The sequence below is a fragment of the Pseudomonas sp. G5001 genome, assembly GCF_013385475.1.
Taxonomy (GTDB): Bacteria; Pseudomonadota; Gammaproteobacteria; order Pseudomonadales; family Pseudomonadaceae; genus Aquipseudomonas.
This window is the reverse complement of sequence record NZ_JACAPZ010000005.1, coordinates 1-111,614: the sequence shown is the minus strand read 5'-3', so window position 1 is coordinate 111,614 and position 111,614 is coordinate 1. Positions and strand designations below refer to the sequence as shown.

Genomic DNA, 111,614 nt, shown 5'->3' with positions numbered 1-111,614 from the left:
ATCCTGCTGGTAACGATCGACGACCGAAGCCTGAAGGAACTTGGCCAATGGCCATGGTCCCGACGTGTGCATGCCGACCTGCTTGATCGGCTGAGCGCCGCCAAGCCTGCCGGCATCCTGTTTGATGTGATCTTCAGCGAGCCCGCCCGGGAGCCAGCCAATGACCTGCGCCTGGCCGAGGCTATGTGCAACGCTGGCAACGTCCTGTTGCCTTTGATTCGTGAAGGCTCGCCGCGCTACGGCCAGCCTGTGGCGCAAATCCTGCCCGTGTTGCCCTTGCGTGATTGCGCCCGTAGCGTCGGCCATATCAACGTGGAAGCGGACAGCGACGGCATCGTTCGAAGCCTGTATTTGCGTGAAGGTCCACCCGGTAATTTGACACCGCAGTTAGCCTGGCTGGCGTTTGAACTGAGCGGCCAGCCATCCCTAATGCCGGGCGCACCTGGTCCGTCGGAAAGCTCGAGCTGGCAGCGGGAAAATGCCATTCGAATTCCTTTTATTGCCAGTCATGCTGGCTTTCCCAGCGTGCCGTATATCAGTGTCTTGCGCGGGGAGGTGCCATCCGAGTTGCTGCGCGACCGCTTGATCCTGATTGGCGCTACGGCACCGGGCATGGGCGACCGTTATGTTACGCCGCTTTCGGCCAGTGTCGGCACCACCCCGGGCGTGGAGATCCAGGCAAATATTCTCAATGGCTTGCTGCAAGGGCGCAGTATTGTCGACCTGCCGGTGTGGATGGCGACGCTACTGGCCACCGCGATGGTCGCGGTGCTGTTGGGCCTTCTGCTGTTTCGCCCGCGTTATGCACTGTGGCTGACCCTCGGTTGCATGGGGGCTGCGCTTCTGGGTTCTTGGGGCCTGTTGCGCCTGGGCCATTGGTGGTCGCCGGCAGCAAGTCTGGTTGGCATGTTGCTCAGCTATCTGATCTGGAACTGGCGGCGCCTGAGCGTGATCCTGGCCTACTTTGGCTGGGAACTGGCACGCCTGGACAACGAGCCCAAAGTGCTCCCGGAGCGCCGTCGAGCGCCCGCCAGCCAGGGTGATGTATTGCAGGGACGAATCTTCGCCCTCGAACAAGCGGTCAGCCGTACCCGGGACACTCGTCGCTTCATGGCCGATGGGCTGGAATGTTTGCCTGTAGCAACCTTGATTACCGATCCCAAGGGCAACGTCCTGCTGGCCAATCGAATTGCCCGCGATGTGTTCGGCAATGAACTGGTGGCCGAAAACCTCTTGGATCAGCTCGCCGCATTAGGTTATCCACCGCTGCAGGACGGTGTTCGCCCTGCCCTGTCGACGCTGGAGATTGTCGAGTTCCGCGATACCCTTGACCGCAGCCTGCGCCTCGACCTGGCGCCGCTGCTGCCTGCAGACGGTGACGTGGCCCTGGGCTGGCTGCTGAGCCTCACAGACCTGAGCATTGAGCGTGATGCCCAGCAGCAACGGGAGACCCTGCTGCGCTTTCTGTCCCATGACTTGCGTGCGCCGCATTCGGCGATCCTGGCCCTGTTGGATGTTCAGGACACCGCCGCGCCGATATTTGCGCAGATCGAACAACAAGTCCGCCGTGCCCTGAACCTGACCGAATCATTCGTGCAGTTGGCGAAAGCCGAATCCGATGGCTACCAATTCCAGCCCAGCCTGTTCGCCATGTTGGTACTCGACGCATTTGATCAAGTCGCAGTGCACGCCCAGTTGAAAGGCATTCGCCTGGTCCATCACCTGGATGAAGACGGCGAAGAAATGGTGTGGGCGGATCAATCGCTGCTGACCCGCGCCTTATTCAATCTGTTGGAAAATGCGGTGAAATACAGCCCATCGGGCACCACCGTTACGTTAAGCCTGACCAGCCATGAAGACGCTTTGGAGTGCCGTATCAGCGACCAGGGGCGAGGAATCTCCCCGCAGGATTTGCCCGAACTCTTCGCTCAATACCGGCGCTTCGCCTCTGCTCATGGCAGTGAAGGATTGGGGTTGGGGCTGACCATGGTCAAGGCCGTCGTGGATCGTCACGGTGGGAGAATTCGCTGCGAAAGCGAGGTGGGTAAAGGTACGACCTTCATCCTTCAGCTGCCATTGTGGCGAGACTGAATCGCGGCTTTTCACCTGTGCATAAAAAACCGGTCTCAGGGACCGGTTTTTTAATGCGGGAAAAACTTATGCACCTTTTCCGCTGTTTTATGAGCTTGGGAAATATGTAAGTAAATCAGCAGCCTATAAGCTAAAAAGAGCAATTCGCCAACAAACCGTACACAGGTTATCCACAGAAACTCAAATCACCGGCGTGTCGACCACAACCGGCTCCGGCGGCAACGAACCCATGGCCCTTTGTTGCGCTTCATTCCATGCCTGGGCACGGTCGTTCAGCGCTGCAATGGCACGTGGGCCTTCGCCCTCGGCATACATGGGCTCGCCAATGATTACAGTGATGGTGCCTTCACGCTTGGCCCAGCCGGTCTTTGGCCAGAACTTACCGGCATTGTGAGCAATCGGCAGCACCGGCAGCCCGGCGTTCACCGCCAGGGCCGTACCGCCACGTGAGAACTTGCCCACAGTGCCGTAGGGCACGCGTGTGCCTTCAGGGAAGATCAGCACCCAAACCCCATCCTTCAACAGCTCATCGCCCTTCTTGGCCACATGCTTGAGTGCGGCCTTGGGGTTGTCGCGGTCGATGGCGATCGGTCGCAGCATGGCCATGGCCCAGCCGAAGAATGGTACGTACAGCAGCTCACGCTTGAGCACCTGGCTCAGGGGCGAGAAATACGCAGACAGGAAAAAGGTTTCCCAGGTGCTCTGGTGGTTCGACAGAATCACACAAGGCTGGTCCGGGACGTTTTCGGCGCCCTTGATCTCGAAACGAATGTTCAGGAACACCTTGGTCAACCACAGCGCGCAGTTGCACCAAAAGACGTTGATGAAACGATAGCGCGCCTTGAACGGCAGGAAAGGCGCGATAAAAAAGCTCAGGGTGCACCAGAGAAAAGAGCTGGTGCCCAACAGCAGGTAAAAGAAGAAGGTTCTGATGGCCTGCAAAATCGACATGGCGGCATTTACCGTTGCGGGACAACGCCCGCCTGTTAAAAGCGCGCTCCCGAACAGTCCTTGGTCAGGAAGTCAGAAGGGCTACTAGTTGTTGATAAGTTCTGCGGCAACCGCCGCCAGATCGTCAAAAATCAAGGTACCTACCGGCAGGGTTTTAGCCTGGGTCTTTTTGCCTTTCCCGGTTTTTACCAAAACTGGCTGAGAGTCGACGGCTTTGGCGGCTTCCAGGTCACCGAGGCTGTCCCCGACAAACCATAGCCCAGCCAACGGCACGTTGTAATGTTCAGCAATAGTTTTAAGCATACCCGGTTTGGGCTTGCGGCAATCGCAGCCTTCATCCGGGCCGTGCGGGCAATACACCACCAGCCCTACTTCACCGCCCTGCTCGGCCACCAGCGTGCGCAGGCGCGCGTGCATGGCGTCGAGGGTGGCGATGTCGTAGTAGCCGCGGGCGATGCCGGACTGGTTGGTGGCGATGGCCACTGTCCAGCCCGCTTTGCTCAACTGCGCGATGGCCTCGATCGAGCCGGGCAGTGGAATCCATTCCGCCACCGATTTGATGTAAGCGTCGGAGTCGTAATTGATCACTCCGTCCCGATCGAGAATCAGCAGTTTCAACATGGTCAGCTCAGTACGGAAATGTCAGCGATATTGATGAACAAACCGCGCAGGCGCGCCAGCATGGCGTAGCGGTTTTTCCGCACGCCCGCGTCTTCGGCATTGATCATCACCGCTTCGAAGAACGCATCCACCGGCTCACGCAAGGTGGCCAGGCGCGCCAAGGCTTCGGCGTAGTTGCGTTCGGCGATCAGCGGCTTCACTGCATTTTCTGCCTTGGCGATGGCCGAGTTCAGCGAGAACTCCTTGGCATCGGCAAACAGGCCCGGGTCGACTTCGGCATTGCCGAGGTTGTCGGCCTTGCTCAGCAGGTTCGACACACGCTTGTTCACGGCGGCCAGGGCACCGGCTTCCGGCAGCTTGCGGAAGGCCTGTACGGCCTGCACACGCTGGTCGAAGTCCAGCGCCGAACCTGGTTGCAGGGCACGTACCGACAGGTACACCGAAACGTCCACGCCTTCGTCTTCGTAACGCGCACGCAGACGGTCGAACACGAACTCCAGCACTTGCTCGGCCAGGCCCGCTTGCTTGACCTTGGCACCGAACTGGCCAACCGCAAACACCACGGCCTGGGTCAGGTCGAGGTCGAGCTTCTTGTCGATCAGGATGCGCAGCACGCCCAGGGCCGCACGGCGCAGCGCATACGGGTCTTTGCTGCCGGTAGGCAACATGCCGATACCGAAGATACCGACGAGGGTATCCAGCTTGTCAGCGATGGCCACGGCCGCACCGGTGAGGGTGGTCGGCAGCTCGGCGCCGGCACCGCGCGGCATGTACTGCTCGTTCAGCGCCAGGGCGACGTCTTGCGGCTCGCCATCATTCAGGGCGTAGTAGTAACCGGCAACACCTTGCATCTCCGGGAACTCGCCGACCATCTCGGTGGCCAGGTCGCACTTGGACAGCAGGCCGGCACGCGCAGCCCAGGCAGCATCGCCACCAATGCGTGGCGCGATGTAGGCCGCCAGCTTGGAAACCCGTACGGCCTTGTCGTATACGCTGCCGAGTTTTTCCTGGAACACCACGTTCTGCAGGCGCAGGTTGAAGTCTTCGAGCTTCTGCTTCTTGTCTTGCTTGAAGAAGAACTCGGCGTCAGTCAGGCGCGGGCGAACGACTTTTTCGTTACCGGCGATGATCTGCTGCGGGTCCTTGCTTTCGATGTTGGCCACGGTGATGAAGCGCGGCAGCAGCTTGCCGTCGACGTCCAGCAGGCAGAAATACTTCTGGTTGTCCTGCATGGTGGTGATCAGCGCTTCCTGCGGCACGTCGAGGAAACGCTCCTCGAACGAGCACACCAGCGGCACTGGCCATTCAACCAAAGCGGTCACTTCGTCCAGCAGGCTTGGCGGCACGATGGCGGTGCCTTCCTGCAGGCGGGCCAGCTCTTCGGTACGCTTGCTGATCAGCTCGCGGCGCTCATTGGCATCCGCCAGCACATAGGCTGCACGCAGGTCATTGAGGTAGTTGGCGGGCGCGGTGATGCGCACGGCTTCCGGATGGTGGAAGCGGTGGCCACGTGAATCACGGCCGGCCTTCTGGGCGAGGATGGTGCAGTCGATGACCTGGTCACCGAGCAGCATCACCAGCCATTGGGTCGGGCGCACGAACTCTTCCTTGCGGGCACCCCAGCGCATGCGCTTGGGGATCGGCAGGTCGTTCAGCGAGTCTTCAACGATGGTCGGCAACAGGCTGGCGGTCGGCTTGCCGGTGATGACCTGGCTGAAACGCAGCTTCGGGCCGCTCTGGTCGATCTCGCTCAGCTCGACGCCACACTTCTTGGCAAAACCAAGGGCGGCTTGAGTCGGGTTGCCTTCGGCGTCGAAGGCGGCCTGGCGTGGCGGGCCGTCGAGGTTGATGCTGCGGTCCGGCTGCTGGGTTTCCAGTACGGTGAGCAACACAGCCAGTCGGCGCGGCGCGGCGTAGACCTTTTTTGCGGCGAACTTCAGGCCAGCGGTTTGCAGGCCTTTTTCGATACCGGCCAGGAATGCGTCGGCCAGGGTATTCAGGGCCTTGGGTGGCAGCTCTTCGGTGCCCAGTTCAACCAGGAAATCTTGAGCACTCATTGTGCAGCCTCCAGCTTAGCCAACACTTCATCACGCAGGTCCGGGGTGGCCATCGGGAAGCCCAGCTTGGCGCGAGCCAACAGGTAGGCTTGGGCGACGGAACGCGCCAGGGTGCGTACACGCAGGATGTATTGCTGGCGCGCAGTTACCGAGATGGCACGACGGGCGTCCAGCAGGTTGAAGGTGTGGGATGCCTTCAGAACCATTTCATAGCTTGGCAACGGCAACGGCTGATCCAGTTCGATCAGGCGCTTGGCTTCGCTTTCATAGAAGTCGAACAGTTCGAACAGCTTCTCGACGTTGGCGTGTTCGAAGTTGTAGGTCGACTGCTCCACTTCGTTCTGGTGGAACACGTCGCCGTAGGTCACCTTGCCGAACGGGCCGTCAGCCCACACCAGGTCGTAGACCGAGTCCACGCCTTGCAGGTACATGGCCAGGCGCTCGAGACCGTAGGTGATCTCGCCGGTCACCGGGTAGCACTCGATGCCGCCGGCTTGCTGGAAGTAAGTGAACTGTGTCACTTCCATGCCGTTGAGCCAGACTTCCCAGCCCAGGCCCCAGGCGCCCAGGGTTGGCGATTCCCAGTTGTCTTCGACGAAACGGATGTCGTGGACCAGCGGGTCCAGGCCGACATGTTTCAACGAGCCCAGGTACAGCTCCTGGAAGTTGTCCGGGTTTGGCTTCAGAACCACCTGGAACTGGTAGTAGTGCTGCAGGCGGTTCGGGTTTTCGCCGTAGCGGCCGTCAGTCGGGCGACGACTGGGCTGCACATAAGCGGCGTTCCAGGTTTCCGGGCCGATGGCCCGCAGGAAGGTAGCGGTGTGGAAAGTGCCGGCGCCTACTTCCATATCGTAGGGCTGAAGTACCACACAACCTTGCTCGGCCCAGTATTGCTGGAGGGCGAGGATCAAGTCTTGGAAGGTACGCACGGCTGGCGTAGGCTGGCTCACGAAATTCACCTGTTACTTGGGCTGCGATTTAAAGAGCGGGAGTATACCCGATTCGGCCGCGCCACCATCCCCTGGAGCCTTATGCCACGCTGCTTTTGGTGTTCTGAAGATTCGCTGTACATGGCTTATCACGATCAGGAGTGGGGAACGCCGCTGCGCGATGCGCAGGGACTGTTCGAGTTGCTTTTGCTCGAAGGGTTCCAGGCGGGCCTGTCCTGGATCACCGTTTTACGCAAACGCGAGCATTATCGAAAGGTCTTGTTCGGCTTTGATGCGCAGCGTCTGGCCCAACTGAGCGATGCCGAGATCGAAGCGCTGATGCTCGATCCGGGCATCGTGCGTAACCGCCTGAAACTCAATGCCACCCGGCGCAATGCCGCCGCCTGGCTGGCGCTGCAGGACCCCGTGGAGTTTCTGTGGTCGTTTGTGGGCGGCGTGCCCAAGGTCAATCATTTCAAGGACCGCAGCCAGGTCCCGGCCATTACGCCGGAGGCTGAGGCCATGAGCAAAGCCTTGAAAAAAGCCGGCTTCACGTTCGTCGGGCCGACCATCTGTTACGCGTTCATGCAGGCCTCGGGCATGGTCATGGACCACACTCAGGACTGCGACCGTTACGCGGACCTCGCCAACGCCGGTTAGAATGGCGGCTTTGCGCACCACACACGATCAGGAGTGACCTGTGGAAAAGTTTAAAGGCGCCTTGCTGGTAGGCGCTCTTCGGTTGTTTGCCCTGCTGCCCTGGCGCGCGGTGCAAGCGGTCGGTTCGGCAATTGGCTGGATCATGTGGAAAACCCCCAACCGTTCCCGTGAGACGGTGCGGATCAACCTGTCCAAATGCTTCCCGGACATGGATCCGGCCGAGCGCGAGCGTCTCGTTGGACGCAGCCTGATGGACATCGGCAAGTCCCTGACCGAAAGCGCCTGCGCCTGGATCTGGCCGGCCCAGCGTTCCATCGACCTGGTGCGCGAGGTCGAAGGCCTGGAAGTGCTGCACGAAGCCCTGGCTTCGGGCAAAGGCGTGGTCGGCATCACCAGCCACCTGGGCAACTGGGAAGTGTTGAACCACTTCTATTGCAGCCAGTGTAAACCGATCATTTTCTACCGCCCGCCGAAGCTCAAGGCGGTGGATGACTTGCTGCGCAAACAGCGGGTGCAACTGGGTAACCGCGTGGCTGCGTCCACCAAGGAAGGCATCCTCAGCGTCATCAAGGAAGTGCGCAAAGGCGGCCAGGTGGGGATTCCTGCGGATCCGGAGCCGGCGGAATCGGCCGGGATCTTCGTGCCGTTCTTCGCCACCCAGGCGCTGACCAGCAAGTTCGTGCCGAACATGCTGGCGGGGCACAAGGCGGTCGGGGTGTTCCTGCATGCCCTGCGGCTGCCGGATGGCTCGGGCTACAAAGTGATCCTGGAAGCGGCGCCGGAAGACATGTACAGCACCGATACAGCCACTTCGTGTGCGGCGATGAGCAAGGTGGTGGAGCGCTATGTGGGGGCTTACCCGAGCCAGTACATGTGGAGCATGAAACGCTTCAAGAAACGCCCGCCGGGTGAGGCGCGGTGGTATTGATGTACGGCTGACTCAAGGTTGGCACAAAACAAAATGTGGGAGCGGGCTTGCTCGCGAAGGCGGTGTATCAGACACAAATTCGGTGACTGACACGACGCCTTCGCGAGCAAGCCCGCTCCCACATTGGGTTCTGCTTAAGCCTGGCGGTCGAGTTTCTTCAGGAATACGGTCATTTCCTTTTCGGCCTGCTTGTCGCCATGTGCCAGGGCCGCTTCAATACCCTTCTCCCAAGCTAACCGCGCTGCAGCGTTATCACCCTGCCCCAGCTGCGCCTTGCCCAACAGCTTCCACGCCGCCGAATACTTCGGGTCGAACTCGACGCATTTCTGCAAATGCTCGGCCGCCTTGGCGTTGTCCTTCAGATCAAGATAACCCTTGCCCAAACCAAACCGCAGCAGTGAGTTATCCACACCCTTGGCGAGCATTTTTTCCAGGGATTCGAGCATGTCGGTCACTCCGTTTGATCAGAAAAAGCTCAGGCCCACGTGGAACAGCTTCTCCACATCGCGGATATGTTTTTTATCCACAAGGAACAGAATCACGTGGTCGCCCGTGGCGATCACCGTGTCGTCGTGGGCGATGATCACTTCTTCATCGCGAATGATTGCGCCGATGGTGGTGCCCGGCGGCAGGCCGATATCGCGGATCGCCTTGCCAATCACCTTGCTCGATTTTGAATCACCGTGGGCAATCGCCTCGATGGCTTCCGCCGCACCCCGGCGCAATGAGTGCACACTGACGATATCGCCGCGGCGCACGTGGGCCAGCAAGGTGCCGATGGTCGCCAGTTGCGGGCTGATGGCGATGTCGATATCGCCGCCCTGGATCAGGTCGACGTAGGCCGGGTTGTTGATGATGGTCATCACCTTCTTCGCCCCCAGCCGCTTGGCCAGCAACGACGACATGATGTTGGCTTCGTCATCGTTGGTCAGGGCCAGGAAGATGTCGGCGTCGGCGATGTTTTCTTCCAGCAGCAGATCACGATCCGAGGCGCTGCCCTGCAGGACCACGGTGCTGTCGAGGGTGTCGGACAAATACCGGCAGCGTGCCGGATTCATCTCGATGATCTTCACCTGGTAGCGGCTTTCGATGGCCTCGGCCAAGCGCTCACCGATCTGCCCGCCGCCGGCGATGACGATGCGTTTATAGGTCTCATCCAGACGGCGCATTTCGCTCATCACCGCGCGAATGTTCGCTTTGGCGGCGATGAAAAACACCTCGTCGTCAGCCTCGATCACCGTATCGCCCTGGGGCAGGATCGGCCGGTCGCGACGGAAGATCGCCGCCACCCGCGTCTCGACGTTGGGCATGTGCTCGCGCAGCTGGCGCAGTTGCTGGCCCACCAACGGCCCGCCGTAGTAGGCCTTGACCGCCACCAGCTGTGCCTTGCCTTCGGCGAAGTCGATCACCTGCAAGGCGCCCGGGTGTTCGATCAGGCGCTTGATGTAATGGGTCACCACCTGTTCCGGGCTGATCAGCACATCGACCGGGATCGCGTCGTTGTCGAACAGTCCGGCGCGGGTCAGGTAGGCCGCCTCACGCACTCGGGCGATCTTGGTCGGAGTGTGAAACAGGGTGTGGGCGACCTGGCAGGCAACCATGTTGGTCTCGTCACTGTTGGTGACTGCCACCAGCATGTCGGCATCGTCGGCACCGGCCTGGCGCAGCACTGTAGGAAACGAGGCGCGGCCCTGTACGGTACGGATGTCCAAACGGTCGCCCAAATCCCGCAGGCGCTCCGCGTCGGTGTCGACCACGGTGATGTCGTTGGCTTCGCTGGCCAAATGCTCGGCCAGCGTACCGCCAACCTGCCCTGCGCCGAGGATGATGATTTTCATCCGGTCACTCCCTTAAAACCATTCAGCCGCGAGCGGCGGCAATCTTGATCAGCTTGGCGTAATAGAACCCGTCGTGGCCGCCTTCCTGGGCCAGCAACTGGCGGCCATGAGGCTGCTTGATCCCGGCCTGGATGTCGAGGTCCAGTTCCCGTGCGCCGCTGGTGCGGGCGAGGAAGGCTTCGATGACGTCAGTGTTTTCGGTAGGCAGCGTCGAGCAGGTGGCGTACAGCAGGATGCCGCCTACTTCGAGGGTCGGCCACAACGCGTCCAGCAACTCGCCTTGCAGCACGGCCAGGGCGGCGATGTCGTCGGGTTGGCGGGTCAGCTTTATGTCCGGGTGGCGGCGGATCACGCCGGTGGCGGAGCACGGTGCGTCCAGCAGGATGCGCTGGAACGGCTTGCCGTCCCACCAGGTGGCGGTGTCGCGGCCGTCAGCGGCGATCAGCTCGGCGCTGAGGCCCAGGCGGGCGAGGTTTTCCCGCACACGCACCAGGCGCTTGGCTTCCAGGTCGACGGCGACGACACCGGCCAGGTCTGCTTGCACTTCCATGATGTGGCAGGTCTTGCCGCCGGGGGCGCAACAGGCGTCCAGTACGCGTTGGCCCGGGGCCAGGTCCAGCAGGTCGGCGGCCAGTTGAGCGGCTTCGTCCTGCACGCTGATCCAGCCTTCGGCGAACCCGGGCAGGTTACGTACATCGCCCGGTTCTGTAAGAACGACGCCGTCCTGGCTGTAGACGCAGGCCGTGGCCGCTACACCGGCTTCGCCAAGCAACGTGAGATAAGCGTCGCGGGTGTGATGACGGCGATTGACCCGCAGGATCATCGGCGGGTGCGCGTTGTTGGCCGCGCAGATGGCTTCCCACTGCTCGGGCCAGAACGCCTTCAGGGATTTTTGCAGCCAGCGCGGGTGGGCGGTGCGCACCACCGGGTCATGTTCCAGCTCGGCCAGCAGCGCTTCGCTTTCGCGCTGGGCGCGGCGCAGCACGGCGTTGAGCAGGGCCTTGGCCCAAGGCTTTTTCAACTTGTCGGCGCAACCGACGGTTTCGCCGATGGCCGCGTGGGCCGGCACGCGGGTGTAGAGCAGTTGATACAGGCCCACCAGCAGCAGCGCCTCGACATCGGCGTCCGCCGCCTTGAACGGCTTTTGCAGCAGCTTGGCCGCCAGCGCCGATAAACGTGGCTGCCAGCGGGCGGTACCGAAGGCCAGGTCCTGGGTAAAGCCGCGATCGCGGTCTTCGACTTTATCCAGTTGGGTCGGCAACGAACTGTTGAGAGAAGCCTTGCCGTTGAGCACGGCGGCCAGGGCCTTGGCGGCGGCCAGACGTGGGTTCATTGCGCGTCCACCGCTTGGCCGAGGACGATGCCAACGGCAAATTTCTCACGGCGGCTGTTGAACAAATCGCTGAAGTTCAGCGCCTTGCCGCCGGGCAATTGCAGACGGGTCAGACACAGCGCCTGTTCACCGCACGCTACCAACAGGCCGTCCTTGCTGGCGCCGATGATCTCGCCGGGGGCGCCCTTGCCTTCGGCCAGGGTGGCGGCCAGTACTTTCAAGGCCTCGCCATTGAGCGTGCTGTGGCAGATCGGCCACGGGTTGAAGGCACGCACCAGACGCTCCAGCTCAACGGCCGGGCGGCTCCAGTCGATGCGGGCTTCATCCTTGTTCAATTTGTGGGCGTAGGTGGCGAGGCTGTCGTCCTGAACTTCACCTTGCAGAGTGCCGGCAGCCAGGCCTGCGATGGCCTGGACGACAGCCGGCGGGCCCATTTCGGCGAGGCGATCATGCAGGCTGCCGCCGGTGTCTTGCCCGGTGATCGGGGTGGTGACTTTCAGCAGCATCGGCCCGGTGTCCAGACCTGCTTCCATGCGCATCACGGTCACCCCGCTTTGCGCATCACCGGCTTCGACGGCACGCTGGATCGGTGCCGCGCCACGCCAGCGAGGCAGCAGCGAGGCGTGGCTGTTGATGCAGCCCAGGCGCGGGATATCCAGCACAGCCTGGGGCAGGATCAAGCCGTAGGCCACCACCACCAGCAGGTCTGGCTTCAGCGCAGCCAGTTCGGCCTGGGCATCGGCGTTGCGCAGGGTCGGCGGCTGCAGCACCACAATGTTGTTTTCCAGTGCCAGCTGCTTGACCGGGCTGGGCATCAGTTTTTGCCCACGACCGGCCGGGCGATCGGGCTGGGTGTAGACCGCCACGATTTCATAAGGGCTGGCGAGCAGGGCCTTGAGGTGTTCGGCGGCGAATTCGGGGGTGCCGGCAAAAACGATGCGCAGTGGCTCGGTCATGGGAAACGTCTCACAAAAGAAAAAGGCTTGCCGGAGCAAGCCTTTGAAAGAAGGGAATCAAGCTTGCTGGCGATGCTTCTTTTCCAGCTTCTTCTTGATCCGGTCGCGTTTAAGCGTGGACAGGTAATCGACAAACAGCTTGCCGTTGAGGTGGTCGCACTCGTGTTGGATGCACACCGCCAGCAGGCCTTCGGCAATCATCTCGAACGGCTTGCCGTCACGGTCCAGGGCCTTGATCTTGACGCGCTGGGGACGGTCGACGTTCTCGTAGAAGTCGGGCACCGACAGGCAGCCTTCCTGGTACTGGCCCATCTCGTCGGTCAGGGTTTCGAACTCAGGGTTGATAAACACCAGGGGCTCGCTGCGGTCTTCGGACAGGTCCATGACCACGACGCGCTGATGCACGTCGACCTGGGTCGCGGCGAGGCCGATACCCGGGGCTTCATACATTGTTTCAAACATGTCATCGACCAACTGACGAACCTTGGCGTCCACTACGGCCACTGGCTTGGCGATGGTGCGCAGGCGTGAGTCCGGAAATTCGAGGATGTTCAAAATAGCCATAAGCGTAATTGCTGCACATGTGAGGTAAAGGCAAGTCGGCGCCGGGGATGGACCCTTGATGTGCCGGGATAAGTGCCGTGGGAAAACGTCCGAAAGCCGCGAAGGCCAAGGCGTTTCACGCGAATGCACATGATAAAGGAGATTCACCCCATGAGGAAATCGCTACTCGTCTTGCTGCTGTGGGCCCAGGCCGTTATTGCCCAGGTTCCCGAGAGCTATCCACAGCCCGGCCAACCGTTGCCACTTCATACGCAGCAGGCCATCCAGCGCTTTTTACTGCACAACCGCATTCTCGATACCCCCCAGGAACTGGAGCACGCTCCCTATATTGTTGCAGCAGATGCCGGACGAGTATTGGGCGCCGATGGCGAGCGTATTTATGCGCGAGGTGCCCTGGACCCTGCAGTCGAAAGCTACGGGATCTTCCGTCGCGGCAAGGCCTATACCGACCCGCAAAGCCAGGAATTGCTGGGTATCAACGTCGACGACATTGGCACCGCACGTTTTGTGACGGCGGGCGATGTCAGCACGTTGGGTGTGCAGCGCGTCACCCAGGAAGTGCGGCCCGGCGACCGATTGCTCAGCCAGCAAGCGCCCACCGACCTGGCCAGCCTGGTGATTCAGATGCCTGCTCGCGCCACTGCCGGACACATCATCGACGTGCCACGGGGCGTGACGCAGATCGGCGTGCTGGACGCGGTGACGCTGAACAAGGGCCGTCGTGACGGCCTGATGGAAGGCCATTTGCTGGCCGTGGTGAAAACCGGGGAAACCGTTCGGAACCGAGTGACCGGTGCTCCGGTGAAGATGCCCGACGAGCCGGCCGGGACGCTATTGGTGTTCCGCACCTACGAAAAGCTCAGCTACGGCCTGGTGCTCAGCGCGTCGCGATCGCTGGCGGTAATGGACCGTTTTGAGGCGCCTGATCAAAGACAATAATTAGGTTGCTAAATAAGTTACCAACAGAGTTATCCACAGCTTGTTCCGATCAAGGACGATCAAATGTTACCGACGAATGACCGTGAAATTTCCCCGGCAGAACTGGAAGCCCGACTACGCTTGCACAGGCTGCCGGAACTGGGTCCCAAGGGCTTTAAAAAACTTATCGAGGCCTTTGGTTCTGCGTCAAAAGCCATCAGCGCACCGGCCAGTGCCTGGCGCTCCCTGGGGCTCAAGGTGGCCAGCGCCGATGCCCGGCGTTGCGAGGAAGTACGTGATGGTGCCAGTGCGGCATTGGCCTGGTTGGAGCGTCCGGCCCAGCATTTGCTGATGTGGGACCAACCCGACTACCCGGCATTGCTTGCAGAATTGGATGATGCACCCCCGCTATTATTCGTCGCCGGCAACCCGGCGATTCTGGAGAAACCGCAGCTGGCGATGGTCGGCAGCCGTCGCGCCTCCAGGCCAGGAATGGATACCGCCGCCGCGTTTTCCCGCAGCCTGGCGAGTGCCGGTTTTGTCATCACCAGTGGCCTTGCCCTGGGTATCGACGGTGCTGCTCACCAGGCGGCTTTGGATGTTGGTGGACATACAATCGGCGTGCTGGGCACCGGGCTCGAAAATTTTTATCCACAGCGCCATCGACGCTTGGCCGAGGCGATGATTGCCCAAGGCAGCGCCGTGGTTTCCGAGTTTCCGTTGGACGCCGCGCCCCAGGCCGGCAACTTCCCGCGCCGCAACCGTATTATCAGTGGCCTGTCGCTTGGGGTACTGGTGGTGGAGGCCAGCATGGCCAGCGGTTCGCTGATCACCGCGCGGCTGGCGGCGGAGCAAGGGCGCGAGGTATACGCCATCCCCGGCTCCATCCATCACCCCGGGGCCAAAGGCTGCCATCAACTGATCCGCGATGGCGCGGTGCTGGTGGAAACCATCGAACACATTCTCGAAAACCTGCGTGGCTGGCAGGCCCTCTCCCGCCCGGCGCCGATTGCGGTCAATCATCCGCTGGTGGCGCTGTTGCACGCGGCGCCCCACACCAGTGAAGCCCTGGCGATTGCCAGTGGCAGGGCCTTGTCCGAGGTGCTGGCCAGCCTGACGGAGCTGGAACTGGAAGGCCGGGTGATCTGCGAAAGCGGGCGCTGGCTTGCGCGCGGCTAGGTTTTGTAACGAAGATCGGTAAACTGCGCAGAGCTTTAGTCCGGAGAGTGAGTAATGGTCAACAGGTGGCGTGTGCGAGAAGCCGCACGAGAAATTCGCGCAGGCGCAGTGATTGCCTATCCAACCGAGGCGGTCTGGGGCCTGGGCTGTGACCCTTGGAACGAAGAAGCGGTGGATCGGTTGCTGGCGATCAAGGGCCGGTCTGTGGATAAGGGGCTGATCCTGATTGCCGACAATATCCGTCAGTTCGATTTTCTCTTCGAAGACTTTCCCGATGAGTGGATGGACCGCATGGCCAGTACCTGGCCTGGCCCGAATACGTGGCTGGTGCCCCATCAGGACTTGCTGCCCGAGTGGATTACCGGGGTGCATGACACGGTGGCGTTGCGGGTGACTGATCATCCGCAAGTGCGGGATCTGTGCTCGCTGGTCGGGCCACTGATTTCCACCTCGGCCAACCCGCAGGGCCGCCCGGCGGCGCGCACGCGGATTCGTGTGGAGCAGTATTTCCGTGGGCAGGTGGATCTGGTGTTGGGGGGGAATCTGGGGGGGCGCAAGAACCCGAGTTTGATTCGGGATCTGGCGACGGGTGAGGTTGTGCGGCCTTCCTGAGACCGAGTCGCCTGCATTCGCGAGCAAGCCCGCTCCCACATTTGACCGAGTCCAACTTTTGGAACGCGGTCAAATGTGGGAGCGGCGGTGCGACGATTCGACTTGCTCGCGAAGAGGCCCTCAAAGCCGCTGAAAATCCAACGCCCTATGGCAGCAGAATGGTCGACCCAGTCGTCCGCCGCGCCGACAACTCAATTTGCGCCTTCGCCGCATCCCCCAACGAAAACCGTTGGTTAATATCAATCTGCAGCTTCCCGCTGATGATCATCGAAAACAGATCATCCGCCATCGCCTGCAGGTTTTCCGGGTTGTTGGCATAGGTCGCCAATGTCGGCCGGGTCACATACAGCGAGCCCTTGGCCGCCAGAATCCCCAGGTTGACCCCATCCACCGCCCCCGAAGCATTACCGAAACTCACCACCAGCCCGCGTGGCGCAACACTGTCCAGCGAGGTGAGCCAGGTGTCCTTGCCTACGCCGTCGTACACCACTGGGCACTTCTTGCCGTCAGTCAGTTCCAGCACGCGTTGTGCGACATTTTCCTTGCTGTAGTCGATGGTTTCCCAGGCGCCGAGGGATTTGGCCAGCGCCGCTTTTTCCGGCGAACTCACGGTACCGATCAGCTTCACGCCCAAGGCCTTGGCCCATTGGCAAGCCAGGGAGCCGACGCCACCGGCAGCGGCGTGGAACAGAATGGTTTCGCCGCCTTTCAACTCATAGGTCTGGCGCAACAGGTACTGCACCGTCAGGCCCTTGAGCATCGCGCCGGCGGCTTGTTCGAAGCTGATGTCGTCCGGCAGGTGCACCAGGTTGGCAGCCGGCAACACATGCAATTCGCTGTAGGCACCCAGCGGGCCGCTGCCGTAGGCCACGCGATCGCCGACCTTGAATTGAGTGACTTCGCTGCCCACCGCATCAACCACGCCGGCACCTTCTGCGCCCAGGCCCGACGGCAAGGCCGGTGGTGCATACAGGCCGCTGCGGAAATAGGTGTCGATGAAGTTCAGGCCAATGGCCTTGTTCTGCACGCGAACCTGCTGCGGGCCGGGTTCTGCCGGGGTGTAGTCCACATACTCAAGCACTTCGGGGCCGCCATGGGCACGGAACTGGATACGTTTGGCCATCTGCACTCTCCTTAAGTCATTTCGCGTAGCCCCCTATCGGACTCCTAAGCTTGATCTTCGTCAACTGTGGCAGCAGTGGGTGCAGTGGTATCCTGTGCGCCCATTTGCCGCCGATGCCCAATGGCCTCGTGTAGCGTTGCCCGATTCAAGGTGATGTCATGACTACCCGCACCGAGGCTGTCAAAGCCTACCTGCTTGACCTGCAAGACCGCATTTGCAGCGCCCTGGAAACCTTCGAGACGGACACTCGCTTCATCGAAGACGCCTGGACCCGGCCTGCCGGCGGCGGCGGTCGCACCCGTGTGATCGAAAACGGTTCGGTAATCGAGAAAGGCGGCGTTAACTTTTCCCACGTGTTTGGCAGCGGCCTCCCACCGTCCGCCAGTGCCCATCGCCCGGAATTGGCCGGTCGCGGTTTTGAAGCCCTCGGCGTGTCGCTGGTGATCCACCCGCACAACCCGCATGTGCCGACTTCCCACGCCAATGTGCGTTTTTTCATCGCTGAAAAAGAAGGTGAAGAGCCTGTGTGGTGGTTTGGCGGCGGCTTCGACCTGACGCCCTACTACGGCAACGAAGAAGACTGCATCCACTGGCACCGCGTCGCCGAACAGGCCTGCGCGCCGTTTGGCCGGGACGTGTACTCGCGCTACAAGGCCTGGTGCGACACCTACTTCCACATCAAGCACCGCAACGAACCGCGTGGCATCGGCGGTTTGTTCTTCGATGATTTGAACGAGTGGGACTTCGACACCAGCTTCGCCTTCATGCGCGCCATCGGCGACGCCTACATCGACGCCTACCTGCCGATCGTCCAGCGCCGCAAGGCCATGGCCTATACCGAGCAGCAGCGCGAATTCCAGGAATTCCGCCGTGGCCGCTACGTCGAGTTCAACCTGGTCTACGACCGTGGCACTTTGTTTGGCCTGCAATCGGGCGGGCGTACCGAGTCGATCCTGATGTCGCTGCCACCCCAAGTGCGCTGGAGCTATGACTGGAAAGCCGCCCCCGACAGCGAAGAAGCGCGCCTAACCGACTACTTCCTGCAAGACCGCGACTGGCTGGGTGTGCTGCCCAAGGCGGCGGTCTGATGGATCGTTATGTCGTCTTCGGCAACCCCATCGGCCACAGCAAGTCGCCGCTGATTCACCGTCTGTTCGCCGAACAGACCGGCGAGCAACTGGACTACAGCACCTTGCTCGCGCCGTTGGAGGATTTCACCGGCTGTGCAAAAGCATTTTTCGCACAAGGCCGTGGCGCCAACGTCACCGTACCGTTCAAGGAAGAGGCCTATCGCCTGGCCAACGCCCTGACCGAACGCGCCCAACGGGCCGGCGCAGTGAATACCCTGAGCAAGCTCGGCGATGGCAGCCTGTTGGGAGACAACACCGACGGCGCCGGCCTGGTGCAGGATTTGACGGTGAATGCCGGGTTCAGCCTGCAAGGCAAACGCATCCTGTTGCTGGGCGCCGGTGGTGCGGTGCGCGGCGCGTTGGAGCCATTGCTGGCTGAGCAGCCGGCTTCGCTGATCATTGCCAATCGCACCGTGGAAAAAGCCGAATTGCTCGCCGAGCTGTTCGACGATCTCGGCCCGGTGTCCGCCAGCGGTTTCGACTGGCTGCGTGAACCGGTGGACCTGATCATCAATGCCACGTCCGCCAGCCTGTCAGGCGATGTACCGCCGATTGCCGGCAGCCTGATCGAACCCGGAAAGACTTTTTGCTACGACATGATGTACGGCAAAGAGCCTACGGCTTTCTGCCGCTGGGCCGGTGAGCAGGGCGCGGCGGTGGCAATGGATGGCCTGGGGATGCTGGTGGAACAGGCCGCGGAAGCGTTCTTCCTGTGGCGCGGCGTTCGGCCGGACTCCGCGCCGGTGCTGGCTGAATTGCGTAGCCAACTGGCCTGACGCAATCCAAATGCGGGCTTGCTCGCGAATGCGGTGGATCAGTCGATACATACGGCGACTGTCACACCGCATTCGCGAGCAAGCCCGCTCCCACAGTTTTAACCGCATTCAGTCTTCGAAATGGATGGGACATTGGTCGGCCCCTTCCAGTTTCCTCAACTCTTCCACCACCTGTGGCCGGGCCTTGCGCAACGCCAGGCTGCGCCCCACTCCATTCAATCGGCGCGCTTCCTGGTGCAGCATCTCCACCCCGGAATAGTCGATAAAGTTGATCTGCTGCGCCTCGATCACCACCCGCTGGCCGTGCAGGCTTTGCAGCCGCACCTGCAGGTAATGGCTGGCGCCGAAAAAGATCGACCCGCCGACCCGCAGCACATCGTCCTCTCCGTCACGCCATTGCTGGACCCGCGGCTGTGAGGTGCGCTTGAGGTAGAAAAACAGCGACGCCAGCACCCCGGCGTAAATGGCCGTTTGCAACTCCAGCAACAGCGTGGCGATGCAGGTCAGGCTCATCACCACGAACTCTGCGCGGCTGACCCGGAACAGCGCCCGAATACCACGATGGTCGACCAACCCCCAGCAAATCAGCAGGATGCTGGCGGCCATGCTCGGGATCGGGATATGCGCGATCAATGCCGCACCGAACAGCGCGAACAACGCCACCCACAATGCGGAAAACACCCCCGCCAGCGGCGAACAGGCGCCTGCCTCATAACTCAGGCCCGACCGTGTGAAGGAACCCGCCGACAAGTACCCGGAGAAAAATCCACCGACGATGTTGGATAAACCCTGGGCGCGCACTTCCTGATTTGCATCGAGCAATTGTTGGGAGCGGGCCGACAGTGAGCGCGCAATCGACAGGCTGGTCACCAGCCCCAGCATGCCCACCGCCACGGCACTCGGCAGCAGGCGCAGGACCATGTCCAGGTCCATCGGCAGCGGGCTGAACGGTGGCAGCTTGCCGACAAATGAACTGACCCGCGCCACCTCCCCGAACATCGTCGGCCACAGCCACGGGATGAGGCTGCCCAGGGCCAGCGCGATCAACAGGGTTGGCCAGCGCGGTACCCAGAGTTTCAGCAGCACCCCCACCAGCAAGGTGCCGAGCCCGAGCACCAGTGAAGGACGATTCCACTCCCCGGCATGGTTGATCAGCGCCAGCAGACTGTTGATCGCCGTGGCCTGGCTGGGCAGGTCCAGCCCCAGCAGGTTGGGCAGTTGGCCCAGGGCGATCACCACCGCAGCGCCGAGGGTGAAGCCGAGCACCACTGAATGCGAGACGAAATTCACCAGGGCGCCGAAGCGCAGCATGCCCAACAGCCATTGGAAGACGCCGGCCAGGAATGTCAGCAACAGGATGAGTGTGATGTAGTCCTGGGAGCCGGGCACGGCCAACGGGCTGACGCTGGCGTAGAGCACGATAGAGATGGCTGCCGTGGGGCCGCAGATCAGGTGCCAGGAAGAGCCCCACAAGCAGGCGATCAATACCGGGATGATCGCGGCGTACAGGCCATACTCCGGTGGGAGACCGGCGATCAGCGCGTAGGCAATGGACTGGGGTAATGCCAGGACTGCACCGCTCAGGCCGACGACCGCGTCCCTTCCGACGCTGGCGCGGGTTTGGCGCGGGAGCCAGCTGAGGAAGGGAAAGAGTGTATGGCGGTTGGGCCAGGGCATTGGAAACTCGGTTGAAGAGGTTTGAATCAGAGTATCAGGCTCATGATGATCGTTCCCACGCAGAGCGTGGGAACGATCAGTGCATCAGAGTTTGGCTTTTACAGCGGCCAGCGCATCTTGACCGTCCACGGTTTTAACCCCGTCCAGCCACTTGTCCAGCACCGCCGGGTTCGCCTTGATCCACGCCTTCGCCGCGTCCGCATTACTGACCTTCTTGTTCACCACCTCAGCCATGATGGCGTTCTCCATCTCCTGGGTGAAACTCAGGTTGGTCAGCAATTTCCCCACATTCGGGCACGCCTGTGCATAGCCCTTGCGGGTCAACGTATACACGCTGCCGGTGTCACCAAAGTACTTCTCCCCACCCTTGAGGTAATGCATCTTCAACTGCACGTTCATCGGGTGCGGCGTCCAGCCGAGGAAGGTCACGAACTTCTGCTTCTTCACCGCCCGGGACACTTCGGCCAGCATCGCCTGTTCACTGGACTCGATCAGCTTCCACCGGCCCAGGTCAAAGTCGTTCTTCTTGATTATTTCCTGCAACGAGAGATTCGCTGGCGCACCCGAACCGATGCCGTAGATCTTCTTGTCGAACTTGTCGGCAAACTTGTTCAGGTCGGCAAAGTCATGCACCCCGGCGTCCCAGACATAGTCCGGCACGGCCAGGGTGAATTCGGTACCGTCGAGGTTCTTCGCCAGTTGCACCACATCGCCATTGGCCACGAACTTGTCGTAGAAGCCTTGCTGCGCCGGCATCCAGTTACCCAGGAAAACATCCACCTGGCCGTCCTTGAGCCCGCCAAAGGTGATCGGCACCGCAAGGGTGTCGACCTTGGCCTTGTAGCCCATGCCGTTCAACAGGAAACCGGTAATGGCATTGGTGGCGGCGATATCGCTCCAGCCCGGATCGGCCATCTTCACGGTGTCGCAGCTAGTATCCGCGTAAACGCCGGCACTGCTCAATGCCAGCAGCGCAACGCTCAACACGGTGGATAACTTTTGCATGGCCTTCCCCTCAGTTTTATTGGTTTTGGCAGGGTTGTGGAAAACGTGCCTTGCGCTCCAGATCGTCGAGGTCGATGTGGTTGCGCATGTATTGCTGACTGGCGTCTACCAGTGGCTGGTGGTCCCAGCTCTTCAGCTTGCCCTGGGTCAGCGCCTCGAACACCAGGCGGCGACGGCGTTGGCTGGCGAGCACCTGCTGGTGGATCGCCGGGATGTCCCATTTGGCCCGCGCTTCATGCAAAAACGCCTCGAACAGTGGCCGGTGTTCCGGTGACTGGCTGAGGTCCTCCCGCTCGTGCGGGTCGTTGTGCACATCGAACAATAGGCAAGGATCGTCCTCGCTGTAGATGAACTTGTAGGCGCCACGGCGAATCATCATCAGCGGGCTGATGGTGCCCTCGGCCATGTACTCACCGAACACTTCGTCGTGCCCGCCCTGCCCTTGCAGGTGAGACACCAGCGAGCGGCCGTCCAGCGCCAGCCTCGGGTCCAGCTCGCCGCCGGCCAGTTCCACCAGGGTAGGCAGCAGGTCGGCGGTGGACACGGCGGCGGTCACCCGGCCGGCCGCAAACTGCCCCGGCGCGCTGATCAGCAGCGGCACCCGGGCGGCCATTTCAAACCAGTGCATTTTGTACCAGAGCCCGCGTTCGCCGAGCATGTCGCCGTGGTCGCCGGAGAAGATGATGATGGTGTCGTCGGCCAGGCCCGTGTCTTCCAGGGTTTGCAGCAGCTTGCCGACGTTGCTGTCGATGTAGCTGCACGCGCCGAAGTAAGCGCGGCGTGCATCGCGGATCTTGTTCAGCGGCAGCGGCTTGTCCCACAGGTCATAGACCTTGAGCAGGCGCTGGGAGTGAGGGTCGAGGTCAGCCTGTGGCGGTGTTGCAGGCAGCGGGATGTCGTTGTCGTCGTACAGGTCCCAGAACGGTTTGGGAATGGTGTAAGGGTCGTGTGGGTGAGTCATCGACACGGTCAGGCAGAACGGCTGGTCGCCATCCTCGCGGATATGGTCGAACAGGTACTGCTGGGCCTTGAACACCACCTCTTCGTCGAAATCCAGCTGGTTGGTGCGCACGCACGGCCCGGCCTGCAGCACCGACGCCATGTTGTGGTACCAGGAGGGGCGCACGTCCGGCTCATCCCAGTTCACGGCCCAGCCATAGTCGGCCGGGTAGATGTCACTGGTCAGGCGTTCTTCATAGCCGTGGAGCTGGTCGGGGCCGCAAAAATGCATCTTGCCCGACAGCGCGGTGCGGTAGCCGAGGCGGCGCAGGTAGTGGGCATAGGTCGGCACGTCGGCGGGGAAATCGGCCGCGTTGTCGTAGGCGCCGATCTTGCTCGGCAACTGCCCACTCACCAGGGTAAAGCGCGATGGCGCACACAGCGGACTGTTGCAGTAAGCGGCGTCGAACACCACGCCCTCAGCGGCGAGGCGACTCAAGTTTGGCAGTTTGATAGGCGAAGGACCGTAGAACGGAAGCATCGGCGCGGCCATTTGATCGGCCATGATAAAAAGAATGTTCTTGCGCTTCATGGTTTCGCGGCATTCCATAGTCGATGTTTATGCGAATGAGCATGCAGGCCATGGAAATCGTGGTAAAGCCCATGAGAAGCAATGTCTAGGATAAGCCCAGCTTATGTATCAATCCCTCGGTCACCTGTCACTCGACCTGCTGCGTGCCTTTGAATCCGCAGCGCGCCAACGCAGCTTTACGGCAGCGGCGATGGAGTTGGGCACCACCCAGCCGGCCATCAGCCAGCAGATCAAGCGCCTGGAAGAACAGCTGAAGGTGCGCCTGTTTGATCGCATCTACCGTGGCATCGAGCTGACCGACGCGGGCGCCTTGTTATTCGAGCAGGTACAGGCCGGTTTGCAGAGCATCAACCAGGGCCTGAGCGCGATTGCCGAGCAGGACCAGCATGAAGTCCTGCAGGTGGCGACCGACTTTGCCTTCGCCGCGTATTGGCTGATGCCACGCCTGCATCGTTTCCATGAAGCCAACCCGCAGGTGGACGTGAGCCTGGTCACCAGCGAGCGTAACCACGCCACGTTGCGCAGCGATATCGACGTAGCGGTGCTGTTCGGTGACGGCCGCTTCAAACAGGGCGACAGCCTGTGGCTGTTCAACGAGGAAGTGTTCCCGGTGTGCAGCCCGCAGCTACTCCAGGACCGAGTCGCGCCACTGTCGGTGCAGAGCCTGCTGGAGTTCCCCTTGCTGCACCTGCGCCAGCAAAACAACAACCAGTGGTTCGACTGGAGCGGGGTGTTTCGCGAACTGGGCATCACCACCGCGCCCACCCCGGGCCAACTGCGTTTCGACAATTACACGCTGTTGATCCAGGCCGCGATCGCGGGCCAGGGCGTGGCCATCGGCTGGCGTCACCTTGTGGATAACCTGCTGGAGCAAAAATGGCTGTGCCGGCCGATTGGCGACACGGTGATCTCGCGCTTCGGCTATTACGTGGTGCTGCCCCAGCGCAAACGCCGCAGCCAGTTGATCGAGCGTTTCGTCGACTGGCTGATGACCGAACAGGCCAGCAGCGCACAATCGCTGACCGGTCTGGCCCTGCCGTCCATTGCGGTCTAGGATTTGCCGATCAATGAGCCCGGAGCCTGTCATGCAACGTATCAAGGGCTACCACGCCCATATCTATTTCGATGCCAACACCATCGACCAGGCGCGCAAACTCTGCGAAGACGCCGCGCAATTGTTTCCGCTGCGCATGGGCCGCGTGCATGAACGCCCGGTGGGCCCGCACCCGGACTGGAGCTGCCAGCTGGCATTCGAACCTGAATACATCGGCGTCGTGCTGCCTTGGCTGGCCCTCAACCGCAACGGCCTGGTGGTGTTCCTGCACCCGACCACCGGTGATGACCTCAAGGACCACACCGAACACGCGATCTGGATGGGGGCGATGCGCACGCTGGATCTGTCAATATTTTAAGCCTTTAATTTCCCTATATATGGGACTGATATTTATATATTGAGACTTTGCCGGTCTTGGGTTTATATTCGCCTCATCCGCTCAGAACACTCAGGTGAAGCGATGCAGGCGCAATTGATCGCGCTCGATTGGGGAACCAGTTCCCTTCGTGCTTACAAGCTCGGCCCGGCAGGCGTCGTGATCGAACGGCGCACCTTGGCGTCGGGGATCATGCACCTGCCGACCGAAGCCCGGGAAATAGCCGGTGTTCGCTGCAGCAACGGGTTCGAGCTGGCATTCGACGCAGCCTGCGGTGACTGGCTCGACACCCAGCCGGACCTTCCCGTTATCGCTTGCGGCATGGTCGGCAGCGCCCAGGGCTGGAGCGAAGCGGCTTACCGCGACACGCCGGCCGACGTCTCTACCCTCGGCCAGGCGCTGCATGTGGTGCGCAGCCTGCGGGGCGCAGCGGTGCACATCGTGCCCGGTGTGATTCAACGCGGCGCGTTGCCCAATGTGATGCGCGGTGAAGAAACCCAGGTGCTCGGCGTGCTGCAAAGCCTGTCTGCCCATACCGGGCGCGACGTATTGATCGGCCTGCCGGGCAGCCATTCCAAGTGGGTGGAGGTGGTGGAAGGCTGCATCACTCACTTCGATACTTTCATGACCGGCGAGTTGTTCGCCGTGCTCAGTCAACACAGCATTCTGGGGCGCACCCAGCGCCCTTCCGAACAGTTCCAGGTGGCCGCTTTTGATCGCGGTGTTCAGGTTGCGCTGTCGGCAGACGGCCAAACGGGGCTGTTGTCGAACTTGTTCAGCGCACGCTCCCTGGGGTTGACCGGCGAGCTGGCGCCTGACGAGCAACCGGACTATCTGTCCGGGCTGTTGATCGGCCACGAACTGACCGGCCTGCGCACTCGCAAGCCCAGCCAGCAGCGCGACATCGTCCTGGTCGGCACACCCCAACTCTGCACCCGCTACCAGCGTGCACTCCAACTCTGTGGCTTCCCCCACGTGACCCTGGCGCAGGAGGCTACCGAGCGTGGCCTTTGGCAACTGGCCATGGCGGCGGGGCTGCTGCCTGCAACCTGACGAGAGGCCCGACATGCTCAAGCAAGCACTGACACACAACGGTTTGATCGCGATCCTGCGCGGCCTGCGACCGGAGGAGGCGCTGGCGATCGGCGAGGTGTTGTACACGGCGGGCTTCAGGGTGATCGAAGTGCCGCTGAACTCGCCGGATCCTTATTCCAGCATCCGCATCCTGCGGGACAGCCTGCCCGCCGATTGCCTGATCGGCGCCGGCACCGTGCTGACCCCGGAACAGGTCGATCAAGTCAAAGCCGCCGGCGGCCAGGTGATCGTCATGCCCCATAGCGATGCCAAGGTGCTGCGAGCCGCCAAGGCCGCGGGCCTGTATCTGTCGCCGGGTGTGGCCACGCCCACCGAAGCGTTTGCCGCGCTGGCCGAAGGCGCCGACGTGCTGAAGCTGTTCCCGGCCGAGCAAATGGGCCCGGCGGTGGTCAAGGCCTGGCTCGCGGTACTGCCCGCCGGCACCGTGCTGCTGCCGGTGGGCGGCATCACCCCGGACAACATGCAGGTATTTTTCGACGCGGGCGTCAAGGGCTTCGGCCTGGGCTCCGGGTTATTCAAGCCGGGCATGAGCGTCGCCCAAGTGGCGAGCAACGCCCAGGCCTACGTCGCGGCCTGGCATGCCTTGGGCTGATCAGCGTTCTCCATCTACAAGAGAGATAAGAAGATGAAAATCACCAAACTGACCACCTTCATCGTCCCGCCGCGCTGGTGCTTCCTCAAGGTTGAAACCGACCAAGGCGTGACCGGTTGGGGCGAGCCCGTTGTCGAGGGCCGCGCCCATACCGTGGCTGCCGCGGTCGAAGAATTGTCCGACTACTTGATCGGCAAGGACCCACGCAATATCGAAGACATCTGGACCGTGCTCTATCGCGGCGGTTTCTACCGTGGCGGCGCGATCCATATGAGCGCTCTCGCCGGTATCGACCAGGCGCTGTGGGACATCAAGGGCAAGGCCCTCGGCGTGTCGGTCAGCGACCTGCTGGGTGGCCAGGTGCGCGACAAGATCCGCGTGTATTCGTGGATCGGTGGCGACCGCCCGGCCGACACTGCCCGCGCCGCCAAGGAAGCCGTGGCCCGTGGTTTTACCGCGGTGAAAATGAACGGCACCGAAGAGCTGCAATTTCTCGACAGCTTCGAAAAAGTCGACCAGGCCCTGGCCAACGTCGCCGCCGTGCGGGATGCGGTCGGTCCGAACGTCGGCATCGGCGTCGACTTCCATGGCCGGGTGCACAAACCCATGGCCAAGGTGCTGATGAAGGAACTCGACCCCTACAAACTGATGTTTATCGAAGAGCCGGTGCTCAGCGAAAACTACGAAGCGCTCAAAGAGCTGGCGCCGCTCACCAGCACCCCGATTGCCCTCGGCGAGCGCCTGTTCTCGCGCTGGGACTTCAAGCGCGTGCTCAGCGAAGGCTACGTCGACATCATCCAGCCGGATGCTTCCCACGCCGGCGGTATCACCGAAACCCGCAAGATTGCCAACATGGCCGAAGCCTACGACGTGGCCCTTGCCCTGCACTGCCCGCTCGGCCCGATTGCCCTGGCAGCGTGCCTGCAGCTGGATGCGGTTTGCTACAACGCGTTCATCCAGGAACAGAGCCTGGGCATTCACTACAACGAGAGCAATGACCTGCTGGATTACGTGCGCGATCCGGGTGTTTTCGACTACGACCAGGGCTTTGTGAAAATCCCCAACGGGCCAGGCCTGGGCATCGAGATCAACGAGGAATACGTGATCGAACGCGCGGCCATCGGGCATCGCTGGCGCAATCCGATCTGGCGGCATGCCGACGGCAGCTTTGCGGAGTGGTAAACACCGCGAATTTGAGATGAAAACACGATCAATGTGGGAGCGGGCTTGCTCGCGAAGGCGGAGTGTCAGTCAACACCTCCGCTGCTGGTAGACCGCTTTCGCGAGCAAGCCCGCTCCCACATTTGATTCGGTTTCTTCAGTAAGACCTGTCCTCAATAACCATAAGAAGAGGCAACCCCCATGCAATCCGAGTCCTTCACCGGGCAGGCTTCTTTAGTCACGCCCAGCCGAAAGCGTTTCTTCATCATGGTGCTGCTGTTCATCACCGTGGTGATCAACTACCTGGACCGCAGCAACCTGTCGATTGCCGCTCCGGCCCTGACCAGCGAGCTGGGGATCGACCCGGTGCATGTCGGGTTGATCTTCTCCGCGTTCGGCTGGACCTACGCGGCCATGCAGATTCCCGGCGGCTGGCTGGTGGACCGGGTGCCGCCGCGCATTCTCTACAGCGTCGCCCTGCTGCTGTGGTCGGTGGCCACGGTGATGCTCGGTTTCGCCGCCAGCTTCATCGCGCTGTTCGTATTGCGCATGGCGGTGGGCGCCCTGGAGGCCCCGGCCTACCCGATCAACAGCCGCGTGGTCACCACTTGGTTCCCCGAGCGTGAACGGGCCACGGCGATCGGCGTTTATACCTCCGGGCAATTTGTCGGGCTGGCGTTTCTCACGCCGGTGTTGGCCTGGCTGCAACACACCTTTGGCTGGCACATGGTGTTTGTCGCCACCGGCGGCGTGGGCATTGTGTGGGCGTTGATCTGGTACGCGGTGTACCGCGAGCCACGGGATTTCAAAGGCGCGAATGCGGCGGAAATCGAGCTGATCCGCGAAGGCGGCGGGTTGGTGGACATCCAGGCGCAGGCGGCCAAGGCGCCGTTCAGCTGGGTCGACCTCGGCATCGTGTTGAGCAAGCGCAAGCTGTGGGGGATCTACCTGGGGCAGTTCTGCCTGAATTCCACGTTGTGGTTTTTCCTGACGTGGTTTCCGACCTACCTGGTGAAATATCGCGGCATGGACTTCATCAAGTCCGGCCTGCTGGCGTCGCTGCCGTTTCTGGCGGCGTTTGTCGGGGTGCTGTGTTCGGGGCTGTTTTCCGATTGGCTGATTCGCCGGGGAGCGTCCGTGGGGTTTGCGCGCAAGTTGCCGATCATTGGCGGGCTGTTGATTTCCACGGCGATCATCGGCGCCAACTTTGTTGATTCCACGGCGTGGGTGATTGCGTTTCTGGCGGTGGCGTTTTTCGGCAATGGCCTGGCGTCGATCACCTGGTCGCTGGTGTCGACCCTGGCGCCGGCAAGGCTGCTGGGGCTGACCGGAGGGGTGTTCAACTTCATCGGCAATCTGTCGGCGATTACCACGCCGATCGTGATTGGCTTTCTGGCGACCGGGGATTCGTTTGCGCCGGCGATTACGTACATCGCGGTGCTGGCGTTGTTGGGTGCGTTGTCCTACATCTTGTTGGTCGGCAAGGTCGAGCGTATCGAGATTTAGGCGACTGCTGCGGCGAGGGGGCTTGCTGTGGCGAGGGAGCTGGTGTGGCGAGGGAGCTTGCTCCCGCCGGAGTGCGCAGCGCTCCCAGGATTTTGGGGCCGCTGCGCAGCCCAGCGGGAGCAAGCTCCCTCGCCACACCAGCTCCCTCGCCACAGCAAGCTCCCTCACCACAAAAGCAGTGCGGCTCTAGTACAGCGCGCCATCCAGAATCTGATAGACGATGCTGGTGCCAACGGCGATCAATACGATGTCCCCACCCGAACGGCGCCATTCATAACCAGGGTATTGCGGCAGATGGCCCAGCGCCCGTGGGTCCAGACGCTCACCATAGTAGTTTGGCGGCAGGCGCTGGCCGCGCACCAGGTGGATGCCGGGAGGCGGCGGCGCGCCACGGCGGAAGTCGCCATGGTTGTCGCGGATGACCTGTCTCACAGGACCAAAGTCCTGAGGCGGCCCGCCACGGTGGTTGTCCTGCGGCCCGCGATGGTCATCGCCACGTTGATCGTGCTGGCCCTGTGGGCCACCACGGTCAGGTCCGCCACCCTGATCATAGGGCGCAGCTTGGACCAGGGCGCTGGCGCCAAGCACCAGCACACCTACACCTGCAATCAAACGTTTGGGGATTTTCATGGGGCTGTTTCCTCAGTACTGCACGAACAAAAAAGGGATTTCGAACCGGGTTCGAAATCCCTTGGTCTTGTTAGCTTAGGTGCTGATTTGCCAGCATGATTCCTCTGTATCAGGAACTTTACCTACCGCTTACGAGCCGCTTACTTACGGGCGTTGCGTACACCTTCCGACAGCGCCGAGCACAGGGTCAATACACTGTCGATGGCCTGTTGATCATTGCTGGCGTTGGCGATGTGGTCGATCAGTGCCGACCCCACCACCACACCGTCTGCCAGGCGGGCGATTGCAGCGGCCTGCTCCGGGGTGCGGATGCCGAAACCGATGCTGATAGGCAGGTCGGTATGCCGACGCAGACGGGTCACGGCCTCTTCGACGTGTTCCAGGGTCGCGGCGCCGGCGCCGGTCACACCGGCCACCGAGACGTAGTACACAAACCCTGAGCTGCCGTTGAGCACGGTCGGCAGGCGCACGTCGTCGGTGGTCGGCGTGGTCAGGCGGATAAAGTCGATACCGGCAGCCTGGGCCGGGTCGCACAGCTCGCCGTTATGTTCCGGCGGCATGTCGACCACGATCAGGCCGTCGACGCCGGCTTCTTTCGCATCGCTGATAAAGCGTGGCACGCCGTACATGTGGATCGGGTTGAAGTAGCCCATCAGCACCAGCGGCGTGTCGCTGTTGCCCTCGCGGAACTCGCGAACCATTTGCAGGGTTTTCGTGAGGTTCTGCTTGGCGGTCAGCGCGCGGATGTTGGCCAGTTGAATGGCCGGGCCGTCAGCCATCGGGTCGGTGAACGGCATGCCCAGTTCGATCACATCGGCGCCGGCCGCCGGCAACCCTTTGAGGATCGCCAGCGAGGTGTCATACCCCGGGTCGCCAGCGGTGACGAAGGTCACCAGGGCGGCGCGGTTTTGTTCTTTCAGTTGCGCAAAACGTGTTTGCAGGCGGCTCATTTAGTGTTTCTCCTGCTTGGACTGTTCCATGTGGTGCATCACGGTTTGCATGTCTTTGTCGCCACGGCCGGACAGGTTGACCACCATCAGGTGATCTTTCGGCAGGGTCGGTGCGCGTTTGAACACTTCGGCCAGGGCGTGGGCGCTTTCCAGTGCAGGAATAATCCCTTCCAGGCGGCAGCATTTATGAAAGGCGTCGAGGGCTTCGTCGTCGGTCACCGAGGTGTACTGGACGCGGCCGATGTCGTGCAACCAGGCGTGTTCAGGGCCGATGCCCGGGTAGTCGAGGCCCGCGGAGATCGAGTGGGCGTCGATGATCTGGCCATCGTCGTCCTGCAACAGGAAAGTACGGTTGCCGTGGAGCACACCCGGTACGCCGCCATTGAGGCTGGCCGCGTGTTTGCCGGTCTCGATGCCGTAGCCGGCCGCTTCAACGCCGATGATCTCGACGCTGGTGTCATCCAGGAACGGGTGGAACAGGCCCATGGCGTTGGAGCCGCCGCCGATGCACGCCACCAGGCTGTCGGGCAGACGGCCTTCCTGGGCCTGCAGCTGGGTACGGGTTTCCTTGCCGATCACGGCCTGGAAGTCGCGAACCATGGCTGGGTACGGGTGCGGACCGGCCACGGTGCCGATCAGGTAGAAGGTGCTGTCGACGTTGGTGACCCAGTCACGCAGGGCTTCGTTCATCGCGTCTTTCAGGGTGCCGGTACCGGCGACTACCGGGATCACTTCAGCGCCCAGCAGCTTCATGCGAAATACGTTGGCCTGTTGGCGCTCGATGTCGGTGGTGCCCATGTAGATCACGCATTGCAGGCCAAAACGCGCGGCGACGGTGGCGGTGGCCACACCGTGCATGCCGGCGCCGGTCTCGGCGATGATGCGTTTTTTACCCATGCGCCGCGCCAGCAGGATCTGGCCGATGCAGTTGTTGATCTTGTGGGCGCCGGTGTGGTTCAGCTCTTCGCGTTTGAGGTAGATCTTGGCGCCACCGCAGAACTCGGTCAGGCGCTCGGCGAAGTACAGCGGGCTTGGGCGTCCGACGTAGTCGCGCTGGAAGTAGGCCAGTTCTTCGTTGAAGGCCGGATCGATCTTGGCCGCTTCGTATTCGCGGGCCAGGTCAAGGATCAACGGCATCAGGGTTTCCGCCACGTAGCGGCCGCCGAACGAACCAAACAGGCCATTGGCATCCGGGCCGTTGCGTAAATCGGTCTGGGTCTGAGTCATGGGACGCTCCAGGTAGAAAATGTGTAAGAGGCAATGACGGTCACTCTACCCCTGACGCTTCCACGTGAAAACCGATAAGATCGCCACAACCTGTCAGGAAAACTCACAGATGAGCCGAGACCTCCCACCGCTGAATGCCTTGCGCGCTTTTGAGGCGACTGCGCGCCTGAACAGCGTTAGCCAGGCCGCTGAGCAACTGCATGTGACCCATGGTGCGGTCAGCCGGCAGCTCAAGGTGTTGGAAGAACACCTCGGCGTCAGCCTGTTCGCCAAGGATGGGCGCGGCCTCAAACTCACAGATGCCGGCATTCGTCTGCGGGATGCGAGTTTCGAGGCGTTCGAGCGACTGAGGGACACCTGCGCCGAGCTCACGCAAAGCAGTGCCGATGCGCCGTTTGTGCTCGGCTGCTCCGGCAGCCTGCTGGCGCGCTGGTTTATTCCGCGTCTGGGGCGCCTGAACGCCGAGTTGCCGGATTTGCGCCTGCATCTGTCGGCGGGTGAAGGCGATCTTGACCCGCGTCGCCCCGGCCTGGACGCGCTGCTGGTGTTCGCCGAACCCCCATGGCCGGCGGATATGCAGGTGTACGAATTGGCCAGCGAACGCATCGGCCCGGTCATGAGCCCGCGTTTTGCCCATTACGAGCGATTGCGCCAGGCGCCTCCCGAGGCGCTGCTGAATGAGGCCCTGTTGCACACTACCTCACGCCCGCAAGCCTGGCCCAGCTGGGCGCAGCACCATGGGATCGACGCTGGCGCGTTGAAGTACGGTCAGGGGTTTGAGCATTTGTATTATTTGCTGGAGGCGGCGGTGGCCGGGCTGGGGGTAGCAATTGCGCCTGAGCCGCTGGTGGCAGAGGACCTGCGAGCGGGTCGCCTGGTTGCGCCGTGGAGTTTCAGTGAAACCCCGGCGCAACTGGCGTTGTGGCTACCCAAGCGCGCCGCAGATGGGCGCGCCGGGCAACTGGCGCAGTGGCTCAAGGCTGAGCTTGCGCGCCAGGACGTTTAGTCGCCGCGTTTGCACAGCAAGTAAGCCGCCAGCAAACCCAGCGCGCCGACGGCAACACCGGCGGTAGTCCATGGATGCTCTTGCGCGTAGTCCCGTGTTGCAACACCGGTTTCGCGGATTTTGACTTTGCTTTCTTCGTAGGCATCGCTGATCAGGTGGCGGGAATGCTTGAGAGCGTTCTCGGCATTGCTTTTCAGGGCCTTCAGGGTTTTGCGCGACTCGTCAGACGCATCGTCCTTGAGGCTTTCCAAAGATTTGAGCAGGCTCGAAATCTCGGCTTCCATGCTTTCCAATGACGCTTTGCGTAAAGAGGTGTTGGCCATGTGGGCTCTCCTGGAGTGATTGAGTGGCGTGTGTTGTTTCCGACTGCGGCGGTTTCAGAAAGTGCAGTAAATCTGAACTTTCACATCGCAATAGCCGCCAGAAGCAGTACGAGAATTCACTGCTAGTCTTGATTAACGACCCCAGGAGAAAAACTTATGAGTGATCATCACACCTACAAGAAAGTCGAACTGGTGGGCTCTTCCGCGACCAGCATCGAGGAGGCCATCAACAATGCCCTGGCTGAAGCCAGCAAGAGCATCAAGCACTTGGAGTGGTTTGAAGTGACCGAAACCCGTGGCCACATCAAGGACGGCAAGGCTGCGCATTTCCAGGTCACCCTCAAGGTGGGGTTCCGAATTGCCAGTAGTTGATTGAGCCGGTTGAACTTGCGCGCTGGCCGATTGCCATAAACTCCGCTACAACCTTTAGGCACGTCGACGTGACGAGCGTCGGCGTGCTTCCTTTCGATCAACCCAAGGAAGTGACGGATGAAGAACTTTTTGTTGGCGGTAGGTTTGTTGAGCATTGCGGGCACGGCCCTGGCGGCGGGCAAGCCTTGTGAAGAGCTGAAAAGCGAGATTGCGGCGAAAATCGACGCTAAAGGCGCTTCGGGCTACTCCCTGGAAATCGTGGACAAAGGTGCTGCACCTAGTGACCACACGGTTGTCGGCAGCTGTGAAGCCGGTACCAAGGAAATCGCCTACAAGCGCGGGTGATCCCGTGTTGCAGACGTAAAAAACCGACGCAAGTGCGTCGGTTTTTTTATGCCTGCGATCCCTCGCTCCGCGTGGGAATGAAGCCTGGGATGCTCTGCGTCCCGCCTCACTCCTGGATTCAGCCCTTCATGACCTGCGCCAGCAGCTCGTAGGAATGAATCCGGTCGGCGTGCTCGTACAGGTCACAGGTAAAGATCAGCTCATCCGCGCCGGTCTGCTCCACCAGCACTTCCAGCTTGGCGCGGATCTTCTGCGGGCTGCCCACCATGGCCAGGCCGAGGAAACTGCCCACGGCGTCTTTCTCATGGGGCAGCCACAGGCCGTCCATGGTCTTGACCGGCGGGCGCTGCACCAGGCTTTGCCCACGCATCAGCGCGAGAATTCGCTGGTACACCGAGGTGGCCAGGTAGTCGGCTTGCTCATCGGTGTCGGCGGCCACCAGCGGGATGCCGAGCATCACATAGGGCTTGTCCAGCACGGCCGAAGGCTTGAAGTGGTTGCGATAGACGCGAATCGCTTCATGCATCAGGCGCGGTGCGAAATGTGAGGCAAAGGCGTAAGGCAAACCGCGTTCGCCTGCCAGTTGCGCACTGAACAGGCTTGAACCCAGCAGCCATACCGGGACGTTGGTGCCGGTGCCGGGTACGGCGATCACTCGCTGGTCCGGAGTGCGCGGGCCGAGGTAGGCCATCAGTTCAGCCACGTCTTCCGGGAAATCATCGGCGCTGCCGGAGCGTTCACGGCGCAGCGCGCGGGCGGTCATCTGGTCGGAGCCTGGTGCGCGGCCAAGGCCCAGGTCGATGCGGCCCGGGTACAGGCTTTCCAGGGTGCCGAACTGCTCGGCGATCACCAACGGCGCGTGGTTGGGCAGCATCACGCCACCGGAACCGACACGGATCGTCGAGGTGCCGCCGGCCAGGTAACCCAGCAATACCGAGGTCGCCGAGCTGGCGATGCCGTCCATATTGTGGTGTTCGGCGACCCAGAAACGGTTGTAGCCGAATTTTTCCACGTGCTGGGCCAGGTCCAGGGAATTGCGCAGCGACTGCGCCGGGCTGCCGTTGGCACGCACGGGCACGAGGTCGAGGGTCGAGAACTTTACGTCGGACAGCGATTTCATAAGCCTGCTTCTCCAATGGGGGCGCAGGCTTCTTAGACGAACCAAAACCTGCCGCTTCATGTGCATGTCCTATGCAATGAGGGCATATACCCGAGATTCAATAGCGATGGTGAAATTTCCTACTTAATCGCTAGGTTTCTCCGACAAGATGAACTTTGCCGTGGCGTCTATCCTCAGAACCCTTACTGACGCAACACCACCGTTCGAGGAGACCGCTATGAGTATTGTTAAAAAAGCATCCGCGCATTGGGAAGGCGACCTGAAGACTGGCCTGGGTTCCATTTCCACCGAAACCGGCGTTCTGCGTGAAGCGCCTTACGGCTTCAAGGCCCGTTTCGAAGGTGGCAAGGGCACCAACCCTGAAGAACTGATCGGCGCAGCCCATGCCGGTTGTTTCTCCATGGCGTTTTCCATGATTCTCGGCGATGCCGGGCTCAAGGCCGACAGCATCGACACCCAGGCCGAAGTGACCCTGGACCAAGTGGACGGTGGCTTTGCGATTACTGCCGTGCACCTGACCCTCAAGGCGAAGATCCCGGGCGCCAGCCAGGCGCAGTTCGATGAGCTGAGCAAAAAGGCCAAGGAAGGATGCCCCGTGTCCAAGGTACTGAATGCAACCATTACCCTGGATGGCACGCTGGTTAGTTGATGCAACCCCCTTGCAGGGGTGAGCTTGCTCGCCCTTGCAGGTGCAAATGTGGTCGAATAGCCGATTGCAGACTCAGCGCACACCCGTGCGCGTGCATTCAGGGAGCTTCACACATGAAACGTATTGCCTTGGCGGTTATCTGCTGTGCACTGGCCACGTCGGCGCTGGCGGCGCCAAAAGATTGTGAAGAGCTCAGGAAGGAGATCGAGGTCAAAATCCAGGCGAATGCCGTTCCGTCCTACACCCTCGAAATCGTCACCAAGGAAGAAGCTGACAAGCACGACAGCGCCATGGTTGTCGGCAGCTGTGAGAATGGCACCAAAGCCATCGTCTACCAGAAGAACAACGACTGATCAGATGCAGTTGACGCTACGTTCTTCGGCCAGCAATTGACCCGCTTTGTTGTACAGCCGGATATTCGGGTTGTAGCCCAGTGAGCGCCCTTCCAGGCGATAGCGCTGGCCCGCCTCGAAACGGTCGTATTGCAGGGTCATGAAGCAGGTACGGTCAGTGGTTTGGCCAAACCCGCCGAAACTACCGCCGGTAGGCACCTCGAAATCAAAACGCACCATCAGCTCATGGCTGCCAGGCGGCACCTGGAAGAAGCGTCCGTCGTTCAGGTTTTTCCCGTCCAGGCGTTGCGCCATTACCAGCTTGGCGCCGGGTGTCGGGGTAGCGAAGTCGACCCAGGCCTGGTGTGGATCAACCGGCGGTAGTGGCGTCGACGCACAGGCACTGAGAAAAATCGCGGCGACGGGAAGCAGTAGCTGACGCATGTTAAGCACTCAACTGTAGGAATGGTTTTTTGAACGGCTGCGTTCGGCAGCACGCTCCCTATGAGTATAAACACGCCACGCCATGGAAAAATTCCCCACAGGCGAGATAGTCTGGCGGGATGGTTACCGGCGAGAGGTTTGAATGGTCAGGCGTTTGCTTCCCGGCTTGATGCTGCTGTTGCTCAGTGGCTGTTCCAGCGTCAGTTATTACAGCCAACTGGCAGACGGCCAATGGCAATTGCTGCGTGCCCGGGAGCCAGTCTCCGCGGTCGTCGCCGACCCGTCCCGGCCACAGGTGCTGCGCGAGCACTTGGCGCAATCGCAGAAAGCCCGCACCTTCGCCAGCGAACACCTGCACCTGCCGGATAACCAGAGTTACCGGCTGTATGCCGATATCGGCCGTCCTTACGTGGTCTGGAACGTGTTCGCCACGCCTGAATTTTCCCTGTCCCCGCAAACCCACTGCTTCCCGATTGCCGGTTGCGTGGCCTATCGCGGCTACTACAACCAGGGCGCCGCACGCGGCCAGGCGGCTTTGTTGAAGCAGCAAGGGATGGATGTGTCGATTGGCGGCGTGGAGGCCTATTCCACCCTCGGCTGGTTCAACGACCCGATCATGAGTTCGATGATGAGCTGGGGGGACGAGCGCCTGGCCACGCTGATTTTTCATGAGCTGGCGCACCAGCGGTTTTATGTGAAGGACGACACCGAGTTCAACGAGTCGTACGCCACCTTCGTCGAGCAGGAAGGTACCCGGCAATGGCGCGCAGCCCAAGGCTTGCCGCCTGCCAGCGAGTCAGCGCTGAAACAGCGCGACCAGTTCACCCGGCTGGTGCTCGATACCCGCAAACGCCTGGAGCAGTTGTATGCGCAGCCGCTGACGGCAGATGCCATGCGCCAGGCCAAGGCCGCTGAATTCGAGCGCCTGCGCAGTGACTACCGGCACATGCGCGATAGCCAGTGGGGTGGCGACAAGCGTTATGACGCCTGGGTCAACCTGCCGATGAACAACGCAAGGTTGCTGCCGTTTGGGCTGTATGACCAGTGGGTGCCGGCGTTCGTCGCGTTGTTCCGGCAGGAAGGCGGGGATTGGCCGAAGTTCTTTGTGGCGGTGGAGAAGCTGGGCGGGTTGCCGGTGGATCAGCGCAAGGCGGCCCTGAGGGCGTTGGAGGGATCCGGGCAAGTGGTTGGCCGGTAGGGCCTCATCGCGGGCAAGCCCGGCTCCCACATTTGACTGAGTTGTCTTGGCCGACCGTGATCAAATGTGGGAGCTGGCTTGCCTGCGATAGCGCATTCAAGGCCGTTGCAAAAACGCCTGATGCAGCTCGGCCAACGTTTCGAAATGCCAGGTCGGCGCCTCGGCACTCAGCTCTTCATGGCTGCCAAACCCATAACCTACCGCCGCTGAGTCCAGCCCATTGCTGCGGGCGCCGATCAGGTCGTGCTTGCGGTCGCCAATCATCAAGGTGCTGGCCGGGTCCAGGCTTTCTTGCGCCATCAGGTGGGCGATCAACTCGACCTTGTTGGTGCGCGTGCCGTCCAGCTCGCTGCCGTAGATCACCTTGAAGTGCTTGGCGAAATCAAAATGCCGGGCGATTTCCCGGGCAAATACCCAAGGTTTGGACGTGGCTACATACAGCTGGCGGCCCTGGCCATTCAATTCCTCAAGCAGCGGCATCACGCCGTCGAACACGCGGTTTTCGTACAGGCCGGTGACCTTGAAGCGCTCGCGGTAGAAATTCACCGCCTCCCAGGCCTTGGCTTCGTCGAAGCCATAAAACTGCATGAACGCTTGCAGCAGCGGCGGGCCGATAAAGTGCTCAAGTTTGGTCAGGTCCGGCTCATCGATCCCCAGTTTGGCGAGGGCGTACTGGATCGAGCGGGTGATGCCTTCGCGCGGGTCGGTGAGGGTGCCATCGAGGTCGAACAAAACGGTCTGGTAATGCATGGGTGTCCTTGTCATTGGTCGAAGCCTTCGGCCAGGTGCAGGTCTTTGAGCTTTACGTAGTTCGCGGCGCTGTAGGTGAAAAATGCCCGTTCCTTGTCAGTCAGCGGGCGGATTTGTTTAACCGGGCTGCCAACATACAAAAAACCGCTCTCAAGTTTCTTGCCCGGCGGCACCAGGCTGCCGGCGCCGATGATCGCCTCGTCTTCCACCACGGCGCCGTCCATCACAATGCTGCCCATGCCGATCAGGATCCGACTGCCTACCGTGCAGCCATGCAGCATGACCTTGTGGGCAATGGTCACATCGTCGCCGATCAGCAGCGGGAAACCATCAGGATTGAAGGGGCCTGCGTGGGTAATGTGCAGCACGCAGCCGTCCTGCACGCTGGTGCGCGCACCGATGCGGATGCGGTGCATGTCGCCGCGAATCACCGTCAGCGGCCATACCGAGCTGTCGGTGCCGATTTCGACGTCGCCGATCACCACCGCCGATGCATCGACGAAAGCCCCGGCGGCCAGGGCCGGCGTGTGATTCTGGTAGGTGCGAAGGGTCACGATAGGCTCTCTCTCTTCTGCTGATAGCTGCGGTGGGCGTTGATTGTAATTAAGATGGCCCCATCTTTGTTCTTACATGTTTCTTCAGCCAAGGTGCCAACCGTGAGCGCGAACAACCCTCTTCTGCAGTCCTACGACCTGCCGCCGTTCTCGGCGATCCGTGCCGAGCACGTGCAGCCGGCCATTGAACAGATCCTCGCCGACAACCGCGTCGCCATCGAAGGCATCCTGCAAAGCCAGGGTAAAAATCCGACCTGGGCCGGGCTGGTCCTGGCCATGGACGAACTCAATGACCGCCTGGGTGCCGCCTGGAGCCCGGTCAGCCACCTGAATGCCGTGTGCAACAGCGCCGAACTGCGGGAAGCCTACGAGGCGTGCCTGCCGGCACTGAGCGCCTACTCCACCGAGATGGGCCAGAACCGCGAGTTGTTCCAGGCCTTCGACGCCCTGGCCAACAGCCCGGAAGCCGCCGGCTTCGACGTGGCGCAAAAAACCATCCTGGAACACTCCCTGCGGGACTTCCGTCTGTCGGGTATCGATTTGCCGCCTGAGCAGCAAAAGCGTTATGCCGAAGTGCAGAGCAAGCTCTCCGAACTGGGCAGCAAGTTCTCCAACCAATTGTTCGATGCCACCCAGGCCTGGACCAAGCACGTCACTGACGAAGCAACCCTCGCCGGCCTGACCGATTCCTCCAAGGCGCAAATGGCTGCGGCTGCCCAGGCCAAGGGCCTCGACGGCTGGCTGATCACCCTGGAATTCCCGAGCTACTACGCGGTGATGACCTACGCCCACGACCGCGCCCTGCGTGAAGAAATCTACGCAGCCTACTGCACCCGCGCGTCGGACCAAGGCCCGAATGCCGGTCAGAACGATAACGGCCCGGTCATGGAACAGATCCTCGACCTGCGTCAGGAGCTGGCGCAACTGCTGGGCTTCGCCTCGTTCTCCGAGCTGAGCCTGGCCACCAAAATGGCCGAGTCCAGCGACCAGGTGCTGAGCTTCCTGCGTGACCTGGCCAAGCGCAGCAAGCCGTTTGCCACCCAGGACCTGCAACAGCTCAAGGCCTATGCCGCCGAACAAGGCTGCGCGGACCTGCAAAGCTGGGACAGCGGTTTCTACGGCGAAAAACTGCGTGAGCAGCGTTACAGCGTTTCCCAGGAAGCCCTGCGCGCCTACTTCCCGATCGACAAGGTACTCAGCGGCCTGTTCGCCATCGTGCAACGCCTGTATGGCATCGAGATCGCCGAGCAGAAAGGCTTCGACACCTGGCACCCGGATGTTCGCCTGTTCGAAATCAAGGAAAACGGCCAGCACGTCGGCCGCTTCTTTTTCGACCTGTATGCCCGCGCCAATAAGCGTGGGGGTGCCTGGATGGACGGCGCCCGAGACCGTCGCCGCACGGTTGATGGCGTGCTGCAAAGCCCGGTGGCCAACCTGGTGTGCAACTTCACCCCGGCCGACAGCGGCAAGCCTGCCCTGCTGACCCACAATGAAGTGACCACGCTGTTCCACGAATTCGGCCACGGCCTGCACCACCTGCTGACCCGTGTCGAGCACGCCGGCGTGTCCGGCATCAACGGCGTGGCCTGGGATGCGGTGGAGTTGCCGAGCCAGTTCATGGAGAACTGGTGCTGGGAGCCGGAAGGCCTGGCGCTGATTTCCGGTCACTATGAAACCGGTGAGCCGCTGCCACAGGACTTGCTGGAAAAAATGCTCGCGGCGAAGAACTTCCAGTCCGGCCTGATGATGGTTCGCCAGTTGGAGTTCTCGCTGTTCGACTTCGAGCTGCACGCCACCCACGGCGATGGCCGCAGCGTGCTGCAGGTGCTGGAAGGTGTGCGTGATGAGGTGTCGGTGATGCGTCCGCCCGCCTACAACCGCTTCCCCAACAGCTTCGCGCATATCTTCGCTGGCGGTTACGCCGCGGGTTACTACAGCTACAAGTGGGCGGAAGTGCTGTCGGCCGATGCCTTTTCCAAGTTCGAAGAAGATGGCGTACTCAATGCCGAGACTGGCCGAGCGTTTCGCGAGGCGATCCTGGCCCGTGGCGGTTCCCAGGCACCGATGGTGCTGTTCGTCGATTTCCGCGGACGGGCGCCGTCGATTGACGCACTCTTGCGCCACAGCGGCCTGAGTGAGGACGCGGCAGCATGAGTGAAGCACCTGTGAAAACCAAAAAACGCTTTATCGCCGGGGCAGTCTGCCCGGCGTGCAGCGAGCCGGACAAGTTGATGATGTGGAGCGAGGACGATGTTCCGCACCGCGAATGCGTGGCTTGCGGCTATTCCGACACGTTGAATGAACAAGGTCTGTCAGTGCCCAAGGAATTGGGTACGCGGGTCAATACGTCGGCGTTGAAAGCACCGGACCCCAAGGTGCAGGCGGTGCAGTTCTTCCCTAATCCGAAGCTGAAAAAAGACTGACCGTGAAGCGCTCCCTGGGTTGATGGCTCAGGGAGCGACCACCCAGGCGGTTTTTTCCTCGGCCGGGTCTTTGGCGTTGTCCGCGGTATTCAGCCAGCTTTTCATCGAGCACAGCGCAAAGGCGCTGGTGCTGCATTCGCCGTTGGCCAGTGCAGTGCGTAACTTGTCGACATCCGCCTTCATCATGTAGCGAACGCCGTCCTTGAAGCCGCTACTGGCGCCGAAGCCGCCCAAGGTCATTTCGTTCAGCGCGTCTTCCTTGCTCCATCCCTGAATCACCACCCGATACATCGCCGCCATCAGGCCCGTGCGGTCGGAGCCGTGTTTGCAGTGCATCAGCACCGGGCCGTTGGCTTCGGCATCCTGAATCGCGCGCAACGCTGCGAGCACATCGGCGTCATCGACATGGTTGGTGCGATAGGACAATTGCACCTGGTTGATACCGGGTGATTTCAGCCACTTGGCATCGGACTCGGGCAGAAAGTTGATCACCGTACCGATCTTGAGCTTTTCCAATACAGGAACAGCACCGCTATCCGGCAGCGCGCTGCGATAGAGCGTGGGCGTCATCTGATACAGGTTGTATTGATTCCCCACCGGCTGGGCCCATTCCAACGAACGAATGGGCGTGAGCTCTTCGGCCTGGGACGGTGCGGTGGTGAACAGCGCCATGAACACGAGGCTGACGGCAGGCAGCAATTGATTCTTGAACATGCGCGATGTAACCGAATAGGGAAGGGGCTGATGGGGCCCAGATTCGCCTACAGGGGGTCAATGCCGTGTGAGGTACTCGTCAAAGAATCGTGAATAAGCCGGCTCCGGGCAGATTTTTTCGCGCTGAAACGATTTTCCCCAATCCTTAGCCTGCTATCCTTTGTAACTATTGATTGCTGCTGTGTTCTATCCCGTTGGGTCCTTTGGATCCCATTTACTGCCAAAACTATAAGTCGTTCCTCGAAGCGGCTGATAAATCCGTGACCACATGATGAGGTGCCACCATGTCTGATCAAGATCAAGACAACCCCCGGCGTGAGTTTTTACGCAAATCCTTGACCTTGATCCCCGTGGTCACTGTCGCCAGCACGGGCCTGGGCGGTTCGATGCTGATGGCGGTTCCCGAACCGGCTCAAGCCAGCCCGGAGAAGGCGCCCGTCAGCAGCAAGGCCTATGAGCCGAGCTATTTCACTGGCGAGGAATGGGCCTTTATCAACGCGGCCGTTGCGCGCCTGATCCCGGCGGACGACCAGGGCCCAGGCGCCCTGGAAGCCGGTGCGCCGGAATATATCGACCGTCAGATGAACACGCCGTACGCGGCTGGCGCCCTGTGGTTCATGCAAGGCCCGTTCAATGCCGACGCGCCGCCTGAAATGGGCTGGCAGAGCAAATTGGTGCCCAAGGAGATCTATCGCCTGGGCATTGCTGCCACGGATGCCTGGTCGAAAGCGATGAACGGTAAGCTATTTGCCGAGCAAGACAGCGCTACCCAGGAAAAGTTGTTGCAGCGCCTGGAGGCCGGCGACGCGCAGTTCGACAGCGTCCCGCCGAAGATTTTCTTCAATCTGTTGCTGCAAAACACCAAGGAAGGGTTCTTTTGCGACCCGGTCCACGGTGGCAACAAAGGCATGGTCGGCTGGACCATGATCGGCTTCCCCGGCGCCCGCGCCGATTTCATGGATTGGGTTGAACGCAACGAGCAATACCCCTTCCCGGCTGTTTCGATCCGTGGCGAGAGGGCGTAAACGTGGCGACCATCATGAAGAAAGTGGATGCAGTGATTGTCGGCTTTGGCTGGACCGGCGCGATCATGGCCAAGGAGCTGACGGAAGCTGGCCTCAACGTGGTAGCGCTGGAGCGCGGCCCGATGCAGGACACCTACCCGGACGGCAACTATCCCCAGGTCATCGACGAACTGACCTACAGCGTGCGTAAAAAGCTCTTCCAGGACATCTCCAAGGAAACCGTGACCATTCGCCATAGCGTGAATGACGTGGCGATGCCCAACCGCCAACTGGGCGCTTTCCTGCCTGGCAACGGTGTCGGCGGTGCAGGCCTGCACTGGTCCGGCGTGCACTTTCGGGTGGACCCGATCGAGTTGCGCATGCGCAGCCATTACGAAGAGCGCTACGGGAAAAACTTCATTCCCAAGGACATGACCATCCAGGATTTCGGCGTCAGCTATGAAGAGCTGGAACCATTCTTCGACTATGCCGAAAAAGTCTTCGGCACCTCCGGGCAAGCCTGGACGGTGAAGGGCCAGTTGGTGGGCGAAGGCAAGGGCGGCAACCCTTACGCACCGGATCGCTCCAATCACTTCCCGCTGGAATCGCAGAAGAACACCGTCTCTGCACAGCTGTTCCAGAAGGCCGCCACGGCCGTGGGGTACAAGCCCTACAACCTGCCTTCCGCGAATACATCGGGGCCGTACACCAACCCTTACGGCGCCCAGATGGGCCCGTGCAACTTCTGCGGCTTCTGCAGCGGTTATGTCTGCTACATGTATTCCAAGGCTTCGCCGAACGTGAACATCCTGCCGGCCTTGCGCCAGGAACCCAAGTTCGAACTGCGGCCCAATTCCCACGTGCTGAAGGTCAATCTCGACAGCACCAGGAGCAAGGCGACCGGCGTGACGTATGTCGACGCCCAGGGGCGGGAATGCGAGCAGCCGGCGGACCTGGTGATCCTCGGTTCCTTCCAGTTCAACAACGTACGCCTGATGCTGCTGTCGGGCATCGGCAAACCCTACGACCCGATCTCCGGTGAGGGCGTGGTGGGCCGCAACTTCGCCTACCAGAACATGGCCACCATCAAGGCGTTCTTCGACAAGGACGTGCACACCAACAACTTCATCGGTGCCGGCGGCAATGGCGTGGCGGTCGATGACTTCAACGCCGACAACTTCGACCATGGGCCGCACGGCTTTGTGGGCGGCTCGCCGATGTGGGTCAACCAGGCGGGCAGCCGGCCGATTGCGGGCACCTCCAACCCGCCGGGCACGCCGGCCTGGGGCAGTGCGTGGAAGCGCGCCACGGCTGATTACTACACCCATCAGGTGTCGATGGATGCCCATGGCGCCCACCAATCCTACCGTGGCAACTACCTCGACCTGGACCCGGTTTACCGCGATGCCTACGGCCTGCCGCTGCTGCGCATGACCTTCGACTGGCAGGAAAACGACATCAAGATGAACCGCTTCATGGTCGAAAAAATGAGCAAGATCGCCGAAGCGATGAACCCCAAGGCGATTGCCTTGCTGGGCAAAAAGGTGGGCGAGCACTTCAACACCGCGTCCTACCAGACCACCCACCTCAACGGTGGCGCGATCATGGGCACCGACCCGAAAACCAGTGCCTTGAACCGCTACCTGCAGTGCTGGGACGTACACAACGTGTTTGTCCCGGGCGCTTCCGCGTTCCCACAAGGCTTGGGCTACAACCCTACGGGCCTGGTGGCGGCGCTGACCTACTGGTCGGCGCGGGCAATTCGCGAGCAGTACCTGAAAAACCCCGGCCCACTGGTTCAGGCATAAGGAGCGATGACCATGAAAGCATTTGTTATCGCGTCCCTGGCTTTGTTCAGCAGCTGCTCGGTGAGTGCGGCTGAAACCGATCTGGTCAAACAGGGTGAATACCTGGCGCGCGCCGGTGACTGCGTGGCCTGCCACACCGCCAAGGGCGGCAAACCGTTCGCCGGTGGCCTGCCGATGGAAACCCCGATCGGCACCATCTACTCCACCAACATCACCCCGGACAAAACCGGCCTGGGCGACTACAGCTTCGAAGACTTCGACCAGGCCGTGCGCCATGGCGTCGCCAAGAACGGTAGTACGCTTTACCCGGCGATGCCCTACCCGTCTTACGCGCGGGTCAGCGAAAGCGACATGCAGGCGCTGTACGCGTACTTCATGAAGGGCGTGGAGCCGGTGGCGCAGGTGAACAAGGACAGCGACATTCCCTGGCCGTTGAGCATGCGCTGGCCGTTGGCCGGATGGCGCTGGATGTTTGCGCCCAAGGTCGAGGACTACAAGGCCCAGGCGGGCGCCGATCCGGTGATCAGCCGTGGCGCGTATCTGGTGGAAGGCCTCGGCCACTGCGGCGCTTGCCACACACCACGGGCCCTGACCATGCAGGAAAAATCCCTGAGTGCGTCGGATGGCAGCGCTTTCCTGTCCGGCAGTGCGCCGCTGGAAGGCTGGATTGCCAAAAGCCTGCGGGGCGACCACAAGGACGGCCTGGGTAGCTGGAGCGAAGACCAACTGGTGCAATTCCTCAAGACCGGGCGCAGTGATCGCAGCGCGGTGTTTGGCGGCATGAGCGACGTTGTGGTCCACAGCATGCAGTACATGTCGGAAGAGGATCTGACGGCTATCGCCCGTTACCTCAAGAGCTTGCCGGCGGTGGATCCCAAGGATCAGCCGCACCAGTACGACAAGCAGGTCGCCGATGCGCTGTGGAAGGGTGATGACAGCAAGCCGGGTGCCTCGGTGTACATCGACAACTGCGCGGCGTGCCACCGTACCGACGGCCACGGCTACACCCGCGTGTTCCCGGCGCTGGCGGGCAACCCGGTATTGCAGACGGCGGATGCGACGTCGCTGATCAACATCGTGTTGAACGGCGGCACGTTGCCGGCGACGCATACGGCACCTTCGACCTTCACCATGCCGGCGTTTGCCTGGCGGCTGTCGGATCAGGAAGTGGCGGATGTCGTCAGTTTCGTTCGGGACAGTTGGGGTAATAAGGGAGAGACTGTAAAGGCTTCGCAAGTGAAAGACTTGCGAAAAGATGCAGTAACTACCGAAGCTGATCAAACTTCAGAGAAGTAGTGTCAGTTGCCAGGTTTATAGTTTTATATATAAGCCTGGCAACTAGCCGATCAATTATCGAGGGGCGCAGGTTTTTACAAAGCTATTCGCCATGTTCAGGAAGATGGTCTTGTCCTGTTCATCGAAGTCGCCGTCGTTATCCAGGTCGGTGGTGGAGGATGTGGTGTCGTAGTGCCCGTCCCTGTTGGAGGAAGAGGCATACATGGCGTAGGACAGTTTACCGTCGGTAAAGCGCTCCATTAATACTTCCGGGCTGTTATCTTTTTCAAAGTCTTCGCATGTAAAGCGTAGTTCATCCTGAGACATAAATATCCTGTAGGTGGTAATGAGTTAAGTTGTGATCATAGCGATGTGTTAATAACTTTATCCATGTCACATATGTCGCGATTTATTTCTTGTTTGGTTACATGTAGGAAGGTGTCATTCCGTTCGTGCGAAGGTCGATGCTAGACCGCGCCGCCCAGTGGTGCTGGTGAAAAGCGATCTTCTCGAATACTGTATATGGATACAGTTTATGAGGTCTGACTATGAATGTCCCTTTGCCGCCTCGCGGGCGCGGCACGGCCACCAACCTGCACAACCGTTTTGCGCCCACCGTCAGCGTGGCGGAAGACGACGGTTGGTATCAGGAAGTGCCACAGACCCAGGGCACCGAAGTCCGTATCGAAACCGCGAAAACCATCATTACCCGCAACAGCTCGCCGGATATCCCGTTTGACCGGGCGATCAACCCGTATCGCGGCTGCGAGCATGGTTGTATCTACTGCTATGCGCGGCCCAGCCACGCGTATTGGGACCTGTCGCCGGGGCTGGACTTCGAAACCAAGCTGATCGCCAAGACCAACGCCGCCGACGTGCTTGAGCAGCAACTGTCGAAACCGGGCTACACCTGCGCGCCGATCAACCTGGGCTCCAACACCGACCCGTACCAGCCCATCGAGCGCGAGTACAAGATCACCCGGCAAACCCTCGAAGTGCTGCTGCGCTACCGTCATCCGGTGACGATCATTACCAAGGGCTCGCTGATCCTGCGGGACCTCGACCTGCTGACCGAGCTGGCGCAGCAGCGGCTGGTGGCGGTGATGATCAGCCTCACCAGCCTGGACGATGAACTCAAGCGCATCCTCGAACCGCGCACGGCTGCACCCAAGGCCCGGCTGCGGGCGATCCGGGTGATGCGTGAGGCGGGGATCCCGGTGGGCGTGCTGTGTTCGCCGATGATCCCGATGATCAACGACAGCGAGCTGGAAAGCCTGCTGGCCGAAGCTCATGCCGCGGGGGCACAAAGCGCGGCGTACATGATGCTGCGTTTGCCTCTGGAGGTGGCGCCGCTGTTTGAGGAATGGCTGGCGGCCCATTACCCGCAGCGCGCGGCCCATGTGATGAGCCTGGTGCGGCAGGTGCGCGGCGGTGAGGTCTACGACAGCCGCTTCGGTGTACGCATGCGTGGCGAAGGGCCGTTTGCCGATTTGCTGGCGCAACGTTTCGCCAAGGCGATCAAACGATTGGGGCTCAACCGGCGGGAAGGGTTTAATCTGGATTGCACGGCGTTTTGTCCGCCGGGCAGACAGATGGCATTATTGTAAACTGCTGGATAAGCGTACTTTTCTGTAGGAATAGTCGCGTTTTGATATCACTGAAAGCCCCGATCTAGAGCGGCTCATTCAGTTTGAGTTAAGTTTCGGCGGGTACCTTGTTCATCGAGTGACTAATGAGTCGGCGCTTCAGTTTGGGCGCCGGCCGCACTGGAAAACTCCCCTGCTCCAACCAAGAGGATGAATTATGAGTGACAAGGATAAACAGCCGTTGGCTGCGTCGGCTTCAGCCCCTCACGAGGCGGAATCCGCCGATGCAGCGCTGCAGCACATCGTTGAAGGCTTTTTGCATTTCCATAACGAGATCTTCCCCCAGCAGGAAGAGCTCTTCAAAAAACTCGCCACGGCCCAGAGCCCGCGGGCGATGTTCATTACCTGCGCCGACTCGCGCATTGTTCCCGAGCTGATCACCCATAGCTCCCCTGGGGATTTGTTCGTGACCCGTAACGTCGGTAACGTCGTGCCGCCTTATGGGCAGATGAACGGCGGTGTTTCAACGGCTATCGAGTACGCGGTACTGGCCCTTGGTGTGCAGCACATCATCATTTGCGGCCACTCCGACTGCGGCGCCATGCGCGCGGTGCTCAACCCCCAAAGCCTGGAAAAAATGCCCACGGTAAAGGCCTGGCTGCGCCACGCCGAGGTCGCCAAGACCATGGTCCAGGACAACTGCGATTGCGCCAACGAACACGAAAGCATGCACGTGCTGACCGAAGAAAACGTGATCGCCCAACTGCAGCACCTGCGCACTCATCCCTCCGTGGCCTCGCGCATGGCCAACGGGCATTTGTTTATCCATGGCTGGGTCTACGACATCGAGACCAGCGAAATCAGGGCCTACGATGCGGATCAGGCAGCGTTCCTGCCCTTGAACGGTACCCAGCCGATTCCATCCGCGACGCCTAAAGCGCGCTTCTAAAACAATCCCCTGTCGGGTAACGCGATGGCTGCCGTTCGAGCAGCCAGGCCTTGCCACGCCCGGCGAATGCCTCGGGAGAGTCATTATGCGTGCTGCTCAATTGAAAGCTGTGCTGCCACGGGAGCTGCTGGCTTCCGTGGTTGTGTTTCTGGTCGCCCTGCCGCTGTGCATGGGGATCGCCATCGCGTCCGGAATGCCTCCGGCCAAAGGCTTGATCACCGGCATCATCGGTGGCCTGGTGGTCGGTTGGCTGGCGGGGTCGCCGTTGCAAGTCAGCGGTCCGGCGGCAGGTTTGGCGGTGTTGGTGTTCGAACTGGTTCGCCAGCATGGCATGGCCATGCTCGGGCCGATCCTGTTGCTGGCGGGCTTCCTGCAATTGGTGGCCGGGCGTTTGCGCCTGGGCTGCTGGTTCCGCGTGACTGCGCCTGCAGTGGTGTACGGGATGCTGGCGGGGATCGGGGTGCTGATTGTCCTGTCGCAAGTACACGTGATGCTCGACGGTGTGCCAAAGCCCTCGGGGCTGGATAACCTTGCCGGCTTCCCTGCGGCACTGATCCAGGCGATCCCCACATTGGGCGGCGGGCTCGGCTGGCAGGCCGGTTTGCTCGGGCTGTCGACGATTATGGTGATGTGGCTGTGGGACAAGTTCCGCCCGCAAAAGCTGCGCTTCGTCCCCGGCGCCCTGCTCGGCGTGGGTTTGGCGACAGTCACCAGCCTGGTGCTGGCGTTGCAGGTCAAGCGGGTGGAGGTGCCGGAAAATCTCGCGGATGCCATCGATTGGCTGCGCCCCAGCGACCTGCTTAACCTGGCGGATCCCAATCTGTTGATCGCGGCCTTCGCCGTGGCATTTATCGCCAGCGCTGAAACGCTGCTTTCGGCGGCGGCAGTCGACCGTATGCACAGTGGCCAGCGTTCCGACTTCGACAAGGAATTGTCGGCACAAGGCGTGGGCAACATGCTGTGTGGCCTGGTCGGCGCCCTGCCGATGACCGGTGTGATCGTGCGCAGTTCGGCCAACGTCCAGGCCGGCGCTACCACGCGTTTGTCGGCGATGTTCCACGGCTTGTGGCTGCTGGCGTTCGTGCTGTTGCTGTCCAGTGTGCTGCAAAGCATTCCGGTGGCAAGCCTGGCGGGTGTGCTGGTGTACACCGGGATCAAGCTCGTGGACATGAAGGCGTTTCGTGGCCTGGCGCGCTACGGGCGAATGCCGATGTTTACCTACGCGGCGACGGCGCTGGCGATCATCTTTACCGACCTGCTGACGGGTGTGTTGGTGGGCTTCGGGTTGACGCTGGTGAAGCTGGCGTTCAAGGCCTCACGCTTGAAGATAAGCCTGATCGACCTGCCGCAGGAGGGCGAGATGGAGCTGCGATTGACGGGGGCCGGGACCTTTCTCAAGGTGCCTGCATTGACCCAGGTGCTGTCGACGGTGCCCGCCGGGACCACCTTGCATGTGCCGCTCAGTAACCTGAGTTATATCGACCACTCCTGCCTTGAACTATTGGAGGAATGGGGTCGGGCCAATGCGGCCAAGGGCTCGAAGCTGATGATCGAGGCGCGGGGGTTGAAGCGCAGGTTGGAGGGGCGGGTAAGAACGACGACCGGAATAGGCTCGGCGCCGTCTGTTGGCTGACGAAACCGGATCAAAATGTGGGAGCGGGCTTGCTCGCGAAGGCGCAGTGTCAGTCACTGAATGTGTTTCTGATACACCGCTTTCGCGAGCAAGCCCGCTCCCACATTGGATCTTTGCAAGCCGGCAAATCTAAGCTGGCTGGTCCAGCTCAAGACCCACGCCCAACTGCCGCGACAGGCACGGCCAGCGCTTCCACGCCGCTTCCGTGTCCGGGCTCTTGAGCTTGTCGCGGTAGGCTTCGACCGACTCCAGCGCAAAACTCTCTTCGTTAAGCATCTCATCCACCGCGTGGTGCACCGCCTCATCCAGCTGATTGGCAAACGCCTCGCCGATCAATTGGTGGGCAATCACGTTCGCCACAGTGGTATCCAGCGGAATCAACGGCTGGCCGAAGTGCTTGATATACAGATCGTTGACCTCTTCCACCAGGCGATGCGCCAGGTAAGCCTCATCCAGCAAACCGTCCAGGCCTTCATGCCCGGCCAGGATCGCCGGCGGCTGCAGGAAGAAATGCTCGGCGATTTTCAGCACCGGTTTGATCTGGCTTTCAATACCGGCTTCGCGGGCGACATCGTTGGCCGCGTCCAGCAGATCGGGGACCTGGTCGATGTAGGCGCTTACAAAACGCGTCATCACGCCCTTGGCGTCGACGTCAGGCACGGAAATCGCCGGGTGCAGGTGCGGTAACTGGACTTCCAGCTGCTGAGCAAGCTGGCCAGTGCTGGATTCGTGTTGATGGGCACGGGAAATCTGCTCGCGCAATGCGGCGGTGTTCATGAAAGCTCCAGTGATGCAGGCGTAGGAAATAGGGAGAGCATAAGGTAGCTCGTTTATACGAGAGCCTAAGACGCATTTGTCATAATTATTTCATGGTTATGCGCTGGCGTTATATCAAATTGCCATCGTTCGTCGGATAACGCGCGCCACCGGTCCTGTTGTGTGGTCCGTTTCCTCATTTTCGTTCATTTGCCCGTTCACATTGCGGGGTGGCGGTCGCTGTCTATACTCGATTTTGTACGCAATTAGCTGATGACGCCCGACTGCATGAGCAGGCAAGGCCTGGCGGTTGTAAGCAGTATGGAAGCCGCTCCCTTGGCCGCAGGTGCAAACCGGCGGGATAACAAGAATGATAAGGGGAACCCGCAATGACGCGACATCCACATGTTTGGATGGGCCTCCTGTTGTGGTCAGTATTCGGCCAGGCGCAAGCCGCCTGGACAACGAATATGGCGCCAGGGGCCACTGAAGTCAGTCACGCCGTGTTTGACCTGCACATGACCATTTTCTGGATTTGTGTGGCGATTGGCATCGTCGTGTTTGGCGCGATGTTCTGGTCGATGATCGTTCACCGGCGCTCCACGGGACAGGTGGCAGCCAAGTTCCACGAGAGTACGACGGTGGAGATTCTCTGGACCGTGGTGCCCTTGCTGATCCTGGTGGCGATGGCCATTCCGGCCACCAAGACGCTGATCAACATCTACGACAGCACTGAGTCGGATATCGATATCCAGGTCACCGGCTACCAGTGGAAGTGGCATTACAAATACCTGGGCCAGGATGTCGAGTTCTTCAGCAACCTGGCCACGCCCGCCGAGCAGATCCATAACCAGGCCGTCAAAGGCGAGCATTACCTGTTGGAAGTCGACCAGCCGCTGGTGTTGCCGGTGGGCGCCAAGGTGCGTTTCCTGGTGACCGCTGCGGACGTGATTCACTCCTGGTGGGTGCCGGCGTTTGCGGTGAAGCGTGATGCGATTCCCGGCTTCGTCAACGAGGCCTGGACCCGCATCGAAAAGCCCGGCATCTATCGCGGCCAGTGCGCTGAACTGTGCGGCAAGGACCACGGCTTCATGCCCATCGTGGTGGAGGTCAAATCCAAGGCCGACTACGACACCTGGCTCGGCGAGCGTAAGGAAGAGGCCGCCAAGCTCAAGGAGCTGACCTCCAAGGAATGGACCCTGGATGAGCTGGTGGCTCGTGGCGACAAGATCTACCACACCACCTGCGTCGCCTGTCACCAGGCCGAAGGCCAGGGCCTGCCGCCGATGTTCCCGGCGCTCAAGGGCTCGCCGATTGCCACCGGGCCCAAGGAAGACCACCTGCACCGCGTGTACTTCGGCAAGCCCGGCACCGCCATGGCGGCGTTCGGCAAGCAACTGTCGGAAGTCGATATCGCGGCGGTCGTGACCTATGAACGTAACGCCTGGGGCAACAACAAAGGCGACATGGTCACACCTAAAGACGTGCTGGCTCTGAAACAGGCGGAAAGCAAATGACTTCCTTCATTGCATATTCCCTGAACCGTCCCGCCCACTCGTTCGCAGGAGAAAGGCCATGAGCGCTGTGATCGATGACCACGGTCATGCCGGTGACCACGCTCACGGCCCCGCCAAGGGCCTGATGCGTTGGGTACTGACCACCAACCACAAAGACATCGGCACGATGTACCTGTGGTTCAGCTTCTGCATGTTCCTGCTTGGTGGCTCGTTTGCCATGGTGATCCGTGCCGAGCTGTTCCAGCCGGGTTTGCAGATCGTCGAGCCGGCGTTCTTCAATCAGATGACCACCATGCACGGCCTGGTGATGGTGTTCGGTGCGGTGATGCCAGCGTTTGTCGGCCTGGCCAACTGGATGATTCCGTTGATGATCGGCGCGCCCGACATGGCCCTGCCGCGCATGAACAACTTCAGTTTCTGGCTGTTGCCGGCGGCGTTCCTGATGCTGGTTTCCACCCTGTTCATGCCCGGCGGCGGGCCGAACTTCGGCTGGACCTTCTACGCCCCGCTCTCCACCACCTACGCGCCGGAAAGCGTGACGTTCTTCATCTTCGCCATCCACTTGATGGGCATCAGTTCGATCATGGGCGCGATCAACGTGGTCGCCACCATCCTCAACCTGCGCGCTCCCGGCATGACGTTGATGAAAATGCCGCTGTTCGTCTGGACCTGGCTGATCACAGCCTTCCTGCTGATCGCGGTGATGCCGGTGCTGGCGGGCTGCGTGACCATGATGCTGATGGACATCCACTTCGGCACCAGCTTCTTCAGTGCCGCCGGTGGCGGTGACCCGGTGCTGTTCCAGCATGTGTTCTGGTTCTTCGGCCACCCCGAGGTGTACATCATGATCCTGCCGGCGTTCGGTGCCGTCAGCTCGATCATCCCGACCTTCTCGCGCAAGCCGCTGTTCGGCTACACCTCGATGGTGTACGCCACGGCGAGCATCGCGTTCCTGTCGTTCATCGTGTGGGCGCACCACATGTTCGTGGTGGGCATCCCGCTGGTGGGCGAGCTGTTCTTCATGTACGCCACGCTGCTGATCGCGGTGCCCACGGGCGTGAAAGTGTTCAACTGGGTCAGCACCATGTGGCAAGGCTCGCTGACCTTCGAGACGCCGATGCTGTTCGCGGTGGCCTTCGTGATTCTGTTCACCATCGGTGGTTTCTCCGGGCTGATGCTGGCCATCGCCCCGGCGGACTTCCAGTACCACGACACCTACTTCGTGGTGGCGCACTTCCATTACGTACTGGTGCCTGGGGCGATCTTCGGGATCTTCGCCTCGGCCTACTACTGGCTGCCGAAATGGACCGGCCACATGTACGACGAAACCCTGGGCAAGCTGCACTTCTGGCTGTCGTTCGTGGGGATGAACATGGCGTTCTTCCCGATGCACTTCGTAGGGCTTGCCGGCATGCCGCGTCGGGTGCCGGACTACAACCTGCAGTTCGCCGACTTCAACATGGTCTCCTCCATCGGTGCCTTCACCTTTGGCGCGACGCAGATCTTCTTCCTGTTCATCGTCATCAAGTGCATCCGTGGCGGCCCGCCTGCGCCGGCCAAGCCGTGGGATGGCGCCGAAGGGCTGGAGTGGAGCATTCCTTCGCCCGCGCCGTACCACACCTTCACCACGCCACCGGAGGTCAAATGAACACCTCCCTATCCTGTGGGAGCTGGCTTGCCTGCGATGGCATCACTTCGGTGTACCTGAACGACCGAGTTGCCAGCATCGCAGGCAAGCCAGCGCCCACAGAAAGGCCATTCGCAGAACATTCATTCGCAGGTGGCCGCCATGCTTGAGTCCGTGCCTATCAAGCGCCTGGTCACGCGCCTGCTGATCCTGGTGGTGGCGATGTTCGCCTTCGGGTTTGCCCTGGTGCCGATCTACGACGTGATGTGCAAGGCGTTCGGCATCAATGGCAAGACCGCCGGGCAGTACGAAGGCGAGCAGGTGGTGGACCCGACGCGGCAGGTGCGGGTGCAGTTCCTGTCCACCAATGCCATCGATATGGTCTGGGAATTCCACTCCAAGGCCGACGAGGTGGTGGTCAATCCCGGCGCAGTCACCGAGATGCTGTTCGTGGCCTACAACCCCACCGACAAGGCGATGACCGCCCAGGCGGTGCCGAGCATTTCGCCGGCCGAGGCGGCGATGTACTTCCACAAGACCGAGTGTTTTTGCTTCACCCAGCAAGTGCTACAGCCAGGTCAGCGCATAGAGATGCCGGTGCGCTTCATTGTCGACCGCGACATGCCCAAGGATGTGAAGCATTTGACCCTGGCGTACACGCTGTTCGATATCACCGCGCGCCAACCGCCCGTGGCTGTCCATACCGGCGGCTAGGCGTTGCTTGCGGGCTCGATTAGGAGAACGAATACATGTCGACTCATGATACGTACTACGTACCAGCGCAAAGCAAATGGCCAATAATTGCTACGTTGGGGATGCTGATCACGGTGTTCGGATTGGCGACCTGGTTCAACGATTTGAAGGCCGCGCGCCCGGAATCCCACGGCCCGCTGATCTTTTTCGTCGGTGGCTTGCTGCTGGCCTACATGATGTTTGGCTGGTTCGGCGCGGTGATCAAGGAAAGCCGCGCCGGTTTGTACAGTTCACAGATGGACCGCTCCTTTCGCTGGGGCATGACCTGGTTCATCTTTTCCGAAGTGATGTTCTTCATCGCTTTTTTCGGTGCGCTGTTTTATGTGCGGCACATGTCGGCGCCGTGGTTGGCGGGCGAAGGCCACAAGGGCATCGCGCACATGCTGTGGCCGAACTTTGAATTTGCCTGGCCGCTGCTGAACAATCCCGACCCGAAAATGTTTCCGGCGCCCAAGGGCACCATCAGCCCGTGGGGCTTGCCGCTGATCAACACGATCTTGCTGGTCAGCTCCAGCGTGACCATCACTATCGCCCACCATGCCTTGCGCAAAGGCCATCGCGGCGCACTGAAGATCTGGCTGGCGATCACCGTGTTGCTGGGTTGGGCGTTTCTCGGGTTTCAGGCCGAGGAATACATCCATGCCTATAAGGAGTTGGGCCTGACCCTGGGTTCCGGCGTGTACGGCGCGACCTTCTTCATGCTCACCGGCTTCCACGGTGCCCACGTGACCATCGGCACGATCATTTTGTTTGTGATGCTGATGCGCATCCTGAAGGGGCATTTCAACAACGAACACCAGTTCGGGTTCGAGGCGGCCAGTTGGTATTGGCACTTTGTGGACGTGGTGTGGATCGGGCTGTTTTTCTTCGTTTACGTGCTTTGAGGTGTTTCACCAGGGCGCATGAGATACCAGCTGGCCGCTGAAGAAACCCCAGGTGATCAACCCCAGGGTGATCACGGCCAGCACCACACGCACGGTCAAGGCAGTGACGAGGCGGTTGGAGTTGCCCTCGTCCTTGACCAGGAAGAACAAGCCACTGAACAGGCTCACGACGGTAGCAATCAGCATCAGGGCAATGGCTGCTTTGAGCATGGTGGGCTCCGGGGCTCTTTTTTGGAGGGGGCGAGCAATGAGATTCAGTATAGCCAGCGCAGCACCGACCTCTGCGGCAATGCCATGAAACCCTTTCGCCCCGGTATTGCGCCGACGCTGGTGGTACTCGTGCTGCTGCCGTTACTGGTATTTCTCGGCTTTTGGCAGCTGTCTCGCGGTCACGAAAAACAGGCGCTGCTGGACACTTACGCCGAGCGCCGCGCTGCCGAGCCCATGAGCAGTACGCAACTGCAGGCCACCGAAGATCCGGCGTTCCGTCGTGTGCATCTGCGCGGGCAGTTCGATGCCGAGCACAGCGTGTTGCTGGATAACCGCTTTCGCGACGGCAAGGTCGGTGTGGAGCTACTGCAACCTTTCCATGATCAGGCCAGCGGCGAGTGGCTGTTGCTCAATCGTGGCTGGCTGCCCTGGCCGGACCGCCGTGCACCACCGGTTTTCACCACTCCCGAACAACTGCTGAATCTCGATGCCTGGGTCTATGTGGCGCCTGGCGAGACCTTCCAGTTGCATGCCGATCCGGCGGGCGCACAGTGGCCACGATTGCTGACCGCGCTGCATCCCGAGGCGTTGTGGGCCGAGTTGGGTCGCAGCGGATTCGCCCATGAAGTGCGGGCTGAAGCGGGCCCTGGCACTTTCGAAACCAGCTGGCCCGTGGTCGCCATGGGCCCGGAAAAACACCTGGGCTATGCCGTGCAGTGGTTCGCCATGGCGGTGGCGCTGTTCGGCCTTTACCTCTACCTCGGATGGCACAACACAAAAAAGGAGAAGCGCCATGGGAGCGGCCATGAATCCACTCAACATGTCTGACACGCCGGCAGCGCTCAATCGGCGCAAGGGCCGCTGGCAACTGATCCTGATCCTGCTGATGGTGGTCGGCCCGATGGTGCTCGCCACCTTTATGTACAAATTGCAGTTCTGGGTGCCGGACAGCCGCAGTTACCACGGCGAGATGATCGGCAATGGCCAGACCCGTGCCGACATTGGCGTGCAGGCTGACGAAGACCGCTGGCAACTGCTGGTCACCGCGCCCACCGCCTGCGCCGCCGACTGCCAGCAACTGGTGTACCTCGCACGCCAACTCCAGATCGGCCTGGGCCGTGATGCCTCCCGCGCCAGCCACGCCCTGGCTAGTGCGCAGCCGGTCAGCACCGCGTATGACGCCAAACTCAAGGCCGAATACCCGCAACTGCAACGCTATTCCCTGGACCTGTCGACCTTCAACAAAGACGCCGCCGCCCAAGGCAGCGGCGATGCCCAGCTGTGGATCGTCGACCCCCACGGCAACCTGGTGCTGCGCTACGACGCCCGGGTCAAGGGCAAGGACCTGCTCAACGACCTGCGCCTGCTGCTGAAACTGTCGAACATCGGATAAGGACACCGTCATGGCCAAACCTGGATTTCGCCTCGCGCTGTTTGCCACCCTGCTGGCCCTGATCGTGGTGCTGCTGGGCGCCTATACCCGCCTCACCCACGCGGGCCTCGGTTGCCCGGACTGGCCGGGTTGTTATGGCTTTATCAGCGTGCCAAAAAGCGAAGCCCAGCTGGCCCATGCCGAACTGCATTACCCGGACACGCCGGTCGAGGCGGACAAGGGCTGGAACGAGATGACCCACCGTTACTTCGCCGGCACCCTCGGGCTGTTGATCGTGCTGCTGGCGGCGCGCGCCTGGACCCATCGGCATCATCCGGGCCAGCCGTTAAAGCTGCCGTTGTTCCTGTTGGCGGTGGTGTTCGCCCAGGCAGCGTTTGGCATGTGGACGGTGACGCTGAAGCTCTGGCCGCAAGTGGTCACCGGGCATTTATTGGGCGGGTTTGCGACGTTGAGCCTGCTCTTCTTGCTGACGCTGCGATTGTCCGGCGTATTGCCGGCGCTGATCGTGCCCAGGCGTTTGCAGTATTGGGCGACGGCCGGGCTGGTGCTGGTGATCGGCCAGATCGCGCTGGGTGGATGGGTCAGCTCCAACTACGCAGCCGTGGCGTGTATCGACCTGCCGACCTGTCACGGGCAATGGTGGCCGGCGGCGGATTTCGCCAATGGCTTTCACCTCACCCAGCATATCGGCCCCAATTACCTCGGCGGGCAACTGGACAGTGATGCGCGCACGGCGATTCACCTCACCCACCGGATTGGCGCGCTGCTGGTCACTGTCGTGTTGCTGGGCCTGGCCTGGCAGCTCAAGGTGGTCGGCATGACCCGCCTGGCGGGCCTGTTGCTGATCGCCCTGACGGCGCAACTCTGCCTGGGCCTGAGTAACGTGTACTTCCACCTGCCGCTGCCGGTTGCGGTCGCGCATAACGCCGGCGGCGCGGCGTTGCTGCTGACGCTGGTGCTGGTCAATTACCACGCCCGCACCAGCCTGGTTCGGGTGCGACATCAGTTGCCGTTCGGCTGGCGCTTCAGCCCGCGTAAACACGTGTCGGGCCTCATAACCATTAAAGGAGAGATGCCATGGCGACCTTGATCAGCGAGCGTCACAGCCAGGCGATCTGGCGTGACTATCTGGAGCTGACCAAGCCAAAAGTGGTGGTGCTGATGCTCATCACCTCGCTGGTGGGCATGTTCCTCGCCACCCGCGCCGGGGTACCGTGGCCGGTGCTGATTTTCGGCAACCTGGGGATCGCGCTGTGTGCCGGCGGCGCGGCGGCGGTCAACCATGTGGTGGACCGGCGCATCGATGCGCTGATGGCGCGTACCCATAAGCGCCCGCTGGCGGAAGGGCGCGTATCGCCTGTGGCGGCGCTTGTTTTTGCGATGGTGCTGGCGGTGGCCGGGCTGGCGCTGTTGCTGGCGTTCACCAATCCGCTGGCCGCCTGGCTGACGCTGGCTTCACTGTTGGGCTACGCCGTGATCTACACCGGTTTTCTCAAGCGTGCGACGCCGCAGAACATCGTCATCGGTGGGCTGGCTGGCGCCGCGCCGCCGTTGCTGGGTTGGGTTGCCGTCACTGGCCACGTCAGCGCCGAGCCGTTGCTGCTGGTGCTGATCATCTTCGCCTGGACCCCGCCGCACTTCTGGGCCCTGGCGATTCACCGCAAGGAGGAATACGCCAAGGCCGACATCCCGATGCTGCCCGTGACCCACGGCGAGCACTACACCAAGGTGCATATCCTGCTCTACACCTTCGCCTTGCTGGCGGTCAGCCTGATGCCCTATGTCATCCACATGAGCGGCATGCTGTACCTGGTGTGCGCACTGGTTCTGGGCGGGCGCTTTCTGCAATGGGCCTGGGTGCTGTACCGTGGCAGTCGGCCGCACGCGGCGATCAACACCTTCAAGTACTCTATCGGGTACCTGTTCATGCTGTTTATCGCCCTGCTCGTAGACCATTACCTATTGTTGAACCTATGACTCGAACTCAAAAAACTGTCTTCATTCTGGTGGCCATTGTCGCGTTGATCATGGGCCTGACCGTCAACAAAGTACTGAGTGGCAAAGGCCAGGGCGACCCGACGGCCTTGATCGATGCCGGCATCATCCTGCTGCCGCAAAGCCGCCAGTTGCCGCCGGTGACCATGACCAACCAGGACGGCCAGCCGGTGGTGGTCAACGAGCTGAAAGGCAAGTGGAGCGTGCTGTTCTTCGGCTACACCTTCTGCCCGGACATCTGTCCGACCACCCTCGCCCAGCTGCGGCAGATCAAGAGCGAGCTGCCCAAGGACGTTGTGGATAAGTTGCAGGTGATTTTGGTCAGCGTTGACCCGAACCGCGATACACCGGCGCAGCTCAAGCAGTACCTGGGCTACTTCGATCCACAGTTCGAGGGCTTGACCGGTGCGAATGTGGACGATGTGCAGAAGGTTTCGAATGCGGTGAGCATTCCGTTTATTCCGGCAGACACCAGCAAGCCCAACTACACTGTCGACCACAGCGGCAACCTTGCGCTGATCGGTCCGGATGGAACGCAACGCGGGTTTATCCGGGCGCCGTTGAACAACCAGAAGCTGGTGGCGCAGTTCCCGGGGTTGTTGCAGCGTAAATAAGCTTGCCGACCATTTTCTGAGCGACACAAATCAAATGTGGGAGCGGGCTTGCTCGCGAAGGCGGTGTGTCAGTCAACAGATGTATCGACTGAACCACCGCCTTCGCGAGCAAGCCCGCTCCCACATTGGTTTGGATCGTTCCCACGCTCTGCGTGGGAATGCCCCACTGGACGCTCTGCGTCCGCTTTTTCGATCGGGGTTTCGGCCTTGGATCAGAACGCCGGCAGGATCGCGCCTTTGTACTTCTCAAGAATGAACGCTTTCACTTCCGGGGTGTGCAGGGCTGCTACCAGCTTCTTCACCGCGTCCGAATCCTTGTTGTCTTCGCGGGTCACCAGGATGTTCACGTAAGGCGAGTCGTTGCCTTCAATCACCAGTGCGTCCTTGGACGGGTCCAGCTTGGCTTCCAGGGCGTAGTTGGTGTTGATCAGCGCCAGGTCGACCTGGGTCAGCACGCGCGGCAGGGTGGCGGCTTCCAGTTCGCGGAATTTCAGACCTTTCGGGTTTTCAGTGATGTCCTTGATGGTCGACAGGATGTTGGTCGGGTCCTTCAGGGTGATCAGGTTGTGCTTGGCCAGCAGCAACAGCGCACGGCCGCCGTTGGTGGCGTCGTTCGGGATCACGACGTTGGCGCCGCTTGGCAGGTCTTCCAGCTTCTTGTACTTGCTGGAGTAGGCGCCCAGAGGCTCCAGGTGCACAGCGCCAACGCTCACCAGGTGAGTGCCCTTGGCTTTGTTGAACTCATCCAGGTACGGCTGGTGCTGGAAGAAGTTGGCGTCCAGGCGCTTTTCGGCTACCTGTACGTTTGGCTGAACGTAGTCGGTGAAGACTTTGACCTGCAGGTCCACGCCTTCCTTGGCCAGAGCCGGCTTCACGAATTCGAGGATTTCAGCGTGCGGCACCGGGGACGCGGCCACGGTGAGGGTTTCGGCGGCGTGGGCGGAGAACGCGGCAACGGCGGCGAAAGCAACCAGTAGTTTTTTCATTCAACAAGCTCCTTGTTCGGGAATTGGCCGGCTTAACGCCGGCAATAGCCGTTATTTTCGAGAAAAGTGCACCACCAGCTTGTCGCCGACGGTTTGCAGAATTTGTACCAGGATCAGCAGCAGCACCACGGTGACCACCATCACGTCGGTCTGGAAGCGCTGATAACCGAAGCGGATCGCCAAGTCACCCAGGCCACCGGCACCCACTACACCGGCCATGGCCGTGTAGGAAACCAGTGTAATCGCCGTCACCGTAATCGCCGCGAAGATGCCGGGGCGGGCTTCGGGCAGCAACGCGTTGGTAATGATCTGGCGAGTGGTCGCGCCCATGGCCTGGGTCGCTTCGATAATCCCGCGGTCCACTTCACGCAGCGCGGTTTCCACCAGGCGCGCAAAGAACGGCGTGGCACCCACCACCAGTGGCGGAATTGCACCGGCAACACCCAGCGAGGTGCCGGTGATCAGCACCGTGAACGGGATCATTACGATCAACAGGATAATGAACGGCAGCGAACGCAGGATGTTCACCACCAGCGACAACAGCGCATAAACATTCTTTTGCTCGAACAGCTGACGCGGGCTGCACAGGAACAGCAGCACGCCCAACGGCAAGCCCAGCAATACGGTGAACAGCAGCGAGCCGAACAGCATGGTCATGGTGTCGCCGGTGGCGAGCAGGATTTCCGACCAGTCGATGTTCGAGAAAAAGCTCAAGAGGATTTCCATTAGCGCAGCACCTCCATATGGACGTCTGCCGCGGTGAAGGCGGCGAAGGCGGCCTCCATGTCACCGCCGGTGACGGCGAGGGTCAGTTGCCCGTAGGGAATGTCTTTGATGCGGTCGATACGACCGGCGAGGATGCTGTAGTCCACACCCGTGTCGCGGGCGACGGTACCCAGCAGCGGCGCGTAGGTCGCTTCGCCCTGGAACGTCAGTCGCACGATGCGCCCCGGTACATGGGCGAAGTCATCACGCTGTTCGCCTTCGTCGACTTGCTCGGATTCCTGCACGAAGCGCTTGGTGGTCGGGTGCTTGGGGTGCAGGAATACGTCGGCGACGGTGCCTTGCTCGACGATCACGCCGGCGTCCATCACGGCCACGTGGTCGCACACGCGGCGGATCACGTCCATTTCATGAGTGATCAGCACGATAGTCAGCTTCAGCTCGCGGTTGATCTCGGCCAGCAGTTGCAGGACCGAGGCCGTGGTCTGCGGGTCGAGGGCGCTGGTGGCTTCGTCGCACAGCAGGATTTTCGGCTTGGTGGCCAGGGCGCGGGCGATGCCGACGCGCTGCTTCTGGCCGCCAGACAACTGCGCCGGGTACTTCTTGGCATGGTCGGACAGGCCGACCCGCGCCAGCAATTCGGCCACGCGCAGGTCGATTTCCTTGCGGGAAAGTTCGCCCGCGAGGGTCAGCGGCAGCGCCACGTTGTCGGCAACGGTCTTGGATGCCAGCAGGTTGAAGTGCTGGAAGATCATCCCGACCTGTTGCCGGAAACGGCGCAGGCCGTTGGCGTCGAGGGCGGTGACTTCTTCGTCATCGACCTTGATCTGGCCGCCGCTGGGTTGCTCCAGGCGGTTGATCAGACGCAGCAAAGTACTTTTTCCCGCACCGGAATGGCCGATCAGACCAAACACCTGGCCATTTTCGACGCGCAGGTTGGTGGGATGCAGTGCGGGGATATCCTTACCGGCGACCCGGTAGGTTTTATGGACGTTATGAAACTCGATCACGTAGCGAACCTTGTGGGGCGCATTAAAAAGGGATCAGCGGTTAGCCGGGCGCGCATTTTAGCCTGTCCGTATAGCGTTTCTTAGCATTTATTTCTCATCCGACCAGCGATTTGGCAATAACGCGATCAAAGGTCATAAAAAAGGAACGGTACAAAACCGTGTCAGTCACTACATAAGCAACTCGAAACTCCCAGGTGCCGTGCCTGGGGTTTTGCTCAAGAAGAGCCGGGGATCGCTCTGGCCTACGCAAACGAGGAGTTTTTGTCTGATGAGTACTAAAAAGCCAGTTACCCCGCCCAAGAGCGAACTTGCGGGCACCGACACTCTGGACCGTGGCAACACCAACGCCAAGCTGCAAAGCCTGGAAACATTCCGCTCCGACGCGACGGGCCAGGCACTGCGCACCAACCAGGGCGTGAAGGTTTCCGATAACCAGAACAGCTTGAAGGTCGGCTCCCGTGGCCCATCGCTGCTGGAAGACTTCATCATGCGTGAAAAAATCACGCACTTTGACCATGAGCGGATCCCGGAACGTATCGTTCATGCTCGGGGTACCGGTGCCCATGGTTATTTCCAGACCTATGAAAATCATTCGGCGCTGAGCAAGGCCGGGTTCCTGCGTAACCCGGAACATAAAACCCCGGTATTTGCGCGCTTCTCCACGGTTCAGGGCCCACGCGGCTCCGGCGATACCGTGCGTGACGTGCGTGGGTTTGCTGTGAAGTTCTTCACCGACGAAGGCAACTTCGACCTGGTGGGCAACAACATGCCGGTGTTTTTCATTCAGGACGCGATCAAGTTTCCTGACTTCGTGCATGCGGTAAAACCTGAGCCCCACAACGAGATTCCTACCGGCGGCTCGGCCCACGATACGTTCTGGGATTTTGTCTCGCTGCAGCCGGAGTCGGCGCACATGGTGATCTGGGCCATGTCTGACCGGGCGATCCCGAAAAGCCTGCGAACCATGCAGGGGTTTGGCGTGCACACCTTCCGCCTGGTGAATGCCGAGGGCAAATCCAACTTCGTCAAATTCCACTGGCGGCCTACCGTCGGCACCTGCTCCCTGGTGTGGGACGAGGCGCAGAAGCTGGCGGGCAAAGACACGGACTTCCACCGTCGTGACCTGTGGGAATCCATTGAAAGTGGCGATTACCCGGAGTGGGAATTGGGCGTGCAGATCATCGCCGAAGAGGACGAGCATAAGTTCGACTTCGATATTCTCGACCCGACCAAGCTGATCCCCGAAGAGCTGGTGCCGATCACGCCGCTGGGCAAGATGGTGCTCAATCGCAACCCGGACAACTACTTCGCCGAGACCGAGCAAGTGGCGTTCTGCCCGGGGCATATCGTGCCGGGCATCGACTTCTCCAATGACCCGCTGCTGCAAGGCCGTCTGTTTTCCTACACCGATACGCAGATCAGCCGACTCGGCGGGCCGAACTTTCACGAGTTGCCGATCAACCGTCCGGTAGCGCCGTTCCATAACGGCCAGCGCGATGCCATGCACCGCACCACCATCGACAAGGGCCGCGCGTCCTACGAGCCGAACTCGATTGATGGCGGCTGGCCGAAAGAAACTCCGCCTGCGGCGCAGGACGGTGGTTTTGAGACGTATCCGGAGCGCATTGATGCCCACAAGATCCGTGAGCGCAGCGAGTCGTTCGGTGATCACTTCTCCCAGGCGCGCTTGTTTTTCCGCAGCATGAGCAAGCACGAGCAGGAGCACATCATCGCCGCCTACAGCTTTGAACTGGGCAAGGTGGAGCGTGAGTTTATTCGCGCTCGCCAGGTGAATGAGATCCTCGCCAACATCGACTTGGAACTGGCCAAGCGTGTGGCGCAGAACCTGGGCTTGCCAGCACCGACTAAAGGTACGGTGCCAGAGCGCAAGACGTCTCCGGAACGCTCGCCAGCGTTGAGCCAGGCCAATTTGCTGTCGGGTGATATCAAGACCCGCAAGGTGGCGATTCTGGCGGCGAACGGTGTTGATGGTGCGGCGATTGATGCCTTGAAGAAGGCGCTTGAGGCCGCAGGTGCGCATGCGAAGTTGCTGGGGCCTACCTCGGCGCCGGTAACGACGGCGGATGGCAAGAGCCTTCCGGTGGACGCTTCCATGGAAGGCTTGCCTTCGGTGGCGTTCGATGCGGTGTTTGTGCCGGGTGGCGCCAAGTCGGTTCAGGCGTTGAGCGCTGATGGTGTGGCGTTGCATTACCTGCTGGAGGCCTACAAGCACTTGAAAGCAATTGCCCTGGCCGGTGAGGCGAAGCAGTTGCTGGATGTGCTGAAGCTTGAGGCGGATGCGGGCTTGATTGTGGGCGGCGACGCGAAGGCGTTTAAGGCGTTCTTTGCGGCGATTGCCCAGCATCGGGTCTGGGATCGGGAGCCGAAGGCTAAAGCTGTTCCGGCTTAAGGTATCGGTCGTTTGTTAGATCGCCTTCGCGAGCAAGCCCGCTCCCACATTTGACCGCATTCCAAAGTTGGAACTCGGTTAAATGTGGGAGCGGGCTTGCTCGCGAATGGCGTTATTCAGTCTTACGCGGAATCAGCACGACCTGCGCCGGAACCTTCTTCAGGATCTGCCGGTGAATCTTCAGGTCATACCCCGAATCGATGCGCTTCACCCGTTTGGTCAGCAACGTGGCCAGCCATGGGTAATCTTCGGTGCGCGGCGCCTGGATGCTCACATCGCACTGGTAATTCACCACATCGGTGGCGATCTCATCCAGTTGATGGCGCAGTGCCTCGATATCGGTGAGGTTCAGCGCAACCGTAGTGCTTGGCGCTGCCGGGTCGATGACCTTGGCCGGCGGCTTGGCTTCGGCGGCTTTCAGGGCGGCCTCGGCTTTGTCCAGCTCGACTTTACGGGCATGGGCGATCGCACTGTTGACGCCACCGGTCAGCGCCGGAGCCTTGGGCATCAATGCCCGTGCGCGGCTCAGGGCCGTCGCGGCAGCGTTGACATCACCCTTTTGCAGGACGATCTGGCTGCGCTGCAAATAGGCTTCGGCCAGTTGGCGCTGATAAGGCTCCAGCGCCGGGTCGTTGGGCGACTGGGCCTGCAAGGCGGCCAGCTCGTCTTCGGCGGTGGCCAGTTCACTGCTGGCGAGGTTTTGCTCCAGCTGTGCGATGGCCGCAGCACGTGCGTCCGGCGCCTGGGGGGCGGCGGGCGGGGTGCTTTGGCAGGCGCCCAGCAGCAAGGAAAATGCGGCAAGGAGCAGATAACGGGCGTTGAACAGCTTCATTCCTGCGACTCTCTAATTGCGCAAAAAGCGAGCAAGTCTACACCCCACGACGGGGCAGGACAAAACTCAGCAGAAACAGGGCGGCCGCCGTGACCACAATCGACGGCCCGGCCGGGGTGTCCTTGAACCAGGACAGCGCCAGGCCACCACACACCGCGAGCATCCCCAGAAGGCTGGCGCCGAGCGCCATTTGCTCCGGCGAGCGGGCGTGACGCTGGGCCGCAGCAGCCGGGATGATCAGCAGCGATGTGATCAACAATACGCCGACAATCTTCATCGCGACAGCGATCACCACGGCGATCAGCAGCATCAGGGTCATGCGCAGCGCCGCCACGGGCAAGCCTTCGACGGTGGCCAGTTCTTCGTGAACGGTGATCGCCAGCAGCGGGCGCCACAGCGTCACCAGCAGCACCAGCACTGCCGCGCTGCCGCCTAGAATCCACGCCAGGTCGGTGGGGCTGATCGCCAGCAGGTCGCCGAACAGGTAGGCCATCAGGTCGATGCGCACTTCATGCATGAAGCTCAGCACCACCAGGCCCAGGGACAAGGTGCTTGGGGCCAGGATGCCCAGCAGGGTATCGGAGGCCAGAGGCTGACGCTGTTGCAGGGTCACCAGCAGCACAGCCAGCAGCAGGCAGCCGACGGTGACGGCAATGGTCGGGCTCACATCCAGCAGAAATCCCATGGCCACGCCCAGCAGCGCAGCGTGTGACAGGGTGTCGCCAAAATAGGCCATGCGCCGCCAGACCACGAACGAGCCCAGTGGGCCCGCCACCAGCGCCAGAGCCAAGCCTGCCAGCAGGGCGTAGAGCAGAAAATCAGCCATGCTTGCAGCTATCTCCATGAACGTGGGTGTGGGATGCGGTGGAGTCATCGACTACGGCGCCATGCAGGTCATGGGCGTGGTCGTGATGGTGGTGGTAGATCGCCAGGCTCTGGGCGTTCTTGCCGAACAGCTCGACGAAAGCCGGGTCACCGCTGACCTGTTCCGGGTGGCCGGAGCAGCACACGTGGCGATTGAGGCACACCACTTGGTCGGTGGTGCTCATCACCAGGTGCAGGTCGTGGGAGACCATCAGCACGCCGCAACCATGGCGGTCCCGCAGGCGGGTGATCAGGCTGTACAGCTCGGCCTGGCCGGCGACGTCGACGCCCTGTACGGGTTCATCCAGTACCAGCAATTCCGGCTCGCGCAGCAGGGCGCGGGCCAGCAGCACTCGCTGCATTTCGCCGCCGGAGATGCTTTGCACCGGGCTGTCGATCACCTGTTCGGCGCCCACTTCCTTGAGGGCGGACTGTGCGCGGGCACGGTCGACACCGGGCACCAGGCGCAGGAAGCGCAGCACCGAGAGGGGCAAGGTCGGGTCCACATGCAGCTTCTGCGGCATGTAGCCGACCCGCAGCCTCGGCTTGCGCCACACGCTGCCGCTGTCGGGCTTGAGCAGGCCGAGTACGGCGCGCACCAGGGTGGTCTTGCCGGCACCGTTGGGGCCGATCAGCGTGACGATCTGACCTGGCTCGACGCTCAGGGCGATGTTGTCCAGCACGTTTTGCCCGGCGAACGTGACCCCGACCTGCTCCAGGCGGATTAACGCAGTGCTCATCAAGCCCCCTGGCAGCCCGAGCACACACCGACGACTTCGACGGTTTGCCCTTCGACCTTGAAGCCGACGTCGCCGGCGCTCTTGATGATGCTGTCGCTGATGCTTTTTTGCTCAAGTTCGATGGCGGCGTGGCACTCGCGGCAAATCAGGAACTGGCCCTGGTGCGCGTGTTCCGGGTGGTTACAGCCGACAAAGGCGTTGAGCGATGAGATGCGGTGCACCAGGCCGTTGTCCAGCAGGAAGTCCAGCGCGCGGTACACCGTGGGCGGCGCGGCGCGGCGGCCGTCCTGCTCGCTGAGCACGCCGAGGATGTCGTAGGCACCCAGCGGCTTGTGGCTTTGCCACACCAGCTCCAGCACCCGGCGACGCAGGGCGGTCAGGCGCAGCCCTTGGCGCGCGCACAGTGCGTCGGCCTCTGACAGTGCGCTGTGCACGCAGTGAGAGTGGTCATGGGGACGGCTGGCAAGCGGTGTTTTAGGCATGAGCGGCGACAGATATTTGTGAGAGACGTTATTATGTTACCTGTTCCTGCCTCCTTGAGTGGTCATCGTGTCCAGACTTTTTCCCGTTTTTGTCGTATTTGTCACCAGTTTGCTGCTTGCCGGTGCCGCTCAGGCGGAGGTTCGGGTGCTGACCAGCATCAAACCGTTACAACTGATTGCTGCTGCTGTGCAGGATGGCGTGGCGATTCCCGAGGTATTGCTGCCGCCGGGCGCTTCGCCGCATAACTATGCGTTGCGGCCTTCCGACGTACGGCGCGTGCAGTCGGTGGACCTGCTGTATTGGATCGGCCCGGACATGGAAAGCTTTCTGCCGCGCGTCTTGAAAGGCCGCAGCTTGCCGACGGTGGCGGTGCAGGACCTTCCGGGAATGAAACTGCGTCGGTTCGCCGAAGATAGCCACTCCCATGCTGAAGATGCCGACGAACATGATCACGACCATCGCCCGGGCAGCCTGGATGCGCATTTGTGGCTGTCGACGGTCAACGCCCGGGTGATTGCGAACCGCATGGCGGCGGATCTCAGCGCTGCCGACCCGGCGAACGCCGAGCGTTACCAGAGCAACGTGAAGGCCTTTGATGGCCGTATGGATGCACTGGACGCGCGCTTGAAGGCACGTATGGCGGACGTCGCCGGCAAGCCGTACTTCGTGTTCCATGAAGCCTTCGATTACTTCGAAGATGCCTACGGCCTCAAGCACACCGGGGTGTTCAGCGTGGCCGCAGAAGTGCAGCCGGGTGCCCAGCATGTGGCAGCGATGCGTACGCGTTTGCAGGAAGTGGGCAAGACTTGTGTGTTCAGCGAGCCGCCGTTGCGCCCGCGTCTGGCGGAAACGCTGGTGGCGGGTTTGCCGGTGAAGCTGGCGGAGCTGGATGCGTTGGGCGGCTACACGCCGGCCTCCGCCCAGGGGTATGAGCAGGTGCTGGAGAAGCTGGGGAATGACCTGGCTGGGTGCCTGGAGTCGCTCTGACAGACGCCGCATAACCATTGTGGGAGCGGGCTTGCTCGCGAATGCGGTGGATCAGTCAGCGCATCTGGTGACTGAAACTCCACATTCGCGAGCAAGCCCGCTCCCACATTTTGATCGCGTACGATCTTTACAGCGCGAACGGCAGCGGGGTCTTGACCTGCTGGCGTTGCGCCAGGCGCACCTGAAACTCGCGCGGGTCGTGAATCAGCACGTCCTGCCCGGCGAACGATTCAGCCGCAATCAGGCGTGACAGCCAGAACCGCACACAGGCCACACGCAGCATGGTCGGCCACAGCTCCGCTTCCTTGGCGGTAAACGGTCGCAAGCCCGCATAAGCCCCCAGCAACGCCCGCGCCCGTTGGCCGTCGATCACGCCGTCGGCGTCCGAGCACCAGTCGTTCAGGGCGATCGCCACGTCGTACAGCATCGGCCCCGAGCAGGCGTTGTAGAAGTCGATCAGCCCGGTCAGGTGCGTGCCTTCGAACATCGCGTTGTCGCGAAACAGGTCGGCGTGGATGTTTGCCCGGGGCAGCGCGAGGATCTGCGCCTTGTGCGCCTCGATCTCATCCAGCGCCGCTTGCAACAGGCCGCGTTGTTCCGCGTCGAGGTGCGAGATCAGCTGCGCGCCTTCGCTGAGCATCCAGTCCAGCCCGCGATCGGTCTTGCGTTCCAACACCTTCTCGCCTTGGGTGGCCAGGTGCAGGTGCCCGAGCAATTCGCCCACTTGCACGCAATGCTGGGCGTTGGCGTCCTTGATGTGCTTGCCCGCCAGGCGCGGTTGCAACAGCGCCGGTTTGCCCGCCAACTCGCGCAAGGCCACGCCGTCGGTGGTACGCAGGGCGTAAGGCACTGGCAAATCAGCGTCGTGGAGCACGTCCAGCAGTTCGATGAAGAACGGCATTTCCTGCACGGGGCCGCGCTCGACCAGGGTCAGGACAAATTCGCCCTGTTCCAGGCTGATGAAGAAATTGGTGTTTTCACTACCAGCGGCAATCCCCTGGAAATCAAGCAGGCGGCCGAGCCCGTAAGGGGCAAGAAAGGTTTCCAGCTCGGGCCGAGCCAGGGGGGTGAACACAGACATGGTTAAAACTGCCGTTACGGGCGCTGCAGGGAGCAGCGCCGATTAAAGTTAAGAAATCATTTCCATTCGAAGATCTTCCATGACGGGATCAGCATATCCGGCTGGTCAGAACGGATGAAGTTCGCATCGGTTCCGTCCGCGCGCACCAGGAAGTAAGGCGGAAAGCCTTTCTGGGTCACCTTGATCGCGTACAGGAAACCATTCTGGCGGTATTCCTGAATGGTCTTGTCGCCTTCCGTGCGAATGGTGACTTCCGGGTCGCCCGAAGGGGCAGTATCTGCCGCCATGGCCACCATCGGAGTGAGTGCAATCAAGCCGGTCAACAACAGGCGATTTACTGTACGCATGATAACCTTGTCCCTTTGTCGTCATTGGTCCGGCTATTCTAGCGCCTGACCCGCCGAAAAGGTTGATCCTGCTCATGAGCCAAGCCCCCCTCGTCCTGGTGGACGGTTCTTCTTACCTGTACCGCGCCTTTCACGCGCTGCCGCCGCTCACCACTTCCAAAGGCCTGCCTACCGGCGCGGTCAAGGGCGTGTTGAACATGCTCAAAAGCCTGCGCAAGCAATACCCGAACAGTCCGTTCGCGGTGGTGTTCGACGCCAAGGGCGGGACATTTCGCGATGAGCTGTACGCCGAATACAAGGCCAACCGCGCGAGCATGCCCGATGATATGCGCGTGCAGATCGAGCCGCTGCACCAGAGCGTGATCGCCCTGGGCTTCCCGCTGCTGTGCGTCGAAGGCGTCGAAGCGGACGACGTGATCGGCACCCTGGCCCGCAGCAGCGCGGCCGCCGACCGTCCGGTGGTGATTTCCACCGGCGACAAGGACATGGCGCAGCTGGTCGACGGGCACATTACCTTGGTCAACACCATGACCGGTAGCGCCATGGACGTTGAGGGCGTGAAGGAGAAATTCGGTGTCGCTCCCGAGCAGATCATCGATTACCTGGCGTTGATGGGCGATTCGTCCGACAACATCCCGGGCGTTCCGGGCATTGGTCCGAAGACGGCTTCCGGCCTGTTGGTAGGCGTCAACGGCGGCTTGAAGGAGCTCTACGAGCAGCTCGATATCGTGCCGACCTTGCCGATTCGTGGTGCCAAGACCCTGGTCGCCAAACTGGAAGAGCATAAGGCGAGTGCGTTCCTGTCCTACGAGCTGGCAACGATCAAGATCGACGTGCCGCTGGACGTGGGCCTGGATGATTTGCACCTGATCGAGCCGGATCGCGAGAAGCTGCTGGAGCTGTACACGCTGCTGGAGTTCAAGAGCTGGATTGACGAGATTCAACGCGATGCCAAGCGCGTCGAGTTGAGCGCTGCTCCTTCGGCCGCGGTCGCCGAGGCAGCGGTTGAGGTGGTCGCGCCGGTTTCTGTGGAGCCGGTGTACGAAACCATCCTCACCCAGGCCCAGTTCGATGTCTGGCTGAAGAAGCTCAACGACGCCAAGCTGTTCGCCTTTGATACCGAGACCACCGGGATCGACGCCCAGAAAGCGCAACTGGTGGGTGTGTCGTTTGCCGTGCAGGCCCATGAAGCAGCCTACATTCCGCTGACCCACTCCTACATCGGCGCGCCGGAACAGCTGGATCGGGACACCGTGCTGCTGGCCCTGAAGCCGTTGCTCGAAGACCCGGAAAAACTCAAGGTCGGCCAGCACGCCAAGTTCGACATGAACATCCTGGCCAACTGCGCCATCGGTGGTGACCCGGCACACGGCATCACCGTGCGCGGCATTGCCTTCGACACCATGCTTGAATCCTATGTGCTGAACTCCGTGGCGACGCGCCACGACATGGACAGCCTGGCGAAGAAGTACCTGGACCACGACACCGTCAGCTTCCAGGACATCGCCGGCAAAGGCGCCAAGCAGCTGACCTTTGACCAGATTGCCCTGGAGCAAGCTGGCCCTTACGCGGCGGAAGACGCGGATGTGACCCTGCGTTTGCACCAGGAACTGCACAAGCAGCTTGCCGCTATTCCTACCCTGGCCAGCGTATTGTCCGACATCGAGATGCCGCTGGTGCCCGTGCTGGCGCGCATTGAGCGCCAGGGCGCCCTGGTGGATGCCGCCTTGCTGGGCATCCAGAGCATCGAGCTGGGCAACAAGATGGTCGACCTCGAGCGCCAGGCGTATGAAATCGCCGGCGAGGAATTCAACCTGGGCTCGCCCAAGCAGTTGGGTGCGATTCTCTACGAGAAACTCGGGCTGCCGGTGTTGAAGAAGACCGGCAAGGGCCAGGCCTCGACGGCCGAGGAAGTCTTGGCCAAATTGGCTGAAGATGACTATCCACTGCCGAAAGTGCTGATGCAGTACCGCAGCATGAGCAAGTTGAAAAGCACCTACACCGACCGTTTGCCGGAGCAGATCAACCCGCGCACCGGTCGCGTGCACACCTCCTATCACCAGGCCGTAGCAGCAACCGGGCGCCTGTCCTCCAGCGATCCAAACCTGCAGAACATTCCGGTGCGTACCGCTGAAGGCCGGCGTATCCGCCAGGCATTTGTCGCGCCCAAGGGCTACAAGCTGCTGGCGGCGGACTACTCGCAGATCGAGCTGCGCATCATGGCGCATTTATCGAAGGACGAAGGCTTGCTGAATGCGTTCCGCGACGACCTGGACGTGCACACCGCCACGGCGGCCGAAGTGTTCAAGGTTGAGTTGACCGAGGTCACGTCCAATCAGCGTCGCAGTGCCAAGGCGATCAACTTTGGCCTGATCTACGGCATGGGCGCCCAGAAGCTGGGCAAGGACATCGGCGTCGACACCAAGACCGCCAAGGCTTATATCGATGTGTACTTCGCCCGTTACCCGGGGGTGCGCGAGTACATGGAGCGCACCCGTGCCCAGGCGGCTGATCAGGGTTATGTGGAAACCCTGTTCGGGCGCCGCCTGTACCTGCCGGAGATCAATTCCAACAAGCCTCAGGAGCGTGCTGGCGCCGAGCGTACGGCAATCAACGCGCCGATGCAGGGCACTGCAGCCGATATCATCAAGAAGGCCATGGTCAAGGTCGACAACTGGCTGACGGACTCGGGCCTGGACGCCAAGGTCATCCTTCAAGTGCACGATGAATTGGTGCTGGAGGTACGTGAGGACCTGGTGGCTGAAGTCAGCGCGAGGATTCGTGAACACATGAGCGAGGCGGCAAAGCTGGATGTGCCGCTGGTGGTAGACGTCGGCGTGGGCGACAACTGGGACGAAGCGCACTAAGCCTGGGGCCTGGGCCGCGGCATCATGCCGCGGCAGCGCTTTAGATCGGAAAACGCGGCGGGTTATTTCCAATAGTTTTTTGAACGTGCCGGAACTTAACCCGTGAATTGCTACTCAGAGTTACTGAATGGGTGGTGAAGCCCTTCAATGCTCCTATGTTGTGTTAAGTGTTGGCAGATATCTGGACCCCGCCCTAGCGGTCCGGAACTTGGACCCCGAACTTCCCCTCCCCATACGAAGTCCGGGGTTTTTTTTGCCCCGAGTTTTTACTCGGCGGCTTCCGAACCTTTGTCAGCCAGTTCCATCCAGCCTGCCAGCACAGTGTAGGCGTCTTCCAGGCCCATGCGTTTTGGCGCCGAGAACAACTGGATAGTCACCGCATCACCCCAACCCTTACGGATTTCCGCCTGCACTTTGAGCAGGGTGTTCTTGGCTGCGCCGTAGGTCAGCTTGTCGGCCTTGGTCAGCAGGACGTGCATCGGCATGCCGCTGGCGACGGCCCAATCGAGCATCAACAGGTCGAAGTCGGTCATTGGATGACGGATGTCCATCATCAGAATCAAACCCTTCAAACTCTCCCGGCCACCCAGATACGCTTCGAGGTGACGCTGCCAGTGCAGCTTCAGCGGGATAGGTACTTTTGCATAACCGTAGCCCGGCAGGTCGACCAGACGCCGATCATCGTCTAGCTTGAAGAAGTTGAGGAGCTGTGTGCGCCCCGGGGTTTTCGAGGTGCGGGCCAGGTTGGCGTGGGTCAGGGTGTTCAGCGCGCTGGACTTGCCGGCGTTGGAGCGGCCGGCGAATGCGACTTCGAAGCCTTCGTCATCGGGGCATTGGTCGACTTTGGCGGCGCTGAGCATGAAGGTGGACTGTTGGCACAGGCCGAGGATGGGATTCTTGAGTTGCATGAGTTTTCCGATGTGGGCGGTGCCGGGAATAGGTGCGGCAAGCGGTGTCGTTTCCGTTTCAGTAGCGCCAGTATATAATGCCGCAGATTTTGTGTGTGCTTTGTCCCAGCGAAGGATGAAGTTCACGGGAGCGATAGACCTTTATTGCGCATTAGAACGCAAAACGCTCTCAAACCCTGAAAAGGTCGATGTATGACCAAGTGGCTGCTGGCCTTCGGTTTCTTGATGCCACTTTACAGTGCGCAGGCTACACAGGAACCGGAGGCTGTGTACAACCGCTTTTGCGGGGCCTGCCATGCCGGACAGCTGCCCAACGCCCCTGGACGGGGTGACCAGGCAGCCTGGAAGCCAAGATTGGCTCAAGGTATGGACACGCTGGTGCAACACGTGACCCAGGGTTTCAAGGCGATGCCGCCGCGTGGTTTGTGCATGGACTGCAGTACCGAGGATTACCATGCCGTCATTCAGTTGATGGTGAGTGAACCCGGTCCATAACTCTTTAACCCTTAGCCGTAGTTGGATTAGCTGATGAACAAACTGATCGTGAGTCTGCTGTTGACCCTGGGCATCACCGGTGTTGCCCATGCCGCAGGCGACGCCACTGCTGGCCAGGCGAAAGCCGCCGTATGTGGTGCTTGCCATGGACCGGACGGTAATAGCCCGGCGCCTAACTTTCCAAAACTGGCCGGCCAGGGTGAGCGTTACCTGACCAAGCAGATGCACGACATCAAGGACGGCAAGCGTACGGTCCTGGAAATGACCGGCTTGTTGGCCAACCTCAGCGATCAGGACCTGGCGGATATCGCGGCGTATTTTGCCAGCCAGAAAGGCAGTGTGGGAGCTGCTGATGCGAAACTGGTGGCCCGCGGTGAAGAATTGTTCCGCGGCGGCAACCTGGAAAAAGGCATGCCTTCCTGCATCGGTTGCCACTCGCCTAACGGCGCAGGCCTGGCTGCCGCTGGCTTCCCGCACTTGAGCGGGCAGCATGCCCAGTACATCGGCAAACAGCTGACAGACTTCCGCGAAGGCAATCGCACCAACGACGGCGATACCAAGATCATGCAGAGCATCGCCGCGAAACTCAGCAACAAGGACATCGAAGCCGTGTCCCAATACATCCAGGGCCTGCACTAAGGGCCCCGGCTACGTTAACGCTCGATTAATCCGTCGATGCAAGCATAAAAAGGGTGGCCCAGGCTGCCCTTTTTTGTGGCCGGTGCCGTTACACTAACGAACTCATGCCCGCGTAGACCTGTCACAACAAAGGTCGCGTGAGGCGACTTTATTTGTCCAGGAGTAAAGCATGCGTAATCTGATCCTCAGCGCCGCTCTCGTCACTGCCAGCCTTTTCGGCATGACCGCACAAGCTGCCGATAATGTGCCGCTTGAAGCCGGTAAAACCTACGTTGAGCTGGCCAATCCTGTGCCGGTTTCCGTACCGGGCAAGATCGAAGTGGTGGAGCTGTTCTGGTATGGCTGCCCGCATTGCTACGCCTTTGAGCCAGTCATCAATCCGTGGGTCGAGAAGCTGCCTGAGGACGTGAACTTCAAACGTATTCCTGCCCTGTTCGGCGGCCCATGGGACGCCCACGGCCAGCTGTTCATTACCCTGGACACCATGGGTGTAGAACACAAGGTTCACGCGGCTGTCTTCAATGCCATCCAGAAAGAAGGCAAGCGCCTTGTGAAGCCTGAAGACATGGCCGATTTCGTCGCCACCCAAGGCGTCGACAAAACCAAGTTCCTGGAGACATTCAACTCGTTCGCTGTGAAGGGCAAGATGGCCCAATACAAGGAACTGGCCCAGAAATACGGCGTGCAAGGCGTACCGACGCTGATCGTCAACGGCAAATACCGCTTTGACATCGGCAGTGCCGGCGGCGAAGAGCAGGCGCTGAACGTGGCCGACCAATTGATCGCCAAAGAGCGCGCAGCCAAGTAAGGGGCCCGTCATGCGTCGCTGGGGTACTGAACGTGTCGTTGGCCTGCATGACCCGAAGGTCAACGAACATCACCTGGAATCCACGGGCCTGCCGGCTGACAGTCGGTTGCGCCTGCTCAGTTTCAATATCCAGGTGGGTATCAGTACCGAGAAATACCGGCACTACCTGACCCGTGGCTGGCAGCACCTGCTGCCCCACAATGGGCGTGCCGGTAATCTGCAGAAGATCGGCGACCTGCTGGGCGATTTTGACCTGGTAGCCCTGCAGGAGGCCGACGGTGGCAGCCTGCGTTCCGGCTACATCAACCAGGTCGAGCACCTTGCCCAGCTCGGTGCCTTTCCCTACTGGTATCAACAACTCAATCGCAACCTCGGCAAACTCGGCCAGCACAGCAATGGTGTGCTCAGCCGTCTGAAACCGTGGGCGATCGAGGACCACCCGTTGCCTGGCCCGAAAGGCCGCGGTGCAATTCTCGTACGATTCGGCGAAGGGCCGGAAGCATTGGTCGTGGTGATGATGCACCTCGCGTTGGGGGCACGAACCCGCACCCTGCAGTTGGCCTACATCCGCGAGTTGATTGGCAACTACAAACACCAAGTGCTGATGGGGGACATGAACACCCACGCCAGCGACCTGCTACAGAATTCCCCGTTGCGCGACCTTGGGTTGCTGGCGCCGCAAGTCGAAGCCACCTTTCCCAGCTGGCGACCGCAACGTTGTCTTGATCACATCCTGCTCAGCCCGACCCTGACACTCGAAAGTGTGCAGGTACTGGCGCAGCCCATCTCCGATCACCTGCCCGTCGCGGTAGAGATTCGTCTGCCGGGTTCGCTCACGGCTGATGCATTGCCCGCGTTGAGCCCCGGCCCTCGCGGACCCCTTGCATGAGCGACGACGCCCAGCGTTGGAAAGAGAAATACCTTAAAAGCGTCGAGCAACAAGAAAAGCTCGAGCGTCGCTGGGCCGCCCGCCTCGACCTGCTGCGCCGAGGGCTGGTGCGCAGCACCCTGGCGGCAGAAGGGACCGACCGAGCGGTTGACCAATGCATGAAGGAAATGCGCGATGTGGTGCGCACCGACGACATGGACGCCGCCCTCGCTGCATTGCTGCCGCGCCTGGAAAAGGCCGTGCTGGATTCGGAGCAGCGCCGCGAAACCCGGGTTGACCAGATCGGCAGCGCGTTGACGGCCCTGGTCACTCAGTTGCAGAAACTGCCCTTGCCACGGGACGTGAGTCGCCCGCTGAAGGCTTTCGCCAAGCAGCTGGACGGTCGGGTTGGCCAGGCGCGGGAGATCCCGCTGTTGCTGAGTGAGCTGAGCGGCCTCCAGGGGCAGGCGTTGAGTAACCTGGAGCCGGAGGGCGAAACCAGCCGTTCGAGCCCGGGTCTGTTGCAGCGTCTGTTTGGCACCAAGGACGCAATCGACACGCCGGAGGTTGAAGCGCCCACGCCATCCCGCCCGGCTTCTCCGGCGCCTGCTGCGCCAAAGCCCAGGCCGGTGGATGAAGTTGAAGCGCCGGCGCAATCGGCAGAACTGGCCCAGGCGCTGCGGGCTTTTGCACCGCAGCCGAAGGTCCCGGCCCCCATCGAGTCGCCCCCTGAGCCGGTATCGCCAGTAGAGGCTACCGACGCTGTCAGCGAAGCAGTGCCTGTTGTTCCGGCCGTCGCGGTCACAGCGCCTGTCGTCGAGGCACCCGCTACGCTTATCGAAACGCCAGAACCCGAGCAACCGATCGAAGCGGAGGTTGAGCTTGAGAGCGCTCTCGCCGCCATGGTCGAGGTGCCAGAGGTGCAGGCCCGTGAGCCGGAGCGGACAGAGATCGGCAGTCTTTCCCTGCCCCCGGTCCTGGCCGATGAACCGCAAGAATCGCCCGAGCAGGCAGAGCCGAACCCAGACGAGCTGCAAGCGGATCAAGCCTACGCCCTGCCCGACACCCCCGAGCCGTCTTACAGTTCGGTGGCCAAGCACATCGAAGATACCCTGCTCGGCTTACTGGAAGACCTCTCGCTGCCCGAGCGCCATCGGCCCCAGGCCGAAGCCATGCGTGAACGCCTGGCCCACGGATTGAACTGGTACGAATTGCTGCCGATCCTCGATGACCTGGCGGTGTTGATGCTGGCGATCACCGACAGCGGCCAGCACGAGTTTGAAGCCTACCTCAAGCAGCTCAACGATCGTCTCGAGGCGTTCCAGGGGCACCTGCAGGTCGCCAGTGACGGCCACGCCGACAGCCGGTCGGCGGCCAGGGAGCTGGATACCCAGATCCGCGAACAAGTGGATGGTTTGCAAACCAGCATGCAGGACGCCGCGGACCTCGACAGCCTCAAGCACGTGCTGGAGAGCCATCTCGAAGGGCTGCTGGGCACCATGGATGAACACCGCCACCAGCGTGACCAGCGCGAACAGGAAGTGGCTGCACGGCTCAAGGGCCTGGCCGAACGGGTCGCCAATATGGAGCAAGAGGCTCAGGGCTACCGTGAACACCTTGAGGTTCAGCGCCAGAAAGCCCTGATCGATCCGCTCACCGGACTACCCAACCGCGCGGCCTGGAGCGAGCGCCTGGAGCAGGAGGTCAACGCCTGGCACCAGCGTGGAAATAACCTGTCACTGGCCATGCTGGACCTCGATCACTTCAAGCGCATCAACGACGGCTATGGTCATCTGGCGGGCGACAAGGTGCTGAAAATCATCGCCACGGTGCTTCGCAAACGCCTGCGGCCGAACGACTTCATCGCGCGTTTTGGCGGTGAAGAGTTTGTACTGCTGATGCCCAACTCGTCGCTGTCCGATGCGTTGGCGGTGGGTGAAACCCTGCGTGCAGCCATCCAAGCCTGCCCGTTTCACTTCAAGGGCGAGCCGGTGACGATTACGGTGTCCATGGGCATGGCGCAGTTTCAGCCGGGAGAACGCAGTGACCTGGCGCTCAAGCGCGCTGACGAGGCGTTATATCGTGCCAAGGCGGCGGGGCGTAATCAGGTGCAGGCGGCCTGACCGGAAATGTTCCATTTTGTTTAAAACATCGCATTTGGCCGCCTGGCAGCAAACGGTACGTTACACTGTTGCGTTATCGTCTTAAGCGTACTATTTGCTGCCATGAAACTTCTGTGTTCTGCCTTTCTGTTTCTCCTGCTCGCCGGTTGCGCGAGCGGCCCTCGCCTGGACACCAGTCATCCTTCGGTGAACCACGACAATCGTGTGCAGTTTGTCGTCGTGCACTACACCTCGGCGTCCCTTGAGCGCTCCCTGGCGCTGTTGACCCATGGCCAGGTCAGCAGTCATTACCTGATCGGTGATGACGCCTCGGCCACCATCTATAAGCTCGTGGATGAAAGCCAGCGCGCCTGGCATGCCGGAGAAAGTGAATGGATGGGCCGCACCTGGCTCAACTCCAGCTCCATCGGGATCGAGATCGTGAACCCGGGTTATCGGGATTTGCCGACGGGCCGCGTCTGGTATCCCTATTCCGAAGCGCAGGTGCAGTCACTGGTGGTGCTGCTCAAGGACATCAGCAAACGCAACGGCATCGACCCGCGAAACATCATCGGCCATAGCGACATTGCCCCGCTGCGCAAGCTGGACCCGGGGCCGTTGTTCCCCTGGAAGCGCCTGGCGGATGAAGGGCTGGGCATGTGGCCGGACGCCAAGGCGGTGGCCCGTTACCAGGTGCAGTACGCAGCCGATCTGCCGAGCATTACCTGGTTCCAGGAAGAGTTGGCGAAGCTGGGCTATCCGACGCCACAGACGGGCGAGCTGGATGTAGCGACGCGGCATGTGGTGGCCGCGTTCCAGATGCATTTCCGGGCGTCGCTGTTTGACGGGACGCCGGATGCCGAAAGTGCTGCGATCCTGCGGGCGTTGAATCACCAATAACGGTTGGCGCGTTGGTCCTACAGGGGCAACGCCATGTAGAACTGCGTCCCCTGCCCCGGCCGCGAATACACCCCCATGCGGCCACCGTGCAATTGCACGATCTCCTTGCACAGCGCCAGGCCCAGCCCGGCGCCGCCTTTCTTGCGGCCTACCTGCACAAACGGTTCGAAGATTCGTCCCTGCTGGCCGTAGGCAATGCCTTCACCGTTGTCTTCAACGCTGACAATCACCCGTTCGCCATGACGACGCGCCTGCAAGCGGATCTGCCCACCGTCGGCTGTGTGCCGCAGGGCATTGCCCAGCAAATTGTCGAGCACCCTTTCCAGCTGCGCTCGATCGGCATGCAACCTCGGTAGCGGGGATTGTTCCTCAACCAGCAGCTCGATGTTCTGCGCATTCGCCTGCTCCGCGAAGCGGGCGCGGGCATGTTCGAGCAGGTCGCTGATGTCACACGGGCCCAGGGTGAGTTTCTGCAAGCCATTCTGGTAGCGCGAGAAGTTGAGCAAGTCGTTGATCAACTGCATCAGGCGCTGCATTTCCTCGTTGACCGTATCCAGCAGATCCGCTTCGCGCGACTCCGCAGGAAACTTCGCCCGTTCCCGGAATAAGCCGAAGGCCATGTGCATGCCCGTCACCGGCGTGCGTAATTCATGGGACGCGCGCAACACAAACTCACTGCGTACTCGTTCAAAGGCACGCTGTTCGGTAACGTCATGCAGCACCATCACCGCGCCCAGAATGTGCCCCTGGGTATGGCTGACCGGCGTCAGGCTGTACGTCAGCAGGCGCAGCTCACCCTCAACCTCTACTTCCAGGTCTTCAGGTGCGCGCTCCAGATTGCCGCCGCGCAGTACCAGCTGCAGCTGTTCATCCAGTTCCGGGCGGCCCAGGGCGTCGCCAAGGCCTTGGCCCAGGCGATTCTCGTCCCAGCCGAGTTGACGTTGTGCCACCGGGTTAAGGTGTTCCAGGCGACCCTGGCGGTCGATCATCAGCAGGCCGTCGTCGATGCTGTCGAGCACCGCCTGCAGGCGTTGTTGCCCGGCGAGTAGCTCGTCGACATTGGTTGCCTGATGCTGGCGCAACGCCTCGGCCATGATGCCGAAGCGTCGGGTCAGCAGGTTCATTTCCGCTGCGGATGAAATGGGCAACGTGACTTCGAAGTTGCCCTGGCCGATCTTGTCGGCGGCCTTGGCCAGCGCTTCGATCGGCCCGCCAAAGCGTCGGGCGATACCGTGGGCGGTAACGAAACCGATGATCAGCACCGCCAGCCCGACCAGGCCCAGCAGGCCGGCAATCAGCAGCGCACGTTCACGGGACTTGTGTTCGATATCGTTGATGTTATCCAGGGCTTTCTTGTGCTCGGCGATCAGGCCGTTGCGCAGGATGTTGACGCGTTTGGTCAGCTCGTCGTTGTTGCGCAGTTGCGGCGGAGCATTCTCCTTTTCATCGAACGCCTCGAGAAAGCTCAGGTAATTGGTCTTGGCCTGGGTAAAACCGCTGGTTACCGCGTCCTTTTGTTCGTGGTCGATACCTTGCTGCAACAGGGCGAAATAGCGTTGCTTGGAGTCTTCCAGCGCAGCGGTATTCGGCTGTTCATTGAGCATGATCATCAACTGGTCGCCGAGGGTCTGCCGAAGCTTGAGCCCCAGGTCCAATGTGATGAAGTTGCTGCGAATCAACGATTCCTGGGTCTTGGCCATTTGCATGACGCTCACCAGCCCCAGCAGCAAACCCAACAGGGCGACGGTGATCAGCGCGGAAATACTCAGGAACAACCGAGTGCGCAGGGTCATCGCAAGCTTCATAGGCTACAGCTCACAGGTTGTATTGTTTGCGTTTGCGATACAGCGTCGACGCATCAATGCCAAGGGTTCGGGCCGCCTGGTCCAGGGTGTCGCTGGTGGCCAGCACGGCGCCGATATGCGCCTTTTCCAGTTCATCCAGGCTCAACGCCGCACCGATACGCGGGGCATTGTTGGTCGGCTGCTCGGCCATGCCGAGGTGGCTGATCTCAACTTTTTCCTGCGGGCAGATGATGCTGGCCCGCTCAACCACGTTGCGCAGCTCACGGATGTTCCCCGGCCAGCGGTAGTTGAGCAGTGCCTCACGGGCTTCATCGCTGAAGCCGCGCGCCGGCCGCGCATATTCCTTCACGAAGCGCGCCAGGAAGCGGTCGGCCAGGGTCAGGATGTCTTCGCTGCGTTCGCGCAGGGGCGGCAGGTGCAAGGTGATGACATTCAGGCGATACAGCAGGTCCTCGCGGAAACGACCATCGCGAACCATGTCTTCCAGGTTCAGGTTGGTAGCGGCGAGAATTCGCACATCGGCACGACGAGTCACCGGGTCGCCGACGCGCTCGTATTCCTTGTCCTGGATAAAGCGCAGCAACTTGGGTTGTAAAGTAAGCGGAAAGTCGCCGATCTCGTCGAGAAACAAGGTGCCGCCATCGGCCTGGTTGACGCGGCCGAGGGTGCTTTCGCTGGCGCCGGTAAACGCACCACGGCTATGACCGAACAACTCGCTTTCCATCAGTTCCGCCGTCAGCGATGGGCAGTTGATGGTGACGCAGGATTTTTTCGCGCGTTTGCTCCAACCGTGGATCGCCCGGGCCAGTTCACCTTTACCGGTGCCGGATTCGCCGAGAATCAGGATGTTGGCATCAGTGCCCGCCACCTGGCGTGCGGTTTCCAGCACCACCATCATCGCCGGGCTATGGGAGTCGAGGCCGTCCTTGGGTTGGCGCACTGCGCCTTCCAGGGCTTCCAGGCGTGCCGAGAGCTGGCGCACTTCCAGCTGCTTGGCCGTGGCCAGGCGCAATTGGTCGGGGCTGCAAGGCTTTACCAGGTAGTCGGCCGCGCCGGCCTGGATCGCATCCACGGCGGTGTCGACGGCCGAGTGGGCCGTGACGATCACCACGCGCATCCAGGGCGCCTGGATACGCATTTGCGCCAGTACATCCAGGCCGTTGTCTTCGCCCAGGCGCAGGTCCAGGAAGCACAGGTCAAACACCTGGCGTTGCAACAAGGCATCGGCCTGGGCGGCGCTGTTGGCGGTGGCTACGGTGTAGCCTTCATCTTCCAGGCAGTAACGGAAGGTGCGAAGGATCGCGGATTCGTCATCCACTAAAAGAATGCGGCCTTGAAGTTCCTTGGCTGATTCCATCTGTCCCGCGCTCCCTTAAGAATGAATGATGTTGTTTAGTCCCGGAATAATCGGGCAAGTTGCATGGTTTATTCTGATTGATTAAAGCCGTCACCGCGCAGCTATCTGCGCTTCTTCTTACAAAGACGCCCACAAGAGGCGTTTTTGTCTCCCTCTTGCCACTTCGGCAGTCGAACGTTGCCTTCCTATCCCTTGATCCGACCAGTGACCATCGTGCATTTCGCACGGCAAGGATAGGGGCATCGTGCAGGATGCTCGTGGTGTCAAAGCGCTTTTGTTTTTAACTGGTTGATTTTATTGGTTTTTATTTTGTTAAAAAACTGGCACGCAGGCTGCAATACACCTCATACGAGTTTCATCTACGAATAATCAGAATGCGGGAGAGATACAGCATGACTCGCCAAAGCCTGACCCAACTGCGTGTATCGCCACTGCGCCTGCAACAGGGGCTGTTTGCCAGCCTGGCCCTGATGGTGACCTTGATTGGCGGTCAGCAATTGGCGCATTGGCAGCAGAGTCAGCAGCAAGTCGTGCAGTTTGAACGTCCGATGATGACCCAGACCCATTTCCGCTCCGTCGGCAGCACTGCCGCCGATGTGACAACCCCGCAATTGGCGGCGGTTGAACAGGACTCCACCCTCGGCGACCTGCCATCGCAGGAACGCTGGGTGTTCTAGGCAATACACGGTCCTCGAATCGAGCGACCGCAGGCACTACCGCTGTTACCCCTAAAAGAAGCGTAAGGAGAATCACCATGTTGAGTTGGGCAATCACATTTCTGATCATCGCCATTGTGGCTGCAGTCCTGGGCTTCGGTGGTATCGCGGGCACCGCCACGGGTATCGCCAAGATTCTGTTTGTGGTCTTCCTGGTGATGTTCATCGCTTCCTTCTTCTTTGGCCGTCGTGGCCGAGGCTAAGCATGTTCAACTCGTCCCTTAAAGCCCTGGCTGCCGCTCTGTTGTTGGGCGGCAGCGGCTTGGTGCTGGCTGCCAATGATGGCCAGTCCCGAGCCAACGAACTGTTGAGCGCGAACCCGCAGTATCGCGAGACCTGGCAGAGCGTGGTCAAGAAGGAAGAGCGTCTGCCTGAATGGGTGTTGAACCTTTCGGGCAGTGCTGAACAAATGAATGCCGTTGAAGAGGATGGCGACAAGTACTTGGTTGGGCCGCTCTGCGAGACCGCAGACACATGCCTGAACAAGCGCCTGATCGTCGCCTTCAGCTTCGACAAGGAAGATGCCTACGCGATGTTGGTAGAAGTCCCGGCGGGCCTGCCCGCGGACAAATCGCCAACGCGGCATGCCGACTACCGTTTTCTTGGCAAGCCGGACGAAGGCATGCAAAAGCTGCTGATGGAACAGCTCAAGAAAGATCCGAATTGGTACTAGGTTCGGTCTGACGACGCTGTCGTCTACCGGCTTAACGTCCATAGAAAGAAGCGCCGTGCTTCTTTCTGTTTGCATCGCCCGACAAGGGTGGTGCATGACCAAGGGGCCGGGTTGCTCTGATCGTTTGGATCGGCGTGACCTACGGGGACAGGGAGTGCCTGCGCAAGGGCCGGGTCAGGTGAAAAGCTGCGACGCAAGTTCCCAAGCCGATGGTTTGTGGAACTTGCGACGGGCTTGCGGCTCCTATGCCCGCTTCTGTCATGCCGCCCATAGCGGCAATTCTCCTTTTTGCGTCCGCCCAACCATTTCTTGGTGTTTCCGCGTGACCATCTATCGAGAAAGTTTGTCTCCTGCCAGACGAGTTTTTCGATGGTATGCGTAGGAATTTTCAGGGGTTTTCAACTGCGACCGTAGATTTTCAAAAAACCCTGCGCGAGCCTGAAATGGCCGGTTCGCGGCATTTATGCCTGCCGAAATGTCGTATTCGAACTGACCGTTCAGACAGAAAAACTCAAAAAAACTCATGCCGATTCGGCATAGGGTAGGCGTTTACGGCATTAGACGTCGCCTCCTTGCATCGGAATAGTTGCGCCTTTTTTCGCCTGCCAGTGAGCCATATCGGCCAACTGCGGTGACCTTCTACGGGGGCAGATGCACACACTTTTTCGCTCTCGAGCGTTCCAGCTGCTGGCGCATCTGCCTGAGTCCACTTGAAGTAAGGGTAATGACATGAAGAAGGCAAAGCTAAGCCTCGCCTGGCAGATCCTCATCGGTCTGGTGCTGGGGATTGCAATCGGTGCGGTGCTTAACCATTTCAGTGCTGAAAAGGCCTGGTGGATCAGCAACGTGTTGCAGCCCGCTGGCGATATCTTTATCCGCCTGATCAAGATGATCGTTATCCCGATCGTGATTTCGTCGCTGATTGTCGGAATCGCCGGTGTTGGCGATGCGAAAAAGCTCGGTCGGATCGGCGTTAAAACCATCCTTTACTTCGAAGTGGTCACCACCATTGCCATTGTGGTCGGCCTGTTGCTGGCCAACCTGTTCCATCCGGGTACCGGCATCGATATGAGTACCCTGGGTACCGTCGACATTTCCAAATACACGGCCACCGCCGCCGAGGTCCAGCACGAGCACGCGTTCATCGAGACGATCCTCAACCTGATCCCGTCGAACATCTTCGCCGCCGTGGCCCGTGGCGACATGCTGCCGATCATCTTCTTCTCGGTGTTGTTCGGCCTCGGCTTGTCGAGCCTCAAGCCTGAATTGCGCGAGCCCCTGGTGACCATGTTCCAGGGCGTGTCCGAGAGCATGTTCAAAGTCACCCACATGATCATGAAATACGCCCCGATTGGTGTATTTGCCCTGATCGCGGTGACCGTCGCCAACTTCGGCTTCGCCTCGCTGCTGCCGCTGGCCAAGCTGGTGATCCTGGTTTACGTCGCCATCCTGTTCTTTGCTTTTGTGGTGCTGGGCCTGATCGCCCGCCTGTTCGGTTTCTCGGTGATCAAGCTGATGCGCATCTTCAAGGATGAACTGGTGCTGGCCTACTCCACTGCCAGCTCTGAAACCGTGCTGCCGCGTGTGATCGAGAAGATGGAAGCCTACGGCGCGCCAAAGGCGATCTGCAGCTTCGTGGTACCGACCGGCTACTCGTTCAACCTCGACGGTTCGACCCTGTACCAGAGCATCGCGGCGATCTTTATCGCCCAGCTGTATGGCATCGACCTGTCGATTGGCCAGCAACTGATGCTGGTGCTGACCCTGATGGTCACCTCCAAAGGCATCGCCGGCGTACCGGGTGTGTCGTTCGTGGTGCTGCTGGCGACCCTGGGCAGCGTGGGCATTCCGCTGGAAGGCCTGGCGTTCATCGCCGGTGTCGACCGCATCATGGACATGGCCCGTACCGCACTGAACGTGATCGGTAACGCCCTGGCCGTACTGGTCATCTCCCGTTGGGAAGGCATGTACGACGATGCCAAGGGCGAGCGCTACTGGAACTCCCTGCCGCACTGGCGCACCAAGCAAGTGCTGCCGGCCGGCGAGACCACTCGCGGCTGACCGCCATAACTGGCTCCTACACAAACCCCGGAAAATCCGGGGTTTGTCGTTTCTGCCAGCCCCGCTATCATTCGCCCCATCTTTCGGGGGATTCAACTGATGCTCAATGGCCTGTGGCTTGGCTTCTTTATCGTGGCGATGGTGTCTGCGCTGGCGCAATGGCTGATCGGCGGGAATGCCGGGATCTTTGCGGCCATGGTGGAAAGCATTTTCGCCATGGCCAAGCTGTCGGTCGAGGTGATGGTGTTGCTGTTCGGCACCCTGACCTTGTGGCTGGGCTTCCTGCGTATCGCCGAGAAAGCCGGGATCGTCGACTGGCTGGCCAAGGCCCTGGGGCCGCTGTTCCGGCGCCTGATGCCGGAAGTGCCTGCCGGTCACCCGGCCATCGGCTTGATCACGCTCAACTTCGCCGCCAACGGCCTGGGCCTCGATAACGCCGCTACGCCCATCGGCCTCAAGGCCATGAAGGCGCTGCAAGAGCTCAACCCTATCCCCAATACCGCCAGCAACGCGCAGATCCTGTTCCTGGTACTCAACGCGTCTTCCCTGACCCTGCTGCCGGTCACCATCTTCATGTACCGCGCCCAGCAAGGTGCGGCGGACCCGACGCTGGTGTTCCTGCCGATCCTGCTGGCCACCAGCGCCTCGACCCTGGTGGGCCTGTTGTCGGTGGCGGTGATGCAACGCCTGCGGCTGTGGGACCCGGTGGTGCTGGCGTATCTGATTCCGGGTTCGCTGGTACTGGGTGGCTTCATGGCCTTGCTGGCGACGCTCTCAGCCACTGCGCTGGCGGGCCTGTCGTCGATCCTCGGCAACCTCACGCTGTTCGGGCTGATCATGTTGTTCCTGGTGATCGGCGCGCTGCGCAAGGTGAAGGTCTACGAGGCGTTTGTCGAAGGCGCCAAAGAGGGCTTCGACGTTGCCAAGAACCTGCTGCCGTACCTGGTGGCGATGCTGTGTGCAGTGGGCGTGTTGCGGGCGTCCGGCGCGCTGGATTTCGGCCTGGAAGGCATTCGCCACGTGGTGGCCTGGACCGGCATGGACACGCGCTTTGTCGATGCGCTGCCGACCGCGATGGTCAAGCCGTTCTCCGGCAGTGCGGCGCGGGCGATGTTGATTGAGACGATGCAGACCCAGGGCGTGGACAGCTTCCCGGCGCTGGTGGCGGCGACGATTCAGGGCAGCACCGAGACCACGTTCTATGTGTTGGCGGTGTACTTTGGCTCGGTGGGAATCCAGCGGGCACGGCATGCGGTGGGGTGTGCGTTGTTGGCGGAGTTTGCTGGTGTGGTGGCGGCGATTGCGGTGTGCTACTGGTTCTTCGGCTAAGACCTGAATCCCTGTGGCGAGGGAGCTTGCTCTCGTTGGGCCGCGAAGCGGCCCCAGTCAGTTATCTCAGGTGTGTCAGTCAAAGCTCATTGACTGGTTTTGGGGCTGCTGCGCAGCCCAACGGGAGCAAGCTCCCTCGCCACAAAAGCGCGGCTTCCCAGGCCGACGGCCCAATCCACCACCTGCCTGTTCAGTACATCGCCAGCCTGACCAAACCCGGCCACCACCGCCGGCACCTTGGTATCCCCCACCGGCTGCCTCACCTCGAACCGCTTGCTGGCAATAATCCGTTGATCACTCCCGCGCACCAACCGTGCGTCCAGCCGTATCACCACTTCAACTGCGCTGCCGCGATACTCACTCTGAAACGCCTGCAACTGCCCGCCCAACTCAAAGTCCGCCTGCAGATTGGTCTCATCGGTACTGAGCAACGTCACCCGCCCATCCCGCTGAAACCCGTCCAGCAACCGATTACGCAACAGCACGGGGGCTGGATCGCTCCAGCGGGAATTCGCGTAACTACTGATCAAGTCACCGTTAGGCACCACGGCAATCCGCGGGCTGTCGAGGAATTCGCTGGTCTGCGGCTTCGCCACCCGCAGCGACCAGGCCACCGGGCTGGCCTGCGTGGCGGCCTGCGCCGATGGCAACCGGTACACGTCCGAGGGATCCGCCTTCGGCAGGATGGAACACGCACTGACCAATACCAGCGCAACGGGGGCGATCATTTGGTATGCACGCTTCATGGCGTGAACTCCTTGTTCTTGTCGCTGCCCAGCAGGTAACCGCTGGGGTTGGCTTCCAGGCGGCGGGAAATGGCGCGCAACGAACCCAGGGTTTCGCGCAGCTCGCGCACCGCTGGCGCCAGTTCGTTGAGACCCTGCATGCCGCTGTTCAGGGAATCCTTGTTGTTGGTCAGCAAGGTGTCGATCGTGGCCGTGCTCTGTTGAAGGGACTGCATGGCCTTTTCAGCACTGCCAAACACCTGCTTGCCCTGGTCGTTGAGCAAACCGTTGGCGTTGCGCATCAACGCGGTGGTTTGCTCCAGGGTGGCGCTGGCCTGTTTGCTCACCTGCATCAATTGCTGCATCACCACCTTGATGTCGCCGCGCTGATCGGCAATCGCGCCGGTGGTCTGTTGCAGGTTGTCCAGGGTATTGCTGAGGCGGTCGACGTTCTCCCGGGAGAACATGTGATTGGCGTTGTGCAGCAGCAAGTTGATGCTGGTCATCAGGTCGTTGCTGTTGTTCAGCAGTCGCGCGATCGGCGATGGCGACGCAATGATTTCCGGCAGGTTGCCGTCCTTGCCCTTGAGCTCAGGGCTTTGGGGCGTACCGCCGCTGAGCTGGATGATCGAGGTGCCAGTAATGCCGGTCAGGGCCAGCTTGGCCTGGGTGTCTTCCTTGATCGGCGTCTGCCCGGCCAGGCGGATGCGCGCCAGCACCCGGCGCGGGTCTTTCGGGTCGAGGCGCAGGCTGGTGACGTCGCCCACCTTGATCCCGCTGTACTGCACGGCACTGCCTTGGGACAGCCCACTGACCGCCTCGTTGAACACCACTTCGTAATCCTGGAATGCGCTGTCGACGCTGGACTTGGCCAGCCACAGGCCAAACAGCATGGCGCCGACCACGACGATCACGCTGAACAGACCGATCATCACATGATGGGCTCGGGTTTCCATGTCATACCTCGTTGAGCAGTTGAGCGGCATCCAATGCCGCGCGGCCCCGTGGGCCATGGAAGTATTCGTGAATCCAGGCGTCGTCGGTTTCCGAGACGACATCGATGGCATCCGCCACCAGTACCTTTTTCTGCGCCAGCACCGCTACGCGGTCGGTGATGGTGTACAGCGTGTCGAGGTCGTGGGTGACCAGGAACACGCTCAGGCCCAGCGCATCGCGCAGGGTCAGGATCAGTTGATCGAAGGCGGCGGCGCCGATCGGGTCGAGGCCGGCGGTGGGTTCATCGAGAAACAGGATGTCCGGGTCCAGCGCCAGGGCACGGGCCAGGGCCGCGCGCTTGATCATGCCGCCGGAGAGTGACGAGGGGTATTTGTCGGCGGCCGACAGCGGCAGCCCGGCCAACGCCAGCTTTACTGCCGCCAGGTGCTCGGCATCGGGACGGCTGAGGCCGGCATGCTCTATCAGTGGCAACGCAACGTTCTCGGTGACCGTCAGCGAGGAAAACAGCGCGCCCTTCTGGAACAGCACGCCGAAGCGCCGCTCCACCAGCGACCGCTCGTGTTCCGACAGGCTCGGCAAGTTCTGCCCGAACACCCGCACCTGGCCTTCGCTGGGCTGGCGCAACCCAATGATGCTGCGCAGCAGCACCGACTTGCCACTGCCGGAGCCACCGACGACGGCGAGGATTTCACCCTTGTACAAGTCCAGGTCGAGGTTCTCGTGCACGCTTTGCGAACCAAACCGGTTGCACAGCCCGCGGACTTCGATCACCGCCTCAGTGGGCGCACGGCGCAGACGACTCACCAGCCCATCTCCATGAAGAACAGTGCGGCGACCGCATCCAGCACGATCACCACGAAAATCGATTGCACCACACTGGAGGTGGTGTGGGCGCCGACGGACTCGGCGCTGCCGCTGACCTTGAAACCTTCGAGGCAGCCGATGGCCGCGATCAGGAACGCGAAGATCGGCGCCTTGACCATGCCGACTAGGAAGTGCTGCACGCCAATGTCCGATTGCAGCAGCGACAGGAACATTGCCGGCGAAATATCCAGGGCCACGGCACACACCACACCGCCGCCGATAATGCCCGAGAGCATTGCCAGGAACGTCAGCATCGGTAGCGCCACCAGCAACGCCAGTACGCGGGGCAGCACCAGCAACTCCATCGGGTCGAGGCCCAGGGTGCGGATCGCATCGATCTCTTCGTTGGCCTTCATCGAGCCGATTTGTGCGGTGAAGGCACTGGCAGTGCGGCCCGCCATCAGGATCGCGGTGAGCAACACGCCGAACTCCCGCAGGAAGGAGAACGCCACCAAGTCCACGGTGAAGATACTCGCGCCAAAACTGGCCAGCACCGTGGCACCGAGAAACGCCACCACTGCGCCCACCAGGAAGGTCAGCAAGGCCACGATGGGGGCCGCATCGAGGCCGGTTTGTTCGATATGCGCAACCATTGGCGTCACGCGCCAGCGCTTGGGCCGGAATACGCCACGGGCGAAGGTTTCGAGGATCAGGCCGATAAAGCCCAGCAGTTTCATGCCGTCTTGCCAGACGGTGTAGACCGCGCCGCCGATGCGCGCCAGCAACATGATGCCGGCGGCTTCTTCGGGTTCCTTGACCGGCACACAGAAGTCGTTCAGAGAGCGGTAGACGGTTTTCAGTAACGCGCGGTCGGCGGTCGAGAGGCTGCAGTCGGTCTGTTCGGCGGACTGTTCGATGCGCTCGGGGCCGAGCAATTCCACCAGCAGCGAGGCGCCGGCCGTGTCCAGGGCGCCGAGGCCGTTAAGGTCGATGCGTGCGCCAGCGTCGTACTGGCCGTCGAGCTTTTCCGACAGCTTCTTCAGGTTGGCATAGTGGGCAAGCGTCCAATCCCCTGTAATCCTCAGCAATGGAGGCTGGGTGGACGTGTCCAGATGGGCTGCACCGGCCGTTGTGCTACTGGTCATAAGCTCCGAGCTTGTTTGGCTATTCCAGAATTCCTACGTAATAGCACGATCCTGCCTACTTTGGCGCGTCTGGCGTTGTAGCGCCCTGACCGGGGTCAGTCACCTTGAAGCGCAACACGCCGATCACTTGGCCATCTTCGGTCAGCACCCGTACCTGCCAGCGTCCTACCGAGTCGGGGGGGAAGTTCTGCTTGTGGGTCCAGGCCCGATAGCCTTCCTTGCGCCCACCATGGATGTCCAGGGCGATGCGGTCGACTTCCTTGCCGTTGAATTTCCACACATGGTAGATCCGCTCATCCAGGCCGCGCGGCGCGTTGATCGCGGTGTAGGCATACAGCCCGCTGCTGCGCAGTTGGGCGGCGCTGACTTCTTTCAGGTCATCGCCGGGCGTGCGGTCCTGCAATTGGGTGCTGATGGCCACTTCGGTCATCCACAGCGTCGCGGGCGGCACCCAAGTGCGCAGGAACCAGCCGGCGCAACCAATCGCTGCGGTAACCCCCAACAGCATCGCCCAGCCCTTGATGCTACGCAGCGGCAGGCTCACGGCCAGGCTCGGGATAGAGAGCGCCATTGCCACGCCGAGGGCCAGTTTGTAACTCTCGGCGGTGGTCAGGTGCAGGATGATCGGCAGCGCGGTCAGCAGGGCCGCAAACAGGGTCAGGGTGTGCAGTGCGAGAAACAGCGAGCGCTTGGGCGCCAGCCACTTGTAGTACAGCGGGTCGGTGATGGAGACCAACGCCGCCGCGCCCAGCAGGCCGGTAAAGATCGACTGGCCGCTGTTCCAGGTGGTGGTGACAAAAAAGAACGGCAGGACAAAAAACAGGCTTTCCTGATGGATCATCTGCGTGGCGTAGCGCAGCAGCGGTTCGGGGATTTCCCGTTTGAAGACTTTGCTGAACAGCTGGGTGAGGCTGTTTTCGAGCATCAGCCATAACCAGCTCACCAGCATGATGATCGCGATCCAGCTGGCCATGCCTTGCTGGCGATCCACCAGGATGAAGCTGCCCACACCCGAGATGAAACCGCCGAGTGCAATCACCCCTGGGTAGCGCTTCATCAGCTCGAGGATGCGCTGGATGGTGTGAGTCAGGATAGGCATTCGGCAGTTCACAGTCTTTGTAGGAAAAATCCCAGACAGAATAACGTTTTAGCCGTTTTCTCGGGGCCCGATTACGCAATCCCTTTGCGATAACGCCACACGCCTAGTAACACAATCGCAATCAGCCCCAGTGCGCCTGCGGCGATCCAGTTGAGGCTATCGTAGCTGAACAACGGTTTCTCGATGCGCCAGTAGCCGTTCTGCTTGAACAGCTCGCGCATGGCCTGGTTGGCTTGGTCCAGGCTGACGGCCTTGATGCGCTTGGCCGGGTCGCTGAAATGCCCTTTGGCGTAGTCGCCCGAGGCACTCCAGTAATAGTCGGCCAACGCGCTGTTGCCTTGAACGGCCCACGCCTGGCGGGCAATGGCGGCTTGTTGCAGGCGGGCGAAGGTGGCCGGGTCGAGGCCGTCCTTGAGCAGTTGGGCCCTGAGGGTTTCCAGCACGTGCTCGGCTTCCGGCAGGTTGTCGCGTTCAAGGTCGGCGTTGAGGCTCATGAAGCCGACGCCGCCCAGCACTTCGCGCTCGCTCCATGGGCCATAGGACAAGCCGTGCTGCAAGCGCAATTGACGATACAGCGCCCAATCCAGGTAGTCCTTGAGCAGGTCGAAGGTTTCATCGTACTGGTCGTCCAGCACCGGCTCGGGGAATAACCAGTGCAGCTTGGCGTTGTCACCGACCCAGCCGTGGATCAGGTCGCGGCGGACGGCGGCGGCGTGTTGAATCTCCGGCAACGGGCGATGTTCGCTGGGGTCAACCGGATCCAGTGCGCCGTAGGTGCGTTCGAGATAGGCCGGCAGCAGCTTGTCGAGGTCGCCGACGATGATCAGGGTCATGTTGTTGGGGGCGTACCAGGCCTTGCGCAGCTTTTCCAACTGGTCGCGGGTCAGGTGCTCGACTTCGGCCCGCTCGGCGCATTTGAGCCCCAGTTCGACGGCAAGCTGACTGCTGGCCTTGTGGCCGAGGTCCTGGCGGTCCAGCAGCCGTTGCAGGTGTGAGTAATGGCCGCCGTCTTCGCGCTCCACCACCTGTTTGGCGGCATTGATGTTGGCGTCGGTCAGTTGGGTGCGGGTGATGATGGCCAGCAGCAGGTCGAGCACCTTGCGCTGGTTCTGCGCCGGAGCCTCGATGACGAAAGTGGTGTCGGCATTGCTGGTGTAGGCGTTCCAGTCGCCGCCGAGGGCTTGCATGCGTTCTTCCAGTTCACCTTCGCCGCCACCGTCGATCCCGCTGAACAGTAAATGCTCCAGCAGGTGCGGCAGTTCCTTGTCTTCGCAACTGAAGTCATCCAGGCCCACACCCACCACCAGGCGGATTGCCACATGGCCGCGTTCGGTGCCCGGCTTGAGCAGCAATTGCAGGCCGTTGGGCAGGGTGTAGCCCTCGACTTGCAGGCGGTCAAAGGCAAAGGTGTGTGCCGAACCCATGAGCAGGCAGGCGAATAGCAGGCGACGCATAACAGGCTTCCTGGCGAGTGAGGTCCGTTGTTAACTGACTTCACTCGCCGTCGTACGTTCAGGGCGAATGGGTGATGTCGGCAATATCGTCCGCCGAGAGGGCGCCGGTGTCGGTGGTTTCCAGCACCACATAAGCGCTGCTGCAGAACAGCGAGTTGAGACGCTTCATGTCGGCAATCAGCTCCAGGTGCAAGGAACTGGTCTCCAGGCTCTGTACGATTTTACGTTGCAAGCGGCTGACGTGGGCGTGGGCCAGGCGACGCTCCTGGGCGCGGAAGCGGCGCTTTTCCCGCAGCAGTTGCCGGGCGCTTTCCGGGTCGGCACTAAGGAACACCGAGAGCCCCAGGCGCAGGTTGGCGATCAGTTGGGTTTGCAGGCCCGCGAGTTCCTCCAGGCCGACTTCGGAGAATGAACGGCGCTGGGAGGTCTTTTGCTGCTGGACCTTGCGCAGCATGCGTTCGATCAGGTCGCCGGCCAGTTTCAGGTTGATCGACAGTTCGATGATCTCGGCCCAGCGTCGGCTGTCCTGTTCGCTGAGGTCTTCCCGGGGCATTTGCGCGAGGTAGAGCTTGATCGCGCTGTAGAGCGCCTCGACATCGTCGCTCAGGCTGCGCATTTCCTGGGTGATGGCGGTTTGCTTGCCGCGCAGCACCTCCAGCATCGAGGTCAGCATGTTGTCGATCAGGTCGCCCAGGCGCAGGGTTTCGCGGGCGGCGTTGGCCAGTGCCAGGCTTGGGGTGGCGAGTGCTGCCAGGTCCAGGTGGCGCGGCTTGGCCAGGCCGTTGACCTCTTCGCGTTCCGGGAGCAACCAGGCGCACAAGCGGGACATCGGGCCGATGGTGGGCAGCAGGATCAGGCAGCGAATAACGTTATAGAGCAGGTGGAAGGTGATCACCATGCCTTGGGCGCTGTAGTCCAGGTTATCCATCCAGCCGACCAGCGGGTCGAGTACCGGGATGATCAGCAGCAAGCCGATCAGCTTGTACAGCAGGCTGCCCAGGGCCACCTGGCGCCCGGCGGCGTTCTGCATGCTGGTGCTGAGGAAGGCCAGCACGCCGCTGCCGATGTTGGCGCCGATCACCAGGCCGATGGCCACGTGCAGGCCGATCACGCCGGCACCGGCGAGGGTCGCGGTCAGCAGGACGGCGGCCAGGCTGGAGTAGGAAATCATCGCGAACAGTGCGCCGACCAGGGCATCGAGCAAGATGTCGCCGGTCAGCGAGGCGAACAGGACCTTGACGCCCTGCGCGTGGGTGATCGGGCCCGCGGCTTCGACGATCAGTTGCAGCGCAAGGATGATCAGCCCGAGGCCGATCCCGACACGGCCCATCTGCCCGGCGCGTGTCTGTTTGCGCGACAGGAAGAAAATCACCCCGAGGAAAATCAACAGCGGCGACAGCCACGACAGGTCAAAGGTCAGCACCCGGGCCATCAGCGCGGTACCGACATCGGCACCGAGCATGGTCGCCAGGGCGGGCATCAGGCCCATCAGGCCCTGGCCGACAAACGAAGTCACCAGCATCGCCGTGGCGTTGCTGCTTTGCACCATGGCCGTCACCAGGATGCCGGCGATAAACGCCAGCCAGCGCTTGGACATGTTCTGCCCGATGACCTGGCGCAAGTTGGAGCCGTAGACCCGCAGGATGCCGGTACGGACGATGTGCGTGCCCCAGATCAGCAGGGTTACCGCGGAAAGCAGATTGAGCAGGGTCAGCATGCTGGGCCCCCTGTGTTGAGTCGTGCTCCAATCGGAGCAAGTGAATAGTGCCGCGTGCCGTTCTACGTCTTGTACTTAAGCTGTAGTTGGCGAATGGGCTCGGCGCCAGCATCGCATAGCTAAAGTCGGGATTGAAACAAAACTGTCATGAAATCAGCTTTTTGCAGATGAAAAAAAGGGGCTCTAAAGCCCCTTTTTCAGCAGCGGGTCCAGGTTATTGACCCGGAATGTCCTTGCGCAGTTTCACAGGGTCCTGCTGTTTCTTCTTTTTCGCGATGGCGGTACGCATCTTGATGTTCACCGCTTCAACCGCCAGGGAGAACGCCATGGCGAAGTAAACGTAGCCTTTTGGCACGTGAACGTCGAAGGCTTCGGCGATCAGCACGGTACCTACCACCAGCAGGAACGACAGCGCCAGCATCTTCAGCGACGGGTGTTTGTCGATGAAATCGCTGATGGTGCCAGCGGCCAGCATCATCACGAGTACGGCGACGATGATCGCGGCCACCATCACCGGTACGTGGGAAACCATACCAACGGCGGTAATCACCGAGTCGAGGGAGAACACGATGTCGATGATCGCGATCTGGATGATGGTGTAGATGAACTTGCCACCGGCGCCCTTCGGCTCGTCGTGGGTTTCGTCTTCACCTTCCAGGGCGTGGTACATCTCCTGGGAGCTTTTCCACAGCAGGAACAGGCCACCGAAGAACAGGATCAGGTCGCGGCCGGAAATGCCTTGGCCGAACACCACGAACAGATCGTCGGTGAGGCGCATGACCCAAGTGATCGACAGCAGCAACAGGATCCGCGTGACCATCGCCAGCGCCAGGCCGAAGATCCGGGTACGCGCCTGCATGTGCTTGGGCATGCGGCTGACCAGGATCGAAATCATGATGATGTTATCGATGCCCAGGACGATCTCGAGGGCCGTCAGGGTGAAGAAGGCAATCCAGATTTCCGGATTGGTCAGCCATTCCATGTGTATTCCTTTGAGCGAGTGTTAGACCGCGCCAGCCTTAAGAGCCGGCGCAGTAAGTTGTACGATTATAGAGTGCTGAACAGCGGAAAAATCCCCATCAGCAAAGCGGCGACCATTATGCACAGGCACACCAGCACCGCCCACTTGAGGGTGAAGCGCTGGTGATCGCCAAATTCGATACCCGCCAGGGCTACCAGCAAGTAGGTCGATGGAACCAGTGGGCTCAACAAGTGCACAGGCTGGCCAACGATTGAGGCGCGGGCCATTTCCACGGCAGTGATGCCGTAGTGGCTGGCGGCTTCGGCCAGTACCGGCAGAACGCCGTAGTAGAAGGCATCGTTGGACATGAAGAAGGTAAACGGCATGCTCACCAGCGCGGTGATCACGGCCAGATAAGGCCCCAGCGCGTCAGGGATGACGGCCAGCAGGCTCTTGGACATGGCATCGACCATGCCGGTACCGGACAGGATGCCGGTGAAGATACCGGCGGCGAAGATCAGGCCGGTGACCGCCAGGACGCTGCCGGCATGGGCGGCGATCCGGTCTTTCTGCATCTGCAGGCATGGGTAGTTGACGATCATCGCGATACTGAAGGCCACCATGAACAGTACCGGCAGTGGCAACAGGCCGGCGATCAAGGTGCACATCAGGGCGAAGGTCAGTGCGCCGTTGAACCATATCAGTTTCGGACGGCGGGCGTCCGGGTATTGCGAGACGCTGATTTCGCTGTGGTCGATTTCATCGCCTTGCAGGTGCAGCTCGCCCAGGCGTGCCCGTTCGCGCTTGCCGTACATATAGGCAATCACCAGGATGGCGACGACGCCGGCGGCCATGGCTGGAATCATCGGTACGAAAATATCCGATGGGTCCACGTGCAATGCACTGGCGGCGCGGGCGGTCGGGCCACCCCATGGGGTCATGTTCATCACCCCACCGGCGAGGATGATCAGGCCGGCCATGATCCGCGGGCTCATGCCGATGCGCTGGTACAGCGGCAGCATGGCGGCCACGCAGATCATGTAGGTGGTGGCGCCGTCTCCGTCCAGTGATACCACCAGGGCCAGCACGGCGGTGCCGACCGAGACCTTCAGCGGGTCGCCCTTGACCAGCTTGAGGATCTTGCGCACGGCCGGGTCGAACAGGCCGGAGTCGATCATCAAGGCGAAATAGAGGATGGCAAACATCAGCATTACGCCGGTCGGCGCAAGCTTGGTGATGCCCGCGAGCATCATCGGGCCGATCTGCGGGGCAAAGCCGCCGAACAGCGCGAACAGGATCGGTACGATGATCAGGGCGATCAGCGCAGACAGGCGCTTGGTCATGATCAGGAACATGAACGTGATGACCATGGCAAAGCCAAGGAAAGTCAGCATAGGAATACTCCAGGCGTAGCGCGGCTAGGGAATGGCGAACCGGTTGGGTCAGCGCAGAACGAAAGGCACGAGGCGTACGGGTGGAGTCGGGGCAAACAGGCGGGTACGGGCGGACATCGGGAATCACCATTGTTGTTGTTAACAACCGGTCTGTTGCCGGTAGTGGTGGGCGATCCTAGTCCCGGAAGCTTTCAGCCAGCTTTCGCTTGAGAAACGGGCTACGTTGAATGGACGACTGGTCCTGTGTGAAATAAGGATGTGGGAGACAGAGCATGCATCAGCAACACCAAGGCGGCTGCCATTGCGGGCGGGTGCGTTATCAGTTCAGCGGGGCGTTGGTGGATATTGCCCACTGCCACTGTTCGATTTGCCGGCGGGTCAGCGGCGGCTTGGTGACAACCTGGATCACCCTGCCCCGTTCCGCGTTCGCCTGGGTGGCGGGAACGCCGGCGCAGTACGAATCTTCGCCGACATGCGTGCGGTATTTCTGTTCTAACTGTGGGGCGCATTTGGCGCTGGTAACGCAACTGAGTGCCGAGAGTATCGATGTGACCATCGCAACCCTGGATCACCCGGAGCTGGCCCCGGCAGATCGGCACATCTGGGTAGAGAGCCGATTGCCGTGGTTACACCTGGATGAGCAACTACCGGAAGAAGCCGGAGAAGCGCTCTAGGGCAGTTCGAACCCGCCGGAGGCCTTGTGCAGTGCGCGCAAGTGCTCGCCTAGCTGCTTGAGGTTGGCTTCACATGCGGCAATCTCCGCCGCGCGGGCCGGTTCCAGCAGCGCCCTCACCTCTTTGTCCAGATCGCCGGTCAGCGACTGCAACTGCTTCTGGCGCGCGGCGCTCTCTGATTCCAGGCGTTTGGATTCTGTTGGTTGTGGCAAGCCGTAACCGCTGGTGCCCAGCAGCTCTGCCGGGCGACTGAGGAAGCCACTGTTGGCAAGGATCTGCTGCAACGTCGCGTTGGCCTTTTCCATGCCGCCGTTCTTCAGCTCGCGGGCGCCAAGGTAGCGTTGCTTGACTTCATCCTGGGCCAGCATGAGCTGCTTGCGGAAGCTCGCCTGTTCCAGCAGCAACAAGGCGGCGCTGGCGCGCAGGTCGGCTTCGGCGAACCATGGGCGGCGCTCTTCGGCACTCAGTGACAACCAATCCTCCACTTCAGCCTGTTTGATCGGCAGGCGCTTTTTCAACACCTCGAACATCGCCTGGTAGCGCTCGCGGAAGGAGTCGAAGTGATAGCCGAGGCGCAGCGCGCGTTTTTTGTCGTCCAGCACACTGGTATCGGCCAGGCCTCGGCCCTTGAGGACTTCCAGCAGGCCATTGGGCGTGATGTTGTCCAGGCCGGTCAGCTGCGGGTTGGCGCTGCCGCTGCGTAACAGTTTCAGGCTCTCGACTGCGCAGTTGTTGGAGATGAAGAAGTAGTTGCCGTCGTAGCTCCAGTGCATTTCGGCGGCGTGTTCGACGGTATCGTTGATCTCCTGGCGCGTGAGCTTCAACGGCACCGACGCCAGGCCGCGCAGCTCGGTCTTGGTGTACTCGTCAATGACCTGAGACAGCGGCAGCACGAACAGCCGCGACGGGTATTTGCCGATCAGGCCGTCCCAGCTCGACAGTTGTACGTCACCGACAAACGCGCGGTAGGACAACACCAGGTGCTGGTCCAGGTCCAGGCGGCAGTCCGGGCCCCGTGGCCGGCCGGGGGCGCAGATCACCAGGCGCAGCATGCTGTGGCCCCAGCGACTCACGAGGTTCTGGTTGGCTTCGGCCAGCAGGTAGTCGATTTCGTAGACCCGCTCGGGGTCGACCTGGCCCAGTGGAGTCTTGGCGAAGTCGTTGCCGGCGTTGAGGAAGGCGTAGGTTTTGGCACAGGTGTCCTTGGCGGGCGGCGCCCAGCCAAAGTGTTCCTTGTAATAGCGGTACAGCGAAGGCCGGCGGCAGGCATAGCTCGGGTCGAGGAGGAAGTACTCCATGTTGACGGCGACGAATTCCAGCGGGCTGGTGGTTTCGTAGATGTCCGGGCTGCGGGCGACCTGATGGTTGTTCTGTTCACGTTCGCCGCGACGGCCGACGTATTGCGGCCACCCGGCGAGGTCCAGCAGGCGTGGGTCATCGCTGAGGGTAAAGCGGCGGTCGTTCTGGCCCCGGCATTGATCGGGCAGGCCGATCAGGCCGGTGATGTTGTTCTGGCGGCTGCAACGCTGGATCAGCTTGCGGTCGGCGCTGGACCACAGGCGGGCACGGTCATAGATGTGGGTCAGTTCATGCAGCACGGTGGCGAGCATTTCCCGGCGCACGGTCCCGTGGGGGCGATTGGTTTTTTGCGTCGCGGCACTGCCGTCGGTAAGGCTTTCCAGCAAGTTGCTGTTGAGGTCCAGTTCGGACACCAGCGAAGCCTGGCCGTAGGCGTTCTCGGGCATCTTGTCGGTCCAGCCGACGTCGATGGTCCGGTCCAGTTGCTCGATGAAGCGCGGCGGCAACGCCTGCATCGCTTCATCCAGCAATGCCTGGCTCGCCTGCTGCTGGGCCGGGCTCAAGCCATCGGTCTTGAGCCGCAGTTGCAGGGCGGCCTGAGCCGCGCTGGCGCCCAGCAGCAAGGTGCCGGCCAGTAGCCAGGCGGCAATGCGCCTCACAGAGAGAGGATAGCTTCGGCGAGGACCTGGTCGCTGGCGTCGCGGGCTTCCGGCACGCGGGTTCGCAGGGTGTCGAAGGCGGCTTCCAGTTGAGCGCCACGAATCTCGCCATTGCTGGCGACGAAACTGGCGGCATCGTCGTGGGCTTCGCGTACGACTTTGGAGTCGCGGATGGACGTGGTGGTGTCCGAGGTGAAATCGATGGTACGGGCCGAGGCTCGGACGATGATGTTACTGGTGGCCTTCAGGGTTTGTGCCTGGGCAACACCGGCCAACAACAGCAGGCCGAGAGCGGCGGCGATCAGCGGGCTACGCATGGAATGACTCCGAAATACAAAGATGATTATTGGACGAGAATTGCTTGCGCCAGTTCAAGGTCACTGGCGTTAAGTTTTGGCTGGGTATGGCGCAGATAATCCAGCGCTGATTCCAGTCGGGCTCCCCGCCATTGGCCGTCAGTGGCAATGAAAGCGGCAGCGTCATCCTGGGCGGCCAGTATCAGTTTATGGTCGAACGGTGCGGAGGTCACTTTGCTGGTGGCATACGCACTGACAACGAGGCTCTGGGTGGACAGGTCAAAGGCCGGAGCTTGCGTGGACCAGCAGGTGCAAAACACTACGGGAGCGATCAACAGGCGGTATGAAAAAGCCATGGGACTCGACAACTGAAAACGAGCGCCAAGGCTAGCGCAATGCCCGGGCGAGAGCCAGCGCGGAGGGTTCGGGGAGCGCCTGGCGCCCCCTTTATCCCACCTGCGGTCAGATGGCCAGGATCGCCTGGGCCAGCTGCGCGTCAGTCGCGGTATTCAGTTGTGGAGCCTGTTGGCGGATCTGGGCCAGGGCGCTTTCCAGTTTTACGCCACGGATGGCGCCTTCGCTGGCAACGAAGCTGGCGGCGTCGTCACGGGCGGCACGTACGACCTTGTTGTCACGCAGGGAGGAAGTGGCATCGGAGGTGGCGTCTGAGGTGGCTTTCAGTGCGCCGACGATCGAATCCGTGGTCACGATCAGGCTGGAGGCGTTGGCATTGGCAGCCAGGGCCAGCAGGGCTGCAGCGCTCAGCAGGTGAAGACGGGACATGGGGTGACTCCTGTAAATGAACGAAAGGGTGGCACAAAGCTACTGCTTGAGCAGCGAGACCATGGGCATCAGACGCCCGTTCTACAGGGTTCGCCACGTGGTAGCCGGATATTAGCCGCCGCTTATCTGTTCGGATAGCTTCCTGCGGTGATTACTCGCGCCAGAACGATTTGGTCAGCTCAGATGCCCGGTCGCCGTGACTGATACCCGCATCGGACAATTCCCGCGGATCCAGTTGAGCCAGCAGCCTGCGTGTGCGGGCCCGTTGCCCCCAGCAGACGAGTGCTGCAGCGGTGCGCTTGAGTAGCTGTATCAACCGAGGGTGTTGCTGGTTTTTGGTATTCATGACGCGCGCCTTTCATGAGGTCCTGGAACACCATCTTGGGCTGGAGGGTGCTACCGGTACAGATACACGCGGGTTAAATTGTACTGATTAATTGTTATGTTTTTTAAACTGTATCGGTCTGTAGAAAGCCGACTGTTTTCGCCATTGAAAATCCAAACCCCAGAAACAGCAGAACCCGCCGCCGGTTACCCGGGGCGGGTTCTGCTTTAACAATTCGGAGTGCTGGCGGTGGACCCGGTGGGTCAGGGCCAGCGGACGCTAATTAGCGCCAGAACGGCTTGCTCAGCTCTTCGTAGCGTTGTGCTTCGCTGATACCGGCGTCAGCCAGCAGACGCGAATCCAGACGAGCCAGTTGATGGCGGCTGGAGATGCGGCGCTGCCACAACATCAGGTTGGCGAGAACGCGCAGAGGCAGGGAAGCCTGGGTGTTTACAGCTTTTTCTTCGAAGAACAGATCGGAACTGAGTGTACGTTCCATGATGACATCCTTCCGCTTGTGGCGGGATTAGGTAGTGGTTTAACTGGTGCCAATGATCCTCCTCCCGCGCAAGACTCTCTAGATACAGTTCACCTGTATTGTGAGGGGCCAGTTAACTGTTTATAGGGGCTGTACTGTACGAAATTGGAGCAACTGTACCTGTCGGCACTTTTATGGTGCGTTTTAGGCGTTTATGGAGTTCGAGGTAGGATATTTCGGTAGGAAATGACCGGTACAGCAGTACAGTTTTTTATAAAAGTTGGGCTCGGAAGCTCGGGCTGATGAAACTGTGTTTGCATCAGCCCGAATCTGTATCAATCACGCCTTCAGCATATGCCCGGTTTCTTCCAGGTTGATGTGCCAACTCAGTGCTTCTCGCAGGATATGCGGGGTGTGCCCGCCCAGCACACAGGCTTGGGTGAAGTAGGTGTTCAGGGCATCGCGGTACGCCGGGTGCACACAGTTGTCGATGATGACCCGAGCCCGCTCCCGCGGCGCCAGGCCCCGCAGGTCCGCCAGGCCGACCTCGGTCACGAGGATGTCGACGTCATGCTCGGTATGGTCCACATGGCTGACCATTGGCACCACGCTGGAAATCGCGCCGGCCTTGGCAATCGACTTGGTGACAAAGATCGCCAGGTGCGCGTTGCGCGCGAAGTCGCCCGAGCCGCCAATTCCGTTCATCATCCGGGTGCCGCAGACGTGGGTGGAGTTGACGTTGCCATAGATGTCGAACTCCAGCGCGGTGTTAATGCCGATGATGCCCAGGCGCCGCACCACTTCCGGGTGATTGGAGATTTCCTGGGGCCGCAGCACCAATTTGTCTTTGTAGCGCTCCAGGTTGCCGAACACGTCGGCGTTGCGCCGTTCCGACAATGTGATCGAACTGCCTGAGGCAAAGCTCAGCTTGCCTGCGTCGATCAGGTCGAATGTGGAATCCTGGAGGACTTCCGAATACATCGTCAGGTCTTCGAAGGGCGACTCGATCAAACCGCACATCACCGCATTGGCAATGTTGCCGATGCCTGCCTGCAGCGGGCCGAGCTTGTTGGTCATGCGTCCGGCGTCGACTTCTTCTTTAAGGAAGTTGATCAGGTGATTGGCGATCGACTGGGTGTCGCTGTCGGGCGGCGTCACGGTGGAGGCCGAATCCGCCTGATTGGTGATGACGATCGCGACGATCTTTTCCGGCGGAATCGGAATCGCGGTGCTGCCGATACGGTCGTCCACGGCCACCAGCGGAATTGGCGTGCGGGTCGGGCGATAGCTCGGGATATAGATGTCGTGCAGGCCTTCCAGGTTCGGGTTATGCGCCATGTTGATCTCGACGATCACCTGCTTGGCGAAAATCGCGAAACTGGCGGAGTTGCCCACGGAAGTGGTTGGCACAATGTGGCCTTGCTCGGTGATCGCTACGGCTTCGATCACCGCGATGTCCGGTAGCTTGAGCTGATTGTTGCGCAACTGCTCGACGGTTTCCGACAAATGCTGGTCGATAAACATCACCTCGCCGGCGTTGATCGCCTTGCGCAGGGTGCTATCTACCTGGAATGGCATGCGTCGCGACAGTACACCGGCCTCGGTCAGTTGCTTGTCCAGGTCGTTGCCCAGGCTGGCGCCGGTCATCAGGGTAATTTTCAGCGGTGATGTCTTGGCGCGTTCGGCCAAGGCGTGGGGCACGGCCTTGGCTTCACCGGCGCGGGTGAAGCCGCTCATGCCGACGGTCATGCCGTCCTGGATCAGTGCGGCAGCGTCAGCCGCGCTCATGACCTTGTTCAACAACGAAGGCAAGCGGATACGATCACGGTACATGGATTGTTATCTCGGGCTACGGAAGCAAGATGCGCAGTCTAGTGATTTCAAAAAATTTCGTCCCGCTACCATGGTCGAATGCCAGGCAGCGATTTAGAGCCTTTTGTCGGTTTTTACCGGCAATAAAAAACCCCAGCCTACTAAAGGCCAGGGTTTTGGGTATTGCGCTGGCGCAGTGTTTATTCGACGGCCTTGACCATGTCTTCGATGACCTTCTTGGCGTCGCCGAAGACCATCATGGTCTTGTCCAGGTAGAACAGTTCGTTGTCCAGGCCGGCATAGCCGCTGGCCATCGAGCGCTTGTTGACGATGATGGTCTTGGCCTTGAACGCTTCGAGGATCGGCATGCCCGCGATGGGCGACTTGGGATCGTTCTTGGCGGCCGGGTTGACCACGTCGTTGGCGCCTAGCACCAGCACCACGTCGGCCTGGCCGAACTCGGAGTTGATGTCTTCCATCTCGAACACCTGGTCGTAAGGCACTTCTGCCTCGGCCAGCAATACGTTCATGTGACCAGGCATACGGCCTGCAACCGGGTGGATCGCGTACTTCACGGTCACGCCGCGGTGGGTCAGCTTCTCGGTCAGCTCTTTCAGCGCATGTTGTGCCCGTGCCACCGCCAGGCCGTAGCCCGGTACGATGATTACGGTGTCGGCGTTGGTCAGCAGGAAGGTTGCATCGTCAGCCGAGCCGGATTTCACCGGGCGCGCTTCTTTCGAGCCGGCCGGGCCGGCGGCGTCTGCCGTGTTGCCGAAACCGCCGAGCAGTACATTAAAGAAGGAGCGGTTCATCGCCTTGCACATGATGTACGACAGGATCGCACCGCTTGAACCCACCAGCGAACCGGCGATGATCAGCATCGAGTTGTTCAGCGAGAAGCCGATCCCCGCCGCAGCCCAGCCGGAGTAGCTGTTGAGCATCGAGACGACCACCGGCATGTCGGCGCCGCCAATCGGGATAATGATCAGCACGCCCAGCACGAACGCCAGGGCCAGCATCAATGCGAAGGCGCTGAGGTTGCCGGTGAACATGAAGGCTAGGCCCAGGCCCAGCGTCAACAGCCCCAGCACCAGGTTCAGCTTGTGCTGACCGCCGAACTGTACTGGTGCGCCCTGAAACAGGCGGAACTTGTACTTACCCGACAGCTTGCCGAAGGCGATGACCGAGCCGGAGAACGTAATTGCACCGATGGCTGCACCGAGGAACAACTCCAGGCGGTTACCGGCGGGGATCGAATCCCCCAGGTGTTTCACGATACCCAGCGACTGTGGTTCCACGACTGCGGCGATGGCGATAAACACTGCAGCCAGGCCGATCATGCTGTGCATGAACGCCACCAGCTCCGGCATCTTGGTCATTTCCACGCGCTTGGCCATGATCGAGCCGGCGGTGCCGCCGACCAGCAGGCCAACGATGACGTAGCCAATGCCGGCAGTGGCCAGCTCGGCGCCGAGCTTATAGATAAGGCCCACGGTGGTGAGCACTGCCAGCGCCATGCCGAGCATGCCGAACAGGTTGCCGCGCCGGGACGTCGTCGGGTGTGACAGGCCTTTAAGGGCCTGGATAAAGCAGATCGACGCGATCAGGTAGAGCGTCGTGACCAGATTCATGCTCATGACGATGGCGCCTCTTCTTTTGCTTTCGGGGCTTTCTTCTTGAACATCTCAAGCATCCTGCGGGTAACCAGGAAGCCACCGAACACGTTGACCGCTGCGAGCGCCACGGCCAGGGTGCCCATGGTCTTGCCCAGTGGTGTCACGGTGAGTGCGGCTGCCAGCATGGCGCCGACGATCACGATCGCCGAAATCGCATTGGTCACGGCCATCAGCGGGGTGTGCAGGGCCGGGGTGACGTTCCAGACCACGTGATAGCCGACATAAATCGCCAGCACGAAGATGATCAGGTTGTAGATACCGGGGGAAATAAGCTCTTCCATCGTCTGAATCCCTGCTTAGGCGTTTTTGCGGATGACTTGGCCGTCGCGGCACATCAGGCACGCGGCGACGATGTCGTCTTCGAGGTTGATTTCAAACTGCCCTTCCTTGGTGAAGACCAGCTTCAGGAAGTCCAGCAGGTTGCGTGCGTACAGCGCCGAGGCATCGGCGGCGACGGCGCCGGCCAGGTTGGTCGGGCCGCAGATGGTCACACCGTTTTCCACGACCACCTGGTCTGCCACGGTCAGCGGGCAGTTGCCGCCCTGGGCTGCGGCGAGGTCGATGACCACCGAGCCTGGCTTCATCTGTGCGACGGTCTCGGCGCTGAGCAGGGTCGGTGCCTTGCGACCCGGAATCAATGCGGTGGTGATGACGATGTCGGCTTGCTTGGTACGTTCATGCACGGCCAGGGCCTGGCGCTGCATCCAGCTTGTTGGCATTGGGCGCGCGTAACCGCCCACGCCAACCGCGCATTCACGTTCTTCATCAGTTTCGTATGGCACGTCGACGAACTTGGCGCCCAGGGATTCGATCTGTTCCTTTACCGCCGGACGCACGTCGGACGCTTCGATGACCGCACCCAGGCGTTTCGCGGTAGCGATCGCCTGCAGCCCTGCTACACCAGCTCCAAGAATCAGCACGCGAGCGGCTTTCACCGTACCGGCGGCGGTCATCAGCATTGGCATGAAGCGTGGGTAGTGATGGGCGGCGAGCAGTACAGCCTTGTAGCCGGCAATGTTTGCCTGGGAAGAAAGCACATCCAGGCTCTGCGCGCGGGAGGTGCGCGGCGCGGCCTCAAGGGCAAAGGCCGTGATGCCATGCTCGGCCAGTCGAGTGATGGTTTCGTTGCTGAACGGATTGAGCATGCCCACCAGCACTGCGCCGCTTTTGATCAGCGTCAGTTCGCTGTCATTGGGGGCGACCACCTTGAGGATCAGCTCGGCGCCGAATGCATCACTGGCGCTGCCAATGGTTGCGCCCGCTGCTTCATAGGCACTGTCGACGACACTGGCATTGATGCCTGCCCCGCTTTGCACAGTGACCTTGTGGCCCTGGCCGATCAGCTTCTTGATGGTTTCCGGGGTGGCAGCCACCCGCGTTTCACCGGTCTGGGTTTCGAGAGGAACACCAATGTGCACGTCAAATCTCCTGCATGATCTTTTTGCTTTGATTTTTGTAAAAGGCCAGTGCGCCACGACAGGCGAATCTGGGCGGCCGATCAGCACGATCCCGCTGAAATACAGCGGGGCGCGGCATTTTGCAGGCGAACTTTACGGCCTTCAAGAGATTATGACGGGTGACAAAAAATTAACTACAAGTCACCCCGTGACCGATTGTCGCAATGGATAGATTAAAGTCGTTTAAATACAGGAGATTAAAGAGTTTTTACCGAAATATCAGCGCTTCTCCATCGCCGACGTGAATGATTGGGCATCGCTGCAATTTTATGGCTACAGGCCAATACCTACATGGCTTAAAGGCCATTTCAGGGTCAAAAGATGCGGTCTTCTAAATTGCGACATATATATACATATGTAGGTATTTTATTTTGTTGACTACAAAGTTAATAAATTGACGAAGACCCTTTAGATATTGGGGTTGTAACGATGCGACTGATCAATCAGCCAGTCTCTGAACGCATGCAGAGAAGCTGATTCGACCTTTCTCTCGGGAATCATCAGGTAGTAAGCCTTTGAGCTCGCCAGTACCTGAGGGCTGGCAATCACCAAGTGCCCATCGCTCAGTTCCCTTTGAATAAGGAACGGCGGTATCAGTGCAATGCCCATATCGTGCATGGCTGCCTGGGACAACATGGAGAATAGCTCGTAACGCGGGCCTGTCATGTCGCGGGGTATGTCCAGCTGTTGCGCGTTGAACCACTGGCGCCAGGCATAGGGTCGAGTAGTTTGTTGCAGCAGGGGCAGTTCGGCGATTTCGTGTGCAGTGAAGTGCGTGCGATCGCCCAGCAAGCGCGGGCTGCATACCGGGAGCGGGTTTTCTCCCATCAGTTTGTGGGATTCGGTACCGGACCAGTCGGCATCGCCAAAGTAGATTGCCGCGTCGAATTCGGTATCGGCGAACAGGAAAGGCCGTGTGCGGTTGGTCAGGTTGACGGTGACTTCGGGATGCTGGTGCTGAAAGTCCTTGAGGCGTGGGATCAGCCATTGGGTGCCGAACGTCGGGACCACCGCCAGTTCAATAACGTTGGTGCCCTGCTGTCCCATGATCGAAAGGGTGTCGCGTTCCACGGCGTCAAGTTGCGTAGCCACCCGGCGACTGTAGGAAAGCCCTGCTTCTGTCAGTTTCACGCCCCGGCGCGAGCGTCGAAACAGCTCGACACTTAAAAACTCCTCAAGACTGGCGATTTGTCGGCAGATTGCGCCCTGGGTGATCGAAAGCTCCTGTGCCGCCTTGGTAAAGCTCTCGTGGCGGGCAGCAGCCTCGAAACTGACCAGCGCCGTGGTGCTGGGAATTTTTCTGCGCATGTACCGTGACCTCACAAGTAAAGAGCATCTATGCCGCTTTTGAATGTTACGGAGTGAGAAATTAGCACAAGGCTATGCAAAATCCTCGTTTGCCCTCCTCGCCTGCCCGGCCTAGGCTCCATGCACGACTTTTGATTTACTTCGCGAGGACTCACTCATGGGCGGTAAGGCAAGCTTCAACTGGATCGATCCACTGCTGCTGGATTCACAGCTCACCGAAGAAGAACGCATGGTGCGCGACAGTGCCCAACAGTTCGCCCAGGACAAGCTGGCGCCCCGTGTTCTCGAAGCCTTCCGCCATGAAAAGACTGACCCTGCGATCTTCCGCGAAATGGGTGAGACCGGCCTGCTGGGGGCGATGATTCCAGAGCAGTACGGTGGCAGTGGATTGAACTACGTCAGCTATGGCCTGATCGCTCGTGAAGTAGAGCGTGTGGACTCTGGCTACCGTTCGATGATGAGTGTGCAGTCCTCACTGGTGATGGTGCCTATCAATGAATTCGGTACCGAAGCGCAAAAGCAGAAATACCTGCCGAAGCTGGCCTCTGGTGAATGGATTGGCTGCTTTGGCCTGACCGAGCCTAACCATGGTTCCGACCCGGGCGCGATGATTACCCGCGCGCGCAAAGTGGATGGCGGCTACAGCCTCACTGGCAGCAAGATGTGGATTACCAACAGCCCGATTGCGGATGTGTTCGTGGTGTGGGGCAAGGACGATGCGGGCGACATTCGCGGCTTCGTGCTGGAAAAGGGTTGGAAAGGCCTGAGTGCTCCGGCGATCCACGGCAAGGTCGGATTGCGCGCCTCGATCACCGGTGAAATCGTCATGGATAACGTGTTTGTTCCTGAAGAGAACATCTTCCCGGATGTGCGTGGCCTGAAAGGACCGTTCACTTGCCTTAACTCGGCACGCTACGGGATCTCGTGGGGTGCCCTGGGGGCCGCGGAATTCTGCTGGCATACCGCGCGTCAGTACACCCTTGATCGCCAGCAGTTCGGGCGGCCTTTGGCGGCTACTCAACTGATCCAGAAGAAGCTCGCAGACATGCAGACTGAAATCACCCTGGCGCTGCAAGGATGCCTGCGGTTGGGTCGTATGAAGGATGAGGGCACTGCGGCTGTGGAAATCACCTCGATCATGAAGCGTAACTCGTGTGGCAAGTCGCTCGACATTGCCCGGATGGCGCGTGACATGCTCGGTGGTAACGGCATCTCGGATGAGTTCGGCATTGCCCGCCACCTGGTCAACCTTGAAGTGGTGAATACCTATGAGGGTACTCACGACGTGCATGCATTGATCCTGGGGCGAGCGCAAACCGGTATTCAGGCGTTCTATTAATAGGAGAACGACCATGGGCGCGCTTTCGCACCTGCGGGTACTGGATTTGTCGCGAGTGCTGGCGGGCCCTTGGGCCGGGCAGATACTTGCAGACCTTGGCGCTGAAGTGATCAAGGTCGAGCGGCCCGGGAGTGGCGACGACACTCGTGCCTGGGGGCCACCCTTCCTCAAGGATGCGTATGGGGAAAACACCACTGAGGCGGCGTATTACCTGTCTGCCAATCGCAACAAGGAATCGGTGACGATCGACTTCACGCGGCCGGAGGGCCAGAAGCTGGTGCGTGACCTGGCGGCGAAGTCCGACATTCTGATCGAGAACTTCAAGGTAGGCGGCTTGGCGGCCTATGGGTTGGACTATGAGTCGCTCAAGGAGATCAATCCGGAGTTGATCTACTGCTCGATTACCGGGTTTGGTCAAACCGGGCCCTATGCGACGCGGGCGGGCTACGACTTCATGATCCAGGGGCTTGGCGGGCTGATGAGCCTGACTGGCCGCCCGGAGGGTGAAGACGGCGCCGGACCGGTTAAGGTTGGCGTGGCGCTGACGGATATTCTTACGGGGCTTTACTCGACAGTTGCGATCCTGGCGGCCATGGCTCACCGGGATCATGATGGTGGCGGCCAGCATATCGATATGGCGTTGCTGGATGTGCAGGTGGCTTGTCTGGCTAATCAGGCGATGAACTACCTGACGACGGGCGTCTCTCCAAAGCGCCTGGGTAACGCTCATCCGAATATCGTTCCCTATCAGGATTTTCCTACGGCGGATGGCGACTTCATTCTTACTGTGGGTAATGATGGGCAGTTCCGCAAATTTGCCGAAGTGGCTGGGCAGCCCCAGTGGGCGGATGATCCTAGGTTTGCTACTAATAAGCTGCGAGTGGCTAACAGGGCGGTGCTGATTCCGTTGATCCGTCAGGCTACCGTGTTCAAGAGCACGGCTGAATGGGTGGCTCAGCTGGAGCGAGTAGGTGTGCCTTGCGGCCCGATCAATGACCTGGCGCAGGTGTTTGCCGATCCTCAGGTGAAAGCGCGCGGGTTGGCGATGCAGTTGCCTCATGCGTTGGCTGGTACTGTGCCCCAGGTGGCAAGTCCTATGCGCCTGTCCAAGACGCCTGTTGAATACCGCAGCGCACCTCCGCTGTTGGGTGAGCATACCCATCAGGTGCTGCAGCAAGTGCTGGGTTTGACGCCAGCGAATGTGTCGGCTTTGAGGGAGGCCGGGGTCATCTGAAGCTTCTCTTCTATATAGAGGGTTGTTGAGGCTCTCTATATGGAGGGAAGTTGGTCGGTTTTTAGCCAGAAATGCCTATTTGATAGAAAAGCTGAATTAAGGGTTGACGGCAGATTCTGGAAGTCTATAATTCGCCCCACTTCCGGCGCAGTCGAAACGGAAAACTCCTTGGTAAACAAAGAGTTATGTAGGTTTCGGCAGCGAGTTGCTTCAGGTCATCGAAGCCCAGAAGGAGTTAGTAAGGCAGTGTTGTTTGGCCCTATTAACGTTTCGATCTTCTCGGTCGAAAGCGGAGAAAAAGAGGTGTTGACAGCAGCGTGTAA

111 protein-coding genes (1 of these 111 running past the window's edge) are annotated in these 111,614 nt (G+C 60.8%); 54 read left to right on the top strand and 57 right to left on the bottom strand.

Translation table 11 applies throughout. The features are described from left to right. A protein-coding gene (locus HX805_RS01895) for a CHASE2 domain-containing protein (RefSeq protein ID WP_177116551.1) crosses the window boundary here: on the top strand, positions 1-2,091 show its 3' portion. The gene continues 201 nt to the left of window position 1, outside the view; the window shows 2,091 of its 2,292 coding nt (coding positions 202-2,292); its start codon lies off the left edge, out of view; the stop codon is at positions 2,089-2,091. 180 nt (positions 2,092-2,271) lie between these two features. On the opposite strand, the gene HX805_RS01890 is transcribed toward HX805_RS01895, so the two are convergent. The 4 genes from HX805_RS01890 to glyQ all read right to left on the bottom strand — a co-directional run bounded on the left by HX805_RS01890 (position 2,272) and on the right by glyQ (position 6,670). Beyond that, positions 2,272-3,042: a 1-acyl-sn-glycerol-3-phosphate acyltransferase gene (locus HX805_RS01890; RefSeq protein WP_003213596.1), complete on the bottom strand. Its 771-nt coding sequence runs from the start codon at positions 3,040-3,042 to the stop codon at positions 2,272-2,274. An 84-nt stretch (positions 3,043-3,126) separates the two neighbouring features. Next, positions 3,127-3,663 (bottom strand): D-glycero-beta-D-manno-heptose 1,7-bisphosphate 7-phosphatase, encoded by a 537-nt coding sequence (gene gmhB, locus HX805_RS01885; RefSeq protein ID WP_177116550.1) that lies wholly within the window; start codon positions 3,661-3,663, stop codon positions 3,127-3,129. 2 nt (positions 3,664-3,665) lie between these two features. Beyond that, positions 3,666-5,720: a glycine--tRNA ligase subunit beta gene (glyS, locus tag HX805_RS01880; protein ID WP_177116549.1), complete on the bottom strand. Its 2,055-nt coding sequence runs from the start codon at positions 5,718-5,720 to the stop codon at positions 3,666-3,668. Further along, positions 5,717-6,670, bottom strand: a complete 954-nt coding sequence (glyQ, locus tag HX805_RS01875; protein ID WP_003213601.1) for a glycine--tRNA ligase subunit alpha — start codon at positions 6,668-6,670, stop codon at positions 5,717-5,719. Before glyQ ends, glyS begins: the two co-directional genes overlap by 4 nt. Before the next feature lie 81 nt (positions 6,671-6,751). Between glyQ and HX805_RS01870 the strand changes: the two genes are divergently transcribed. Both HX805_RS01870 and HX805_RS01865 read left to right on the top strand, forming a co-directional pair. Further along, the gene (locus tag HX805_RS01870) at positions 6,752-7,309 is read left to right on the top strand and encodes a DNA-3-methyladenine glycosylase I (protein WP_177116548.1); all 558 of its coding nucleotides are present in this window, start codon (positions 6,752-6,754) and stop codon (positions 7,307-7,309) included. Between the two features lie 40 nt (positions 7,310-7,349). Further along, on the top strand, positions 7,350-8,237 hold the full coding sequence (locus HX805_RS01865; RefSeq protein WP_003213605.1) for a lysophospholipid acyltransferase: 888 nt from the start codon (positions 7,350-7,352) through the stop codon (positions 8,235-8,237). A 134-nt stretch (positions 8,238-8,371) separates the two neighbouring features. On the opposite strand, the gene HX805_RS01860 is transcribed toward HX805_RS01865, so the two are convergent. The 5 genes from HX805_RS01860 to def are packed head-to-tail and all read right to left on the bottom strand — an operon-like array spanning position 8,372 to position 12,928. Then, complete coding sequence (locus HX805_RS01860) at positions 8,372-8,683, bottom strand: lipopolysaccharide assembly protein LapB (RefSeq protein WP_003213608.1); 312 nt, start codon at positions 8,681-8,683, stop codon at positions 8,372-8,374. An 18-nt stretch (positions 8,684-8,701) separates the two neighbouring features. Next, positions 8,702-10,075, bottom strand: coding sequence for a Trk system potassium transporter TrkA (gene trkA / locus HX805_RS01855; RefSeq protein WP_003213611.1), 1,374 nt, complete (start codon positions 10,073-10,075; stop codon positions 8,702-8,704). 22 nt (positions 10,076-10,097) lie between these two features. Further along, the gene (gene rsmB / locus HX805_RS01850; RefSeq protein WP_177116547.1) at positions 10,098-11,408 is read right to left on the bottom strand and encodes a 16S rRNA (cytosine(967)-C(5))-methyltransferase RsmB; all 1,311 of its coding nucleotides are present in this window, start codon (positions 11,406-11,408) and stop codon (positions 10,098-10,100) included. After that, complete coding sequence (fmt, locus tag HX805_RS01845) at positions 11,405-12,364, bottom strand: methionyl-tRNA formyltransferase (RefSeq protein WP_003213615.1); 960 nt, start codon at positions 12,362-12,364, stop codon at positions 11,405-11,407. The genes rsmB and fmt overlap by 4 nt, the downstream gene beginning before the upstream one ends. A gap of 57 nt (positions 12,365-12,421) precedes the next feature. Next, on the bottom strand, positions 12,422-12,928 hold the full coding sequence (def, locus tag HX805_RS01840) for a peptide deformylase (RefSeq protein ID WP_003213617.1): 507 nt from the start codon (positions 12,926-12,928) through the stop codon (positions 12,422-12,424). Positions 12,929-13,078: 150 nt separating this feature from the next. Between def and HX805_RS01835 the strand changes: the two genes are divergently transcribed. From HX805_RS01835 to HX805_RS01825, 3 genes are all read left to right on the top strand, one after another. Then, complete coding sequence (locus HX805_RS01835) at positions 13,079-13,867, top strand: peptidoglycan-binding protein (RefSeq protein ID WP_177116546.1); 789 nt, start codon at positions 13,079-13,081, stop codon at positions 13,865-13,867. 63 nt (positions 13,868-13,930) lie between these two features. Next, complete coding sequence (gene dprA / locus HX805_RS01830) at positions 13,931-15,025, top strand: DNA-processing protein DprA (RefSeq protein ID WP_003213620.1); 1,095 nt, start codon at positions 13,931-13,933, stop codon at positions 15,023-15,025. Positions 15,026-15,079: 54 nt separating this feature from the next. Next, entirely contained in the window at positions 15,080-15,637 is a 558-nt protein-coding gene (locus tag HX805_RS01825; RefSeq protein ID WP_003213622.1) for an L-threonylcarbamoyladenylate synthase, read from the top strand. A gap of 145 nt (positions 15,638-15,782) precedes the next feature. Here the strand turns inward: HX805_RS01825 and HX805_RS01820 are convergent, their stop codons facing one another. Further along, a complete protein-coding gene (locus HX805_RS01820) occupies positions 15,783-16,760 on the bottom strand; it encodes an NADPH:quinone reductase (protein WP_076013283.1) in 978 nt (325 codons plus the stop codon). A gap of 158 nt (positions 16,761-16,918) precedes the next feature. Between HX805_RS01820 and hemF the strand changes: the two genes are divergently transcribed. Together hemF and aroE are read left to right on the top strand one after the other, a co-directional pair. Then, a complete protein-coding gene (gene hemF, locus HX805_RS01815; RefSeq protein WP_177116545.1) occupies positions 16,919-17,848 on the top strand; it encodes an oxygen-dependent coproporphyrinogen oxidase in 930 nt (309 codons plus the stop codon). Continuing rightward, positions 17,848-18,666, top strand: coding sequence for a shikimate dehydrogenase (gene aroE / locus HX805_RS01810; RefSeq protein ID WP_177116544.1), 819 nt, complete (start codon positions 17,848-17,850; stop codon positions 18,664-18,666). Before hemF ends, aroE begins: the two co-directional genes overlap by 1 nt. A gap of 108 nt (positions 18,667-18,774) precedes the next feature. Here the strand turns inward: aroE and HX805_RS01805 are convergent, their stop codons facing one another. The 3 genes from HX805_RS01805 to betC all read right to left on the bottom strand — a co-directional run bounded on the left by HX805_RS01805 (position 18,775) and on the right by betC (position 22,879). Continuing rightward, positions 18,775-20,343 (bottom strand): SulP family inorganic anion transporter, encoded by a 1,569-nt coding sequence (locus tag HX805_RS01805; protein ID WP_177009011.1) that lies wholly within the window; start codon positions 20,341-20,343, stop codon positions 18,775-18,777. Positions 20,344-20,427: 84 nt separating this feature from the next. After that, positions 20,428-21,348, bottom strand: a complete 921-nt coding sequence (gene choX / locus HX805_RS01800; protein WP_177116543.1) for a choline ABC transporter substrate-binding protein — start codon at positions 21,346-21,348, stop codon at positions 20,428-20,430. 16 nt (positions 21,349-21,364) lie between these two features. After that, a complete protein-coding gene (gene betC, locus HX805_RS01795) occupies positions 21,365-22,879 on the bottom strand; it encodes a choline-sulfatase (protein ID WP_008439571.1) in 1,515 nt (504 codons plus the stop codon). Between the two features lie 103 nt (positions 22,880-22,982). Here betC and HX805_RS01790 point away from each other — a divergent pair, with 103 nt between their 5' ends. The 6 genes from HX805_RS01790 (at position 22,983) to HX805_RS01765 (ending at position 28,663) form a co-directional block, all read left to right on the top strand. Then, positions 22,983-23,933 (top strand): LysR family transcriptional regulator, encoded by a 951-nt coding sequence (locus HX805_RS01790; protein WP_102367813.1) that lies wholly within the window; start codon positions 22,983-22,985, stop codon positions 23,931-23,933. A 31-nt stretch (positions 23,934-23,964) separates the two neighbouring features. Next, positions 23,965-24,291: a DOPA 4,5-dioxygenase family protein gene (locus tag HX805_RS01785; protein WP_003213639.1), complete on the top strand. Its 327-nt coding sequence runs from the start codon at positions 23,965-23,967 to the stop codon at positions 24,289-24,291. A gap of 102 nt (positions 24,292-24,393) precedes the next feature. Then, positions 24,394-25,362 (top strand): 2-dehydro-3-deoxygalactonokinase, encoded by a 969-nt coding sequence (locus HX805_RS01780; protein ID WP_003213641.1) that lies wholly within the window; start codon positions 24,394-24,396, stop codon positions 25,360-25,362. A gap of 13 nt (positions 25,363-25,375) precedes the next feature. After that, entirely contained in the window at positions 25,376-25,996 is a 621-nt protein-coding gene (locus HX805_RS01775; protein ID WP_003213643.1) for a 2-dehydro-3-deoxy-6-phosphogalactonate aldolase, read from the top strand. Between the two features lie 33 nt (positions 25,997-26,029). Further along, complete coding sequence (dgoD, locus tag HX805_RS01770; RefSeq protein WP_003213645.1) at positions 26,030-27,178, top strand: galactonate dehydratase; 1,149 nt, start codon at positions 26,030-26,032, stop codon at positions 27,176-27,178. A 180-nt stretch (positions 27,179-27,358) separates the two neighbouring features. Then, positions 27,359-28,663, top strand: a complete 1,305-nt coding sequence (locus tag HX805_RS01765; RefSeq protein WP_003213647.1) for an MFS transporter — start codon at positions 27,359-27,361, stop codon at positions 28,661-28,663. A gap of 186 nt (positions 28,664-28,849) precedes the next feature. Here HX805_RS01765 and HX805_RS01760 read toward each other — a convergent pair whose 3' ends face one another. The 3 genes from HX805_RS01760 to trpB form a co-directional block, all read right to left on the bottom strand. Next, positions 28,850-29,293, bottom strand: coding sequence for an anti-virulence regulator CigR family protein (locus HX805_RS01760; RefSeq protein ID WP_003214903.1), 444 nt, complete (start codon positions 29,291-29,293; stop codon positions 28,850-28,852). 140 nt (positions 29,294-29,433) lie between these two features. Further along, a complete protein-coding gene (gene trpA / locus HX805_RS01755; RefSeq protein ID WP_177116542.1) occupies positions 29,434-30,243 on the bottom strand; it encodes a tryptophan synthase subunit alpha in 810 nt (269 codons plus the stop codon). Next, on the bottom strand, positions 30,244-31,470 hold the full coding sequence (gene trpB / locus HX805_RS01750; protein WP_003214899.1) for a tryptophan synthase subunit beta: 1,227 nt from the start codon (positions 31,468-31,470) through the stop codon (positions 30,244-30,246). A gap of 109 nt (positions 31,471-31,579) precedes the next feature. Here trpB and HX805_RS01745 point away from each other — a divergent pair, with 109 nt between their 5' ends. Then, a complete protein-coding gene (locus HX805_RS01745; RefSeq protein ID WP_177116541.1) occupies positions 31,580-32,476 on the top strand; it encodes a LysR family transcriptional regulator in 897 nt (298 codons plus the stop codon). Here the strand turns inward: HX805_RS01745 and HX805_RS01740 are convergent. After that, positions 32,473-32,799 carry a YqjD family protein gene (locus tag HX805_RS01740; protein ID WP_003170746.1) on the bottom strand — a complete coding sequence of 109 codons (327 nt, stop codon included), beginning with the start codon at positions 32,797-32,799 and terminating at the stop codon, positions 32,473-32,475. The genes HX805_RS01745 and HX805_RS01740 overlap by 4 nt on opposite strands. A gap of 156 nt (positions 32,800-32,955) precedes the next feature. Between HX805_RS01740 and HX805_RS01735 the strand changes: the two genes are divergently transcribed. Both HX805_RS01735 and HX805_RS01730 read left to right on the top strand, forming a co-directional pair. Next, a complete protein-coding gene (locus HX805_RS01735) occupies positions 32,956-33,171 on the top strand; it encodes a dodecin (protein WP_008439585.1) in 216 nt (71 codons plus the stop codon). 117 nt (positions 33,172-33,288) lie between these two features. Beyond that, on the top strand, positions 33,289-33,516 hold the full coding sequence (locus HX805_RS01730) for a DUF1161 domain-containing protein (protein ID WP_003214893.1): 228 nt from the start codon (positions 33,289-33,291) through the stop codon (positions 33,514-33,516). A gap of 118 nt (positions 33,517-33,634) precedes the next feature. On the opposite strand, the gene HX805_RS01725 is transcribed toward HX805_RS01730, so the two are convergent. Next, the gene (locus HX805_RS01725) at positions 33,635-34,636 is read right to left on the bottom strand and encodes an LLM class flavin-dependent oxidoreductase (protein WP_087694564.1); all 1,002 of its coding nucleotides are present in this window, start codon (positions 34,634-34,636) and stop codon (positions 33,635-33,637) included. Between the two features lie 217 nt (positions 34,637-34,853). Here HX805_RS01725 and HX805_RS01720 point away from each other — a divergent pair, with 217 nt between their 5' ends. Next, complete coding sequence (locus HX805_RS01720; protein ID WP_008439587.1) at positions 34,854-35,285, top strand: OsmC family protein; 432 nt, start codon at positions 34,854-34,856, stop codon at positions 35,283-35,285. A gap of 113 nt (positions 35,286-35,398) precedes the next feature. Continuing rightward, positions 35,399-35,638, top strand: a complete 240-nt coding sequence (locus tag HX805_RS01715; protein WP_003214887.1) for a DUF1161 domain-containing protein — start codon at positions 35,399-35,401, stop codon at positions 35,636-35,638. Here the strand turns inward: HX805_RS01715 and HX805_RS01710 are convergent, their stop codons facing one another. Then, positions 35,639-36,061, bottom strand: a complete 423-nt coding sequence (locus HX805_RS01710; RefSeq protein WP_032899915.1) for a hypothetical protein — start codon at positions 36,059-36,061, stop codon at positions 35,639-35,641. A 142-nt stretch (positions 36,062-36,203) separates the two neighbouring features. Between HX805_RS01710 and HX805_RS01705 the strand changes: the two genes are divergently transcribed. Beyond that, positions 36,204-37,259, top strand: coding sequence for an aminopeptidase (locus HX805_RS01705; RefSeq protein WP_177020349.1), 1,056 nt, complete (start codon positions 36,204-36,206; stop codon positions 37,257-37,259). 96 nt (positions 37,260-37,355) lie between these two features. On the opposite strand, the gene HX805_RS01700 is transcribed toward HX805_RS01705, so the two are convergent. Together HX805_RS01700 and HX805_RS01695 are read right to left on the bottom strand one after the other, a co-directional pair. Next, positions 37,356-38,009 carry an HAD family hydrolase gene (locus tag HX805_RS01700; RefSeq protein ID WP_177009008.1) on the bottom strand — a complete coding sequence of 218 codons (654 nt, stop codon included), beginning with the start codon at positions 38,007-38,009 and terminating at the stop codon, positions 37,356-37,358. 11 nt (positions 38,010-38,020) lie between these two features. After that, a complete protein-coding gene (locus tag HX805_RS01695) occupies positions 38,021-38,563 on the bottom strand; it encodes a gamma carbonic anhydrase family protein (RefSeq protein WP_177116540.1) in 543 nt (180 codons plus the stop codon). A gap of 102 nt (positions 38,564-38,665) precedes the next feature. Here HX805_RS01695 and prlC point away from each other — a divergent pair, with 102 nt between their 5' ends. Together prlC and HX805_RS01685 are read left to right on the top strand one after the other, a co-directional pair. Next, complete coding sequence (prlC, locus tag HX805_RS01690) at positions 38,666-40,717, top strand: oligopeptidase A (protein WP_371317066.1); 2,052 nt, start codon at positions 38,666-38,668, stop codon at positions 40,715-40,717. Continuing rightward, complete coding sequence (locus tag HX805_RS01685) at positions 40,714-40,986, top strand: YheV family putative zinc ribbon protein (RefSeq protein WP_003214872.1); 273 nt, start codon at positions 40,714-40,716, stop codon at positions 40,984-40,986. The genes prlC and HX805_RS01685 overlap by 4 nt, the downstream gene beginning before the upstream one ends. Positions 40,987-41,013: 27 nt before the next feature. Here the strand turns inward: HX805_RS01685 and HX805_RS01680 are convergent, their stop codons facing one another. Beyond that, positions 41,014-41,700, bottom strand: coding sequence for a tyrosine-protein phosphatase (locus tag HX805_RS01680; protein WP_102604429.1), 687 nt, complete (start codon positions 41,698-41,700; stop codon positions 41,014-41,016). 284 nt (positions 41,701-41,984) lie between these two features. Here HX805_RS01680 and HX805_RS01675 point away from each other — a divergent pair, with 284 nt between their 5' ends. The 3 genes from HX805_RS01675 to HX805_RS01665 are packed head-to-tail and all read left to right on the top strand — an operon-like array spanning position 41,985 to position 45,808. After that, positions 41,985-42,725, top strand: a complete 741-nt coding sequence (locus HX805_RS01675; RefSeq protein ID WP_177028118.1) for a gluconate 2-dehydrogenase subunit 3 family protein — start codon at positions 41,985-41,987, stop codon at positions 42,723-42,725. Between the two features lie 2 nt (positions 42,726-42,727). Next, the gene (locus HX805_RS01670) at positions 42,728-44,512 is read left to right on the top strand and encodes a GMC family oxidoreductase (protein WP_003214867.1); all 1,785 of its coding nucleotides are present in this window, start codon (positions 42,728-42,730) and stop codon (positions 44,510-44,512) included. 12 nt (positions 44,513-44,524) lie between these two features. Then, positions 44,525-45,808 carry a cytochrome c gene (locus tag HX805_RS01665; protein WP_177116538.1) on the top strand — a complete coding sequence of 428 codons (1,284 nt, stop codon included), beginning with the start codon at positions 44,525-44,527 and terminating at the stop codon, positions 45,806-45,808. A gap of 54 nt (positions 45,809-45,862) precedes the next feature. Here the strand turns inward: HX805_RS01665 and HX805_RS01660 are convergent, their stop codons facing one another. Then, complete coding sequence (locus HX805_RS01660; RefSeq protein WP_087694556.1) at positions 45,863-46,114, bottom strand: hypothetical protein; 252 nt, start codon at positions 46,112-46,114, stop codon at positions 45,863-45,865. A gap of 221 nt (positions 46,115-46,335) precedes the next feature. Between HX805_RS01660 and HX805_RS01655 the strand changes: the two genes are divergently transcribed. From HX805_RS01655 to HX805_RS01645, 3 genes are all read left to right on the top strand, one after another. Then, entirely contained in the window at positions 46,336-47,394 is a 1,059-nt protein-coding gene (locus tag HX805_RS01655) for a PA0069 family radical SAM protein (RefSeq protein WP_003214861.1), read from the top strand. Between the two features lie 196 nt (positions 47,395-47,590). Continuing rightward, the gene (locus tag HX805_RS01650) at positions 47,591-48,322 is read left to right on the top strand and encodes a carbonic anhydrase (protein ID WP_003214859.1); all 732 of its coding nucleotides are present in this window, start codon (positions 47,591-47,593) and stop codon (positions 48,320-48,322) included. 85 nt (positions 48,323-48,407) lie between these two features. Beyond that, positions 48,408-49,955 carry a SulP family inorganic anion transporter gene (locus HX805_RS01645; RefSeq protein ID WP_008439613.1) on the top strand — a complete coding sequence of 516 codons (1,548 nt, stop codon included), beginning with the start codon at positions 48,408-48,410 and terminating at the stop codon, positions 49,953-49,955. A 129-nt stretch (positions 49,956-50,084) separates the two neighbouring features. On the opposite strand, the gene HX805_RS01640 is transcribed toward HX805_RS01645, so the two are convergent. After that, positions 50,085-50,732 (bottom strand): hypothetical protein, encoded by a 648-nt coding sequence (locus HX805_RS01640; protein WP_003214855.1) that lies wholly within the window; start codon positions 50,730-50,732, stop codon positions 50,085-50,087. A gap of 368 nt (positions 50,733-51,100) precedes the next feature. On the opposite strand from HX805_RS01640, the gene coxB reads away from it, so the two are divergent. The 4 genes from coxB to HX805_RS01620 all read left to right on the top strand — a co-directional run bounded on the left by coxB (position 51,101) and on the right by HX805_RS01620 (position 55,492). Continuing rightward, positions 51,101-52,228, top strand: a complete 1,128-nt coding sequence (coxB, locus tag HX805_RS01635) for a cytochrome c oxidase subunit II (protein ID WP_003214854.1) — start codon at positions 51,101-51,103, stop codon at positions 52,226-52,228. A gap of 58 nt (positions 52,229-52,286) precedes the next feature. Further along, the gene (gene ctaD / locus HX805_RS01630) at positions 52,287-53,876 is read left to right on the top strand and encodes a cytochrome c oxidase subunit I (protein WP_008439614.1); all 1,590 of its coding nucleotides are present in this window, start codon (positions 52,287-52,289) and stop codon (positions 53,874-53,876) included. Between the two features lie 141 nt (positions 53,877-54,017). Then, positions 54,018-54,569 (top strand): cytochrome c oxidase assembly protein, encoded by a 552-nt coding sequence (locus HX805_RS01625; RefSeq protein WP_102367829.1) that lies wholly within the window; start codon positions 54,018-54,020, stop codon positions 54,567-54,569. 35 nt (positions 54,570-54,604) lie between these two features. Next, the gene (locus HX805_RS01620; RefSeq protein WP_003214849.1) at positions 54,605-55,492 is read left to right on the top strand and encodes a cytochrome c oxidase subunit 3; all 888 of its coding nucleotides are present in this window, start codon (positions 54,605-54,607) and stop codon (positions 55,490-55,492) included. Between the two features lie 6 nt (positions 55,493-55,498). Here HX805_RS01620 and HX805_RS01615 read toward each other — a convergent pair whose 3' ends face one another. Next, complete coding sequence (locus tag HX805_RS01615) at positions 55,499-55,702, bottom strand: twin transmembrane helix small protein (RefSeq protein ID WP_010168612.1); 204 nt, start codon at positions 55,700-55,702, stop codon at positions 55,499-55,501. Between the two features lie 84 nt (positions 55,703-55,786). On the opposite strand from HX805_RS01615, the gene HX805_RS01610 reads away from it, so the two are divergent. The 5 genes from HX805_RS01610 to HX805_RS01590 are packed head-to-tail and all read left to right on the top strand — an operon-like array spanning position 55,787 to position 59,704. Next, a complete protein-coding gene (locus tag HX805_RS01610) occupies positions 55,787-56,530 on the top strand; it encodes an SURF1 family protein (RefSeq protein WP_177116537.1) in 744 nt (247 codons plus the stop codon). Continuing rightward, the gene (locus HX805_RS01605) at positions 56,496-57,095 is read left to right on the top strand and encodes a hypothetical protein (RefSeq protein ID WP_177116536.1); all 600 of its coding nucleotides are present in this window, start codon (positions 56,496-56,498) and stop codon (positions 57,093-57,095) included. Before HX805_RS01610 ends, HX805_RS01605 begins: the two co-directional genes overlap by 35 nt. A gap of 10 nt (positions 57,096-57,105) precedes the next feature. Then, on the top strand, positions 57,106-58,185 hold the full coding sequence (locus HX805_RS01600) for a heme A synthase (RefSeq protein WP_177035394.1): 1,080 nt from the start codon (positions 57,106-57,108) through the stop codon (positions 58,183-58,185). Further along, complete coding sequence (gene cyoE / locus HX805_RS01595; RefSeq protein ID WP_003214839.1) at positions 58,173-59,072, top strand: heme o synthase; 900 nt, start codon at positions 58,173-58,175, stop codon at positions 59,070-59,072. Before HX805_RS01600 ends, cyoE begins: the two co-directional genes overlap by 13 nt. Then, the gene (locus tag HX805_RS01590; RefSeq protein ID WP_003214837.1) at positions 59,069-59,704 is read left to right on the top strand and encodes an SCO family protein; all 636 of its coding nucleotides are present in this window, start codon (positions 59,069-59,071) and stop codon (positions 59,702-59,704) included. The genes cyoE and HX805_RS01590 overlap by 4 nt, the downstream gene beginning before the upstream one ends. 212 nt (positions 59,705-59,916) lie before the next feature. Here HX805_RS01590 and HX805_RS01585 read toward each other — a convergent pair whose 3' ends face one another. The 3 genes from HX805_RS01585 to HX805_RS01575 are packed head-to-tail and all read right to left on the bottom strand — an operon-like array spanning position 59,917 to position 62,423. After that, positions 59,917-60,690: a MetQ/NlpA family ABC transporter substrate-binding protein gene (locus HX805_RS01585; protein ID WP_003214835.1), complete on the bottom strand. Its 774-nt coding sequence runs from the start codon at positions 60,688-60,690 to the stop codon at positions 59,917-59,919. A gap of 51 nt (positions 60,691-60,741) precedes the next feature. Next, the gene (locus HX805_RS01580; RefSeq protein WP_003214831.1) at positions 60,742-61,416 is read right to left on the bottom strand and encodes a methionine ABC transporter permease; all 675 of its coding nucleotides are present in this window, start codon (positions 61,414-61,416) and stop codon (positions 60,742-60,744) included. Next, positions 61,416-62,423, bottom strand: coding sequence for a methionine ABC transporter ATP-binding protein (locus HX805_RS01575; RefSeq protein ID WP_003214829.1), 1,008 nt, complete (start codon positions 62,421-62,423; stop codon positions 61,416-61,418). The genes HX805_RS01580 and HX805_RS01575 overlap by 1 nt, the downstream gene beginning before the upstream one ends. Before the next feature lie 268 nt (positions 62,424-62,691). Between HX805_RS01575 and katE the strand changes: the two genes are divergently transcribed. Beyond that, positions 62,692-64,833 (top strand): catalase HPII, encoded by a 2,142-nt coding sequence (katE, locus tag HX805_RS01570; RefSeq protein WP_177054066.1) that lies wholly within the window; start codon positions 62,692-62,694, stop codon positions 64,831-64,833. Positions 64,834-64,945: 112 nt separating this feature from the next. Here katE and HX805_RS01565 read toward each other — a convergent pair whose 3' ends face one another. From HX805_RS01565 to HX805_RS01550, 4 genes are read right to left on the bottom strand one after another with little or no spacing between them, the layout of a single operon-like run. Continuing rightward, entirely contained in the window at positions 64,946-65,665 is a 720-nt protein-coding gene (locus tag HX805_RS01565; protein ID WP_003214825.1) for a PA5502 family lipoprotein, read from the bottom strand. A gap of 37 nt (positions 65,666-65,702) precedes the next feature. Next, complete coding sequence (gene znuB / locus HX805_RS01560; RefSeq protein ID WP_003214823.1) at positions 65,703-66,491, bottom strand: zinc ABC transporter permease subunit ZnuB; 789 nt, start codon at positions 66,489-66,491, stop codon at positions 65,703-65,705. Next, positions 66,484-67,269, bottom strand: a complete 786-nt coding sequence (znuC, locus tag HX805_RS01555; protein WP_008439630.1) for a zinc ABC transporter ATP-binding protein ZnuC — start codon at positions 67,267-67,269, stop codon at positions 66,484-66,486. The genes znuB and znuC overlap by 8 nt, the downstream gene beginning before the upstream one ends. After that, positions 67,269-67,751 carry a Fur family transcriptional regulator gene (locus HX805_RS01550; RefSeq protein WP_003214819.1) on the bottom strand — a complete coding sequence of 161 codons (483 nt, stop codon included), beginning with the start codon at positions 67,749-67,751 and terminating at the stop codon, positions 67,269-67,271. Before HX805_RS01550 ends, znuC begins: the two co-directional genes overlap by 1 nt. A 58-nt stretch (positions 67,752-67,809) precedes the next feature. On the opposite strand from HX805_RS01550, the gene HX805_RS01545 reads away from it, so the two are divergent. After that, positions 67,810-68,739, top strand: a complete 930-nt coding sequence (locus tag HX805_RS01545) for a zinc ABC transporter substrate-binding protein (RefSeq protein WP_008439631.1) — start codon at positions 67,810-67,812, stop codon at positions 68,737-68,739. Positions 68,740-68,866: 127 nt separating this feature from the next. On the opposite strand, the gene HX805_RS01540 is transcribed toward HX805_RS01545, so the two are convergent. Both HX805_RS01540 and HX805_RS01535 read right to left on the bottom strand, forming a co-directional pair. Then, the gene (locus HX805_RS01540; protein WP_102367835.1) at positions 68,867-69,820 is read right to left on the bottom strand and encodes a homoserine kinase; all 954 of its coding nucleotides are present in this window, start codon (positions 69,818-69,820) and stop codon (positions 68,867-68,869) included. Positions 69,821-69,876: 56 nt separating this feature from the next. Then, on the bottom strand, positions 69,877-70,167 hold the full coding sequence (locus HX805_RS01535; RefSeq protein WP_003214814.1) for a DUF2782 domain-containing protein: 291 nt from the start codon (positions 70,165-70,167) through the stop codon (positions 69,877-69,879). A gap of 74 nt (positions 70,168-70,241) precedes the next feature. On the opposite strand from HX805_RS01535, the gene polA reads away from it, so the two are divergent. Then, the gene (gene polA / locus HX805_RS01530) at positions 70,242-73,034 is read left to right on the top strand and encodes a DNA polymerase I (RefSeq protein ID WP_177116535.1); all 2,793 of its coding nucleotides are present in this window, start codon (positions 70,242-70,244) and stop codon (positions 73,032-73,034) included. A gap of 266 nt (positions 73,035-73,300) precedes the next feature. Here the strand turns inward: polA and yihA are convergent, their stop codons facing one another. Next, the gene (gene yihA, locus HX805_RS01525) at positions 73,301-73,942 is read right to left on the bottom strand and encodes a ribosome biogenesis GTP-binding protein YihA/YsxC (protein WP_177116534.1); all 642 of its coding nucleotides are present in this window, start codon (positions 73,940-73,942) and stop codon (positions 73,301-73,303) included. A gap of 192 nt (positions 73,943-74,134) precedes the next feature. On the opposite strand from yihA, the gene HX805_RS01520 reads away from it, so the two are divergent. The 6 genes from HX805_RS01520 to HX805_RS01495 all read left to right on the top strand — a co-directional run bounded on the left by HX805_RS01520 (position 74,135) and on the right by HX805_RS01495 (position 79,754). Beyond that, entirely contained in the window at positions 74,135-74,437 is a 303-nt protein-coding gene (locus HX805_RS01520) for a cytochrome c5 family protein (protein ID WP_003214809.1), read from the top strand. A 33-nt stretch (positions 74,438-74,470) separates the two neighbouring features. After that, positions 74,471-75,076 carry a cytochrome c4 gene (locus HX805_RS01515; protein ID WP_177116533.1) on the top strand — a complete coding sequence of 202 codons (606 nt, stop codon included), beginning with the start codon at positions 74,471-74,473 and terminating at the stop codon, positions 75,074-75,076. 169 nt (positions 75,077-75,245) lie between these two features. Then, positions 75,246-75,884: a thiol:disulfide interchange protein DsbA/DsbL gene (locus tag HX805_RS01510; protein ID WP_087694548.1), complete on the top strand. Its 639-nt coding sequence runs from the start codon at positions 75,246-75,248 to the stop codon at positions 75,882-75,884. Between the two features lie 10 nt (positions 75,885-75,894). Beyond that, positions 75,895-76,773, top strand: a complete 879-nt coding sequence (locus HX805_RS01505) for an endonuclease/exonuclease/phosphatase family protein (RefSeq protein WP_003214803.1) — start codon at positions 75,895-75,897, stop codon at positions 76,771-76,773. Further along, positions 76,770-78,875: a GGDEF domain-containing protein gene (locus HX805_RS01500; RefSeq protein WP_177116532.1), complete on the top strand. Its 2,106-nt coding sequence runs from the start codon at positions 76,770-76,772 to the stop codon at positions 78,873-78,875. Before HX805_RS01505 ends, HX805_RS01500 begins: the two co-directional genes overlap by 4 nt. A 102-nt stretch (positions 78,876-78,977) precedes the next feature. Continuing rightward, positions 78,978-79,754, top strand: a complete 777-nt coding sequence (locus HX805_RS01495) for an N-acetylmuramoyl-L-alanine amidase (protein ID WP_003214798.1) — start codon at positions 78,978-78,980, stop codon at positions 79,752-79,754. A gap of 17 nt (positions 79,755-79,771) precedes the next feature. On the opposite strand, the gene HX805_RS01490 is transcribed toward HX805_RS01495, so the two are convergent. Then, positions 79,772-81,559: a KinB sensor domain-containing domain gene (locus HX805_RS01490; protein ID WP_177116531.1), complete on the bottom strand. Its 1,788-nt coding sequence runs from the start codon at positions 81,557-81,559 to the stop codon at positions 79,772-79,774. Positions 81,560-81,569: 10 nt separating this feature from the next. Then, positions 81,570-82,916, bottom strand: coding sequence for a sigma-54-dependent response regulator transcription factor AlgB (gene algB, locus HX805_RS01485; protein ID WP_003214793.1), 1,347 nt, complete (start codon positions 82,914-82,916; stop codon positions 81,570-81,572). A 392-nt stretch (positions 82,917-83,308) separates the two neighbouring features. On the opposite strand from algB, the gene HX805_RS01480 reads away from it, so the two are divergent. From HX805_RS01480 to HX805_RS01460, 5 genes are all read left to right on the top strand, one after another. After that, a complete protein-coding gene (locus tag HX805_RS01480; RefSeq protein WP_087694545.1) occupies positions 83,309-83,593 on the top strand; it encodes a hypothetical protein in 285 nt (94 codons plus the stop codon). Positions 83,594-83,670: 77 nt separating this feature from the next. Further along, the gene (locus tag HX805_RS01475) at positions 83,671-83,835 is read left to right on the top strand and encodes a DUF1328 domain-containing protein (RefSeq protein ID WP_003170804.1); all 165 of its coding nucleotides are present in this window, start codon (positions 83,671-83,673) and stop codon (positions 83,833-83,835) included. A gap of 2 nt (positions 83,836-83,837) precedes the next feature. Then, complete coding sequence (locus HX805_RS01470) at positions 83,838-84,305, top strand: inhibitor of vertebrate lysozyme family protein (RefSeq protein ID WP_177022440.1); 468 nt, start codon at positions 83,838-83,840, stop codon at positions 84,303-84,305. 729 nt (positions 84,306-85,034) lie between these two features. After that, on the top strand, positions 85,035-86,366 hold the full coding sequence (gene gltP, locus HX805_RS01465; protein ID WP_017477988.1) for a glutamate/aspartate:proton symporter GltP: 1,332 nt from the start codon (positions 85,035-85,037) through the stop codon (positions 86,364-86,366). A 99-nt stretch (positions 86,367-86,465) separates the two neighbouring features. Continuing rightward, positions 86,466-87,695: a nucleoside recognition domain-containing protein gene (locus HX805_RS01460; protein ID WP_177116530.1), complete on the top strand. Its 1,230-nt coding sequence runs from the start codon at positions 86,466-86,468 to the stop codon at positions 87,693-87,695. Between the two features lie 86 nt (positions 87,696-87,781). Here HX805_RS01460 and HX805_RS01455 read toward each other — a convergent pair whose 3' ends face one another. The 9 genes from HX805_RS01455 to HX805_RS01415 form a co-directional block, all read right to left on the bottom strand. Continuing rightward, positions 87,782-88,441 carry an ABC-type transport auxiliary lipoprotein family protein gene (locus HX805_RS01455; protein WP_177022442.1) on the bottom strand — a complete coding sequence of 220 codons (660 nt, stop codon included), beginning with the start codon at positions 88,439-88,441 and terminating at the stop codon, positions 87,782-87,784. Beyond that, positions 88,438-89,376: an MlaD family protein gene (locus HX805_RS01450; RefSeq protein ID WP_008439646.1), complete on the bottom strand. Its 939-nt coding sequence runs from the start codon at positions 89,374-89,376 to the stop codon at positions 88,438-88,440. The genes HX805_RS01455 and HX805_RS01450 overlap by 4 nt, the downstream gene beginning before the upstream one ends. A 1-nt stretch (position 89,377) precedes the next feature. Continuing rightward, entirely contained in the window at positions 89,378-90,181 is an 804-nt protein-coding gene (locus HX805_RS01445) for an ABC transporter ATP-binding protein (protein ID WP_003214778.1), read from the bottom strand. After that, complete coding sequence (locus HX805_RS01440; RefSeq protein WP_032899919.1) at positions 90,178-91,326, bottom strand: ABC transporter permease; 1,149 nt, start codon at positions 91,324-91,326, stop codon at positions 90,178-90,180. The genes HX805_RS01445 and HX805_RS01440 overlap by 4 nt, the downstream gene beginning before the upstream one ends. A gap of 55 nt (positions 91,327-91,381) precedes the next feature. Further along, entirely contained in the window at positions 91,382-92,425 is a 1,044-nt protein-coding gene (locus HX805_RS01435; protein WP_003214774.1) for a DUF5924 family protein, read from the bottom strand. 71 nt (positions 92,426-92,496) lie between these two features. Beyond that, complete coding sequence (locus HX805_RS01430) at positions 92,497-93,879, bottom strand: pitrilysin family protein (protein ID WP_177116529.1); 1,383 nt, start codon at positions 93,877-93,879, stop codon at positions 92,497-92,499. A gap of 58 nt (positions 93,880-93,937) precedes the next feature. Beyond that, the gene (locus HX805_RS01425) at positions 93,938-95,596 is read right to left on the bottom strand and encodes a Na/Pi cotransporter family protein (protein ID WP_003214770.1); all 1,659 of its coding nucleotides are present in this window, start codon (positions 95,594-95,596) and stop codon (positions 93,938-93,940) included. A 214-nt stretch (positions 95,597-95,810) separates the two neighbouring features. Further along, positions 95,811-96,578 (bottom strand): TerC family protein, encoded by a 768-nt coding sequence (locus tag HX805_RS01420; protein WP_003214768.1) that lies wholly within the window; start codon positions 96,576-96,578, stop codon positions 95,811-95,813. Between the two features lie 65 nt (positions 96,579-96,643). Next, positions 96,644-97,951 carry a CitMHS family transporter gene (locus HX805_RS01415; RefSeq protein WP_003214766.1) on the bottom strand — a complete coding sequence of 436 codons (1,308 nt, stop codon included), beginning with the start codon at positions 97,949-97,951 and terminating at the stop codon, positions 96,644-96,646. A 272-nt stretch (positions 97,952-98,223) separates the two neighbouring features. Between HX805_RS01415 and HX805_RS01410 the strand changes: the two genes are divergently transcribed. Beyond that, complete coding sequence (locus HX805_RS01410; protein WP_177116528.1) at positions 98,224-98,625, top strand: GFA family protein; 402 nt, start codon at positions 98,224-98,226, stop codon at positions 98,623-98,625. Here the strand turns inward: HX805_RS01410 and HX805_RS01405 are convergent. The 11 genes from HX805_RS01405 to HX805_RS01355 all read right to left on the bottom strand — a co-directional run bounded on the left by HX805_RS01405 (position 98,622) and on the right by HX805_RS01355 (position 108,718). Next, a complete protein-coding gene (locus tag HX805_RS01405; protein ID WP_003214762.1) occupies positions 98,622-100,583 on the bottom strand; it encodes a DUF4105 domain-containing protein in 1,962 nt (653 codons plus the stop codon). The two genes, HX805_RS01410 and HX805_RS01405, sit on opposite strands and share 4 nt — an antisense overlap. Beyond that, complete coding sequence (locus HX805_RS01400; protein WP_003214760.1) at positions 100,580-100,900, bottom strand: DUF2388 domain-containing protein; 321 nt, start codon at positions 100,898-100,900, stop codon at positions 100,580-100,582. The genes HX805_RS01405 and HX805_RS01400 overlap by 4 nt, the downstream gene beginning before the upstream one ends. 26 nt (positions 100,901-100,926) lie before the next feature. Then, on the bottom strand, positions 100,927-101,235 hold the full coding sequence (locus HX805_RS01395; RefSeq protein WP_008439654.1) for a DUF2388 domain-containing protein: 309 nt from the start codon (positions 101,233-101,235) through the stop codon (positions 100,927-100,929). Between the two features lie 106 nt (positions 101,236-101,341). Continuing rightward, the gene (locus HX805_RS01390) at positions 101,342-101,662 is read right to left on the bottom strand and encodes a DUF2388 domain-containing protein (RefSeq protein WP_008439660.1); all 321 of its coding nucleotides are present in this window, start codon (positions 101,660-101,662) and stop codon (positions 101,342-101,344) included. Positions 101,663-101,813: 151 nt separating this feature from the next. Next, positions 101,814-102,008, bottom strand: coding sequence for a DUF1127 domain-containing protein (locus HX805_RS01385; RefSeq protein ID WP_177116527.1), 195 nt, complete (start codon positions 102,006-102,008; stop codon positions 101,814-101,816). A gap of 262 nt (positions 102,009-102,270) precedes the next feature. Then, entirely contained in the window at positions 102,271-102,486 is a 216-nt protein-coding gene (locus HX805_RS01380) for a DUF1127 domain-containing protein (protein WP_003214752.1), read from the bottom strand. A 318-nt stretch (positions 102,487-102,804) separates the two neighbouring features. After that, the gene (locus HX805_RS01375; protein WP_087694539.1) at positions 102,805-104,298 is read right to left on the bottom strand and encodes an acetyl-CoA hydrolase/transferase family protein; all 1,494 of its coding nucleotides are present in this window, start codon (positions 104,296-104,298) and stop codon (positions 102,805-102,807) included. Between the two features lie 179 nt (positions 104,299-104,477). Next, positions 104,478-105,914, bottom strand: a complete 1,437-nt coding sequence (locus HX805_RS01370; protein ID WP_003214748.1) for an NAD(P)(+) transhydrogenase (Re/Si-specific) subunit beta — start codon at positions 105,912-105,914, stop codon at positions 104,478-104,480. Further along, the gene (locus tag HX805_RS01365) at positions 105,911-106,234 is read right to left on the bottom strand and encodes an NAD(P) transhydrogenase subunit alpha (protein ID WP_008439664.1); all 324 of its coding nucleotides are present in this window, start codon (positions 106,232-106,234) and stop codon (positions 105,911-105,913) included. Before HX805_RS01365 ends, HX805_RS01370 begins: the two co-directional genes overlap by 4 nt. Before the next feature lie 15 nt (positions 106,235-106,249). Then, positions 106,250-107,371 (bottom strand): Re/Si-specific NAD(P)(+) transhydrogenase subunit alpha, encoded by a 1,122-nt coding sequence (locus HX805_RS01360; RefSeq protein ID WP_177116526.1) that lies wholly within the window; start codon positions 107,369-107,371, stop codon positions 106,250-106,252. 447 nt (positions 107,372-107,818) lie between these two features. After that, complete coding sequence (locus HX805_RS01355; protein WP_003214745.1) at positions 107,819-108,718, bottom strand: LysR family transcriptional regulator; 900 nt, start codon at positions 108,716-108,718, stop codon at positions 107,819-107,821. A gap of 157 nt (positions 108,719-108,875) precedes the next feature. On the opposite strand from HX805_RS01355, the gene HX805_RS01350 reads away from it, so the two are divergent. Continuing rightward, a complete protein-coding gene (locus HX805_RS01350; protein ID WP_003214743.1) occupies positions 108,876-110,057 on the top strand; it encodes an acyl-CoA dehydrogenase in 1,182 nt (393 codons plus the stop codon). A 13-nt stretch (positions 110,058-110,070) separates the two neighbouring features. Beyond that, positions 110,071-111,291: a CaiB/BaiF CoA-transferase family protein gene (locus tag HX805_RS01345; RefSeq protein WP_177116525.1), complete on the top strand. Its 1,221-nt coding sequence runs from the start codon at positions 110,071-110,073 to the stop codon at positions 111,289-111,291. Positions 111,292-111,614 lie beyond the last annotated feature (323 nt).

Bases quoted from the DNA above. Each gene is read 5' to 3' on its own strand.
- HX805_RS01890 (WP_003213596.1), bottom strand. From the start codon at position 3,042: ATGTCGATTTTGCAGGCCATCAGAACCTTCTTCTTTTACCTGCTGTTG.
- gmhB (WP_177116550.1), bottom strand. From the start codon at position 3,663: ATGTTGAAACTGCTGATTCTCGATCGGGACGGAGTGATCAATTACGAC.
- glyS (WP_177116549.1), bottom strand. From the start codon at position 5,720: ATGAGTGCTCAAGATTTCCTGGTTGAACTGGGCACCGAAGAGCTGCCA.
- HX805_RS01870 (WP_177116548.1), top strand. From the start codon at position 6,752: ATGCCACGCTGCTTTTGGTGTTCTGAAGATTCGCTGTACATGGCTTAT.
- HX805_RS01860 (WP_003213608.1), bottom strand. From the start codon at position 8,683: ATGCTCGAATCCCTGGAAAAAATGCTCGCCAAGGGTGTGGATAACTCA.
- trkA (WP_003213611.1), bottom strand. From the start codon at position 10,075: ATGAAAATCATCATCCTCGGCGCAGGGCAGGTTGGCGGTACGCTGGCC.
- rsmB (WP_177116547.1), bottom strand. From the start codon at position 11,408: ATGAACCCACGTCTGGCCGCCGCCAAGGCCCTGGCCGCCGTGCTCAAC.
- fmt (WP_003213615.1), bottom strand. From the start codon at position 12,364: ATGACCGAGCCACTGCGCATCGTTTTTGCCGGCACCCCCGAATTCGCC.
- def (WP_003213617.1), bottom strand. From the start codon at position 12,928: ATGGCTATTTTGAACATCCTCGAATTTCCGGACTCACGCCTGCGCACC.
- HX805_RS01835 (WP_177116546.1), top strand. From the start codon at position 13,079: ATGAGGAAATCGCTACTCGTCTTGCTGCTGTGGGCCCAGGCCGTTATT.
- dprA (WP_003213620.1), top strand. From the start codon at position 13,931: ATGTTACCGACGAATGACCGTGAAATTTCCCCGGCAGAACTGGAAGCC.
- HX805_RS01825 (WP_003213622.1), top strand. From the start codon at position 15,080: ATGGTCAACAGGTGGCGTGTGCGAGAAGCCGCACGAGAAATTCGCGCA.
- HX805_RS01820 (WP_076013283.1), bottom strand. From the start codon at position 16,760: ATGGCCAAACGTATCCAGTTCCGTGCCCATGGCGGCCCCGAAGTGCTT.
- hemF (WP_177116545.1), top strand. From the start codon at position 16,919: ATGACTACCCGCACCGAGGCTGTCAAAGCCTACCTGCTTGACCTGCAA.
- aroE (WP_177116544.1), top strand. From the start codon at position 17,848: ATGGATCGTTATGTCGTCTTCGGCAACCCCATCGGCCACAGCAAGTCG.
- HX805_RS01805 (WP_177009011.1), bottom strand. From the start codon at position 20,343: ATGCCCTGGCCCAACCGCCATACACTCTTTCCCTTCCTCAGCTGGCTC.
- choX (WP_177116543.1), bottom strand. From the start codon at position 21,348: ATGCAAAAGTTATCCACCGTGTTGAGCGTTGCGCTGCTGGCATTGAGC.
- betC (WP_008439571.1), bottom strand. From the start codon at position 22,879: ATGAAGCGCAAGAACATTCTTTTTATCATGGCCGATCAAATGGCCGCG.
- HX805_RS01790 (WP_102367813.1), top strand. From the start codon at position 22,983: ATGTATCAATCCCTCGGTCACCTGTCACTCGACCTGCTGCGTGCCTTT.
- HX805_RS01785 (WP_003213639.1), top strand. From the start codon at position 23,965: ATGCAACGTATCAAGGGCTACCACGCCCATATCTATTTCGATGCCAAC.
- HX805_RS01780 (WP_003213641.1), top strand. From the start codon at position 24,394: ATGCAGGCGCAATTGATCGCGCTCGATTGGGGAACCAGTTCCCTTCGT.
- HX805_RS01775 (WP_003213643.1), top strand. From the start codon at position 25,376: ATGCTCAAGCAAGCACTGACACACAACGGTTTGATCGCGATCCTGCGC.
- dgoD (WP_003213645.1), top strand. From the start codon at position 26,030: ATGAAAATCACCAAACTGACCACCTTCATCGTCCCGCCGCGCTGGTGC.
- HX805_RS01765 (WP_003213647.1), top strand. From the start codon at position 27,359: ATGCAATCCGAGTCCTTCACCGGGCAGGCTTCTTTAGTCACGCCCAGC.
- HX805_RS01760 (WP_003214903.1), bottom strand. From the start codon at position 29,293: ATGAAAATCCCCAAACGTTTGATTGCAGGTGTAGGTGTGCTGGTGCTT.
- trpA (WP_177116542.1), bottom strand. From the start codon at position 30,243: ATGAGCCGCCTGCAAACACGTTTTGCGCAACTGAAAGAACAAAACCGC.
- trpB (WP_003214899.1), bottom strand. From the start codon at position 31,470: ATGACTCAGACCCAGACCGATTTACGCAACGGCCCGGATGCCAATGGC.
- HX805_RS01745 (WP_177116541.1), top strand. From the start codon at position 31,580: ATGAGCCGAGACCTCCCACCGCTGAATGCCTTGCGCGCTTTTGAGGCG.
- HX805_RS01740 (WP_003170746.1), bottom strand. From the start codon at position 32,799: ATGGCCAACACCTCTTTACGCAAAGCGTCATTGGAAAGCATGGAAGCC.
- HX805_RS01735 (WP_008439585.1), top strand. From the start codon at position 32,956: ATGAGTGATCATCACACCTACAAGAAAGTCGAACTGGTGGGCTCTTCC.
- HX805_RS01730 (WP_003214893.1), top strand. From the start codon at position 33,289: ATGAAGAACTTTTTGTTGGCGGTAGGTTTGTTGAGCATTGCGGGCACG.
- HX805_RS01725 (WP_087694564.1), bottom strand. From the start codon at position 34,636: ATGAAATCGCTGTCCGACGTAAAGTTCTCGACCCTCGACCTCGTGCCC.
- HX805_RS01720 (WP_008439587.1), top strand. From the start codon at position 34,854: ATGAGTATTGTTAAAAAAGCATCCGCGCATTGGGAAGGCGACCTGAAG.
- HX805_RS01715 (WP_003214887.1), top strand. From the start codon at position 35,399: ATGAAACGTATTGCCTTGGCGGTTATCTGCTGTGCACTGGCCACGTCG.
- HX805_RS01710 (WP_032899915.1), bottom strand. From the start codon at position 36,061: ATGCGTCAGCTACTGCTTCCCGTCGCCGCGATTTTTCTCAGTGCCTGT.
- HX805_RS01705 (WP_177020349.1), top strand. From the start codon at position 36,204: ATGGTCAGGCGTTTGCTTCCCGGCTTGATGCTGCTGTTGCTCAGTGGC.
- HX805_RS01700 (WP_177009008.1), bottom strand. From the start codon at position 38,009: ATGCATTACCAGACCGTTTTGTTCGACCTCGATGGCACCCTCACCGAC.
- HX805_RS01685 (WP_003214872.1), top strand. From the start codon at position 40,714: ATGAGTGAAGCACCTGTGAAAACCAAAAAACGCTTTATCGCCGGGGCA.
- HX805_RS01680 (WP_102604429.1), bottom strand. From the start codon at position 41,700: ATGTTCAAGAATCAATTGCTGCCTGCCGTCAGCCTCGTGTTCATGGCG.
- HX805_RS01675 (WP_177028118.1), top strand. From the start codon at position 41,985: ATGTCTGATCAAGATCAAGACAACCCCCGGCGTGAGTTTTTACGCAAA.
- HX805_RS01665 (WP_177116538.1), top strand. From the start codon at position 44,525: ATGAAAGCATTTGTTATCGCGTCCCTGGCTTTGTTCAGCAGCTGCTCG.
- HX805_RS01660 (WP_087694556.1), bottom strand. From the start codon at position 46,114: ATGTCTCAGGATGAACTACGCTTTACATGCGAAGACTTTGAAAAAGAT.
- HX805_RS01655 (WP_003214861.1), top strand. From the start codon at position 46,336: ATGAATGTCCCTTTGCCGCCTCGCGGGCGCGGCACGGCCACCAACCTG.
- HX805_RS01650 (WP_003214859.1), top strand. From the start codon at position 47,591: ATGAGTGACAAGGATAAACAGCCGTTGGCTGCGTCGGCTTCAGCCCCT.
- HX805_RS01645 (WP_008439613.1), top strand. From the start codon at position 48,408: ATGCGTGCTGCTCAATTGAAAGCTGTGCTGCCACGGGAGCTGCTGGCT.
- HX805_RS01640 (WP_003214855.1), bottom strand. From the start codon at position 50,732: ATGAACACCGCCGCATTGCGCGAGCAGATTTCCCGTGCCCATCAACAC.
- coxB (WP_003214854.1), top strand. From the start codon at position 51,101: ATGACGCGACATCCACATGTTTGGATGGGCCTCCTGTTGTGGTCAGTA.
- ctaD (WP_008439614.1), top strand. From the start codon at position 52,287: ATGAGCGCTGTGATCGATGACCACGGTCATGCCGGTGACCACGCTCAC.
- HX805_RS01625 (WP_102367829.1), top strand. From the start codon at position 54,018: ATGCTTGAGTCCGTGCCTATCAAGCGCCTGGTCACGCGCCTGCTGATC.
- HX805_RS01620 (WP_003214849.1), top strand. From the start codon at position 54,605: ATGTCGACTCATGATACGTACTACGTACCAGCGCAAAGCAAATGGCCA.
- HX805_RS01615 (WP_010168612.1), bottom strand. From the start codon at position 55,702: ATGCTCAAAGCAGCCATTGCCCTGATGCTGATTGCTACCGTCGTGAGC.
- HX805_RS01610 (WP_177116537.1), top strand. From the start codon at position 55,787: ATGAAACCCTTTCGCCCCGGTATTGCGCCGACGCTGGTGGTACTCGTG.
- HX805_RS01605 (WP_177116536.1), top strand. From the start codon at position 56,496: ATGGGAGCGGCCATGAATCCACTCAACATGTCTGACACGCCGGCAGCG.
- HX805_RS01600 (WP_177035394.1), top strand. From the start codon at position 57,106: ATGGCCAAACCTGGATTTCGCCTCGCGCTGTTTGCCACCCTGCTGGCC.
- cyoE (WP_003214839.1), top strand. From the start codon at position 58,173: ATGGCGACCTTGATCAGCGAGCGTCACAGCCAGGCGATCTGGCGTGAC.
- HX805_RS01590 (WP_003214837.1), top strand. From the start codon at position 59,069: ATGACTCGAACTCAAAAAACTGTCTTCATTCTGGTGGCCATTGTCGCG.
- HX805_RS01585 (WP_003214835.1), bottom strand. From the start codon at position 60,690: ATGAAAAAACTACTGGTTGCTTTCGCCGCCGTTGCCGCGTTCTCCGCC.
- HX805_RS01580 (WP_003214831.1), bottom strand. From the start codon at position 61,416: ATGGAAATCCTCTTGAGCTTTTTCTCGAACATCGACTGGTCGGAAATC.
- katE (WP_177054066.1), top strand. From the start codon at position 62,692: ATGAGTACTAAAAAGCCAGTTACCCCGCCCAAGAGCGAACTTGCGGGC.
- HX805_RS01565 (WP_003214825.1), bottom strand. From the start codon at position 65,665: ATGAAGCTGTTCAACGCCCGTTATCTGCTCCTTGCCGCATTTTCCTTG.
- znuB (WP_003214823.1), bottom strand. From the start codon at position 66,491: ATGGCTGATTTTCTGCTCTACGCCCTGCTGGCAGGCTTGGCTCTGGCG.
- znuC (WP_008439630.1), bottom strand. From the start codon at position 67,269: ATGAGCACTGCGTTAATCCGCCTGGAGCAGGTCGGGGTCACGTTCGCC.
- HX805_RS01550 (WP_003214819.1), bottom strand. From the start codon at position 67,751: ATGCCTAAAACACCGCTTGCCAGCCGTCCCCATGACCACTCTCACTGC.
- HX805_RS01540 (WP_102367835.1), bottom strand. From the start codon at position 69,820: ATGTCTGTGTTCACCCCCCTGGCTCGGCCCGAGCTGGAAACCTTTCTT.
- HX805_RS01535 (WP_003214814.1), bottom strand. From the start codon at position 70,167: ATGCGTACAGTAAATCGCCTGTTGTTGACCGGCTTGATTGCACTCACT.
- polA (WP_177116535.1), top strand. From the start codon at position 70,242: ATGAGCCAAGCCCCCCTCGTCCTGGTGGACGGTTCTTCTTACCTGTAC.
- yihA (WP_177116534.1), bottom strand. From the start codon at position 73,942: ATGCAACTCAAGAATCCCATCCTCGGCCTGTGCCAACAGTCCACCTTC.
- HX805_RS01520 (WP_003214809.1), top strand. From the start codon at position 74,135: ATGACCAAGTGGCTGCTGGCCTTCGGTTTCTTGATGCCACTTTACAGT.
- HX805_RS01515 (WP_177116533.1), top strand. From the start codon at position 74,471: ATGAACAAACTGATCGTGAGTCTGCTGTTGACCCTGGGCATCACCGGT.
- HX805_RS01510 (WP_087694548.1), top strand. From the start codon at position 75,246: ATGCGTAATCTGATCCTCAGCGCCGCTCTCGTCACTGCCAGCCTTTTC.
- HX805_RS01505 (WP_003214803.1), top strand. From the start codon at position 75,895: ATGCGTCGCTGGGGTACTGAACGTGTCGTTGGCCTGCATGACCCGAAG.
- HX805_RS01500 (WP_177116532.1), top strand. From the start codon at position 76,770: ATGAGCGACGACGCCCAGCGTTGGAAAGAGAAATACCTTAAAAGCGTC.
- HX805_RS01495 (WP_003214798.1), top strand. From the start codon at position 78,978: ATGAAACTTCTGTGTTCTGCCTTTCTGTTTCTCCTGCTCGCCGGTTGC.
- HX805_RS01490 (WP_177116531.1), bottom strand. From the start codon at position 81,559: ATGAAGCTTGCGATGACCCTGCGCACTCGGTTGTTCCTGAGTATTTCC.
- algB (WP_003214793.1), bottom strand. From the start codon at position 82,916: ATGGAATCAGCCAAGGAACTTCAAGGCCGCATTCTTTTAGTGGATGAC.
- HX805_RS01480 (WP_087694545.1), top strand. From the start codon at position 83,309: ATGACTCGCCAAAGCCTGACCCAACTGCGTGTATCGCCACTGCGCCTG.
- HX805_RS01475 (WP_003170804.1), top strand. From the start codon at position 83,671: ATGTTGAGTTGGGCAATCACATTTCTGATCATCGCCATTGTGGCTGCA.
- HX805_RS01470 (WP_177022440.1), top strand. From the start codon at position 83,838: ATGTTCAACTCGTCCCTTAAAGCCCTGGCTGCCGCTCTGTTGTTGGGC.
- gltP (WP_017477988.1), top strand. From the start codon at position 85,035: ATGAAGAAGGCAAAGCTAAGCCTCGCCTGGCAGATCCTCATCGGTCTG.
- HX805_RS01460 (WP_177116530.1), top strand. From the start codon at position 86,466: ATGCTCAATGGCCTGTGGCTTGGCTTCTTTATCGTGGCGATGGTGTCT.
- HX805_RS01455 (WP_177022442.1), bottom strand. From the start codon at position 88,441: ATGAAGCGTGCATACCAAATGATCGCCCCCGTTGCGCTGGTATTGGTC.
- HX805_RS01450 (WP_008439646.1), bottom strand. From the start codon at position 89,376: ATGGAAACCCGAGCCCATCATGTGATGATCGGTCTGTTCAGCGTGATC.
- HX805_RS01440 (WP_032899919.1), bottom strand. From the start codon at position 91,326: ATGACCAGTAGCACAACGGCCGGTGCAGCCCATCTGGACACGTCCACC.
- HX805_RS01435 (WP_003214774.1), bottom strand. From the start codon at position 92,425: ATGCCTATCCTGACTCACACCATCCAGCGCATCCTCGAGCTGATGAAG.
- HX805_RS01430 (WP_177116529.1), bottom strand. From the start codon at position 93,879: ATGCGTCGCCTGCTATTCGCCTGCCTGCTCATGGGTTCGGCACACACC.
- HX805_RS01425 (WP_003214770.1), bottom strand. From the start codon at position 95,596: ATGCTGACCCTGCTCAATCTGCTTTCCGCGGTAACCCTGCTGATCTGG.
- HX805_RS01420 (WP_003214768.1), bottom strand. From the start codon at position 96,578: ATGGAATGGCTGACCAATCCGGAAATCTGGATTGCCTTCTTCACCCTG.
- HX805_RS01415 (WP_003214766.1), bottom strand. From the start codon at position 97,951: ATGCTGACTTTCCTTGGCTTTGCCATGGTCATCACGTTCATGTTCCTG.
- HX805_RS01410 (WP_177116528.1), top strand. From the start codon at position 98,224: ATGCATCAGCAACACCAAGGCGGCTGCCATTGCGGGCGGGTGCGTTAT.
- HX805_RS01400 (WP_003214760.1), bottom strand. From the start codon at position 100,900: ATGCGTAGCCCGCTGATCGCCGCCGCTCTCGGCCTGCTGTTGTTGGCC.
- HX805_RS01395 (WP_008439654.1), bottom strand. From the start codon at position 101,235: ATGGCTTTTTCATACCGCCTGTTGATCGCTCCCGTAGTGTTTTGCACC.
- HX805_RS01390 (WP_008439660.1), bottom strand. From the start codon at position 101,662: ATGTCCCGTCTTCACCTGCTGAGCGCTGCAGCCCTGCTGGCCCTGGCT.
- HX805_RS01385 (WP_177116527.1), bottom strand. From the start codon at position 102,008: ATGAATACCAAAAACCAGCAACACCCTCGGTTGATACAGCTACTCAAG.
- HX805_RS01380 (WP_003214752.1), bottom strand. From the start codon at position 102,486: ATGGAACGTACACTCAGTTCCGATCTGTTCTTCGAAGAAAAAGCTGTA.
- HX805_RS01375 (WP_087694539.1), bottom strand. From the start codon at position 104,298: ATGTACCGTGATCGTATCCGCTTGCCTTCGTTGTTGAACAAGGTCATG.
- HX805_RS01370 (WP_003214748.1), bottom strand. From the start codon at position 105,914: ATGAGCATGAATCTGGTCACGACGCTCTACCTGATCGCGTCGATCTGC.
- HX805_RS01365 (WP_008439664.1), bottom strand. From the start codon at position 106,234: ATGGAAGAGCTTATTTCCCCCGGTATCTACAACCTGATCATCTTCGTG.
- HX805_RS01355 (WP_003214745.1), bottom strand. From the start codon at position 108,718: ATGCGCAGAAAAATTCCCAGCACCACGGCGCTGGTCAGTTTCGAGGCT.
- HX805_RS01350 (WP_003214743.1), top strand. From the start codon at position 108,876: ATGGGCGGTAAGGCAAGCTTCAACTGGATCGATCCACTGCTGCTGGAT.
- HX805_RS01345 (WP_177116525.1), top strand. From the start codon at position 110,071: ATGGGCGCGCTTTCGCACCTGCGGGTACTGGATTTGTCGCGAGTGCTG.